Genomic DNA, 112,568 nt, shown 5'->3' with positions numbered 1-112,568 from the left:
CGGCGAGCACGCCGACGATCTGGAAGGGCACGTTCTCGATCAGCAGGTACTGGCCCAGCGGGTTGCTGCCGGGAGGCAGGAGCTTTTCCTTGACCTTCTGGCCAATCACCGCCACGGCGGCACCGCTGCGCTCGTCGGCGTCGGTGAACAGGCTGCCTTCGACCACCGGCCAGTTGAGGATGTGCGGGAATTCGGTGTTGTTGCCCCCCACGTAGAACGACTGGTTGTTGTTGCCGTGGCGAACCATCAGCTCGCCGCCGATCACCGGCATGATGCGCTGCACCTGGGGCAGGCCGGCGATGGCGGCGACGTCGTCGAGGGAAACAAGGCCCGCCGCTTCGCGGGAGGTGGCGTGCTTGCCGCTCAGATAGAGGATGTTGGAGCCGAAGGCGGCCATCTGCGCCATCACCTGGCGCTTGCTGCCTTCGCCGACGGCGAGCATCACCACCACCGAGGCCACGCCGATGACGATGCCGAGCAGGGTCAGGGCGGTGCGGAAGCGGTTGATCCACATGACCCGCCAGGCCGCCTGCAGCGATTCGACCAGCTCGCCTTTCCAGGCGCCGCGCAGGCTGGCGCCGCGGTCCAGGCGCTGGCGCAGATCATCGGCCTGCAAGCCAGGTGTGGGCGCAGCGGGCGGGCGTTCGGCGGCCGAGTCGCTGATGATCGCGCCGTCGCGGATCTCGATGATCCGCCGCGCCCGCGCCGCCACCTCACGGTCGTGGGTGATGAGGATGATCACATGACCTTGGCTGGCCAGTTCGTCCAGCAGGCTCATGACCTCGGCGCCGCTGTGGCTGTCGAGGGCGCCGGTGGGCTCGTCGGCGAGAATGATGTGGCCGCCATTCATCAGGGCGCGGGCGATCGACACCCGTTGCTGCTGGCCTCCGGACAGCTGGTGGGGGCGGTTGCCGGTGCGGCTGGCCAGGCCCAGGCGTTCGAGCAGCGCGGCGGCGCGGGCATGGCGTTCGGTTGCAGGTGTACCGGCGTAGATCGCCGGCATCTCGACGTTCTCCTGGGCCGAGCCTGAGGGTATCAGGTGATAGCCCTGGAACACGAAGCCGAAGGCCTCGCGGCGCAGCCAGGCCAGTTCGTCGCTGTCGAGTTCGGCGACGTCACGGCCAGCGAAGCGATAGCTGCCACGGGAGGGGCGGTCGAGGCAGCCCAGGATGTTCATCAGGGTGGATTTGCCGGAGCCGGAGGCACCCACGATGGCGACGAACTCGCCCGGCTGGATGCTCAGGCTGATGCCACGCAGCACCTGGACCTCGGGCGAGTCGATGCCGCCGTAGACCTTGTGGATGTCATCGAGCTCGATCAGCGGTGCGTTCATTCAGCCTCCGCTGGCGCGTGGTGCGCCGATGACCAGTTGCTCGCCTTCACTGAGGCCGTCGAGGATCTGCACCCGCAGGCGATCGCTCAAGCCGGTGCGTACCTGGCGCTGTACGACCTTGCCGTTACGGGTCAGGACCTGTGCCAGGCGCATGCCTTCGGTGGGCGCGTCGTCCAGCGCCGCCAACGGTGCGGTGAGCACCTGGCTGGCCTGGCCTGCGACGAAGAACACCTGGGTGGTCATCTCGGCCATCAGGGCGCCGTCAGGGTTGTCCACGTCCAGCAGTACGGTGTACTGCACCACCTTGCTGCCGGTGGTGCCACTGCTGGCGCTGGCCGGGCTGCCGCCGCCCTGGCTGGTCTGGTCGAGCGGCTTGGGCGGGATCGGCAGGATCTGGCGCACGGTGCTGGTCCAGCGGCGCTTGCCACCGGCCAGTGTCGTGAAGTAGGCCGTCATGCCAGGCTTGACCTGGCCGATGTCGGCCTCCGAAACCTGGGCCCAGACGGTCATCGGCGACAGCCGGGCAATGCGCAGGATCAGCGGGGTCTGCTGCTGGGCGTTGAGGGTCTGGCCCTCGCGTGCGTCCACCGCCACCACGGTGCCGTCCATCGGTGCGTAGATCCGTGTGTAGCCCAGTTCAGCCTCGTCGCTGCGCAGGCTGGCCTGGGCCTGGCGGATCTGCGCCTGGTACATGTCGATGCGTGCCTGGGTCACCTTGAGCTGCGCCTGGGCCTGCTGGACATCCTCCTGACGCGTGGCGCCGGCACTGGCCAGCTCGTGCTGGCGCTGAAACTGCTGCTGGGCGAGCAGGTATTGGGCGCGCTGTTCGGCAAGCTGGGCCTTGAGGTTCTCGATCGAGTAGCGCCCGGCGTCCAGGCGTGCCTGTTGAGTGGAGGGGTCGATCTCCACCAGCAGTTGGCCCTTGCGCACTTCATCGCCAACTTCCACGTGCAGTTTGCGGATCTGCCCGGACGCCTGGGCGCCGACATCCACGTAGCGACGGGGTTGCAGAGTGCCAAGGGCGGTGACGCTGCTTTCGATGTCGCCGCGGGTGACCTGTACGGTGCTGACCGGCAGAGTGCCCAAGGGCAGGGCTTTCCAGGCCAGCAGGCTGCCCAGCGCGATCAGGCCCAGGCCGCCGAGAACGAGGCGGCGACGGAGTGTGGATGTACGTCTCATGCAGACTTCCAGCCAGGGATGAGGAGCGTGTCGCGCCTTTCAGGGCACGCACGGAGGTCACAGTTAGACGAACGCTGGGGAAATGGATTTAGCCGCAGGCGAGGGGTGTGTTGCTGAGAATGGTTGTAATTTGTAAGATGACACGCTGATATCACTGATGCGTATTTTCAATCGCATTGACGTTGCCCAACGGGAGAGGCAAGGGCCGTGGTGGAACATTACTATCGCGAACTGGTGAGTTTCCTCTCCTCGCGTCTGGGCAGCCGGCACGCGGCAGAGGATGTCGCCCATGACGCCTGCCTGCGCCTGCTCGAGCGCGGCGGTCACCCGCCGATCGAGCGACCCCGTTCCTTCCTCTACCGCACGGCGCTGAACCTGGTGATCGACCGGCACCGGCGTCAGACGGTGCGCCAGTCCGAGCCGCTGGATGTGCTGGACAACGACGAGCGCTGGCATAGCCCGGCACCGCCCCATCTGCTGCACCTCAATGAGCGCCTGGAGCTGGTTCAGCGTGCACTGGACGAGTTGAGCGCACCGTGTCGCGAGAGTTTCCTGCTGCGCAAGCTCGAGGGCCTGTCGCATCCGCAGATCGCCGAGCGCCTCGGGGTTTCGCAGAGCGTGGTGGAAAAGCACATCGTCAATGCCATGAAGCACTGTCGCTTGCGCATGCGTCAGTGGGAGCAGTGAAAAGCCCGTGGAACAGGGGTGAAAAATCCCTGTGCAGCGCCTTGATTTATCGTCGGTTCCCGACAACTATCTAGAGAGAGACCCGTCATTGCCCGCACAGGCGCAGCAAGGCCTGGCAGTGTCTCTGACCACCTTGTCGCCAGGGTCCGGACCATGCCGAACAAGTCCATGCGCATCCTCATCGCCGACGAGCATCCCGGCCAGCGCTTGCAACTGGAGCGCATGCTCAATGGCCTGGGCTACTACCGGATCGCCCCGGTGGAAAGCTTCGAAGACCTGCAGCGCCTGGTGCAGAGTGCATTGCACCCGTTCCAGCTATTGGTGGGCAACATCGAGCTGGGCAGCCATGCAGGCGTCGACCTGGCCCGTTTCTGCCGCGTCAGCCCGCAGATCCAGCATGTGCTGCTGTACCACTCCCAGCATCTGAAAGTGCCGAGCATCGCGCAGAGCGAACGCCGGGCGGTCAGTGTCAGCCTGCCCAAGGTGCCCGATAGCGAGGCACTGGAATCGTTCATGGCGATCATCGACACCCCGCAGGTGCTGGGGCAGGTTGCACTGCCGTCCGGGCTTGCCGGCGGCGCGGGCTATTCCTGGCGGCGGATGAACTTCTCGCACAACGCTTTCAGCCGTTCCAGCTGAGACGCATCGGCATTTGCTATCCTCTTGCCCTTTGCCGATCTGCGGAACCCAGAAATGACTGCCATCGATACCGCCCGCGCGCCTCGTTTCAGCCGCGGCGATCACCGTACCCTGGGCCTTGCGGCCCTTGGCGGCGCGCTGGAGATCTACGATTTCATCATCTTCGTGTTCTTCGCCCTGACCCTAAGCCAGCTGTTCTTCCCGCCACAGATGCCGGAATGGCTGCGCCTGCTGCAGAGCTTCGGGATCTTCGTCACCGGTTACCTGGCACGCCCTCTGGGCGGCATCCTCATGGCGCACTTCGCCGACCATCTCGGGCGCAAGCGCGTATTCAGCTTGAGCATCCTGATGATGGCCCTGCCGTGCCTGTTGATCGGGGTGATGCCGACCTACGCCGACATCGGCTACGCCGCGCCTCTGCTGCTGCTGGCCCTGCGCATCCTGCAGGGCGCCGCGGTCGGCGGTGAGGTGCCCAGCGCCTGGACCTTCGTTGCCGAGCACGCGCCTCCGGGGCGTCGCGGCTACGCCCTGGGCTTCCTGCAGGCGGGGCTGACCTTCGGTTACCTGCTTGGAGCGCTGGTCGCCACCTTGCTGGCGCGGCTCTACACCCCGCAGGAAATTCTCGACTTCGCCTGGCGTTATCCCTTCCTGCTGGGTGGGGTGTTCGGCGTGTTCGGTGTCTGGCTGCGCCGTTGGCTGAGCGAGACGCCGGTGTTTCTTGCCCTGCGTGAGCGCCAGACGCCGCCCGTGGCATTTCCGCTGCGCACTGTTCTCACTGGCCACCGCGCTTCGCTGATCCCGGCTGCGCTGTTGACGTGCGTGCTGACCTCTGCGGTGGTGGTGCTGGTGGTGATCACCCCGACGGTCATGCAGCAGCGTTTCGGGATCGATGCCGGGCATACCTTTGCGCTCAGCAGCGTAGGCATCGTCTTTCTCAATATCGGCTGTGTACTGGCGGGGCTTCTGGTCGATCGCATCGGTGCCTGGCGTGCGGTGATGATCTACAGCCTGTTGCTGCCGCTGGGGATCGGCGTGTTGTACGCCAGCCTGGTGGGGCAGTGGGGCTTGACCTGGGCGGCCTATGCGCTGGCCGGGTTGTCCTGTGGCGTGGTGGGGGTGGTGCCTTCGGTGATGGTCGGGCTGTTCCCGGCACAGATCCGCGTGTCAGGCATCTCCTTCACTTACAACCTGGCCTATGCGCTGTGGGCCAGTACAACGCCCCTGGCGCTGATTGCCCTGATGCCGTGGAGCCCCTGGGTGTGCGTGGGGTTCTGCCTGATCATGGGCGTGGTCGGGGCCTTGACCAGCGTCTTCTACGCCCAGACCACGCCCCTGTGTGCCGAGGAGCGTGCGGTCGGTTGCTGAGTGTGCAGGAGCGGGTTGACCCGCGAAAAAGACACCGCGCTGCCTGGCCGCCGCCCCACAAGGACGGTCAGGACTTGAAGCGTCCGACCAGCCCGTTCAGCTCTTCCGACAACTGCGACAACCTCCCCGAATCCGATTGCGCCGAGCTGGCCAGGCCTTCCACCAGCCTTGCCTCGTCGTAGATCTGCTGGATGTGCCGGTTGATCTCCTCGGCCACGCTGTGCTGCTCTTCGGCGGCTGCCGAGATCTGCAGGTTCTGATCGCGGATCTCGTTCACCGACAGCTGGATGCCCTCGAAGCTGTCCCGCGCGCGTGCGATCGAAGACACGCTGGCTCGCGACAGGTCCAGGCAGCTTTCCATCTTCTGCGACACTTCCTGGGTCTTGTTGCCCAGGGTGTTGAGCAGTTGGTCGATCTCGCCGGTGGAGTCGGCGGTACGCTTGGCCAGGGCCCGTACTTCGTCGGCGACCACGGCGAAACCGCGGCCTTGATCGCCCGCGCGGGCGGCCTCGATCGCTGCGTTCAGTGCCAGCAGGTTGGTCTGCTCGGCGATGGCGCGGATGGTGCCGAGGATCTGGTTGATGTTGCGGCTGCCTTCCTCGAGCTCGACCATCGCCTGCGACGACTCGCTCAGGCGGCTACCCAGGCGATTGACGTTGTCGGTGGTCAGCTCGATCTGCTGCTTGCCCTCGGCGACGCGGTGATGGCCGTTTTCTGCGGCGTCGGCCGCGCTGCTGCAGGAGCGTGCGACTTCGTTGGCGGTGGCGACCATCTCGTTGAAGGCAGTGGACACCAGTTCCACGGCTTCACGCTGGCGCCCTGCGGCTTCGTTCATGTTACCGGCCAGTTCGCTGTTGGCCCGCGATGCTTCGTGCAGGTTGCCCGAAGCGGCGCCGATGCGCTGGATGAGTTGGCGGATCGCCGCGAGGAACTTGTTGAACCAGCCGGCCAGCTCGGCGGTTTCATCCTTGCCCTGGATCACCAGGTCCTGGCGCAGGTCGCCTTCGCCCTGGGCGATCTGCTGCAAGCCGGTGCTGACTTGGCCGATGGGCTTGACGATGACCCGCGAGAACGCGGCTGCAACCAGGGCGAAGACCAGTGCCAGCACCAGTACGATGATGGCGGTGAGGTAGGTCATGTGGGTGGCGGCGCCCATCACTTCGCTGTACTCGATCAGGCCGACGAAGCGCCAGCCCAGGCCTGGCGAGGTCCAGACATTGGCCATGTAGCGCACCCCCTCGATCACCACCTCGGTGGATCCTTGTTCGGTGGCTGCCAGTTGTGCATACGGCTCGCCAAGGTCCTTCAGTTGCTTGAAGCCATGGCTGGCATCGCGTGGATCAACCAGCACGGTGCCGTTCTCGATCAGCATCACATATCCGCTCTTGCCCAGCTTGATGCTCTTGACCAGTTCGGTGAGGTTCTTCAGCGACACGCTGACCACGAACACGCCCTTGGGCTTGCCGCTGGCATCGTTGAGCGTGCGCGCGGTGCCGACCAGGGCGACGTCGTCCTTGTCGTAGTAGTAGGCGGCGGTGCGCACGGTCTTGCCCGGAGTAGCCATGGCGGCCTTGTACCAAGGACGCGCGCGTGGATCGTAGCTGGCCAGCTTCGGGTCATCCGGCCACTTGGCGTAGGTGCCGTCCTCAAGGCCGATGGAGATGATGGCTGCCGCCGGATGGGTAGCGCCATAGCGGGCAAAGGCGTCGATGACCTGCTGGGTGGCTGCAGGCAGGGGGTGGCTGGCAGCGTCGGCGGAGGTGTAATCCTTGAGTGTACTCACTGATGTGTATACAGGATCTGTCGCCATTTGTTCTACGTTTTGTAGCGTGCCATCGAAGAACTGACGCATGTTGCCGTCGATCTGGCGAATTTCACGGGTGCTGCCGTCGAGGAACTGATCCACCGCCTCGGCGCGGATGTTAACCACAGAAATCACGCCGACCAGGGCTACCGGGATGAAAGCCACCAATACGAACGCAAGCACCAGCTTGTTTTTTATCTTCATCGGGACGAACCATTCGTGGGAGTGAAAAGCAGGAGGGCCATTTCGCATGCGTAGTGGCTATCTGCTATTTATCCTGTTTCGGCGCGTCACGGGAAAATCTTTAGTGCATAGTTCGTGTACAAAAAAATAAATGATTGTTCTGGTTCTGCGAGGCGGCCCAAGGCGCAGCAACGAAAAACCCGGCGCAAGCGCCGGGTTGTAAGGGATTCATTGGCTTTCAAGCCTTGCGGACTTTCTCCACCCGGCTCTCCTCGAGCTCCTTGCAGGCCTTCTGGATCATCTGCTCGGTGATCGGGACCTCACGGCCCTGGGCATCGATGATCGAGCCACACACCTGGGGCTTCGGGGGCTGGGCGCTTTTTACGGTGTCGCTGCTATGTTGCAAGCTCATTTCCTGTCTCCTCATCAGGTTGCAAGCTCAGGGTAACCACTCGCCGTGACTGACCTGTGACAGCTCCTTCGGCATCACGACAGGCACAGTGCAACAGAAAGTGCGGTAAAGCTCCAGTGACAGGTTAGACCGATAAGCTATAGCCACTGGCCCTACCGAACTGCGACCCCTCGGCAGCTGCAGGCGTTCCACCCAGGCAGATGAATGGTAGTCTGCAGGTTTCCCGCTCACCGGTCCGTGCCATGTCCGATCCCCTTTCCTCCCGCCAGCGCCGCGCCTTGGGCCTGGCCTGGCAATTCGCGCGTCCCTACCGCCGGCAGGCCATGCTTGCCTTGCTTGCACTGATCGTCACGGCAGCCATCACCCTGTCCATGGGCCAGGGCATTCGCCTGCTGGTGGACCAGGGGTTCATGACCGGTTCTGCGCACCAGCTCAACCAGACGATTGCGCTGTTCATGGTGCTGGTGCTGGCCCTGGCGGTTGGAACCTTCAGCCGCTTCTACCTGGTGTCGTGGATTGGCGAGCGCTGCGTCGCCGACATTCGCCGTGCCGTGTTCGATCACTTGATCGGGCTGCATCCGGGGTTTTTCGAGGATAACCGCAGCTCGGAGATCCAGTCGCGCCTGACCGCCGACACGACGTTGCTGCAATCGGTGATCGGCTCGTCGCTGTCGATGTTCCTGCGTAATGCGCTGATGGTGCTGGGCGGGGTGGTGTTGCTGTTCGTCACCAATCCCAAGTTGACCAGTATCGTGGTGCTGGCCTTGCCGCTGGTGCTGTCGCCGATCCTGCTGTTCGGCCGGCGGGTGCGCAGCCTGTCACGCCAGAGCCAGGACAGGGTCGCTGACGTCGGCAGCTACGTCGCCGAAACACTGGGGCAGATCAAGACGGTGCAGGCCTACAACCATCAGGCTCACGATCGCCAGTTGTTCACCGACACCGTCGAGGCGGCTTTCGATGTGGCGCGCCAGCGCATTGCCCAGCGGGCCTGGTTGATCACCGTCGTGATCGTTCTGGTCCTGGGCGCCGTGGCAGTGATGCTCTGGGTGGGCGGCATGGATGTGATTGCCGGGCGCATCTCCGGGGGCGAGCTGGCCGCGTTCGTGTTCTACAGCCTGATCGTCGGCAGTGCCGTGGGCACCTTGAGCGAAGTGATTGGCGAGTTGCAGCGGGCTGCCGGGGCCGCCGAGCGTATTGCCGAATTGCTCGCGGCAAGCAGCGCGATCGTACCGCCGTCGCAGCCTTCGACACTGCCGGGCGCGCGGGCCAACGGGCAGATCGAGTTGCGCGATGTGCACTTCGCCTATCCATCACGTCCGTCGGTGGCGGCCATCGATGGCCTGAGCCTGGTCATCGCACCTGGGCAGACAGTGGCGTTGGTGGGGCCGTCTGGGGCGGGCAAGTCGACGCTGTTCGACCTGCTACTGCGTTTTCACGACCCGCAGGCGGGCAGTATTCTGCTCGACGGACAGCCGATAGCAGCGCTCGACCCCGACGACCTGCGTCGCCAGTTCGCCCTTGTGGCGCAGAACCCTGCGCTGTTTCGCGGCACGGTCGAGGCGAATATCCGCTACGGAAGGCCGCAGGCGAGTGCCGCCCAGGTCGAGGCCGCGGCGCGCAGTGCCCATGCTCACGAATTCATCCAGCAATTGACCCAGGGCTACCAGACGCTGCTGGGCGAGGGTGGCATCGGTCTGTCGGGTGGGCAGCGCCAGCGCCTGGCGATTGCCCGGGCGCTGCTGGTGGATGCACCGGTGCTGTTGCTCGACGAGGCCACCAGCGCGCTCGACGCGCAGAGCGAGCACCTGATCCAGCAGGCCTTGCCGCAGTTGATGGCCGGGCGTACCACCTTGGTGATCGCCCACAGGTTGGCGACCGTGCAGCATGCCGATCGCATTGCGGTGATCGACAAGGGCAAGGTGGTTGCTGTCGGCAGTCATCGCCAGCTGGTCGAGGAGAACCCGCTCTATGCCAGGTTGGCGGCGCTGCAGTTCGCTGCAGGCAGCGCCTGAATCGCGATCAGGCAGGCACGAAAAAGCCCGCGCTGAGGCGGGCTTTTTCGAAGGATCTGGTCGGAGAGACAGGATTCGAACCTGCGGCCTTCTCGTCCCGAACGAGACGCGCTACCTGGCTGCGCTACACTCCGATTTCGAAAATCCTACTGCATCGTATTTTTGAACGCAAGCCCTTGTTGTTAAAAGGCCGTTAGCTCAAAACGAGGTGCAGATCAGAGCTCCTTGACGGTGCGAATCTGATCCTTGTTGATGCGTGTACGCTTGCCATCGAGTTGTTCGAATTCGTAGAAGCCGGAGTCTTCGTCGTAGGAAGGTTTGTCCACGGCCTGAATCTCGCGGCCGTCGTTCAAGGTGATGACGGTTGGCGAAGCGCAACCGGCGAGGGTGGCCAGGCCCAGGGCGAGCAGGAAGGCGGGAATTGTCCGTTGGATCATCGTGTTTCTCCAGTGCGATGGTGCTTGATGACGTTATGACGCGAGGCGTCCTTGCAAAGTTCCTCGCATAGTCGAGCATAGCGGCAATCAGTGGGCATTGACCAAGAACAAGGCTGCCTTGTGATATAACTGGCGCATTCTTTCCTCCTGCGACGGACCCCCATGAAAGCCAAGGCAGATACCCCCTTCGTGCCGTTGAACATTGCCGTGCTGACGGTCAGCGACACCCGTACCTTCGACACCGACACTTCCGGGCAGATGTTCGTCGATCGCCTCAGCGCCGCAGGCCACCGCCTGGCCGAACGGGTGCTGCTCAAGGATGACCTCTACAAGATCCGCGCCCAGGTCGCCACCTGGATCGCCGACGACCTGGTACAGGTGGTGCTGATCACCGGCGGCACTGGCTTCACTGGCCGCGACAGCACCCCCGAGGCCGTCGCTTGCCTGTTGGACAAGCAAGTCGATGGCTTCGGCGAGCTGTTCCGGCAGATCTCGGTGCCGGACATCGGCACCTCTACCGTGCAGTCGCGTGCCCTTGCGGGCCTGGCCAACGGCACCCTGGTGTGCTGCCTGCCCGGCTCGACCAATGCGGTGCGCACTGGCTGGGACGGCATCCTCGCCGAGCAGCTCGATGCCCGCCATCGCCCCTGCAATTTCGTCGCGCACCTGAAGCAGTCGCAGGCCTGTGACAGCCGTGGCTGAGACGGCGCCGAGCCGGCCGTTGATGCCGGTGGAAGAGGCCCTCGAGCGCCTGTTGGCACTGGCCGAGGCGGCGCCGATCGACGAAGTCGAGGTGGTCGCGCTGGCCGATGCCGAAGGGCGGGTGCTGGCCAACGATCTGTTCGCCACGCTCGACCTGCCGCCTTGGCCCAACAGTGCCATGGACGGCTACGCCCTGCGCCTGGCTGACTGGCAGGGCGAGCCCCTGGCGGTCAGCCAGCGCATCTTCGCAGGGCATGCGCCGCAGCGGTTGCAGCCAGGCACCTGTGCACGCATCTTTACCGGCGCCCCCCTGCCCGAAGGCGCCGACTGTGTCGAAATGCAGGAAAACGCCGAAGTGCTGGACGATGGCCGCGTACGTTTTCTCGAGGCGCTGGCGCCGCAACAGAACGTGCGCCCCAAGGGCCAGGAAACCCGCGCTGGCGAGCAGGTGATGGCTGCCGGCACATTGTTGGGCCCGATCGAACTGGGCCTTGCCGCCACCTTGGGCCACGGCCAGCTTCAGGTGCGGCGCCGGGTGCGGGTCGCGGTGTTGTCGACCGGTGACGAGTTGGTCGAGCCGGGGTTGCCGCTGGGCCCCGGGCAGATCTACAACAGCAACCGCCGACTGCTGGTCAGTTGGCTGCAGCGTATGGGCTGCGAAGTCATCGATGCGGGCATCCTCGCCGATGACCTGGTGTTGACCCGCCAGTGCCTGGCCAACCTGGGCGATGTCGACCTGATCCTGTCTACTGGCGGTGTGTCGGTGGGGGAAGCCGACTATCTGGGGATGGCTCTGCGCGAAGCTGGCGAGCTGGCACTGTGGAAGCTGGCGATCAAGCCGGGCAAGCCGCTGACCTTCGGCCACTTCCGCGGCGTGCCGGTGATCGGCCTGCCGGGTAACCCGGCGTCCACCTTGGTCACCTTCGCCTTGCTGACACGTCCCTACTTGCTGCGTCGCCTGGGTGTCCAGCAGGTCACGCCGCTGCGCTTCGATGTGCCGGCTGGTTTCGACTGGCCCAAGCCAGGCAATCGCCGCGAATACCTGCGCGCGCGGATCGAGGGTGGGCAGGTACGCATCTACTCGAACCAGAGCTCGGGCGTACTGCGCAGCGCAGCCTGGGCAGACGGGCTGGTCGAGGTGCGCGAGGGCAGTACGGTGAGCCCGGGCGATAGCGTGGCATTCATCCCGTTCAGCGAGCTACTTGGCTAGCATCCCGCCGAGCGGCGTGGTCTGCGCCGGGGCCAGTTGAGTCAGGCGCATGTGCACGTTCTCCAGTTGCTGGGCGGCAACGCTCCAGTCATGGCGCTGCCGGGCGAACTGTCGCCCGGCTTCCCCCAGTTGGGTCATGCGCCACGGCTGGTTGAGCAATTGGGTCAGCAGCAGCGCCAGCTGGCTGCCGTCGTCACTGCCCAGGTAGTGTTCGCCATTGTTCACCGCCAGGCCCGAAGCGCCTTTGCTGGTGGTGATCACCGGCAGCCCGGCGGCCATCGCTTCGAGAATCTTCACCTTCGACCCTCCGGCATAGCGCAGCGGCGCGAAGAACAGTGCCGAACGCCGTTGCACTTCGCGAAGGTCGGGGCGGTAGCCAAGCCATTCGATGCGTGGGTCGTTCCAGTGCAGTTTCCAGTGCGCGGGCAGGGCATGCCCGGCAATGGCCAGGCGCACTGCAGGATTGCTCTGCCAGACCTGGGGCAGGATGTCTTCCAGTGCCCACTCGATGGCTTCCAGGTTCGCGCCGTATTCGAAATTGCCCACGAACAACAGGCGCTGACTGTGCAGGGCCGGTTGCACATGCTGGTAGTGATCGCAATCGACGCCGTTGACCACCACGTTCACCGCCCGCCCGCTGATCTGCCCGATCAGCTCGGCGTCGTGCGGGCTGACCGCCACGACTTCGTTGGGCTGGCGCAGCACGCGCTGCTCCCAGCGCCGGTAGCGCCAGCGATCGAACGCGTTGAGCGGGCGTAACCACAAGGGCAGGCGATCGTGGCAGGCTGCGCCCATCACTGACTCGAGGGTGTGTTCGCTGAGCAGGTAGGGCAAGCCGCGCCGTTGCAGGGCCTTCTCGAAGGGCTGAAAGGCATAGCTGTGTTCGATCTGGATGACATCCCACGGCTCGTCCAGCAATTGCTCGAAGCGGTGCCGAAGGCAGGGCGCCAGGCCATTGATGATGGCGCGCATGGGGTAGTCGATGATGGGCGAGGCGAGCAGGTTGAGCGGGCTCTGCACGGGGCGCCGGGGCAACACGATCAAGCGTTCGAGCAGTGGTTCGAGGGCCTGTCGCGCAGGATCGGACAGTGGCACCTTGGACTGCACCAGCAAGGTGATGCGATGGCCGTGATGTGCCAGTTCGCGCAGCAGGTGGTACTGGCGGGTCTTGCTGCCGCTGGTAGTGGGCCAGGGCAGATAGGGCAATGTCCAGAGAATACGCATGACCGCTCCTGTCAGGTGAGGGCTGCACAAGGGTCAATAATCTGACTGTGTGGCGGGGCTCTCTTAAGCGTAGCCAAGTATTTGTCGAATGATGGCCTGGGTTGAATTTTGCGCCGCCGTGCAGCAATTGCCGGTTGCCTGTGGTCGAGATTGGAGTTGGCGTCTTATACGGAGAATCTCGGATGCGCGGGCACAAGGCGATGTTGATCCTGCATGGCAAGCAGGCCATGAACGAAGAGGTGCGCAGCGCCGTGGGCGTGCGACGCGAGCGTGGGCAGGTACTGGATGTGCGTCTGACCTGGGAAGCAGGTGATGCCCGGCGCCTGGTCGAAGAAGCCCTGGCGGCCGGTTACACGCAGGTGGTGGCCGGCGGTGGCGACGGCACCCTGCGCGATATCGCCGAGGCCATGGCCCAGGCGCAGGCCAACGCCAGCCTGGCCCTGTTGCCGCTGGGCACTGCCAACGATTTTGCCCGCGCCGCCGGGGTGCCATTGGAGCCGGCCGCCGCCTTGGCCTTGCTGGATGTGCCGGCCCGGCCCATCGACCTGGGGCGGGTAGGTGAGCAGATGTTCTTCAACATGGCCACCGGTGGCTTTGGCAGCCAGGTGACGGCCCATACGTCCGAAGACTTGAAGAAGGTACTGGGTGGGGCGGCCTACCTGTTCACCGGGCTGTCGCGCTTCAGTGAGTTGCAGGCCGCATCGGCGGCCCTGCACGGGCCGGATTTCCACTGGCAGGGGCAGTTGCTGGCGTTGGCCATCGGCAACGGTCGCCAGGCGGGCGGCGGCCACGTGCTGTGCCCCGAGGCGCTGGCCGATGACGGCTTGCTGGAGGTCGCGATTCTGCCTGCACCCGAGGCGATGGTGGGCGCATTGCGCGACTTGCTGACGGGCGAAGAACTGTTCGTGCGGGCGCGCCTGCCGTGGGTCGAGATCGGCCAGGCCGAGGGCTTGGATATCAACCTGGACGGAGAGCCGTTGCAGGCCGGTAGCCTGCGTTTCGAGGCAGCGCCGGGTGCCCTGCGGGTGCACCTGCCCGCAGACTCGCCGGTGCTCAGTCGTCCAGGCTGATGATCTTCTCGCGTACGGCGAACAGCACCAGGCCTGCGACATCGTAGATCTGCAGGCGCTTCATGATCTGCGAGCGATGGGTTTCAACGGTCTTGATCGACAGCCCCAAGCCTGCGGCGATCTCGCGGGTGGATTTGCCACGCACGATCAGGCGCAGGATTTCCAGTTGCCGGGCGGTGAGATTGTGGCGATCGCTGCTTGGCTGTTTGTTCGCCTGAGCGCGCAGCAGGGCCTGGTTGATCACCGTGTGGGCGATGGCCGGGCTGAGGTAGCGCTCGCCGTTGCGCAAGGCGGCCAGGGCGTGCTCCAGCTCGTTGGCGGTGGTGTCCTTGAGCAGGTAGCCGTGGGCGCCGCTTTCGAGGGCTCGCATGATCAGGTCGGGGTCGGTGTGCATCGACAGGATCAGCACCTTGCAGGTGCAACCGTTTGCGCGCAACTGCGTCAGGGCGTCGAGGCCGTTGGTCGAGCGCATCGAGATGTCCAGCAGGACGATGTCGGGGGACAGGCGCTGGACCATCTCCAGCAGGTGCTGGCCGTCATCGGCTTCACCGACCACGGTGTAGCCGGGAATATCCGACACCAGCGCGCGGACGCCGGCACGAATCAGCGAATGGTCGTCGATCAGCAGCAGTCTAATCATCGGTGGCGGGTGTCCTGGCACGTTCCTGGCTGCGTGCAGGCCAGGGGAACAGTGCTTCTATCCGGGTGCCGGCACCGGGCTGGCTGGTCACGCTCAGGGTGCCTTGCAGGGCGGTGGCCCGTTCCTGCATGCCGGCCATGCCGCGTTGCCCGGCCTCGCCCGGTTTGCTGTTCGGCACGAAGCCTTGGCCGTCATCGATGATCGACAGCAGCAACCCGGCTGGGGTGCGTTGCAGGCTGATCAGCAAATTGCGCGCCTGGGCATGGCGCAGCACGTTAGTGACCGCTTCCTGGGTGATGCGAAAGGCAGCCATGGTCACTTCGTCGGAGATGCCGCCCAGGCGCTGGTTGCACTCCAGGCTCCAGTGCACCTCGCTGTTCTCGAGGGCGCGCAGCAGGTGCGCGCGCAGGCTGGCTTCCAGGCCCAGGCTGGCGAGCTGCCGTGGGTTGAGCAACGCCGAGACGTCACGCACGTTGCCCAGGGTGTCGTCGAGGGTCTTGCGCAGGGTATCGCACTGCGCCTGCAGCGGTGCAGGCACCCGACGTTGCAACCAGTCGAGCTGAAGCTTGGCGGCGGTGAGCAATTGGCCGATGTCATCGTGCAGCTCGCGGCTCAGGTGCTGACGCTCGCTTTCCTGGACCTTGAGCATGCGGTCGGCCAGCTCTGCCGGCAGCAGGTTGATCGACCTGGCGCGACGGCGCAGGTGCCAGCCGGCCCCGAGCAGGGCAGCCAGCTGCAGCGCCAGGGCACCGGCCGACAAAGGTTGCCCGTTGCTGTAGAGCACCAGGTTGGTGACCAGCGATGCCACGCACAACACGGCGGTCGCCCCACGCAGCAAGGCGGTGCGAGAGCGACAACACAGGGAAATCTTCAAGCGTGGGAGCATAGATAGGAAAGCCACTGAATTATTGCCGGCGCAGGTCGCCAATCTCTCTGGAGAATCGTGAGTGTCCTGCCTTTCAACCAAAAACGAGCCCTGTTGTAATCGTTGAAGAGCCGTTGGGCGTTCGTTCATTTGCGCGCATGGTATCACTTCGAGTTGGTTTGGTCCCGGCTGGTTAGTTGCCTGGAATCAAGGTAATTCCGAGGCATGACAGTGGGGTGTAGCGCTCGGTAAGTGGCAATAAGCCATTATCGTTTGAAAAGGCAGGAACTTCCAAATTCAACTAACGGGGCGAGGCTGCAGGAACTAGACAGAACTTGTACAACTTGCCAGCTAGTTGTGTGTTTGGAGCTGGCCAGTTAGACGAGTTACGCAGGGCCACATCGCTAATCTTTACGAGTTGATGTGGCGTAGGTGTGCTTGGGCTCGATGTGAATGTTGAGCAGTTGGGCATGCACGCAGTGGCGCTCGTTCTCCTCGCACAGGGCACAGGCGTGGGGGAGTGGTTGATCCAGCACGTCGGCCAGGGTGACCAGCAGCAGGTGCTGCTCGCTGCTGTCCAGGTTCAGGTGTCCGGTGCGGGCATCGACCAGTTCCAGTTGCCAGGCCAGCAGTGTCAGGCAGTCGGCCAGTGCCGGTAGCGCGCCCAGCGGCAGGTTGCGACTGGTGCAGCCAGGCGCCAGCAAGCGGTGCAGGGTTGAGGCGTAATGGGCGATCTCGAGCACGCCCGAGGCGTCGGCTCGACGGGCGAGGGTGTCGAGGGCTTCGCTCAGGCAATGGCAGGCGTCAGCGTCGTTGCTGATCAGCTCCAGGTGTTGCAGGCACTCCTGTGACTCGTTCAGCAGGACCTGCGCATCCAGCAGGAAATCCTGAAGGATCGCGGTATTCAAGAGCGCCCGTTCCATCATGAAACTCCAACACGCTGGGTTGGAGCAGGGGTTGGCCACACCGAGATGTTCGCTGACAAGAGCCTGACTCCGTTCATGCAGTGAGAATGGCGTCACATTAATGGCTAATGGATATTGCGAATATCAGGTTGCTCCCGATTGCTCCTAGGGGTTTCCCTGATGAGGTCTCAGTGGCGGTGATACGTCCGCAGCGCGGCGGATGGGGAGGGATGTGGCAGCAGTAAAGCATGATGGTAAAGTGATATCAATCGCCGCCCGGGCATTTTTCTGCAGGGGTCAAGCTCCGGCAGATTGTGCCGATACAGGGCGGATGTATCCACTTTTTCCGGCTCAGAGCCAGGGGGTTGCGCAATGGCTGGCATTCTCGACACGGTAGATCAACGCACGCAATTGGTAGGCGAGAACCGCCTGGAAATCCTCATGTTCCGCCTGGCGGGGCGGCAGCTGTTCGCGATCAACGTGTTCAAGGTGCAGGAGGTGCTGCAACTGCCCAAGCTGACCCTGATGCCGCAGCGCCACACCTTCGTCTGTGGCGTGGTCAACCTGCGCGGCCAGACCCTGCCGGTGATTGACCTGTCCCAGGCGATCGGCATGCGGCCGCTGCAGCCAGGGCCGGACAGCACCATCATCGTCACCGAGTACAATCGCTCGGTACAGGCTTTCCTGGTCGGCGGGGTCGATCGCATCGTCAACATGAACTGGGAAGCTATCATGCCGCCGCCCACCAGCGCCGGCCGCCAGCATTACCTGACCGCGATCACCAAGGTCGACGAGAAACTGGTGGAGATCATCGACGTGGAGAAGGTGCTGGCCGAGATCGTGCCCTACAGCGCCAAGGTCTCCCGCGACAAGCTCGAAGACCCGGTACTGGCCCGTGCCCGCGGTCGTGAAGTGCTGCTGGTGGACGACTCCAGCGTGGCCCTGGCCCAGCTGCGTGACACCTTGTCGCAGCTGGGTGTGAAGCTGCACATCGCCAGTGATGGCCTGAAGGCGCTGCGCATGCTCAAGGGCTGGGCCGATGCCGGCGAAGACGTCTGCGAAAAGCTGCTGATGATCTTCACCGATGCCGAAATGCCAGAGATGGATGGTTACCGCCTGACCACCGAGATCCGCAATGACCCACGTCTGCGCGGGCTGTACGTAGTGCTGCACACGTCGCTGTCGGGCAGCTTCAACGAGTCGATGGTGAAGAAGGTCGGCTGCGACAACTTCCTCTCCAAGTTCCAGCCGGACCGCCTGGTGGATGTGGTGCGCGAGCGCCTGTCGCTCGATCACGTGGCAGTCTGATACCTGCACAGGCCGCGTGGTGGGTATAAGCTTGGCTTTTCGACTGGCACGAGGCGGGCGGGGATGTTTCTGAGTGCGTTGTATCGGTATCCGGTGAAGTCTTGTCAGGCGCAGAGCCTGGGCGAGTCGAAGGTGGATGCCATGGGGCTGTCGGGCGACCGGCGCTGGATGGTGGTCGAGCAGGACACCGGGCGCTTCCTTACCCAGCGCGCCTGGCCGCAATTGGGGCGGCTCACGGCCACCTGTGGCGATGGGGAGAGCCTGCTGCTGGAAACCCCCGGGCAGGCGCCGCTGAGGGTCAAGGTGCCGGGTGCCGATGACGACCTGCGCGGCGTGACCATCTGGCGCGACACCTTGCGCGTGCCCGACGCCGGCGACGAGGCCGCGGCGTGGCTCAGCCAGATGCTCGGCAAGGCGGTACGTCTGGTGCACTGCCCGCAGCAGCGGGCACGCTATCTGCCCAGCGGCTATGGGCTCAACAGTGACCGCGCGGCCTTCCCCGACGGCTTTCCTTTATTGCTGATCGGCCAGGGCTCGCTCGATGAGCTCAATCGGCGCATCGGCCGGCCAATGCAGATGCTGCGTTTTCGCCCCAACCTGGTGGTCGAGGGTGCCGAGGCGTTTGCCGAAGATGGCTGGAAGCGCATCCGTATCGGCGACATGACCCTGCGGGTGCTCAAGCCCAGCGTACGCTGCATCCTCACCACCCTCGATCCGCAGACGGGTGAGCGCAGTGGCGACCGGGAGCCGTTGACCACCCTCAAGACCTTCCGCGAGCGGGAAGGGGATGTGCTGTTCGGGCAGAACCTGGCGGTCGATGGCAGCGGGCGACTTGAAGTCGGCATGCCGGTCGAGGTACTCGAGTAACCGACGGCTGGCGCAGGCGACGAAACGCGGGGTGAGGTTCATAATCGGCGCTTAATCCCGTTTTGTTGCACTGCGCATCCACTTACCCGGAGATTTCCCATGCACGTACTGCTCTGCGAGGACGACGACCTGATCGCCAGCGGCATCTGCGCCGGCCTCACGGCCCAGGGCCTGACAGTCGATCGGGTCGCCAGCGCCTCGGCGGCACGTGCACTGCTCCAGGCAGCCCAGTTCGATGTGATGATCCTCGACCTGGGGTTGCCCGACGAAGACGGCCTCAAGCTGCTGCGTCGCCTGCGCCAGCAGGGCGAGGTGCTGCCCGTGCTGGTGCTCACGGCCCGTGATGCGGTCACCGACCGGGTCGATGGCCTGCAGGCCGGCGCCGACGACTACGTGCTAAAACCTTTCGACCTGCGTGAGCTGGCGGCGCGCCTGCACACACTCCTGCGCCGGGTGGCCGGGCGTGCGGTGAATGTCATCGAGCACGGCCCCTTGGTCTATAACCCCAGCAGTTGCGAGGCGACCCTGGCCGGTCGTCCGGTCGATCTGTCCCGGCGCGAACAGGCATTGCTCCAGGCCTTGCTGCAGAACCCCGGGCGCGTGCTGTCCAGCGAACAGCTCAAGGATTGCGTGTATGGCTTCAGCGATGAAGTCGAGAGCAATGCCCTCAACGTTCATATCCACCACCTGCGGCGCAAGCTTGGCAACAGTATCGTCGAGACGGTGCGCGGGCTGGGTTATCGCCTGGGTGCGGCGCAGGCCCCGCAGGAGACCGCACCATGAGCCTGCGGGTTCGTCTGTCGCTGATCCTGGGCAGTGCCTTCATCCTGATCTGGATCCTGGCGGCGGCCTGGATGTTGCGCGACCTGCGCCAGCAGATGATGTTCTCCCTCGACCAGCGCCTGGTGGCCTCGGCGCGGATGGTCGCGGGCCTGGTCGACCAGTTGCCGCAGCCGCTGGGGGCCAAGGGCCGGGACGCGCACTTCGCCGCCGACCAGTTCAGCGTGCCGGACGGTATGGCCTGCCAGGTCAGCTCCCTGCGCGGCGAGATCCTCGCCAGCAACCACAAGCATGATGGCAGCATGGACGATCAGCGCAGCGGCTTCCGTGACCAGACGATCGACGGCAGTTCATGGCGCACCTTCACCTACAACCATGGCGATGTGCGGATCACCACGGCCGATCGCCATCAGGAACGCGAGGCGCTCAACCAGTCGATCCTGCTAGCCGCTTCGGCACCGGTGCTGATGGCCTTGCTCGGCAGCCTGGGGTTGCTGTGGATTGGTCTGGGCAAGGGGCTGGAGCCGCTCAACCGCATGCGTGACGCCCTGCGCAAGCGTCGCGCCGACAGCGTCGAACCCTTGCAGGTGGCGGGCATGCCCAGCGAACTGCAACCCTTGCTGGAAACCCAGAACCAGCTGTTCCTGCGTATCGCCCAGACCATCGAGCGCGAGCGACGCCTGACCGATGATGCCGCTCACGAACTGCGCAGTCCGCTGACGGCCATCAAGACCCACCTGCAAGTGGCGCGCATGACCGACGGTAGTGTGCGCGAGCAGGCCCTGGAGCACGCCGAGCAGGGCGCCGACCGCATGCACCGGACCTTGGAGCAGTTGCTGATGCTGGCGAGGGTCGAGGGCAGCCTGTCGTTCGAAGATGGCGTGTTGTGCAGTGCCGAACAAGTCGCGCGCCAGGCGGTGCAGGATGCCGGTGGCGGTGACAACCGGCGAATCGTCGTGCGTCTGCCTGAAGAGGCCACCCGCATCTATCTGGGCATGCCCGCACCCTTGGCGGTGGCGGCGCTGCGCAACCTGCTGGACAACGCCCTGCGCCATGGCGGCAACGAGGCGGTGGAGCTGGAGGTGCAGATGGCCGATGGGCAGGTGGGCTTCCTGGTTCGCGATCATGGCCCGGGTATCGCCGACGAGGACCTCAAGCACCTGACCGAGCGCTTCTGGCGCAACAGCAAGAGTGTCGGCAGCGGGCTGGGCTTGGCGATTGTCCAGGCGATCGTCCAGCGCTGCGCGGGCAGCTTGCGTTTCGACAGCCGCAGTGACGGGCTGCGGGTCTGGCTGCAGGTGCCGACGCGGGAGGCTCGGGCCTGATCATCGGCCAATGTGGCATTTCGCGGGTGCGCCTGTGAAATGCCACATTGGCCTCCGAATCTGCTAAATCCACACCCCACTCAAGCGTCTCCCAAGCGATGACTTCCCGACACACATCCGGTTACAGGGACGTGGCGGGCATTCCTACTTGCTTGCGAGGGTTCGCCGATGTCTACTGCTTCCAGCCTTGCCCAGGCACTGCCGGCCGTTGCGCCGGAATCTCTGTACCACTTCGAGGATTCAGCCTTGCTGTTGCGTCAGCAGCAACAGGAATCCAATGCCCGCAGCTACCCGCGTCGCATTCCGCTCGCGCTCAAGCGTGCCCGTGGTATCCATGTCGAGGACGTCGAAGGCCGCCAGTTCATCGACTGCCTCGCCGGTGCCGGCACCCTGGCGCTGGGGCACAACCACCCGGTTGTGGTCGAAGCGATCCAGCGCGTACTGGCCGATGAGCTGCCGCTGCACACCCTCGACCTGACCACGCCGGTCAAGGATCGATTCGTTCAGGACCTGTTCGCGGTGCTGCCCGAGGCACTGCGTCGCGACGCGAAGATCCAGTTCTGTGGGCCAACCGGCACCGACGCGGTGGAAGCCGCATTGAAGCTGGTGCGTACCGCCACCGGACGCAGCACGGTGCTGGCCTTCCAGGGGGCCTACCACGGCATGACCCAGGGTGCGCTGAGCCTGATGGGCAGCCTGGGGCCGAAACAGCCCTTGGGCGCGCTGCTCAACAGCGGCGTGCAGTTCATGCCCTATCCCTACGACTACCGCTGCCCGTTCGGCCTGGGCGGCGAGGCGGGGGTACGTGCCAACCTGCATTACCTGGAAAACCTGCTGCTCGACCCGGAGGCCGGGGTACAGCTGCCAGCGGCAGTGATTCTTGAGGTGGTCCAGGGCGAGGGCGGTGTGATTCCGGCCGATATCGAGTGGCTGCGCGGCGTGCGCCGTATCACCGAGCAGGCTGGGGTAGCGCTGATCGTCGACGAGATCCAGAGCGGCTTCGCCCGCACCGGGCGCATGTTCGCTTTCGAGCACGCGGGTATCGTGCCGGACGTGGTGACCCTGTCCAAAGCCATTGGTGGCAGCCTGCCGCTGGCGGTAGTGGTCTACCGCGACTGGCTCGACACCTGGGCGCCTGGCGCTCACGCCGGGACCTTCCGTGGCAACCAGATGGCCATGGCCGCCGGGTCCGCGGTGATCAATTACCTGGTGGAGCATCGCCTGGACGAACACGCCGCCACCATGGGCCAGCGCCTGCGCGGCCACCTGCAACACCTGCAGCGTGACTATCCGCACTTGGGTGATATTCGCGGCCGAGGCTTGATGCTGGGGGTCGAGTTGATCGATCCGGACGGTGCGCTGGATGCCCTCGGTCACCCAGCCGCGTCACGCACCCTGGCACCGAAGGTTCAGCGCGAGTGCCTCAAGCGCGGCCTGATTCTCGAGCTGGGCGGCCGGCATGGCGCGGTGGTGCGTTTCCTGCCGCCACTGATCATCAGCGCCGAACAGGTCGATGAAGTGGCTGACCGCTTCGCCCGTGCCGTCCAGGCGGCAATGGCGAGCGACTGATCGAAGCCTGCGGGGGCTGTGCACCACAGCCCCCGCAGTGCTCATGCTGCGCTGGCCTTGCGCGCCGCGGTTTGTGGTTGCAGCAGGGCGAACAGGTCCTTCGGGTTCTCAAGCTCGGGGACCAGCGCAATGTCCTGGCCGATATCCAGCGCCTTGGCCACATCCAGCACATAGCGCAGCGCCGAATAATCCTCCAGGGCAAAGCCTACCGAGTCGAACAGGGTCACCTGCGCGGCGTTCTCGCGACCGGCAGCTATCCCTTCGACCACTTGCCAGAATTCGGTGGTCGGTGAATCCGCCGGCATCTGCTGGATTTCACCCTCGATGCGGCTCTGCGGTTCGTACTCGACGATCACCCGTGCGCGCTCGACGATCTCGCGGTGCAGTTCGGTCTTGCCTGGGCAGTCGCCGCCCACGGCGTTGAGATGCATGCCCGGCTCGATCATTTCGGGGGTGAGAATGGTGGCATAGGCCTTGTCGGCGGTGACCGTGGTGACGATGTCTGCACCGCGTACCGCATCGGCCACGGACGCTGCGATGATCAGCTTGAGCTTGGGGTAGCCGGCCAGGTTAGCCGCGAGTTTCTGCGAGGCGGCGCGGTCGATGTCGAACAGGCGGATCTCTTCGATGCCGAGCAGGGTGTGGAAGGCGATGGCCTGGAACTCGCTTTGCGAACCGTTGCCGATCAGCGCCATGCTGCGGCTGTCCTTGCGTGCCAGGTAGCCTGCGGCCAGGGCCGAGGTGGCGGCGGTGCGAATAGCGGTGGTGAGGGTCATTTCGCTGAGCAGCACCGGGGCGCCGGTGTCGACATCACCCAGCGCACCGAACGCCATCACGGTGAGCAAGCCGTTGTGAGTGTTCTTGGGGTGGCCGTTGACGTACTTGAAGGCGTACAGGCTGGCGTCGGACACCGGCATCAGCTCGATCACGCCATCGGGCGAGTGGTTGGCCAGGCGCGGGCACTTCTCGAAATCGTGCCAGCGCAGGTAGTCGCCACGAATGTATTCGGCCATCTCGGCCAGGCAGGTGGGCAGGCCCTTGCGGTTGACCAGGCGGGCGAGGTCTTGCACGTCGATATAGCGGGTCATGGAGTGCTCCTTTGGGGCTCAGTGGCGCGAGGGAAGGTGGACTTCGGCGAGCATGCAGCGTGCGCTGCCACCGCCAATGCGTTCGATGTGGTCGATGTCGACCACCAGCGGATGACTGTGGCGCTCGACCTGGCGGCGTTGGCCGGCGTCCAGCGAGCGCCAGGCGTTGCGCGACATCACCAGCAGCGAGCGGCCGCTGCGGTCGTGCACTTCGAGCATGTTGCCGGCGAAGCCCTCCAACTGGTCGAAACCTAGTGCCAGCACCTCCTTGCCGGTGTCGCGCAGGGAATGTTCGAGGGTGCGGCGTTCGTCGGCGTGGGGCAGGGCGTCTAAGCAGGCGACGGCCAGGGTGCGACCGACGTTCATCATCACGTTGCTGTGATAGATCGGTGCCTGCTGGCGATCGAGGGCGTGGAACAGGCACAGGCGGTAGCCGAGGTGTTCGGCGAACTGGCGCAGCGCCTGTTCGTGGGTGCGACCGGAATGGCAGGCGTAGCTGATACGGTGTTCGCGATCCAGCACCATGCTGCCGGTGCCTTCGAGGAACAGATTCTGCTGCTCCAGTGGGCTCAGGTCGATGGTGCGCTCGATGGCGAAACGCTCTTCGATCACCTGTAGCACACCCTTCTCACGCTCCAGGCGACGGTTGTGACCTTCCATCGGGTAGAGCACCAGGCTGCCATCGGCATGGCTGCTCCACCAGTTGTTGGGGAAGATCGAGTCTGGGGTGTGCGGTTCGGGCGTGTCCTGCACCACCAGCACCTCGACGCCGTGCTGGCGCAAGGTCTGCACGTAGCCGTCGAACTCTTCGAGGGCTTTGCTGCTGGCCGCATCAGGGTCCAGGGGGGCATTCTGGAAACGGTTGTTCAGGGCGGTGTCGGGGTTGAAGGCGAACCGCGCCGGGCGAATCATGAGGACGGTATTTGTTGTTTGCATTGGGCACGCATCCACAGGTGGGCTGTGTGTCCATTTTCCGGTGCGGCAGTGGGAAAAGCCTGCTGAACGGCAGGTAGTCGGCAGCGGCTCCAGCTGAAATGGTGGATGTGGCAGCGGAATCGGCTGTGGAGCCCGAGCTCACGCCCGCTCAGCCTGCGGCCGTCGAGCGCAGCCGCTTGTACAGCGTCGTGCGGCTGATCCCCAGCGCCCGCGCCACCGATGAAAGATTACCGTTGGCTTCGTGCAGCAGGGCGTTGAGGTCTTGCCCGGTGTCGGACCGTTCAGGTGTGGGCAGGGGCGTCGCAGCTTCCGCCAGGAACGCCGCTGGCAGGTGCTCCTCGCCGATGGCATCAGGCCCGGCCAACGCCAGGGCAACCTGCATCACGGTCACCAGCTCGCGCAGGTTTCCCGGCCAGGGATGCTGTTCGAGCAGCGCCAGTATCCGCGGCGACAAGCGTTGTACCTGCCCGGGTTCGCGGTAACGCGCATGCACCTGCTCGATCAGCGCCCGCCGATCGCTGCGCTCGCGTAGCGGGGGCAGTGCCAGTGCCAGCCCGGCGATGCGGTAGTAGAGGTCTTGGCGAAAACGCCCGGCCCGGACTTCGGCAGCCAGGTCCAGGTTGCTCGCCGAGACCACGCGAATGTCCACCGCCACCGGCTCACCGCTGCCCAGCGGCTGGATGCAGCGCGACTGCAGTACGCGCAACAGGCGGGCTTGGGTTGGCAGGGGCATGTCGCCAATTTCGTCGAGAAACAGAATGCCGCCGTCAGCCTTGCGGATCAGCCCGGTGTTGCCTTTGTGGTGGGCACCGGTGAAGGCGCCTTTCTCGTAGCCGAACAATTCCGACTCCACCAGTTCTGCCGGGATCGCCGCGCAGTTCACCGCGATCAGTGGCTGGTCGGCGCGGCTGCTGGCCTGGTGCAGGGCATTGACGAAGACTTCCTTGCCAACGCCTGTCTCGCCCTGGATCAGCACTGGAATATCCTTTTCCAGCAGCAGGCCGGCCTGGGCCAGCGCCTTGCTCACGCGAGGGTCGCTGCTCGGGGGTGTGCTGCGCACAGTTTGATGCGGTGCGCGCCACTGGCAGTGGAAACGGTGGCGACCGGCGACCTGCAGGGCGAAGGCGCTTTCCTGAGGGTGGGCGAGAATCTGTTTCAGCGAGGTCTGGAACAGCTGTTCGAGCGTGCACTGCCGCGGATCCTGGCCCAGCAGGCTGTCGGCGCGATGATTGGCGGCCAGCACTCGCCCATGCTCGTCGAACAGCAGCAAGCCGGCCCAGGGGCTGTCGAGGTTGTCGGGTGCGGTATTGAACAGCAGTTGCCCGTGCCGGTCGCTGTGGGCGGCGAGAATCAGGCGATTCTCCAAGCTCTGGCCCATCATGCGCACCAGGCCGAGGGTCTGGGCGACGGGCAGGTAGCCATCGCTTGAGACATCCAGTACGCCCACCAGCCGACGCTCGGCATCGAACAAGGGCGCGGCGGCGCTGGCCATGTAGCGGTTCTGGCGCAGGAAATGTTCGTCCTGGCCGACGTGGATGGCCTCACCGCAGGCCAATGCCGTGCCCAGCGCATTGGTGCCCACGCCGCGTTCCTGCCAGTGCGCGCCTGGGGTGAAACCGTGCTGCTGGCGCGGCTCGACGAAGCGCCGCGTCCCCCAGGCATCGAGCAGGCAGCCGCCGGCATCGGCGAGCATCACCAGGTAGCTGGAGTTGCCCAGCAGGTGTGTGTACTGCGGCAGTACTGCGTCGCGGGTCAGTTGCAGCAGGGCCTGACGATGCTCGAGCAGTTCGTTCAGTTGTGCGCCGGTCAGGCAGTCGAAATCCGGCGCGCTGTGCGGTTGCAGGCCGTATTCGCGGCAGCGGGCCCAGGAGGCCTGGATCAGGTGGGCGTGGGTCGGGGTGTCAGCGGCCATGGGCCTGTCCCTGTGTGATTGTTGTTGTCGGCGACCGCCCTTGAGTGTCGTTCACAACTGTTCATTGTCAATGCCGTGATTGTTCAACTGTCCAGCGAAACTGTTCATTTGTGTTCGCAGGCGAACAGGGTGCTGCTGCGTAGAGCCGGTGCCAGAGCGTTCGGCGGTTTCTGGCACGGTTCTGGCTCCGTTCGGCGGACAACAATCACAAGAAGGCTACGCCATGACCCTGGTGCTGGAGCAGGTCAGCCGCCACGTCGATAACCAGGCCTGGATCGCCGAGGCCAGTCTGCGTTTCGAGCCGGGCTCGTTCAACGTTCTGCTTGGCCGTACCCTGTCTGGCAAGACCAGCCTGATGCGTCTGATGGCCGGCCTGGATCGCCCGGACAGCGGGCGGGTGCTGATGGATGGCGAGGACGTCACCGGGCGCCCGGTGCGTGAACGCAATGTGTCGATGGTCTACCAGCAGTTCATCAATTACCCCACCCTCAGCGTGTTCGAGAACATCGCCTCACCGCTGCGCCAGGCGCGCCTGCCGGAGGCGCAGATCCGCCAGCGGGTGCACCAGACGGCCGAGATGCTGCGCATCGAAGCCTACCTGCAGCGCCTGCCGCTGGAGCTTTCCGGGGGGCAGCAGCAGCGCACGGCGATGGCCCGTGCGTTGGTCAAGGACGCTTCGCTGATCCTCTTCGACGAGCCGCTGGTCAACCTCGACTACAAGCTGCGTGAAGGGCTGCGCCAGGAGCTGCGCGCGCTGTTCGCCGAGCGCAACTGCATCGCTGTGTATGCCACCACCGAGCCGAACGAAGCCTTGGCCCTGGGTGGCACCACCACCATCCTTCATGAAGGGCGGCTCCTTCAAAGCGGCCCCACCGCCGAGGTCTATCACAAACCCTGCAACGTGCTGGCCGCCGAGTTGTTCTCGGAGCCGCCGATCAACCTGGTCAGCGGGCGGGTCGCGGGCAACGAGGTGAGCCTGGCCGGTGCGGTGCACTTCGCCCGTACCGACGATCTGCGCGCCCTGGCCGATGGCGACTACCGCTTCGGTGTACGCCCCAGCCACATCACCCTGGTGCCGTCCCATGACGACGACCTCGAGCTGACCGTGCTGGTCGAGCTGGCTGAAATCAGCGGCTCGGAAACCTTCCTGCATGTGCGCAACGAGCACTGGCGGATGATCCTGCACCTGCCGGGTGTGCACGAATATCAGGTGGACACCCAGGTTCCGGTGTTCATCCCCACCCACAAGCTGTTCGTCTTCGACAGCACCGGTCAATTGGTACAGGCCCCTGGCCTGCGCCAGGGGAGGCGCCGCTGATGGCCGAGATCCGCTTGCATCGCCTGGCCCACAGCTACAGCCGCCAGCCCGCCAGCGCTGCCGACTATGCCTTGCACGAGCTCGAGCACGTCTGGGAGCAGGGCGGGGCCTACGCCTTGCTCGGGCCTTCCGGCTGCGGCAAGTCGACCTTGCTCAACATCATTTCCGGTCTGCTCAGTCCGTCCCAGGGAGAGGTGCAGTTCGACGGTCAGCCGGTCAATGCGCTGTCGCCGCAGCAGCGCAACATTGCCCAGGTGTTCCAGTTCCCGGTGGTGTACGACACCATGAGCGTGTTCGACAACCTGGCCTTCCCCCTGCGTAACCAGGGCCTGGACGAGCGGCGGGTGAAGGCGCGCGTCGAAGAGATCGCCGAGGTGCTCGACCTGGGGCCGGTGCTGAAGAAAAAGGCGCGCAACCTGAGCGCTGACGAAAAGCAGAAGGTCTCGATGGGCCGCGGCCTGGTGCGCGACGATGTGTCGGCGATCCTTTTCGACGAGCCGCTGACGGTGATCGATCCGCACTTGAAATGGAAGCTGCGGCGCAAGCTCAAGCAGATTCACGAGCAGTTCAACATCACCATGATCTATGTCACCCACGATCAGCTGGAGGCCTCGACCTTCGCCGACAAGATCGCGGTGATGCACGGTGGGCGCATTGTCCAGTTCGGCACCCCGCGCGAATTGTTCGAGCGCCCGCGCCACACCTTCGTGGGCTACTTCATCGGCAGCCCCGGGATGAATCTGATCGAGGTGCGTGCCGAAGCCGATGGCGTGAGTTTCGGCGGTCTGCACCTGCCGTTGCCGGATGGCCTGCGCGAGCGCCTGGCCGAGCAAGCGGGCGAGCGCTTGCAGGTGGGGATTCGTCCAGAGTTCGTGCAGGTCTGGGACCGCCCGATCGATGATGCCTTCGAGGCCCATGTCCTGGATGTAGAAGACCTGGGCACCTACCGCATCCTCACCCTGGAGTTGGCGGGCGTCACCCTCAAGGCTCGCATGGGTGAGGACCGTCCCCTGCCTGAAGGGCGCGCATGGGTCAGCCTGCCGGCGCAGTGGCTGATGCTCTACGTCGATGACCTGCTGCTGGAGGCCGCGCCATGAACAAGGTGCCGAACAACAAGGCATGGTGGCTGGTGCTGCCGGTGTTCCTGCTGGTGGCCTTCAGCGCCGTGGTGCCGATGATGACGGTGGTCAACTATTCGGTGCAGGACATCTTCGACGCCTCCAACCGCTACTTCGTCGGTGCCGACTGGTACCGCCAGGTGTTGCGAGACCCCGCATTGCACGATGCGCTGTTGCGTCAGTTCATCTATTCGGGCTGCGTGCTGCTGATCGAGATCCCGCTGGGCATCGCCGTCGCCCTGACCATGCCGACCAAGGGGCGCATGGCCTCGGTGTGCCTGATCATCATGGCCATTCCACTGCTGATCCCGTGGAACGTGGTCGGCACCATCTGGCAGATCTTCGGCCGCGCCGATATCGGGCTGCTTGGGGCTACCTTGGCCAAGCTTGGGGTCAGCTACAACTATGCGGGCGATCCGCTGGATGCCTGGGTCACGGTGCTGGTGATGGATGTCTGGCACTGGACCTCGCTGGTAGCGCTGCTGTGCTACTCGGGGTTGCGCGCCATTCCCGACGTGTACTACCAGGCTGCGCGCATCGACCGCGCCTCGGGTTGGGCGGTGTTTCGCCATATCCAGCTGCCGAAGCTCAAGAGCGTGCTGCTGATCGCGGTGATGCTGCGCTTCATGGACAGCTTCATGATCTATACCGAGCCTTTCGTGCTCACGGGCGGCGGGCCGGGCAATGCCACCACGTTCCTCAGCCAGACCCTCACGCGCATGGCGGTCGGGCAGTTCGACCTGGGGCCGGCGGCGGCGTTCTCGCTGGTGTACTTCCTGATCATCCTGCTGGTGTCGTGGCTGTTCTATACCGCCATGACCCACGCCGACAAGGAGTAGGCCATGACCTTGCGCAAAGCGGTGCCTTTGCTGCTGTACTTCTTCTTCCTGCTGGTGCCGATCTACTGGCTGTTGAACATGTCGTTCAAGAGCAATACCGAGATCCTTGGCGGGCTGACCCTGTGGCCGCAGGCGTTCACCTTCGACAACTATCGGGTCATTTTCACCGACCCGAGCTGGTACAGCGGCTACCTCAACTCGTTGTACTACGTGTGCCTGAACACGGTGATCTCGCTGGCGGTGGCCTTGCCAGCGGCGTATGCGTTCTCGCGTTATCGTTTTCTCGGTGATCGCCACCTGTTCTTCTGGCTGCTGACCAACCGCATGGCGCCACCGGCGGTGTTCCTGCTGCCGTTCTTCCAACTGTATTCGTCCATCGGCCTGTTCGACACGCACATTGCCGTGGCCCTGGCCCACTGCTTGTTCAACGTGCCGCTGGCGGTGTGGATCCTGGAGGGGTTCATGTCGGGGGTGCCAAAAGAGATCGACGAAACCGCCTACATCGATGGTTACAGCTTCCCGCGTTTCTTCGTGAAGATCTTCCTGCCGCTGATCGGCTCCGGGATCGGCGTGACAGCCTTCTTCTGCTTCATGTTCTCGTGGGTCGAGCTGCTGCTGGCGCGAACCTTGACCTCGGTGAGCGCCAAGCCGATCGCGGCGGTGATGACCCGCACCGTGTCGGCCTCGGGTATCGACTGGGGAGTGCTGGCGGCCGCCGGGGTGCTGACCATCCTGCCTGGCATGCTGGTGATCTGGTTTGTCCGCAACCATGTGGCCAAGGGCTTTGCCCTGGGCCGGGTATAGGAGGGCGCAACGATGGAGTGGATGGCCTGGACCTTGCCCACGGCGCTGTTCTTTGTCGCCGTCGGCGTGCTGCTGTCGTGCATGACTGTGTTCGAGCTGCGTCGCCCCTGTGTGGAGCGGCGCGGTTTTCTGCCGCTCGTCACCAGTCGTGGCGACCGGTTGTTCATCGGCCTGCTGGCCAGTGCCTACCTGCACCTTGCGGTGATCGGCGCCAGCGACTGGCCGCTGTGGATGGCCTCGCTGCTGTCGCTGGCCTGGCTCGTGGTGGTGCTGCGCTGGGGTTAGCCCGGGGCGGCGGATCATTTCAATCGGGAGATCACAATGTTCGATAACGACAACAAGCGGCGACATTTGACTCTGGCCGCGGCGCTGCTGCTTGGCGGCCTGCAGGGCACGGCGTGGGCCGATCAGTACGAGGACGCGGCGAAAAAATGGATCGGCAGCGAGTTCAAGCCTTCCACCCTGAGTGCCGAGCAGCAGATGGCGGAACTCAAGTGGTTCATCAAGGCCGCCGAGCCGTTTCGTGGGATGAAGATCAACGTGGTGTCGGAAACCCTCACCACTCATGAGTATGAGTCCAAGGTACTGGCCAAGGCATTCAGCGAGATCACAGGCATCCAGCTCACCCACGACCTGTTGCAGGAAGGCGATGTGGTGGAGAAGCTGCAGACGCAGATGCAGTCGGACAAGAACATCTACGACGGCTGGGTCAACGATTCCGACCTGATCGGCACGCACTTTCGCTATGGCAAGGTGCAGTCGATCACTGACCTGATGGCCAACGAAGGCAAGGACTACACCTCGCCTACGCTCGACCTGAAAGACTTTATCGGTATTTCCTTCACCACCGCGCCAGACGGCAAGGTCTACCAGTTGCCTGACCAGCAGTTCGCCAACCTTTATTGGTTCCGCGCCGACTGGTTCGAGCGCCCTGATCTGAAGGCCAAGTTCAAGGAAAAGTACGGCTACGAGCTGGGTGTGCCAGTGAACTGGTCGGCCTATGAAGACATTGCCAAGTTCTTCACCGAAGACGTCAAGGAGATCGATGGCAAGCGTGTCTACGGCCATATGGACTATGGCAAGAAAGATCCTTCGCTCGGCTGGCGTTTCACCGATGCCTGGTTCTCCATGGCAGGTGGCGGCGACAAAGGCCTGCCCAATGGCTTGCCGGTGGACGAGTGGGGCATTCGCGTTGAGGACTGCCACCCGGTTGGCTCCAGCGTCACCCGTGGTGGCGACACCAACGGCCCGGCAGCGGTGTTCGCGACGCAGAAGTACGTGGACTGGCTGCGCGCCTATGCGCCGAAGGAAGCGCAGGGCATGACCTTCTCCGAGTCCGGCCCGGTGCCGGCCCAGGGCAATATCGCCCAGCAGATCTTCTGGTACACCGCCTTCACCGCCGATATGGTCAAGTCCGGGCTGCCAGTGGTCAACGCCGATGGCACGCCGAAGTGGCGCATGGCGCCGTCGCCGAAAGGGCCGTATTGGGAAGAGGGCATGAAACTGGGTTACCAGGACACCGGTTCCTGGACCTTCTTCAAGTCCACCCCCGAAAAGCAACGCCTCGCGGCATGGCTGTACGCACAGTTCGTGACCTCGAAAACCGTGTCGTTGAAGAAGACCATCGTCGGTCTTACGCCGATCCGCGAGTCGGACATCAACTCCCAGGCCATGACCGAGATGGCGCCCAAGCTGGGTGGGCTGGTGGAGTTCTACCGCAGCCCGGCCCGGGTGCAGTGGACCCCGACCGGCACCAACGTGCCTGACTACCCGCGCCTGGCGCAGCTGTGGTGGAGTCATATCGCCGAGGTGGCAAGTGGCGAGAAGACTCCGCAGGAAGCCCTCGACGGCCTGGCCCGTGACCAGGACCGCATGATGGAGCGGTTGCAGCGTTCCAACGCCCAGGCCACCTGTGCGCCCAAGCTCAACCCAGAGCGTGATGCGCAGTACTGGTTCGACCAGCCGGGCGCGCCGAAACCCAAGCTGGCCAACGAGAAGCCGAAGGGCGAGACGGTCAGCTACAACGAGCTGCTCAAGTCGTGGGAGGAGGCGCGCAAGTGATCAGTTGCCGAACCGCTTAATGAAAAACGGCACCCTTGGGGTGCCGTTTTTCATTGCTGCGCGCCGAGAATGCTTACTTGTGCAGCTCTTCAGCCGCATACAAGGTGTTCTCCAGCAGGCACGCTCGGGTCATGGGCCCGACGCCACCTGGAACCGGCGTGATCCAGCCGGCGCGGGGCAGGGCGGTCTCGTAGACCACATCGCCCACCAGCTTGCCGTCGTCCTGGCGGTTGATGCCCACGTCGATGACGATGGCGCCTTCCTTGACCCACTCGCCCTTGACCAGCCCCGGCTTGCCGGCAGCTACCACCAGCAGGTCGGCGCGACCGACGTGGCCGGCCAGGTCCTTGGTGAAGCGATGGCAGACGGTGACGGTACAGCCGGCCAGCAGCAGTTCCATGGCCATCGGGCGACCGACGATGTTGGAGGCGCCGACGATAACGGCGTTCATGCCGTACAGGTCTTGCCCGGTGCTTTCCAGCAGGGTGACGATGCCCTTCGGGGTGCATGGGCGCAGCAGCGGGATACGCTGGGCCAGGCGACCGATGTTGTAGGGGTGGAAACCATCGACGTCCTTGTCCGGACGAATGCGCTCGAGCAGCAGCGAAGCGTCCAGATGCGCTGGCAGCGGCAATTGCAGCAGGATGCCATCGACGGCCGGGTCGTCGTTGAGACGGTCGATCAGATCGGTCAGGGCTTGCTGCGTGGTGTCGCTGGGCAGGTCGAACGCCTGGGAGATGAAGCCGACTTCCTCACAGTCCTTGCGCTTGTGCGAAACGTAGACTTGGGAGGCCGGGTCGGTGCCGACCAGGATCACCGCCAGGCCTGGCGTGCGCAGGCCTTGCTGGCGGCGCTCGGCGACACGTTGGGCGATCTGCTTGCGCAGGTTGGCGGCGATCGCCTTGCCATCTATAAGGTGTGCAGTCATAGACGCGTGATTAACCATCGAGAAGGGAACAATAAAGAGGGCGCATTCTCGCACGAGCCGGGCCGAGGGCAAAGGCGCGTGGTCGGGCAAATCCCCTAACCCCTTAAATAATTTAAATTTTTTTGAAAAAAGTGTTGACGACCTTTCGGCTCGTCTATAACATTCGTCGCACTTGTCGGGCACAACCTAGCACTGGTTAGCAAAGTCAGGCAGAATGAGCGGATTTGCTAGCTCGTTCGGTAAGGCTGAAAATTGATTTGCAATCGTAACGGAAAGCAGATTGAATATGCGCCCGTAGCTCAGCTGGATAGAGCATCCGCCTTCTAAGCGGATGGTCGCAGGTTCGAGTCCTGCCGGGTGCGCCATAAGGCAGCTTAGGCAAGCAAGTAGGTAACGTAACACCGCAATATGGTGGGCGTAGCTCAGTTGGTAGAGCGCTGGATTGTGATTCCAGTTGTCGTGGGTTCGATTCCCATCGTCCACCCCATATTCTTCAAAGGCGCCTTGATTGTATAATCAGGCGCCTTTGTTTTAAGTGCATCACGCGGACGTGGTGAAATTGGTAGACACACTGGATTTAGGTTCCAGCGGCGCAAGCTGTAAGAGTTCGAGTCTCTTCGTCCGCACCATCTAAGCTACTGTTTTTAAAGGGTTTCACCATGTCGCGCCCTCTTTTCGGGAGCGCGGTGGGAACAAACTGGGAACAGCGGCACAAAAAAGGCAGCCATTCAGGCTGCCTTTTTTCGTTGGTGCGTGTCGAGCATCCAGCGCGCTTGGTCGGCGCCTTGAAGGCCAGCTTGTGCTTGATCTTGGCCTGAGCCGACTCGCCGATCTGGCTGAAGTCGAGGGTGATGGCTTTCTGGTAGTTGGTCATGGCCGCACTCGAATGGCGATGCGACGACCTTTCATGGTCACGCCGAGGCTGCGCGTCAGGCGGTCAAACGCATGAAAATCTCCTGAAAATGCCGCCTTGTGCGGCACTTTTCATTTCTGCGGCAAATTCCCAGGGCAGCGGAATTCTGGCGCATCCCTGTCATTTCGCTGGCGGGATTTTTTGTGTTCATCATTCGGCATCACCTCCCAGTCCAGTGTTAATGCGGGATGGGCCTCGGTGTTGGCGGCTGGTCGGATTCTTGCTTGGCGTTTGGCGTTGATGCGATTCCGCGAATAAAAGGAACGAACATGAAAGTCTGCAGCACGCATAGGGATAGTCTGTATTACGTGGTTGGCGCGGTTTTCAATGCGCTGGAAAAACGCCCGGTGGTTGCCGAGCTCGGTGTGCTGCGTGGCGAGAACGCCCTCAAGCTGCGCGCAGCACTGACGCCAGAGCGCATGGTGCTGGCCGACAGTTGGAGCAAGGAGGCGAACAAGGCTTACAGTCCATTCGATCAGTTGCCGCCTTGGGTCTCTCCGGTGGACGACTACGAGTACTACTATGGTGGCTCGCTGCACGACGATGCGACCTGGGACCGCTTGTACCAGGAGTGCGTGTCCAAGTTCGTCGACATGCCCGAGGTCACGGTGATTCGCTCCGAAACCATCGGTGCGATCGACAAGATCCGCGAGCAGACCGGCATCGAGCAGTTCGATTTCGTCTACGTGGATGCCAACCACCAGTACGAGTACGTCCTGCGCGACATGATGTACTACCAGGAGCTGCTCGGCCCGGACGGCATCATGATGCTCAACGACTGCTGCTTCAGTGCCAATGGCACCAAGCAGAACCTGGGCGTGCTGGAGGCGCTGGGCAGCTTCATGAAGCGTTCGGACTTCATTCCGGTGGCCATGACCAACACCGATTGGTCTGATGTGATCCTGGTGCGCCGCAATTCCGTGCTGGTGCAATTGTTCGACATGGCGCTGAGCAACTCCGACGTCCCTTACGTCGAGATCCCTCACCAGCTGATTACCGCCGCGCGCGTGGTATATGGTGCCCAGCGTCACAACCTCAGCTTCGTCTGATTTCGATGTGGGGAAGGGGTGTGCTGGCTGTTGTGGGTGCTCTTGTGCTCGCAGCATGCCAGTCGCCGCGCGAAGCGCTGGAGCACAGGGCTGCCGAGTACGGTCGTGAGGTACAGGTGCTGGCGCTGGAAAGCTTTCCACTGCTGGTCGTGGCGCCCGCGCGGATGCCCGCAGCCAACGTGCTACGGCTTTATCTGGAGGGTGACGGCCATGCCTGGGTCACGCCCTCGCAGCCGAGTCTGGACCCTACGCCGCGGCAGACTCTGGTGGTCGACCTGGCCATGCAGGATCCGACACCTTCCTTATATATAGCGCGGCCTTGCCAGTTCGTTCAGGCGTCCGGTTGCACGCCGACGCTGTGGGCGGGGCGGCGGTTTTCCCCCGAAGTGCTGGACAGTCTTGGTCAGGCGCTCGACCAACTGAGGGCACGTTATGGCAATCAAGGCTTCGAGTTGGTGGGCTACTCCGGTGGTGGCGCGCTTGCCTTGTTGCTGGCGGGGCGGCGTGAGGATGTGTGGCAGGTCCAGACTCTGGCCGGCAATCTGAGTCCGGCTGAATGGGTGCGAATGCGTGAGCTGACGCCGCTGGAAGGGTCGCTCGAACCTTTGCAGTATCGGGAGCGTCTGGCGCGTATTCCCCAGCGCCATCTGCTGGGTGCAGAGGATCGTCAGGTGCCTGCTGGCGTTGCAGCGTTTTATGCGCGGCAATTGGGAGTGGCACGTTGTCTTGAGCTGGTTTCCCTGCCAGGCGTGACCCATGAGCAGGGCTGGCAGCAGGCCTGGTCGAGCTGGCGGCAGCGGCCGCTGGCGTGTGCGCCTGTCGGCCTGAAGGATTGAGGGGCTTGCCCTCTGGTGGCAACGCTATAAAAGCTGATAGATTTCAGCCGGTTGAAACACCGGTCGGTGACCGGCAGGGGAAATACCGATGATTGCCAAAGAAGCGCGCCAGGCGTTGGCGCTGCAGCGATTTCGCGAGGCCAACCCGCAATTGCTCGAGGAGATCCACGAGCTTGACGCGCGCGAGCAGGCTCAGCAAGTCGAGTGGGCGTTCGAGGATGCGGCGCAAGAGCAGGGTGTCGAGCCCTGGGAACTGGCTCTGCAGTTGATCGCCGAAAGCCCGGAGCAATTGCAGGCCATGCGCCTGGAGACTCACCGCGAGGTGGCCGAGGCGCTGGGCATGTCGTGGGAAGAGTATTGCCAGTTCAATGAAATCGACCCGCAGTAACGGGCCGGCTCTGCAGCTGTAACTGTTTGACAAGTTTTTTCGGCGTGCGCCCTCCAAAGTGGTGCGCAGCCCTTGAGTAACGAGGCCTGACGCATTTTTGCGCCGGCCTGTAAACGAAATCGACCGGCGTGGTTGTCCGTCGTCCCGAGTGGGGTGACTTCTGGTGCGTGAGTCACTAGAATATTCGCCCTTGATTCTGGAGTCGGGCTATCGCCGGCTAACGTCTGTGCAACGAGGAATATCCATGCAAGTTTCTGTTGAAAACACTTCCGCTCTCGAGCGCCGCATGACCATCGCCGTTCCGGCCGAGCGCGTCGAGAACGAAGTCAACAAGCGTCTGCAACAGACTGCCCGTCGCGCCAAGGTCCCGGGCTTCCGTCCAGGCAAGGTGCCAATGAGCGTTATTCGTCAGCGTTACGAAGACGCTGCCCGCCAGGAAGCCTTCGGTGACCTGGTCCAGGCCTCCTTCTATGAAGCTGTGGTCGAGCAGAAGCTGAACCCGGCTGGCGCCCCGGCTGTGGAGCCCAAGTCGTTCGAGAAAGGCAAGGACCTCGAGTTCGTCGCCATCTTCGAAGTCTTCCCTGAATTCACCGTTGCCGGCTTCGAGTCGATCAACGTCGAGCGCCTGAGCGCCGACGTCGCTGACGCCGACCTGGACAACATGCTGGAAGTGCTGCGCAAGCAGAACGTCCGTTTCGAAGCCGTCGAGCGTGCCGCCGAGAAAGACGACCAGGTCAACATCGACTTCGTCGGCAAGATCGACGGTGAGGCCTTCGCCGGTGGTTCGGCCAAGGGCACCCAGCTGGTGCTGGGTTCCGGCCGCATGATCCCAGGCTTCGAAGATGGCCTGGTTGGCGCCAAGGCCGGCGAAGAGCGCGTTGTCAACGTGACCTTCCCCGAGGACTACCAGAACCTGGACCTGGCCAACAAGGCCGCCGAGTTCACCATCACCGTCAACAGCGTTTCCGCGCCTGTGCTGCCAGAGCTGAACGAAGCCTTCTTCGCCCAGTTCGGCATCAAGGAAACCACCCTGGAAGGCTTCCGCACCGAAGTTCGCAAGAACATGGAGCGTGAACTGCGCCAGGCCATCAAGGCCAAGGTCAAGAACCAGGTCATGGACGGTCTGCTGGCCGCCAACCCGGTCGACGTGCCGAAAGCCCTGCTGGAAAACGAAGTCAACCGTCTGCGCGTGCAGGCTGTCCAGCAGTTCGGTGGCAACATCAAGCCTGAGCAACTGCCGGCCGAGCTGTTCGAAGAGCAAGCCAAGCGCCGCGTGGTTCTGGGCCTGATCGTCGCCGAGGTGGTCAAGCAGTTCGAACTGAAGCCGGACGACGCCAAGGTTCGCGAGATGATCGAGGAAATGGCTTCCGCTTACCAGGAGCCTGAGCAGGTCATCAACTGGTACTACAAGAACGACCAGCAACTGAACGAAGTCCGTTCGGTTGTGCTGGAAGAGCAAGTTGTAGATACTGTCCTGCAGAAAGCGACTGTGACCGACAAGTCGGTCTCGTACGAAGAGGCTGTCAAGCCAGCACAGGCTCCTGCCGAAGCTGAGTGATTTGCTACTCTCGTAGGAAACCCCACAAGCCAGCCTTCGGGCTGGCTTGTGCGTTATTAAAGCCATGACTATTTGGGAGTGAGTGCAGGACATGTCCCGCAATTCTTATATTCAGCAGAGCTCTGACATCCAGGCCGCAGGCGGTCTGGTCCCGATGGTTATCGAGCAGTCCGCCCGTGGCGAACGTGCCTACGACATCTACTCGCGCCTGTTGAAGGAGCGTGTGATCTTCCTGGTGGGTCCTGTAGAGGACTACATGGCCAACCTGGTTGTGGCGCAGCTGCTGTTCCTTGAAGCGGAAAACCCGGACAAGGATATCCATCTGTACATCAACTCGCCGGGTGGCTCGGTCACCGCAGGCATGTCGATCTACGACACCATGCAGTTCATCAAGCCGGACGTCTCCACGATCTGCATCGGCCAGGCCTGCAGCATGGGCGCCTTCCTGCTGGCCGCTGGTGCGGCAGGCAAGCGTCACTGCCTGCCGAACTCGCGCGTGATGATTCACCAGCCGCTGGGCGGCTTCCAGGGCCAGGCGACCGACATCGAGATCCACGCCCAGGAAATCCTCAGCATCAAGGCGCGCCTGAACGAGCTGCTGGCCTTCCACACCGGCCAGGACCTCGAGACCATCAAGCGCGACACCGAGCGTGACAACTTCATGAGCGCCTCGCGCGCGGCCGAGTACGGCCTGGTCGACTCGGTCTACGACAAGCGGCAACTGGTATCCTGAGCCCAGGCGCCAGAGCGGGCGGGCGCCGAAAGGGCCCGCCTGCGGACTTGAAAAAGCCCGCAATTGCCTTCATCTTGTGTTGCAAGCCTACCGGATTGGATCGATCGAATGACTGACACCCGTAACGGCGAGGACAACGGCAAATTGCTCTATTGCTCCTTCTGCGGCAAAAGCCAGCACGAAGTGCGCAAATTGATTGCCGGGCCCTCGGTATTTATCTGCGACGAGTGCGTCGACCTGTGCAACGACATCATCCGAGAGGAGGTGCAGGAAGCCCAGGCCGAGAGCAACGCGCACAAACTACCTTCGCCGAAAGAAATCAGCGGCATCCTGGACCAGTACGTCATTGGTCAGGAGCGCGCCAAGAAGGTGCTTGCCGTAGCGGTGTACAACCACTACAAGCGCCTGAACCAGCGTGACAAGAAGGGCGACGAGGTCGAACTCGGCAAGAGCAACATTCTCCTGATCGGGCCTACCGGCTCGGGCAAGACCCTGCTCGCCGAAACCCTTGCGCGCCTGTTGAACGTGCCGTTCACCATTGCCGACGCCACCACCCTGACCGAAGCCGGTTATGTGGGTGAGGACGTCGAGAACATCATTCAGAAGCTGTTGCAGAAGTGCGACTACGATGTGGAAAAGGCCCAGATGGGCATCGTCTACATCGACGAGATCGACAAGATCTCGCGCAAGTCGGACAACCCGTCCATCACCCGTGACGTTTCGGGCGAAGGCGTGCAGCAGGCATTGCTGAAGCTGATCGAGGGCACCGTGGCCTCCGTGCCGCCCCAGGGTGGCCGCAAGCACCCGCAGCAGGAGTTCCTGCAGGTCGACACGCGTAACATCCTGTTCATCTGCGGTGGCGCATTCTCGGGTCTCGAGAAGGTCATCCAGAACCGCTCCACCAAAGGTGGTATCGGATTCGGCGCGGAAGTGCGCAGCAAGCAGGAAGGCAAGAAGGTGGGTGAGTCGCTGCGCGAAGTCGAGCCGGACGATCTGGTCAAGTTTGGCCTGATTCCGGAATTCGTCGGTCGCTTGCCGGTTCTGGCCACGCTCGACGAGCTGGACGAAGCTGCCTTGATGCAGATTCTCACCGAGCCGAAGAACGCCCTGACCAAGCAATACGCCAAGCTGTTCGAGATGGAAAGCGTGGACCTCGAGTTCCGCAGCGACGCCCTCAAGGCCGTTGCTCGCAAGGCTCTGGAGCGCAAGACCGGCGCCCGTGGCCTGCGTTCGATCCTCGAAGGCGTGCTGCTCGACACCATGTACGAGATTCCTTCGCAGAAGGATGTCAGCAAGGTGGTGATCGACGAGAGCGTTATCGACGGTACTTCGCAGCCGCTGCTGATCTACGAGAACAGCGAGCCGCAAGCCAAGGCCGTGCCTGACGCCTGAGTCGCACGCCTGACACGTTGAAACAGAAAGGGGCCCATGGGCCCCTTTCTGCTTTTCTGGCGCCAGCGGCTTGTATTTTTGCGGACCTGCCCCCACATTAGCTCCAAGCACTATTTCCACCGGTTTCCGGCCCCAAGGCCGCTGTAGAGGCGAAATCATGAAGACCACCCTCGACTTGCCTCTTTTGCCATTGCGCGATGTCGTCGTTTATCCGCACATGGTTATCCCGCTGTTCGTGGGACGCGAGAAGTCCATCGAAGCCCTAGAGGCCGCGATGACGGGCGAAAAGCAGATCCTTCTGCTGGCCCAGAAGAACCCGGCCGACGACGATCCGGGCGAAGATGCCCTGTATCGCGTCGGCACCATTGCTACCGTCCTGCAACTGCTCAAGCTGCCTGATGGCACCGTCAAGGTGCTGGTCGAAGGCGAGCAGCGCGGTGCGGTCGAGCGCTTCACCGAGGTCGAAGGCCACGTTCGCGCCGAAGTCAGCCTGATCGACGAGGTCGAGGCGGCTGAGCGCGAGTCCGAAGTGTTCCTGCGCAGCCTGCTGTCGCAGTTCGAACAGTACGTTCAGTTGGGCAAGAAAGTGCCTGCCGAAGTGCTGTCATCGCTCAACAGCATCGAAGAGCCGGGGCGCCTGGTCGATACCATGGCCGCGCACATGGCGCTGAAGATCGAACAGAAGCAGGAAATCCTCGAGATCATCGACCTGTCGGCCCGTGTCGAGCACGTGCTGGCGCTGCTGGACGCCGAAATCGACCTGCTGCAGGTCGAGAAACGCATCCGTGGCCGGGTCAAGAAGCAGATGGAGCGCAGCCAGCGCGAGTACTACCTGAATGAGCAGATGAAGGCCATTCAGAAGGAGCTCGGTGATGGTGATGAAGGCCACAACGAAGTCGAAGAGCTGAAAAAGCGTATCGATGCCGCTGGCCTGCCCAAGGATGCCCTCACCAAGGCCCAGGCCGAGCTGAACAAGCTCAAGCAGATGTCGCCGATGTCCGCCGAGGCCACGGTGGTACGCTCTTACCTCGACTGGCTGGTGCAGGTGCCCTGGAAAGCCCAGAGCAAGGTGCGTCTGGACCTGGCCAAGGCCGAGGAGATCCTCGATTCCGACCACTACGGCCTGGAAGAGGTGAAGGAGCGTATCCTCGAGTACCTCGCAGTCCAGAAGCGCGTGAAGAAGATCCGCGGCCCCGTGCTGTGCCTGGTCGGTCCGCCCGGCGTGGGCAAGACGTCGCTGGCCGAGTCGATCGCCTCCGCCACCAACCGCAAGTTCGTGCGCATGGCATTGGGCGGTGTGCGTGACGAGGCCGAGATCCGTGGCCACCGCCGTACCTACATCGGCTCGATGCCGGGGCGTCTGATCCAGAAGATGACCAAGGTCGGGGTGCGCAACCCGCTGTTCCTGCTCGACGAAATCGACAAGATGGGCAGTGACATGCGCGGCGATCCCGCCTCGGCACTGCTGGAAGTGCTCGACCCCGAGCAGAACCACAACTTCAACGATCACTACCTGGAAGTCGACTACGACCTCTCGGACGTGATGTTCCTGTGCACCTCCAACTCGATGAACATCCCGCCAGCGTTGCTGGACCGGATGGAGATCATTCGTCTGCCGGGCTACACCGAGGACGAGAAGGTCAACATTGCGGTCAAGTACCTGGTGCCCAAGCAGGTCAAGGCCAACGGCCTCAAGAAGGAAGAGCTGGAAGTCGATGTCGCCGCGATCCGCGACATCATCCGCTATTACACTCGAGAGGCCGGTGTGCGTGGCCTGGAGCGCCAGATTGCCAAGGTCTGCCGCAAGGTGGTCAAGGAGCATGCCGGCAACAAGCAGGTGAAGGTCAAGGTCACCGGCGAGCAGCTCGAACACCTGCTGGGTGTGCGCAAGTTCCGTTATGGTCTGGCCGAAACCCAGGACCAGATCGGCCAGGTCACAGGCCTTGCCTGGACCCAGGTCGGCGGTGAACTGCTGACCATCGAGGCGGTGGTGATTCCGGGCAAGGGGCAGTTGATCAAGACCGGCTCGCTCGGCGATGTCATGGTCGAATCGATCACCGCCGCGCAGACCGTGGTACGCAGTCGCGCCCGCAGCCTGGGCATCGCTGCCGATTTCCACGAGAAGCACGACGTGCACATCCACATGCCTGAGGGCGCTACGCCCAAGGATGGCCCGAGTGCCGGTATCGGCATGTGCACTGCACTGGTCTCGGCGCTGACCCAGATTCCGGTGCGTGCCGACGTGGCGATGACCGGTGAAATCACCCTGCGCGGCCAGGTGCTTGCCATCGGTGGGCTGAAGGAAAAACTGCTTGCGGCGCACCGCGGCGGGATCAAGACAGTCATCATTCCCGAGGAAAATGTGCGTGACCTGAAGGAGATTCCTGAAAATATAAAACAGGATCTGCAAATCAAACCGGTTAAATGGATTGACGAGGTCCTGCAAATTGCGCTGCAATACGCCCCGGAGCCCTTGCCAGATGTGGCTCCGGAGATTGTCGCGAAAGAAGAGAAGCGCGACAGCGATGCTAAGGAAAGAATTAGCACGCACTAGTTCGTATCTCATTGGGGCCTTTGGTTGACAGCTTTTTCGGGGCCTTGCTATAAAGCGGCACGCCAGTGTCAACAGACCACCCAATGATCGTTTCATAAGCTTTTCATTACATACTTAGAAACAAACTCAATAGAGAAATAAGGGGACTTAGAGTGAACAAGTCGGAACTGATTGACGCTATCGCCGCTTCTGCTGACATCCCGAAAGCTGTAGCCGGCCGCGCGCTGGACGCAGTAATTGACTCCGTAACCGGTGCCCTGAAAGCAGGCGACGACGTCGTTCTGGTTGGCTTTGGTACCTTCTCCGTCAAGGAGCGCGCTGAGCGCACCGGCCGTAACCCACAAACCGGCAAGGCGATCAAGATCGCTGCTGCCAAGGTTCCAGGCTTCAAAGCTGGCAAAGGCCTGAAAGACGCCGTCAACTAAGTCGTCTCTTTCAGCCGGACCCGGCCTGGCCAGGTCCGAGCACGTAGCGGCGGGGGCCGCAAACGTTCCCGCCTGCCACGTTTGCTAAGAAAAGGCGCATCCTCGGATGCGCCTTTCTTTTATCAGGATTCTACCCACTCTCCGCGGTTGTCGATGCAGTGGTACGACCGTTTCTGGGGGACGCATGCTGCAGAATATCAGGGACAATTCACAGGGTTGGATTGCCAAGACCATCATTGGCCTCATCGTCGTGCTGATGGCACTGACCGGTTTCGAGGCCATCTTCCAGGCCGCCAGCCACAGCCAGGATGCCGCCAAGGTCAATGGCCAGACCATCAGCCAGAACGAGCTGAGCCAGGCCGTCGACATGCAGCGCCGCCAGCTGATGCAACAGTTGGGCAAGGATTTCGATCCGGCGATGCTGGACGAGAAGATGCTGCGTGAAGCCGCGCTCAAGGGGCTGATCGATCGCAAGCTGCTGTTGCAGGGCGCCGAAGACGCCAAGTTCGCTTTCTCCGAAGCTGCACTGGATCAGTTGATCCTGCAGACGCCTGAGTTCCAGGTCGATGGCAAGTTCAGCGCCGAGCGCTTTGACGCCGTCATCCGCCAGATGGGCTACGGTCGCATGCAGTTCCGTGAAATGCTCGCCCAGGAAATGCTCATCGGCCAGTTGCGTACCGGCCTGGCAGGCAGCAGCTTCGTTACCGACAAGCAAGTCGACGCCTTCGCCCGTCTGGAGAACCAGACCCGCGATTTCGCTTCGCTGACCTTCAAGGCCAACCCGGCTGCGGTCAAGGTGAGCGATGAAGAGGTCAAGGCCCATTACGACCAGCACGCCAAGGAATTCATGACCCCTGATCAGGTGGTCATCGATTACATCGAGCTGAAGAAGGCTGCGTTCTTCGACCAGGTTTCGGTCAACGAAGACGAGCTCAAGGCGCTGTACGAAAAGGAAATCGCCAACCTCGCGGAGCAGCGCCGCGCTGCGCACATCCTGATCGAAGTCAACGGCAAGACCGACGACGCCCAGGCCAAGGCCCGCATCGAAGAAATTCAGCAGCGCCTGTCCAAGGGCGAGGACTTCGCCAAGTTGGCCAAGGAGTTCTCCCAGGACCCGGGCTCGGCGGCCAATGGCGGTGACCTCGGCTTTGCAGGTCCGGGTGTCTATGACCCGGCCTTCGAGGATGCCCTGTACAAGTTGAACAAGGACCAGGTGTCGGCACCGGTTCGCACCGAGTACGGCTACCACCTGATCAAGCTGCTGGGTGTCGAGGCACCTGAGGTGCCGACCTTCGCCAGCCTGAAGGACAAGCTGACCCACGAGCTGAAAACCCAGCAGGTCGAGCAGAAGTTCGTCGAAGTCACCAAGCAACTGGAAGACTCGGCCTTCGAAGCCTCCGACCTGGCGCAACCTGCGCAGGAGCTGGGCTTGAAGGTACAGACTTCGGCACCGTTCGGCCGTGAAGGCGGCGAGGGCATCACCGCCAACCGTTCGGTGATCCAGGCGGCGTTCAGTGAAGAGGTGATGGACGAAGGCGCCAACAGCACTGCCCTGGAGCTGGACCCTGAAACCGTGGTGGTACTGCGTGTGAAAGAGCACCGCAAGCCGGAGCAACTGGCGCTGGAAGCCGTGTCGAAGAACATCAGCGAACACTTGGCCAAGGAGAAGGCGACCGCCGAGCTCAAGGCCAAGGCGGACAAGCTGATTGCCGGCCTGCGTGATGGGTCGATCGCCAAGGGCGCCGACTACGAAGGGCAGAAGTGGAAGGTGCAGGAGGCGGTGACCCGCAGCCAGGAAGGCATCGACCCGGCCGAACTGCAGGCCGCGTTCCGCATGGCCAAGCCTGAGTCCAAGGACAAGCCGGTCTACGGCAGTGTCGTCCTGGGTGACGGCAGCCTGGTCGTACTGCAGCTCAAGGGTGTCAACGAAGGTGCTGCCGCCTCTGACGAGGAGAAGGTGCAGATTCGTCGCTACCTCGCTTCGCGCGCCGGCCAGCAGGACTTTGCAGCCTTCCGCAAGCAACTGGAAGCCAGCGCCGACATCACCCGTTACTGAGTGCTGTCGTCGTAACGAAACAGGCCGCTTATGCGGCCTGTTTCGTTTTCGGCATCTTCAGGTATTTTCGCGGACAGTCCCGTGAAAAAGTCACCGCCGATACTCCTGCCTAGCGCTGCTCCCCCTCATGACTGTCCAGGGTATCCCGCGCAATCTCGCGCCCCAGTGCGATCAGCTCCGGCGCCTTGTAGAACTCGAAGAACCGGCATACCCGTTTCGGTACATTGATCAGTACATCCGGTGGATACCCTGCGATCTTGTACTGTGCCAGCGAAGTCTGCATCACCTCGAAGCTTTGGTTGATCAGGTCGAGTAGCGAGGCAGGCCCGACGTTATCGATGATGAACGAACCGGTCGCCGACTTCGGGGCGCCTTCGCGCTCCGGTGCCGCTGCCGGTTGCTGGCTTTCCGGGTCGGCGGATTCACTCAGCCACGGGTTTGTCTGGCTCATGCGTTCGGCGACGATTTCCTGTTCGATACGCATCAGCTGCTCGGCCGGCTTGCGGCGAAACGGCATGCGTGCCCCCAGCGAACTGATCACCGATTCGAAACGCATCCTGAACGCCGCCGGGCGTTCGATCACCGGCAACTGGTACTGTTTCTGATTGGTGGCGTTGAGGTTGACCGCGATGATCAGGTCGCAGTGGCTGGACACCACTGGGACGATCGGCAGTGGATTGAGAATGCCGCCATCGACCAGCATGCGGTTGCCCTGCATGACGGGCGTGAACAGGCTGGGGATCGCCGCCGAGGCGCGCATGGCCTGGTGCAGGCAGCCTTCCTGGAACCAGATCTCCTGCTGGTTGGTCAGGTCGGTGGCAACGGCGGTATAGGGGATTCGCAATTGTTCGATGTTGATCTCGCCGACGATCTTGCGAATTTGCCCAAATACCTTGTCGCCGCGGATGGCGCCCAGGCGAAAGCTCACATCCACCAGGCGCAGCACGTCGAGATAATCCAGGCTTTCGATCCAGCGGCGATACTCGTCGAGCTTGCCGGCGGCATAGATGCCACCAATCACAGCACCCATCGAGCAGCCAGCGATGCAGGCGATTTCGTAGCCGCGACGCTCGATCTCCTCGATCACGCCGATGTGCGCATATCCCCGGGCACCGCCCGAACCGAGCACCAGTGCGACACGCTTGCTCATACTTTTTCCCCCAAGGCATTTCGCGCGTGTTCCCACAATGCACCCATTGCTGCCCGTGCTTCAATGTCGTTGCGCGCTGGGCTACGCTGAGCATGGCACTTTTCACGTTGCCGGCCGTCGAACAGCGACTGTTTTGTCCTTCCTGAGGTAATACTTGATGAAAGCCTGGATCTGCCTTCCCCTGATTGCCCTGGCCCTTGCTGGCTGTGCGGGCAAGACGGCCTATCGCGACAGTTGCGCGACCCAGTTGGATGCCGCCTGGAAGGAGCTCGACCTCGCCAAGGCCGAAGGGTTTGCAGGTACCGTGAGCTACTCCAAGGCGTTGTCGCTGCTGACCGGCGCCAAGACCCAGCAGCAGTTCGAGGCGTTCGAGGGGTGCAGCAGCAAAGCCGAGCGAGCGCGGTTCTATATCCGTGAGTCCCGTGCAGGCCGTTGACGGAGGAGGCTGACATGCCCGCCATGCTCGACCATGTAGTCGTTCAGATCCTGGCCCTGCAGGTGCGTCTGTTGGCCTGCCGGGAACGCCTGGCCGCCGATACCGACAGCGAAGCCTTGCACGACCTGCGCACTAGCGTCAGGCGCTTGCGCAGCCTGCTGCGACCCTTGCGCGAGCTGCCGGGTGTCGAGCAGTTGGAGGATGCCGCGAAATCGCTGGGCACGCTCACCACGCCCTTGCGCGACCGCGAGGTGCTGGCCGCGCAGTTGATCTCTGCGGGGTATGCGCAGGCCGGGCAGCGGCGCCTGCAGGGCAGGGCGGCGACGTTCGTCAGCGTGGCTGCCAGCCCGCAGTTGACCCGGCTGCTGGCGATACTGGATTCGTTCCCGCTGTTCCTGCGTGCTTCGCAACGCGAAGGCCTTGCGAATGACTTGGGCACGCGCATCGACAAACGCCTGCGCAAGCAATGGCGCAAGCTGGAAGCGGCCATCGACGATCCGGCCCACGACCGGCATCGCTTGCGTCTGTTGATCAAGCGGGTGCGCTACGGCGATGAAGCCTACCCGCAGTTGCGCCACGCGGCGAAGAAGCTTCAGAAGCTGCTCAAGCAGGCGCAAGGGGACCTGGGCGATTGGCATGATCGTGTTCAATGGTTGCTGCAGTTGCGCGAGCATCCCGACCTGGCGCCGTGCAAGGCGGCCTGGGAAACCGAGTTGCAGGAGGTCGAGCGCACCTGCGATGCCACCTTGGAGTCGTTGCGCAAGGCTCTGTCGCGTCGATAACCCCAGTAAATGACCGATATGCGGGCTGCCCTGCGCCAGCCCGCTGGTTACCATGCGCCTTGACCCCCGTTGTCGATAGAGGCCAAGGACTTCCATGAATTTCGATGAACTGCTAAAGGCTGTGCGCCGCAATCCTGCGGCGGTCAGTATCCCTGCAGACTGGGCCCAGGGCCGCGCTTCGTTTGGCGGGTTGATGGCGGCGCTGGTCTATGAGGCGATGTGCCAGAAGATCAGCGACGGACGTCCGGTGCGTTCGTTGGCCATCAGTTTCGTCGGCCCGGCGGCACCGGACGTGCCGATTCGTTTCGAAGCCGAGGTGCTGCGTGAGGGCAAGGCAGTGAGCACGCTGCTGGGGCGCGCGATTCAGGATGGGCAGGTGGTGACGCTGGTGCAGGGCAACTTCGGTGCTGGGCGCACGTCGGTGGTAGAGGTGCCGGCTGAGCCAGCGCCACCGTTCAAGGCTCTGGAGGACTCGGCGCCGGAGCTGCCCTACATCAAGGGCGTCATGCCTGAGTTCATGCGCAAGGTAGCACTGCGCTGGGCGATCGGGGGGCTACCGTTCTCCGGCAACGCATCGCGCCAGATGGGTGGCTGGGTGCGCCTGCGCGACCTGCCGGAGGCGCCGCTCGAAGTGTCGCACCTGCTGGCGCTGGTCGATGCCTGGCCGCCGAGCCTGATGCCTTATCTAAAGCGGCCTGCCGCAGGCAGCACCCTGACCTGGACCATCGAGTTCGTCCAGCCATTGCCTGAGCTGACCACGCAGGACTGGTACCAGTACTGTGTAGAGACCGAGCACGCCCGTGATGGTTATGGGCATGCCGCAGCCCGCTTGTGGTCGGCGGACGGCCGCTTGTTGGCCTTGAGCCGGCAGACGGTGACGGTGTTCGCCTGAGCCATGTCGCGCGTTCAGGGCCGATGCTTGTGGCGCTCGCGCCAGGCACGCCACCAGCCACCGCTCAGGACGAAACGTGGGAAGGTGATGAACTGTTCGGTTAGCAGACGTTTCAAGGCGTCCTGCAGATCGCTGAACGGCTCGGGTTGCTCGGCCTCCAGGCGATGGCCCTGGCGCTGCATGCCAAGCCCTGCGATCAGGGCGATCACGCCTACGGCAAGCTGGGTGATGTCGAGCGAGAACAGGCCTGAAAGCACCAGCAAGGCACCAAGGATGAACAGCGGTACGGCAATCAGGTGCAGCACCAGGTTGGTCGGGTGCCGGTGATTATGGTGGTAGCCGCGCCATTGCCAGGCGGGCAGATTCGGCAGACGTTTGCTCATGGACGATTCCCCTTGGTCATGTCCAAAGCTTAGTGCGGCCCCCCGCAGGGGGCCAATCGAGGCTGTTTATCGGGACTATAGCTTGAGCTGGCCAATGGCTTTGTTCAGCTCGCCGGCGAGGGTCGCCAGCGCGTTGCTGGTAGTGGCCGATCCGACGGTCTGCTGTACGGTTTCTTCGGTGACGTCGCGGATGCTCACCACTGCCCGATTCATCTCCTCGGCGACCTGGCTCTGCTGCTCGGCGGCCACGGCGATCTGTGTATTGCTCTCGCGCATCTGCGCCACCGCGCGGGTGATCTCGGCCAGTGCGTCCCCGGCCTCGCGGGCCTGTTTGACGCAATCGTCGGCTTTATAGGAGCTCTCCTGCATGTACTCCACGGCATCACGGGTGCCTGCCTGAAGTGCGGACACCATGGTGGTGATTTCGTTGGTGGAGTTCTGCACGCGCTTGGCCAGGTTGCGTACTTCGTCGGCCACCACCGCGAAGCCGCGGCCCAGGTCGCCGGCGCGTGCCGCCTCGATGGCGGCATTGAGGGCCAGCAGGTTGGTCTGTTCGGCGATGCTGTGGATCACGCTGACCACGCTGTTGATCTTCTGGCTGTCGTCCGCCAGTTGGCGAATCATTTCGGCCGTCTGCTGCACGCCGCTGGACAGCCCGGCGATCGAGTCCTGTACCCGGCTGACCACCTCCTGGCCGCTGCCGGCGAGGCTGTCGGCGCTTTGCGACAGGTCGCGGGTAGCGCCGGCATGCTGGGCGATATGGTGCACGGTGGCGGACATTTCGTTGATCGCCGTCGCCGCCTGGTCGGTTTCGCTCTGCTGGCCGATCATGCCGTGGCGCACATCATCCATGCTCGCCGCCAGGCGCGCCGCGCCCGAGTCCAGTTGGGCAGCAGTGTCGGCCACGGTGCTGACCACGCGGTGGTAGGTCGTCTGCATGGCGTTGAAGGCCCCGGCCATCTGGCCCACTTCGTCGCCGCAGGCCAGCGGCACGCGAGCCGACAGGTCGCCGGTTCTTTCCACGTGCAGCATCACATCCTTGAGGGTGTTGAGCTGGCTGAGCAGGAAACGGATCAGCAACTGCGAAGCGCAAAGCATCGCCAGCATGAGAATCAGCACGCACACCGCGTAGTTGCTGAAGCGGTCGATGAATACCTGACGCAGGCTTGGCGATGCTGCCAGCACGGCAATGTGCTGACTGCCCTGGCGCAGCACCTGGGCACCGCGCAACGGATTGTCGCCAAGCAGCCACGCGGCGGGCAACGCGACCCAGCCTTGGCCGTCACGCAGGGCCTCGAGGGGCTCGCCGGCAAAGCTCGGGGTCTGGCCATCCTGCCAACGGATCATTTGTGGCAGTTGGGGAAGGGGTTGTGCAACTGGCCAGGCGGCCAGCAGTTCGGCCTGGGCGACGGCTTGCGCCTGGGCCGACTCGGCGCGAGCCTGCTGCTCCAGGTACACCGCGTAGAGCACCAGCAGCAAGGTGGTTACGAAGGCCACTGCATTGACGGCCCAGAACTTGTACTTCAGGGAAATATTGCTAAGCCAGGCACCCATGGTAGGTCTTCTCTGAGTTGAGCGGAAACATTATTGGCAAGGTGCCATCATTGTGTCCGCTCGCTCGCGAAGCCTTCATGACATGCGTCAAGGGAGCTTGAAGAAATCCTTGGCTGTCGCCGTGGTGTGCCGGGCACAGTGTTCGAGGCTTTCGCCCCGATGCAAGGCGACTTCACGCAGTACTTCAGGCAGGAACGCCGGTTCGTTGCGTCCGCTCTTCGGTTTTGGCCGCAGGCTGCGCGGCAGCAGGTAGGGCGCATCGCTTTCGAGCATCAGCCGGCCTTCGGGAATATTGCCTACCAGCGGATGCAGGTGCGTCCCACGTCGCTCGTCGCAGATCCAGCCGGTGATGCCGATGTGCAGGTCCAGGTCGAGGTAGGCGAACAGCGCCTGGCGCTCGCCGGTGAAGCAGTGCACCACGGCCGCTGGCAACTGGTCGCGGTAGTGCTTGAGGATTGCCAATAGCCGCTCGCTGGCATCGCGCTCATGCAGGAAGACCGGCAACTGCAGTTCGACAGCCAGGGCCAGTTGCGCCTCCAGGGCTTGTTCCTGCTGTGGGCGCGGGGAGAAGTCTCGGTTGAAGTCCAGCCCGCATTCACCTACGGCGAGCACCCGCGGCTGGGCCAGCAGATCGCGCAGTGTGCGTTCGCTGGCACTTTCCCAATGGCTGGCATCGTGAGGGTGGACACCGGCTGTGCTGAACAGGTGTTTGCCGGCCTCATCCAGGCGCTGGCACAGCGCCAGGGCCTCTTCGCTGACGGCTAGGCTGGTGCCGGTCACCACCATCTGCGCCACGCCGGCGGCCCGGGCGCGTTCGACGATCGCCGCCTGCTGGTCGTGAAAGCTGCTGTTGGTCAGGTTGACGCCGATATCGATCAGTTGCATGGTGCTACCTCGTGCCGCGGGGCGGCCAGCATAGCAAAATCTGCAAGTTCGCAAAAAATCCAAGAACTTCAAACGTTTGCCATGGTCTCTTGCCGTCATTTGTCATGCGCAGCGCTCGGCGCATGGTTTCCGCCAACCGCTCCTGGACCCTTTTCATGCTGCGAACCCTGCTGACGACCTTGCTGTTGCTCGGGCTGATCGCCGCTGAGCCTGCCATCGCCCGCGAAGCCGGCCCATTGCAGCATGTGCCGACCAGCCAGAGTCGTGACCTTGCGCAGATTCGTGCGAGCAAGGTGTTGCGGGTGCTGGTCAACCAGAGTCGCAACAGCTCAGGCGAGGTCAAGGGCGAACCGGTAGGTATCGAATACTATCGCCTGCGCGCGCTGGAGCATTTTCTCAATGCGCGGGTCGCGGATGGTCAGGAAATCACGCTGCAGATCATCCCGCGCGCCAAGGAACAACTGATAGGTGCCCTGCAGCGCGGTGAAGGCGACCTTGCCGCGCCCGGCGAATTGCTTGATGCGGGGCTGGTGCAGGGTGTCGGTGTCAGTGCACCGGTGCTTGACCAGGTGCCGTTGCTGCTGGTCGGGCGCAAGGGCGAACGGGCCTTCAGCCGGGTCGAGCAACTGTCCGGGCGCACCATCGCGCTGACTACCGCCAGCGCTGCCGGCGCGGTGATCGAGCAGATCAACCAGCAGCTGGCCCTGCGCAAGCGCCCGCTGGTGAAGATCGAGTGGGTCGACCCCACCCTGGCCGTCGAGGATGTACTGGAGATGGTCCAGGCCGGCATCTATCACCTGACCGTGGTGGAGCGCCCCATCGCCCAACGCTGGGCGCGGGTGATGCCCAAGCTGCGCCTGGACACCCAGTTGCGCCTGAGCCAGCCTCAGGCCATGCGCTGGTATGTGCGCAGGGATGCCGAGCAGTTGCTGGCCAGCGTGGACCGCTTCCTCGCCGTTTACCGTGCGCCGGACAACCAGGATGCAGCCTTCGAGCGCATCTATCGACGCCAGTACCGCGTGCACAATCCGTTGGCTCGCCAGGATCGCCAGCGCCTGGAGTCGCTGCGCGCGGTGTTGCAGAAGCACGGCGCCGACCAGCAGATCGACTGGCTCAATCTGGCGGCCTTGGCGTTCAAGGAGTCGACGTTCGATCCCAAGGCTCGCGGCACAGGGGGCGCCCATGGGCTGATGCAGATCACCCCGGCCGCCGCGCAACGGGTGGGCGTGAGCAATACCGCCACGGTCGATGGCAATGTTCAGGCCAGCGCGCGCTACCTCGCGTTGATCCGGCGCAAGTTCTTTTCCAGTCCGCAGCTCAATGAGCGTGAGCGCATGGCCTTCATTCTCGCCGCCTACAACCTCGGTCCGGAGCGTGTCCAGGCCATGCGCGCCGAGGCCCGTCGCCGCGGCCTCAACGGCAACCAGTGGTTTTTCCAGACCGAGCGCATCGCCATGGAGCAGGTGGGGATGGGGCCGGTGAACTTCGTCAACAGCGTCAACAAGTACTTCCTGGCATTCAACCGTGAGCGCAGCGCCTTGGAGCGGGTTGCGAAACGCTGATAAATCGACTTTTTCGATTTGTTTGTTGGGTTTTTTGCGGTTTTCTTATTCGTTGTTTTGATTAAGATGGCGGCCATTCCAACCTGACATTTCAAGGAAGCTCACCCGATGAATCCCTCCCTCAACGCCCTGTTCGTCACCCGCGCCGGTTTCGGCCTCAGCATCATCCGCATCCTGGTCGGCATCATCTTCATGGCGCATGGCTCACAGAAGCTGTTCGGCCTGTTCGGTGGCCATGGCCTGGAAGGCACCGGTCAATGGATGGAAAGCATTGGCCTGGCCCCTGGCTATCTGATGGCCCTGCTTTCGGGCAGCGCGGAGTTCTTCGGCGGCCTGGCACTGCTGCTCGGCCTGCTGGCCCGCCCGGCGGCGCTGGCGCTGAGCGTGACGCTGGTGGTGGCGATCTTCTCGGTGCACATCGGCAATGGTCTGTTCATGTCCAACAACGGCTACGAGTTCGCCCTGGCACTGTTGGGCGGCACGCTGGCGGTGCTGGTCGAAGGGGCGGGGCGCCTGTCTCTGGATCGTCTGATCGCCCGCTGACATCTCGTTGCAACCACCCTGCGGCAAGCTGCAAGTGAATGCCCTCTTGCAGCTTGCCGTCCGACGCTCTACGATACCGCTTGCGCCGATTTAAACAGCTACTTGCGGGGCGCAGGAGAGGCCCCCGGGCGATCCGAAATACCGCTAAAGCGCTGGTTCGGTGACGCCTCCCACCGCTGCCCAGCGGGATTTGCGAGGCGAAGAGATACCACCATGAGTTGCCCACGTACCAGTGTCTGCCTGACCCCACTGCCTGTTGACCAGGCCTCCCGCACTCCGCGCATCCTGCTCGGTGGCCAGCATCAACCCACGCTCCTGCGTAACCTCGACGGCTTCTCGCGCCGCAAGGGCCAGGCCCGCGCCTTCCTCATCCAGTTCGCCGAAGCGGCTTGCAACCTTGCCCATTACGCCAACGATCGCTTTGACCTGGCCGTAATCCAGGCCCCGATCGGCGAGGATGCCGGCGAGATCATCGGCCAGTTGACCCGCATCGCGCGCCAGGGCCTGATCACCCGTCGCTGAGCGGGGTGTGGCGGCTTCTGTTTTTGGTTAAGCTCGGTAACCCGGCAGGCCCAAGGCGCCTGCTGTGGCTGTGCCGAGGAGAGCAAGCGGTTTGAGTACCAACATCATCACCACCGAAGGTTATGACGCCCTCAAGAAGGAGCTGGACCACCTGTGGCGCGTCTACCGCCCCGAGATCACCCAGAAGGTGACCTGGGCCGCGTCGCTGGGGGATCGCAGCGAGAACGCCGATTACCAGTACAACAAGAAATTGCTGCGCGAGATCGATCGGCGGGTCCGCTACCTGCGCAAGCGCCTCGAGGATGTGAAAGTCGTCGCCTATTCCCCGGAGCAGGAAGGCAAGGTGTTCTTCGGTGCCTGGGTCGAGATCGAGAACGACGACGGCGAAACCCTGACGTTTCGCATCGTCGGTTACGACGAAATCTACGGTCGCAACGACTACATCTCCATCGACTCACCCATGGCCCGCGCGTTGCTGAAGAAAGAAGAGGGCGACGAAGTGCTGGTGCATACGCCCACGGGCGAAGCGACCTGGTACATCAATCGCATCCACTACGGCGCCCAGTGAGCGCATCCCGGTACAGCCGCCCCAGCGAGTCCCCGGCCAGCGCAATCTGCGCCTCGGTCAACGAGGCGTAGCCCACCAGTACGCCTGGAGGCCAGGCATGTTCACGGGTGAACAGTCCGAGCGGCTGAAGCATCAGGCCCTGCTCGCGGGCCTGTTGGCAGAATTGCTGTTCGTTGCAGTTTTCGGGCAACCAGAGGATGAAATGCAGCCCTGACTGCTCGCCGGCAATTCGCACGTCAGTGTGCCGGCGCAGCCTGTCGATGAGCAGGTCGCGGCGTTGCTGGTAGGTCTGCCGGGCAATGCGCAGGTGGCGCGCGTACTGGCCGTTGCCGAGCATCTGCTCCAGGGCTCGCTGGCCGAGGGCGCCAGGCGCTTGCCCGGAGATCGTCAGCGTGTCCAGCATTTCGGCGTGCAGGCGGCGGGGCACCACGGCGAAGCCCAGGCGCAGGTTGCTGAACAAGGTCTTGTTGAAACTGCCGCAGAACAGCACTCGGTCATGGTGGTCGATCGCCTTGATCGCCGGCAGCGGTGCACTCGCATAGTTGTACTCGCTGTCGTAATCGTCTTCGATGATTACCGCGTCCTGTGCCTGCGCCCAGTCGAGCAAGGCCTGGCGGCGTTCGACGCTCATGCAGATGCCCAATGGCGCTTGATGGGCGGGCGTCACGTGCACCGCCCCGAGCGTTTCATGGTCGGCAAGGGTATCGACGCGCAGGCCCTGTTCGTCGAGTGGCGTGCTGAACAGCCTGTGCCCCGTGCGTTCGAAAATCCGCCTGGCCCAGGCATAGCCTGGGTCCTCGAGGGCGAGCGCCCGGTGCCTGGGCAGCACGCGGCTGAACAGGTCGAGGGTGTGGCGAATACCGTGGGTGACCAGGATGTCATCCGCCTCGCAGTCGATACCTCGATAGAGTCTCAGATGGGCTGCAATGGCCTGGCGCAGGCGTGGGTCACCCTGCGCAGGCAAGCTTTCAAGCAGGCCGGGGGCCTCCAGGCGTGCCGGGAAAAGATTCTGCTCCAGCAAGTTCGGGTCGGGCAGGCGCGCGACGAAGGGGACGCGCGCTTGGACCTGCGCTTGCAACAACTGTGGATCGGGCATCGGCCGCGCTGGTGGCGCGTGGCCGGTCGGGTTGCCGGATGCGATCAGGGCATCGGGCAGTTGCAGGGTGACCTGCGAGCCCGCGCCCTGGCGACGCTCGATGAAGCCTTCCAGCTTGAGTTGCTCGAACACCGCCTCCAGCGTGCCGCGCGCTACGCCCCAGCGCTGTGCCAACGTGCGTGTTGAGGGCAGCAGGGTGCCGGGTGGCAGATGGCCGCTGACCACCAGTTCCTGGAGAAAGCCATGCAGCAGCCGGTGCTTGCCGGTGGCGCTGCCGGCAGACAGTTCGAACGGCAGGGCGAGGTCGAGGGCAATGGCTTGCTTGCCTCTGGCCATAGTGGTCCATACCCGGGAAGGCCTAATGGGCCTTCATCTTATGCAGCGCCGCCCCTAACCTCAATCGCCTGACGCAGAGCCTTTGCGTCGTGCCCTTCAGGCGTCCCGAACCTTCATTCAAGGAACATCGAACCATGTGTAGAGCGGTGGGGCTGCGTTCGCCCGTCCGATTGTCTTTTGCGTTGCGGGTGCGGCCATGAACCGGCCCGGATTGTCAGTGGCCTTGCTGAGTGCGGTGGTGGTACCGCAGGTCGGTCTCGGCATCATGGTGCCAGCCTCGGTACAACTGGCCGAGCAGCTGCAGTCTGGCCTTGGTCAGGTACAGAGCACCTTGGTGATGTATATGGTCGGCTATGCGCTGTCGATGATGCTGGCTGGGCTTTTGAGCGATCGCTACGGGCCGCGCGCAGTGCAGTTGGGCGGGCTGTTGCTGGCTGCGCTCGGCACAGGGCTTGCGGCCAGTGCGACGTCTTTCGTTCCGTTCATGATTGGCCGTCTGCTGCAGGCCCTGGGCGGCTGCGTCGGCACGGTAACGACACGCATGGTGGTGCGCGAGGTGTTCGCCGAGCACGAGCGCATGGGCATTCTCACTACGCTGGCTTCGGCCATCGCTATCACGCCGTGCCTTGCGCCGCTGCTGGGCGGGGCGCTGCTGCCGCAAGTGGGGTGGCGCGGGATACTGGGGCTAGTGGGGGTGTTCAACCTGCTGGTGCTGCTCGTGTTCTGGCGCCTTGTGCCTCGCCTGCCGGGCACGGGGCAGGGTGTTGCGGTGGGCACGATCCTGCGCGTGTACAGGCGCAATCTGGGCACGGGAGCGTTCGTCTTTCACGCGAGTTGTATCAGCCTGGTCTGGATGAGCTACTTTGCGTTCCTGTCCTCGTCATCCTACGCCTTCCAGAGATTGCTGGGGTTCAGTGCGTTCGAGTACGGCGCCCTCATTGCGATCTGTGCACTGGGTTATGTCACCGGCAGTTTCCTGGCCCGGCGCCTGAGTCGCAGGCATGACCTGACGCAGATCCTGGCTGTGGGGGCCGGCATCGGCACTGTCGGCTGGGGCGGCCTGTGGCTGGCGGTCCATTGGATCGGGCCGACGGCGGGCGCCTTCGTCGTGCCGATGATGGCGATCCTGCTGAGTACTGGCATGGTGATCCCGGCCACCCAGGCTGGGTTGCTGCGCTGTGTGCAGCAGGACATCGGGCTGTCCACCGGGCAGTTCTTTTTCCTGCAGATGGCCAGCGGTGCGGCCTATGGGCTGGTTGCCAGCCACTGGCCGGATCTGGACGTGAGGCAACTGGCCTTGCTGGTGGGGACGCCAATGGTGCTGCTCACCGTGCTGGTGGGCACGGCGAGCTGGCGCCATCGGCTCAAGTCTCGCGCAGTACGCTCAGTGGTGTCGCATTGAGTGCGCGGCGGGTGCCGAACACACCGGCACCGCCTACCAGGATCGCGCCCAACAGTGGCAGCACCAACAGCCAGGGGTGGGGCGCCCAGTGCAGGTCGAAGGCGTAGCGATACAGGGCCCAGGTGATCAGTTCGCAGCCCAGGGCTGCGAGCAGGCCGCTGGCGGCGCCAAGCAGGCCGAACTCGATGCGCCGGGCCTTGACCAGTAGTGCACGACCGGCGCCCAGGGCGCGCAGTAGCGCGCCTTGGCGGATACGCTCGTCCAGGGTGGCCTGCAGGCCGGCGAACAACACCGCAAGGCCTGCCGCGAGCACGAACAGCAGTACGTACTCCACCGCCAACGTGACCTGGGCGAGGATGCTGCGCAGTTGCCCCAGCAGCGCATCGACCTGGAGGATGGTCACCGCCGGAAACGCCCGCGACAGGGCGACCACGTCGGTATCGTGCCCCGGTGCGAGGTAGAAGCTGGTCAGGTAGGTGGCGGGCAGGCCTTGCAAGGTGCCTGGCTGGAAGATCATGTAGAAGTTCGGCTGGAAGCTGTCCCAGTGCACCGTACGCAGGCTGCTGACCCGTGCCTGGCGGTGCTCGCCGCCAATGTCGAAGGTCAGCAGATCGCCCAGCTTGAGCTTGAGGCTTGCGGCCAGCTCCGCCTCGACCGATACCGCGGGTGGTCCGTCGGCCGGCGGTGGTGTCTGCCACCAGTCGCCTTCGCTCAAGGCATTACCCTGGGGCAGTTCGGCAGCCCAGGTCAGGCTCAGGTCACGCTGCACGGCACGGTCGCCGGTGGACTCCTTGCTCACCAACTGTTGTACCGGCTGATCGTTGATATGGGTGAGACGGCCGGGGATCACCGGGTACAGCGGCGCCGAGGTGGCATTGACCTCGCGCAGGCGCTGGGCAAAGGGTTCGCGCTCGTCTGGCAGGATGTTCAGGGCGAAGTGGTTGGGGGCATCCTTGGGTAGCTGCGCCTGCCAGTTGTCCAGCAACTCGGCGCGCAATAGCGCGACCAGGGCCATGGCCAGCAGGATCAGGCCGAAGGCCAGCGCCTGGCCGGCGGCTGCCAGCGGATGGCGCAGCAACTGGCCCAGCCCCAGGCGCCAGGGCAGCGGCGAACCGATCAGCAACCGGCGCAGGCTGCGCAAGCCGAGCAGTAGCAGGCCGCCGAGCAGCAGCGCGGCGATCATGCCGCCGCCGAGCAGGGCGAAGGTCAGCAGCAGGTCTAGGCTCAGGCGCCACATGATCAGGCCCAGGGCGAACAATGCGGCGCCATAGACCAGCCAACTGCTGGGCGGAACTGGCAGCAGGTCGCGGCGCAGCACACGCAGGGGCGGCACTCGGCCCAGTGCGGCGAGCGGTGGCAGGGCGAAGCCGGCCAGCGCCACCAGGCCGGTGCCGATGCCGGCCAGTGCCGGGGCGATGCCGCCCGGTGGCACGGTGCTGGGCAGCAGCCCCTGCAGGAGGGCGAACAGCCCCAGTTGCGCGAGCCAGCCAAGCAGGGCGCCGGCCAGTGCCGCCACCAGCCCCAGCATTGCCAGTTGCAGCGAGTACAGGCCCAACGCCTGGTGTCGTGACAGCCCCAGGCAGCGCAGCAGGGCGCTGGCGTCCAGGCGGCGGGCGGCGTAGCGGCTGGCCGAAAGCGCCACGGCCACGCCGGCCAGCAGTACCGCCACCAGGCTGGCCATGTTCAGGTAGCGTTCGGCGCGACCCAGCGCGCCGCCAATCTGGCGGTTGCCATCACGGGTGTCGAGCAGCCGCTGGTTGGCAGCAAGATCCTTCTCCACCGCCTGGCGATACTGCACGAGGATGTCCGGCTCGCCGCGCCACAGGTCGCGATAGGTGACCCGGCTTCCTGGCTGGATCACGCCGGTGGCGTCCAGGTCGGCGATGTTCATCAGCACTCGCGGGGTGAGGCTGTAGAAGTTGCCGGCGCGATCCGGTTCGTAGGTCAGCACCCGGGTCATGCGCAGGGTCTTCATGCCCACGTCGATGCTGTCGCCCAGTGACAGCCCCAGTGCCGCCAGCAGGCGTGCCTCGACCCAGGCTTCGCCGGGCGCCGGCCCGCCGCCGGGCGTTTCGCTGCCATAGGGCGTGGCGGCGCTGCGCAGTTGGCCGCGCAGCGGGTAGGACGGGTCGATGGCCTTGATGCTCGACAACTGGATGCCAGCATCGGCGGCTACCACGCTGGTGAACTCCACCACGCGAGCGTGGGTCAGGCCGCGCGAAGTGCCGGCGTCGATCTGCGCCGCCTGGGCAGCGGAGGAACCCTGCAGTACCAGGTCGGCAGCGAGGAATTCGCTGGCCCGCAATTGCATGGCACCGTTGAGGCGGGCGCCGAAGTAACCGATGGCGGTGCTGGCGGCGACGGCCACCAGGAGTGCGAAGAACAGTACCCGTACTTCACTGGCGCGAGCGTCACGCAGCAGTTGGCGCAGGGCCAGGGCGCACAGGCGCATGAACGGCAGGCGGGTCATCATGGCTCCAGGGGCGCCACCAGGCGTCCGGCGTCCAGGCGGATCAGGCGACGGCAGCGCTTGGCCAGCCGTTCGTCATGGGTCACCAGCACCAAGGTAGTGCCGCGTTCCTTGTTGAGCTCGAACAGCAGGTCGCTGATGCGCTCGCCGGTATGGCTGTCGAGATTGCCGGTGGGTTCGTCGGCGAACAGCACTGCCGGGTGCGCCGCGAAGGCGCGGGCGATCGCCACCCGTTGCTGCTCGCCGCCGGACAGTTGGCGTGGGGTGTGGCTCAGGCGCTGGCCCAGGCCGACCCGTTCGAGCAGGGTGCGGGCCTGTTCGCGGGCGTCGCGGCGACCGTCCAGCTCCAGGGGCAACATGACGTTTTCCAGGGCATTGAGGCTGTCGAGCAACTGGAACGACTGGAACACGAAACCGACGTGTTCGGCACGCACCCGTGCCCGCTGGTCTTCGTCGAGGGGGCCGAGGTCGTGACCGGCGAGCACGACACTGCCATCGCTAGGGCGGTCAAGGCCTGCGAGCAGGCCGAGCAGGGTCGACTTGCCGGAGCCGGATGCACCGACGATGGCCAGGCTGTCGCCTTGGTCAAGGTCGAGGGAAAGCGGGTGAAGGATGGTGAGGTCGCCTTCCGCGCTGGGGACCACTTTGCTAAGGTTCTGCGCAACGAGAATGCTGGGGCCCATGGAGAATCCGATGCGAATGTGGTGGTTGAGTGCCGGTCTGGCCCTGTGTTGCCTGGCCCAGGGCGCGGCGGCGGGAACGGTGCTGGTTGTCGGCGATAGTATCAGCGCCGGTTTTGGCCTGGATACCCGCCAGGGATGGGTCACGCTCCTGGAAAAGCGCCTGAAGGACGAGGGTTTTACCGACCGCGTGGTCAATGCCTCGATCAGTGGCGACACCAGCGCAGGTGGCCAGGCGCGGCTGCCGGCGCTGCTTGCAGCGCACAAGCCTGATCTGGTGGTGCTGGAGCTGGGCGGGAACGATGGGCTGCGTGGGCAACCTCCACAACAATTGCAACAAAATCTTGCCTCGATGATCGATCGCTCCCGTGAGGCCGGCGCCAAGGTGGTGTTGCTCGGGATGCGGCTGCCGCCGAATTATGGCGCGCGCTATACCACCGCGTTCGCCCAGGTCTATGAGCAGTTGGCGAACGAAAAGAAGGTGGCCTTGGTGCCGTTCTTTCTGGAGGGCATAGGTGGGGTAGCGGAGATGATGCAGGCCGACGGCATCCATCCGGCCCAAGGCGCCCAGCAGCGTCTGCTGGAGAATGCCTGGCCGACGATAAAACCCTTGCTCTGACGCTTTTATCGGGGGCCGCTTTCGGCTAATGTTGCGCCCCCCGTTTCGAGTGCCCCCGATGCCACGCCCCGCCTGGTCCCTGTATGCCTATCAACTGATCGAGCCCGACGAGCAGCTCGACCTGTTCGCCTGCCAGGAAGTCCGTGTCCATCTCGCCGCTCGCCAGCTCGAACTGGGTGCTCCGGTCGACCGCACCTTGTGTGGCGGCTTGCTGCCGGCGCAGCCGCGCTGGTCGTCGGTCGAGCGCGTGGTCTATCGCGACGAACGCCTGTGCCCGCTGTGCCGGGCCATCCTCGATGCCCAGCGCCGGGGTACACGCCCGGTGTGGCCGGAGCTCTGAGCTCACCTTTCATCATTTGTAACCCTTGCAACGCCTGCCGATGCCTCCCGCTTGAATCCGGGCGGGTGTACAATTGAATGTCTTGAACCCTCTTTCGAAGGATTTACCGGATGTTGCCGCGCTTTCCCGCCGTCACCCGTTGCCTGTCCCTGGCCGCCTTGCTGCTGACCGGTCCTGCCGTCGCGCTGGAGCTGCCATTGCCACCGCCCGGCGAAGACGTCGTCGGCCAGGTCCGGACGATCAAGGCCAAGTACGAAGACACCTTCGCCGACATCGGTACGGCCAACGACCTGGGCTACCTGGAGATGATCGCCGCGAACCCGGGCGTCGATCCCTGGTTGCCGGGGGCTGGCACCGAGATCATCCTGCCGACCCGTTACGTCCTGCCACCCGGGCCGCGCGAGGGGATCGTCATCAACCTGGCCGAGTACCGCCTGTACTACTACCCGAAAGGCGAGAACGTGGTGCACACCTTCCCGCTGGGGATCGGCCGTGAAGGCTGGGGCTCACCGATCGCGATCACCAAGATCACCGCCAAGACACCGAACCCGACCTGGACGCCGCCGGCCTCGATTCGCGCTGAACACGCCGCTGACGGCGATATCCTGCCTGCTGTCGTGCCGGCCGGCCCGGACAACCCGCTGGGTCCGTTCAAGTTCACCCTGGGCCTGCCGGGCTACCTGATCCACGGTTCGAACAAGAAGTTCGGCATCGGCATGCGCACCAGCCACGGCTGCTTCCGCATGCTCAACAACAACGTGGTGGCGCTCTCCAAGATGGTACCGGTGGGCACCCCGGTGCGGATCATCAACGAGCCTTACAAGTTCGGCGTGAGTGGTGGCAAGGTCTATCTCGAGGCACACACGCCGTTGGACGACCATGGCAACCCGTCGGTGGTCGACAAGCACACGGCCGTCATCAATGCACTGCTCAAGCGTGAAGACTTGACCAACAATCTGCGTATGAACTGGGACATGGTTCGTGACGTGGTGGCCGCCGAGGACGGCATGCCGGTCGAGATCGCCGTGCCGGTCAATGGGCAAGGCGCTGCCCCGATGGTGTCGAGCATCCCGCCAGAGCTGCAGTAAGCCCTTGCCTGCTTGAACCGAAAGGCCTGCCATCGTGCAGGCCTTTTCGTTTTTTGGGAGGGCGGGAGGCGAGGTGAGAGAGGTCTTTTTTCGGGCAATAAAAAAGCCGGCCCACAAGTGGGCCGGCTCCATAACAATCCGTGAGGATTATTACTTGCGGCTGGCTTTGTCCAGCATACGCAGAGCGCGCTCGTTGGCTTCGTCAGCGGTCTGCTGAGCCTTCTGAGCGGCTGCCAGAGCGTCGTCAGCCTTACGGTAGGCTTCGTCGGCACGGGCTTGAGCGCGAGCTGCTGCGTCTTCAGTCGCAGTCAGACGAGCTTCGGTTTCTTTGGATACGCTGCTGCAACCGGTAGCCAGAACTGCGGCCAGAGCCAGAGCAGAGAATTTCAGAACGTTGTTCATCGTGTTCCCCTTCAAGGACTTTCTATTAAATAGCCATCTCTCGGAAAAGAGAAACTGGCCGGCGTACATAGTACCCATTACTTGTAGTAAGTAAACTGACAGAGCGCAAGAACTGCAAAAAAAATGTTGCCACGGGCCGCGTGTGACGGGGTTTGTAAAGAAAGTGTGAAGACCCCGCAAATCGGACGCAAGCGGTTGTACCAAGGAAACTTTTTGTTGAACTAAGGGTGACTTTCACGGTCCTCAAACGTCTTACCCCGTAGAACATCCGGCGGGCTGTTTGGTGTCGACCGGCACCGGCGGCCCAACCCGCTTTCATGGAATTTTTAGCCATGTGCACCTTGAGCAATCCCGCGTTGCACGCCTACTATTTGGGTGTCCCGGGCGTCGAACGATTGCTGATGGACCACGGTCCAAGGGGCATGAGTGGCGTTGAGGTTCCTCCGCCGGATAAACCATCGGTCAAGGCAAAGGTCTGCCAAAAGACCTGCGAGGAGTAGTGATGAGTGACGCGCTGACCATCCACCATGACCAGGCCGGTCATCAGTTCGAGACCAACGTGGACGGTCATCGTGCCTACCTGACGTACATGGATCTGGGCAAGCAGACGCTGGACATCTATCGCACCTTCGTCCCCAACGCCCTGCGTGGTCGTGGCATCGCCGCCGCCTTGACTGAAAAGGCCCTGGAGTACGCCGAACAAATGGGCTACACCGTGATTCCATCATGCTCTTACGTCGAGCGTTACATGGAGCGCCAGCAGCGCCACTCGACCAAGGCCTGAATCGACACCGCACCAACGAAAACGCCGGGCAATTGCCCGGCGTTTTCGTTTGCGTGCGTATCAGCCGCGCTGGCGCTTGGGCAGCACATCCTTGAGCTTGGCTCGCATGCTGCGCAGGCTCTTCTCGGTGGCGGCCCAATCGATGCAGGCGTCGGTCACCGAAACACCGTATTGCAGGTCTTCAAGGTTTTTCGGAATGGCCTGGCAGCCCCAGTTCAGGTGGCTTTCGACCATCAGGCCGATGATCGACTGGTTGCCTTCCAGAATCTGGTTGGCGACGTTCTCCATCACCAGCGGCTGCAACGCCGGGTCCTTGTTGGAGTTGGCGTGGCTGCAGTCGACCATGATGTTGGCCTTGATCTTGGCCTTGGCCAGGTCCTGTTCGCACAGGGCAACGCTGACCGAATCGTAGTTGGGTTTGCCGTTGCCGCCACGCAGCACCACGTGGCCGTAGGCGTTGCCTTTGGTGGTGACGATCGACACGCCGCCTTCCTGGTTGATACCCAGGAAGCGGTGGGGCTTGGACACCGACTGCAGGGCGTTGATCGCCACGGTCAGGCCGCCGTCGGTGCCGTTCTTGAAGCCGACCGCCGAAGACAGGCCCGAGGCCATTTCACGGTGGGTTTGGGATTCGGTGGTACGGGCACCGATGGCCGACCAGCTGATCAGGTCCTGCAGGTATTGCGGGGAGATCGGGTCGAGGGCTTCGGTCGCGGTCGGCAGGCCCTTCTCGGCCAGGTCCAGCAGCAATTGGCGACCAATGTGCAGGCCGTCCTGGATCTTGAACGAGTCATCCAGGTAGGGGTCGTTGATCAAGCCTTTCCAGCCTACGGTGGTACGAGGCTTCTCGAAATACACGCGCATGACCAGATAGAGAGTGTCGGAGACTTCTTCGGCCAGTACCTTGAGACGGTCGGCGTACTCGTGGGCAGCCTTGATGTCGTGGATCGAGCAGGGGCCGATCACGACGAACAGGCGATGGTCCTTGCCGTCGAGGATGTTGCGCACCACTTCACGGCCGGCAGTCACGGTCTGCAGGGCCTTGGCGCTGAGGGGAATCTCTTTCTTCAGCTGATCGGGGGTGATCAGGGTCTCGTTGGAGGCAACGTTGAGGTCATCGATCGGTAAATCAGCCATCGTGTTACTCGTCAGGTCACGGGTGCCGGCCGCCAGCAAACCCCGTGCGGCCCAGCAGCAGATTGTTCGCAGCGGGGAGCCGAACCTTAGCGCGTTACATCGGGCGCGACAATGGGCAGGGGGCTGTCAGCGCTGAAAAGGTGACTTGCCCGTGCGCGAGCTGCCTTGCAGGCCGATCGCGATACAAGGATCGCGCAGTGGGCTCGCCGAGCGCGGCGACATCAGGGGGTGTTCGCCCAGCAGCGCTGCTTCGGAGAATTCGGCGCCGTGCTGGGCGATCCACTGCTGTGCCAACGCCTGCGCCTGTTCGCCCTGCAGGTCATGTTGCTGGTGCAGTTGGCAGTAATGATGAATATGGCAAACCTGCTCACCCATGCGTGCGCCGAACAGCGCCTGGTCGTCGGTGAAGGCGATGCCCACGCGGTAGCCAGCATCCAGCCGCTGGCACCAGGCAACATAACCGGCATAGCGTGCCTGTGCGCCCAATGAAGGAATGACCACTTCCACTGCAGTGCCGCGACGGTAGGCACGCGGATGGTTGCAAGCGATGCCGCCAAGCCCCAGGGTATGCAGGTGCCGACGGAACAGGCTGGGAGACGGGCGAAGATTCAGCTCGACCGGAATCCCGTCAGGGTGAGGCAGAAATCCACACATCGTCGACTCCGTGTCGATTATTTGACCTTCATGGCCTGAGTATAGTGAAGGATCGCAAACCGGCTGATTCACTGTAAGAAAATCGGACAGACAGTCATCGCTTCGACAGGAGAGCGGTATGGATCCTCGTAACAAACGCATCGGCATCATCGGTAGCGGTGCCATCGGTGGCTTCTATGGGCTGATGCTGGCGCGTGCCGGTTTTGACGTGCACTTTCTGCTGCGCAGCGAATATGGCGTGGTGCATGAGCAGGGGCTGACCCTGAACAGCGCCGTGCACGGAGAGCTGCAGATGAAGGTCCAGGCCTATGCCTCGGCCAGTGACATGCCGCAGTGCGACTGGTTGCTGATCGGCACCAAGGCCACCAGTAACGCCGAGTTGGCGCCGCTGATCGTCCAGGCGGGAGCGCCCGGTGCCAAGGTGGTGTTGCTGCAGAATGGCCTGGGCGTCGAGGAGCAGTTGCGTGGCGCGTTGCGCGACGACATGCACCTGCTCGGGGGGCTGTGCTTTATCTGTGTGAACCGCGAAGCGCCCGGGGTGATCCGCCACCAGGCACTGGGCGCGGTCAACCTGGGTTACCACAGCGGCCCCAGCGACGACCGCGGTGCAGCCATTGTCGCCGAGGGCGCCGAATTGTTCCGCGCTGCGGGGGTCGACTCGCAGCCGATGGACAACCTCGTTCAGGCGCGCTGGCAGAAGCTGGTGTGGAACGTGCCGTACAACGGCCTGTCGGTGTTGCTGCAGGCCAGCACGACGCCTCTGATGGGCGACCCCGACAGCCGCGCGCTGATTCGCGGGCTGATGGCCGAAGTGGTCGAGGGCGCACGGGCCTGCGGGCATCCACTGCCGGAAGGCTATGCCGAGCACCTGTTCCGGGTCACCGAGCAGATGCCTGACTACTGGCCGAGCATGTACCACGATCATGCTCAGCAGCGGCCGCTGGAGTTGCAGGTGATCTACGGCGAACCCCTGGCCCGTGCCCGCGAGGCCGGTTGCCACTTGCCGAAGATGGAAGCGCTGTACCAGGCGCTGGCGTTCATCGACCGGCGCAACTGCGCGGGCTGAAGCGTATGGCTGGCCGCTGCGCCGGACGGCGAAGCGGCTCTCCACGGCACTGCTAAGCTGTAGCTTGCTCTGCCCCCGTGGCAGTGGAGGAGGCCGAATGATCCGTTCCATGCTGTACGCCACCGATCTCGGCGTCTACGCGCCCTTCGTCATGCAACACGCCTTGGCCCTGGCGCGGACCTTCAACGCAGAGTTGTACGTGATCCACGCCGTCGAACCCATGGGCCAGTTCGCCGAGTCGTTACTGCAAAGTTATCTCGATGAGCAGACCCTCGACCGCCTGCACTCCCAGGGGGTCAACACGGTGATGGCCAACATCGAGCAGCGGGTGCTGGAAAATTTTCGCGAGGAATTGGGCGAGGCGGCCGATCTGGCGGTGATCAAGGCCGTGCGGGTGCGCCAGGGGGATCCTGCGCAAGTGATTCTGGAGCAGGCCCAGCGCCTGGCGGTCGACCTGTTGATCTTCGGCAGCCATGCCGAGGGCGCGGGTGTCGATGTGCCGATTGGCCGCACAGCGGTACGGCTGCTGCAACTGTCACCGGTGCCGGTGTACATGGTGCCGTTGGCACAGCATTTGGGGCGTAGGAAAGTCTGAAGCTAGCGGTAGGTCTTTTCCTTGGGGTGTAACAAAATAGTTCTAGATTTATTTCTCTTACCACTAATATAGTTATAAATCGTCGCTGCCAGCAGCCGGTGACCTACCGCTGATTCGAGGGGAATCTATGAAGCTTCAACAACTGCGCTATATCTGGGAAGTAGCGCACCATGACCTCAACGTCTCCGCGACCGCGCAGAGCCTGTACACCTCTCAGCCCGGGATCAGCAAGCAGATCCGTCTCCTCGAGGACGAACTGGGCGTCGAAGTCTTCGCCCGCAGCGGCAAGCACCTGACCCGCGTCACCCCGGCGGGCGAGCGCATCATCACCACTGCTGGCGAGATCCTGCGCAAGGTCGAAAGCATCAAGCAGATCGCCCAGGAGTTCTCCAACGAGAAGAAGGGCACGCTGTCCATCGCGACCACCCACACCCAGGCCCGCTATGCCCTGCCTCCTGTGATCAGCAACTTCATCAAGCAGTACCCTGAAGTATCCCTGCACATGCACCAGGGCTCGCCAATGCAGATCGCCGAGATGGCCGCTGACGGCACTGTCGATTTCGCCATCGCCACCGAGGCACTGGAGCTGTTCGGCGACCTGATCATGATGCCGTGCTACAAATGGAATCGTTGCGTGGTGGTGCCCCAGGGGCACCCGCTGACCAAGTTGCCGAAGCTGACCCTCGAAGCGGTGGCCGAGTACCCCATCGTCACCTACGTGTTCGGTTTCACGGGCCGTTCCAAGCTCGACGAAGCGTTCAACCATCGCGGCCTGACTCCGAAGGTGGTGTTCACCGCCGCAGACGCCGATGTGATCAAGACTTATGTACGCCTGGGCCTGGGTGTGGGCATCGTCGCGAAGATGGCGGTCGATCCGAAGCTCGACAGCGACCTGGTGTGCCTGGATGCGAGCGAGCTGTTCGAAGCCAGTATCACCAAGATCGGCTTCCGCCGTGGCACTTTCCTGCGTGGCTTCATGTGCGATTTCATCGAGAAGTTCGCGCCGCACCTGACCCGCGAAGTGATGGCCAAGGCGATCCAGTGCCACAACAAGCAGGAGCTGGAAGAACTGTTCGAAGGGGTTGAGCTGCCCGTGCACTGAGTTGGCATGAGGCAGGGGCCGCGTTGCGGCCCATCGCGGGGCAAGCCCGCTCCTACAGGTTTTGTGTAGGTGCGGGCTTGCCCCGTTTGTTTTCAGGCCTTGCTGATCAGGTTGCCGGCGTGCAGCCCGCATTCCTTTTGAGTCGACTCTTCCCACCACCAGCGTCCTTCACGCTCGTGCTGGTTCGGCAGCACCGGGCGGGTGCAGGGTTCGCAGCCGATGCTGATGAAGCCGCGTTCGTGCAGGCTGTTGTACGGCAGCTCGAGCATGCGGATATAACCCCAGACTTCCGCGCTGCTCATCTGCGCCAGGGGGTTGAACTTGTACAGGGTGCGTTCGGGCGTGGAGAACGCCGAATCGATCTCCAGTGCCGCGACCTGGCTGCGGGTGCCAGGGCTCTGATCGCGGCGCTGGCCGGTGGCCCAGGCGCTGACGGTGGCCAGCTTGCGACGCAGCGGCTCGATCTTGCGGATGCCACAGCATTCGCCATGGCCATCCTTGTAGAAGCTGAACAGGCCCTTTTCCTTGACGAAAGGATCGAGCTTGGCGCGATCCGGGCTGAGGATTTCGATTGGCAGGTTGTACTGCTCGCGAACCTGGTCGATGAAGCGATAGGTTTCCGGGTGCAGGCGACCGGTGTCGAGGCTGAACACCTTGACTTGCTTGTTCAGCTTCCAGGCCATGTCTACCAGCACCACGTCCTCGGCACCGCTGAAAGAGATCCACAGGTCGTCGCCGAAGTGTTCGAAGGCGAGCTTGAGAATGTCCTGCGGGGACTTGCTGGCATAGGTCGCGGCCAGGGCGGCGACGTCGAAGGGTTGGCTCATCAGGCGGTTTCCATCGTGTGTATGGCGCTGTGCGCTCGTAATGGGGCGATGGTAACAAAAAATGGCGGGGTAGACGGGCTCGAATAGAGGGTGCCTGCTTCGCGGGCAAGTCGGGGCGCCGAACCGCCGCTCCTACAGGCGAATCATCGGCTATAGGCCCTGCAAGGTCTCCATCAACACCCGCACCTTGGCGATCGACTCCTCGTATTCGGCCTCCCACGCCGAATCAGCCACCACGGCGCCACCGCCCCAGCAACTGACCTGGCCATCCTTGATCAGCAGGCTGCGGATGGCGATCGAGCTGTCCATCTCGCCGCGCACGTCAACGTATAGCAGCGACCCGCAGTACAGTGCCCGGCGTGTCGGCTCCAGTTCATCGATGATCTGCATGGCGCGGATCTTCGGAGCCCCGGTGATCGAGCCGCCGGGGAAACTGCCGGCGATCAGGTCCAATGCATCCTTGCCGACGGCCAGGCGTCCGGTGACGCTGCTGACCAGGTGGTGGACGTTGGGGTAGCTCTCCAGGCTGAACAATTCCGGCACCTTCACCGAACCGATCTCGCAGGTACGGCCGATGTCGTTGCGCAGCAGGTCGACGATCATCAGGTTCTCCGAGCGATCCTTGGTGCTGGCTTGCAACTCGCGAGCGTTGCGCAGGTCTTGCTCCGGGTCTGGCGAGCGTGGGCGGGTGCCTTTGATTGGGCGAGTCTCGACGTCGCCCTGATTGACTCGGATGAAGCGCTCTGGCGAAAAACTCAGCAGTGCGCTGTCTGGGCTCAACTGCTGGAAGCCGGAGAAGGGCGTCGGGCAGGCGCTGCGCAGCGCTTGGTACGCCTGCCACGGGTCGCCCTGGCAGGGGGCGCGAAAGCGCTGCGTGAGGTTGATCTGGTAGCAGTCTCCGGCGTGGATGTAGCGTTGTACCTGATCGAAGGCCGCGTGGTACTGCTCGGCACGAAGGTCGCCCTGCATGGGCGCGAGCAGCTTGAAGGTTCCGTTGGGTGACCTGTCATCGCCCTCGAACAGGCGGATCAGGCGCTCGCGTTCGCTGCTGGGCAAGGCGGGATGGAACACCAGTTGGCTGGTGCGCAGCTGGTGGTCGGTGATGGCAGCCCAGGCGTACAGGCCCAGTTGCGCATCGGGCAGGCCGAGGTCGTCTGTCGCCAGGTGCGGTAGATGCTCCAGGCGCCGGCCGAAGTCATAGCTCAGGTAGCCGATCAGTCCGCCGGCGAACGGCAGTTTGCTGCCCTCGGGCAGCGTAGCCTCGCCAAGTCCCGCCAGCGCCTCGCGCAACCGCTGCAGATAGCTTTCGCCGCTTTCGCCGTTCTGTGCTTGCAGTTGTTGCAGCGGCCAGGCACTGAACAGGTCGAAGCGCCCGCGCTCGGCGACCGGACGGGCGCTGTCGAGCAGGATGGCGCCGGGGGCCAGGCGCAAGCGGCTGAAGTAATGCGCAGGATCGGGCTGGTAGGGCAGGGGGTGCAGCGTACAGGTCGGCATCGGAATGGACGGCGATGAAAATCAAGGAGGGGGATTGTAGGCCGCTGTAGGAAAAGTGCCTAGCACCAGTTGGAGCAGGCCGCCCCTGCAGGGACGGCCTGTGCTGGAGTCATTGCTGGACGACGTGGCCGAACAGCCCCTGTGCCACCCGCACGCGAGTCTCGGCATCTTCGCTGATGCCGTCCTTGGCCAGCGCCTCGATATGCGCCTCGATGGCGTGGGTGCGCTGGGTCAGGCCGCAGTCGTTGGCGATCTGGATGTTCAGGCCGGGGCGGGCGTTGAGCTCCAGGATCAGCGGGCCCTTGTCCTGGTCCAGCACCATGTCCACGCCGATGTAGCCCAGCCCGCACAGCTCGTAGCAACTGGCAGCCAGCTTCATGAAGCCGTCCCAGTTCGGCAGCTGCACGCCGTCCACTGCGTTGGTGGTGTCCGGGTGTTTGCTGATGATCCGGTTCAGCCAGGTGCCGCGCAGGGTGACGCCAGTGGCGAGGTCCACGCCGACGCCGATCGCACCCTGGTGCAGGTTGGCCTTGCCGCCGGACTGGCGGGTCGGCAGGCGCAGCATGGCCATCACGGGGTAGCCCATCAGCACGATGATGCGGATGTCAGGCACGCCTTCGTAGCTGATGCTCTTGAAAATCTGGTCGGGGGTGACGCGGTACTCGATCAGGGCTCGGTCGCGGTGCCCACCCAGCGAATACAGCCCGGTGAGAATGCTCGAGATCTGGTGCTCGATTTCCTCATGGCTGATGATCTTGCCAGAGACCGTGCGATAACGGTCCTCGAAGCGGTCGGCGACTACCAGGATGCCATCGCCGCCAGCGCCCTGCGCTGGCTTGATCACGAAGTCGCTACGCCCGCCGATGATCTCGTCGAGCTTTTCGATCTCTTTTTCGGTTTCGATGATGCCGTACATCTCCGGCACATGGATACCGGCCGCCAGTGCGCGCTCCTTGGTGATGATCTTGTCGTCGACGATCGGGTACAGGTGGCGTTTGTTGTACTTCAGAACATAGTCCGCGTTGCGCCGGTTGATACCCATGATGCCCCGGGCCTCCAGGGCTTTCCACGTCTTGATCAGTCCGAACATCAGGCGTCAGCCTTCTTCAGGAATGCCTTGAAGCGAACGAGCTCGGTCAGGCGGTAGCCGCGATAGCGACCCATCGCCAGCATGAAGCCCACCAGGATCAGCAGCACGGCCGGGAAGGTGAAGACGAAGTACACGGCTTCCGGCACGGTCATCAGCAGGTGCGCCAGCGAGGCTGCGAACAGGGTGCCGACGGCGACTTTCATCGCATGGCCGCCGCCACGTTCTTCCCAGGTGATCGACAGGCGCTCGATGGTCATGGTCAGGATCACCATCGGGAACAGCGCCACCGACAGCCCGCGCTCCAGGCCCAGCTTGTGGCTGAACAGGCTGATCGCAGCGATCAGCACCACGACGAAGGTCAGCACCACCGACAGGCGGGGCAGCATCTGCAGCTTCAGGTGTTCAAGATAGGAGCGCAGCGAAAGGCCCAGGGCGGTAATCACCGTGAACAGCACGATGCCGAAGCCTAGCTGCGTTTCGCGGAAGGCCAGGGCAATCAGCACCGGGGTGAAGGTGCCAAGGGTCTGAATGCCGATCAGGTTGCGCAGTACGAGGATGACCAGCACGCCGATCGGGATCATCACCATGATCATGAAGGTCTGCTGGGTTTGCAGCGGCAGGCCGTACAGGGAGTATTCGAGGAAGTCGGCGTCGGTGTTCTCGTCGGTCAGCTTGGCCAGGCGGATGGCGTTCATCTCGCTGTTGTTCATGCTGAAGGTGACGGTGGCCTTCTTGCCGCCATCGACGGTGATCAGGTTTTCATCGCCGGTCCACCACAGCAGGCGGTCACTGGGCAGGCCTTGCTCGCCGGTTTCCGGGTTGAAGTACAGCCAGGCGTTGCCGTTGAAGCTGCGCAGCCACAGCTCAGGGCTCTGCGGGGTGTCGGCAACCAGGCGGATGGTATGGACCTTTTCCATCGGCACGTGGGCGATCGACAGCAGCAGGTCGATGACCTGGGCTTTCTTCATGGGGGAGTTGTCGCCGGCCAGCAGCAGCTTGGCGTTGTCGTCGTTGGCGTTGTTGACACGCTTGATGGTTTCGCTGACGAAGGTCTCGACGTCGGCAGAGTGTTGGCGAATCGGTGCCATCAGTGCTTCGGCGGCGATCTTTTCGGGGCCTTCGACCGCCAGGCTGTCACGGAAGGTCGGACCCTTGATCTTGGCTTTCTCGGTGCTGTAGCGCTTGGTCAGGACCAGGCGGTAGTACAGGGTCTGGTTGCCACTGGCGCGGCGAGCCGACCAGGTGACCTTGCGATTGCCGTCGGTGCGATTGACGCTGACCCCGTAGTTGTTGGAGATGAAGCTCTCGTTGAGGCTAACGTAGTCGCGGTTCAGCGGCGGCACGAACATCTGGATCTTCACCGGGTCCTTGGGACTGGCGACGAACTCGACCTTGGCGTCGATGTTCCACAGATCGTCGGTCTCGTCTTCGGTCACCGGGATGCCCAGGATGAAGATCTGGTAGCAGGTGACCGTCACGCCCAGCAGCACCAGGATGGTGATCAGGACTTTCAGGTGCAGGGTAAGAGAGCGCATCGGAATTACTCTACTTTGGGAGCTTCGGTGGCACAGGCAGGTTTGCCGGCGGCGTATTTGAGGCTGGGGTCGACCAGCGCGTCGAAGTGCTTGAGTGCCTCGGAGCCGATCAGCAGCGGAAACTGGAAGGCGCTGCGGTCGGTGAGGTTGACTTCGATGGTGCGCAGGGCCTGGCCCATGCAGATGTTCAGTTCGATCACCGGGCGGGCGGTGTAGGCCTTGCCTTCGTCCGGGTCGTAGTCACCGGCACGCCGCTTGATCTTGCTGACGCGGGCCAGTGGGCGTTCGATGGGGTGCTTGTGGGCGGCGTCGATGGCCAGGTAGAAGCGCACCCAGCTTTCGCCATCGCGCTTGAAGCGCTTGATGTCGCGTGCGCTGAGCGAGGCGGTCTTGGCGCCGGTGTCGAGCTTGGCGGCCACTTCAAGGTCAAGATCGCCCAGGCGGGCGTATTCGTTCAGGCCGTACACGGTCTTTTCGGCCGCATGGCCAAGCGCCGGCAGCAAGGCGAGGCTGAACAACAGTGAATAAAACGTGGGTCTCATAGTCCTGGCGCGGTGCTGTCTGTGTTCGGGGCAGGGCGCAAGCGCCTCGTTCATCTGTCAACAGCATGAAATGATGACAGGCACACTATCCGTAATCCTTGGGAAGCGCGGCATTCTATCACGCCGACGTCTTGACGCCAGCGCGCTGCGATGAGACCGCGACAGTGCGGGGTAAGTTCGTTATTAGACAATTGTCGACAATGTTGTTTTTGTCTTTGACTATGCGCCTTCATTTGGCTAGTTTTGGCGCTATCAATTTGCAAGGTGTCGACAATCATGCTTGAAGCCCCTCAGGCCTTCGCACCGGTTGCAGATGAGTCCGAAACGCTTTCAGAGAATGTCTTTCGGCGCATCCAGGCGGCCATCGTGAAGGGGGATATCGCCCCGGGCAGCAAGATTTCCGAGCCGGAGCTGGCCCGCACCTACGGTATCAGCCGCGGCCCGCTGCGCGAGGCCATTCATCGCCTCGAGGGTCAGCGCCTGCTGGTGCGTGTGCCGCATGTCGGTGCGCGGGTGGTATCGCTCAACCATGCCGAGCTGATAGAGCTGTACGAAATCCGCGAATCGCTCGAAGGCATGGCCTGCAGGCTGGCCGCTGAGCGCATGACAGTGGCCCAGATCGACGAACTGCGCCAGGTGCTCGACACCCACGAGCGCGATGCGGCATTCCAGGCTGGGCTTGGCTACTACCAGCAGGAAGGCGATTTCGACTTCCACTATCGAATCATCCAGGGCAGCGGCAACCAGACCCTGGTCAAGATGCTCTGCGGCGAGCTGTACCAGTTGGTGCGCATGTATCGCATCCAGTTCTCGGCCACCCCCAACCGTCCGCGCCAGGCTTTCGCCGAACACCACCGCATACTCGATGCCATCGCCGACCGTGACGGCGAGCTGGCCGAACTCCTGATGCGCCGCCATATCGGTGCGTCCAAGCGCAATATCGAGCGTCACTACCAGGACGCCCACAACAACAGCCCACGAGGTGAGTCATGACTGTGAAGAGCACCCCCGGTCAGCGTTTTCGCGACGCCGTAGCCGCCGAGCATCCGCTGCAGGTAGTCGGAGCCATCAACGCCAACCATGCGCTGCTGGCCAAGCGCGCCGGGTTCAAGGCCATCTACCTGTCCGGTGGCGGTGTCGCTGCCGGCTCCCTGGGCCTGCCGGACCTGGGCATCAGTGGGCTGGACGACGTGCTGACCGATGTCCGCCGGATCACCGATGTGTGCGATCTGCCGCTGCTGGTGGATGTCGACACCGGCTTTGGTGCCTCGGCGTTCAACGTCGCCCGCACGGTGCGCTCGATGAGCAAGTTCGGCGCTGCGGCCATTCACATCGAGGATCAGGTCGGTGCCAAGCGCTGTGGTCATCGGCCGAACAAAGAGATCGTCTCGCAGCAGGAGATGGTCGACCGTATCAAGGCGGCAGTGGATGCGCGTACTGACGACAGCTTCGTGATCATGGCGCGTACCGACGCCCTGGCGGTGGAAGGCTTGAATGCGGCATTGGACCGTGCCCAGGCGTGCGTCGAGGCCGGCGCCGACATGATCTTCCCCGAAGCCATCACCGAGCTGCAGATGTACAAGACCTTCGCCGACCGGGTGAAGGCGCCGATCCTGGCCAATATCACCGAGTTCGGTGCCACGCCGCTGTACACCACCGACGAGCTGGCGTCGGTCGATGTATCGCTGGTGCTGTATCCACTGTCGGCGTTCCGCGCCATGAACAAGGCTGCCGAGAACGTCTACGCCGCCCTGCGCCGCGACGGTACTCAAAAGAATGTGATCGACACCATGCAGACTCGCATGGAGCTCTACGATGCCATTGGTTATCACGCGTTCGAGCAGAGCCTCGATGCGCTGTTTGCGCAGAAGAAAGGGTAAGCCATGCCGGCGGTGTCGGCCCCATCGCGGGGCAAGCCCGCTCCCACAAGGATCACGCAGTCCTCTGTAGGAGCGGGCTTGTCCCGCGATAGGGCCGATGCGATCGCTGCAGATTAGCCAGAACGACTTCATAACAAATTCAAGAAAGGAGAAACACCATGGCCGAAGCAAAAGTACTCAGTGGTGCCGGCCTGCGTGGCCAGGTGGCCGGGCAGACCGCGCTGTCGACCGTCGGCCAGGCCGGTGCCGGCCTGACCTATCGTGGCTACGATGTGCGCGACCTGGCCGCTGGCGCCGAGTTCGAGGAAGTCGCCTACCTGCTGCTCTATGGTGAACTGCCGAGCAAGTCCGAGCTGGCCGACTACAAGCACAAGCTCAAGGGCCTGCGCGACCTGCCGCAAGCGCTCAAGGAAGTGCTCGAGCGTATTCCGCGCGACGCCCATCCAATGGATGTGATGCGCACCGGTTGCTCGGTGCTCGGTACCCTGGAGCCGGAGCTGACCTTCGACGCCCAGCGCGACAAGACCGATCGCCTGCTGGCGCTGTTCCCGGCGGTGATGTGCTACTGGTACCGCTTCACCCACCACGGTGTGCGCATCGACTGCAGCAGTGACGAGGACACCCTCGGTGGCCACTTCCTGCACCTGCTGCACGGCAAGAAGCCCAGCGACCTGCACGTGAAGGTGATGAATGTCTCGCTGATCCTCTACGCCGAGCACGAATTCAACGCCTCGACCTTCACCGCACGGGTCTGTGCCTCGACCCTGTCGGACCTGTACTCCTGCGTCACGGCAGCCATCGGCTCGCTGCGCGGCCCGCTGCACGGCGGCGCCAACGAGGCGGCGATGGAGCTGATCGAGCGCTTCCAGAGCCCGCAGGAGGCCGCTGCCGAACTGCTGCGCATGCTTGAGCGCAAGGACAAGATCATGGGCTTCGGCCACGCCATCTACAAAGAGTCCGACCCGCGCAACGAGGTGATCAAGGGTTGGTCGAAGCAGTTGGCCGACGAAGTGGGCGACAAGGTGCTGTACCCGGTGTCCGAGGCCATCGACAAGACCATGTGGGAGCAGAAGCGCTTGTTCCCCAACGCCGATTTCTACCATGCCTCGGCGTATCACTTCATGGGCATCCCGACCAAGCTGTTCACCCCGATCTTCGTCTGCTCGCGCCTGACCGGCTGGGCGGCGCACGTGTTCGAACAGCGTGCCAACAACCGCATTATCCGCCCGAGCGCCGAGTACACCGGCGTCGAGCAGCGCCAGTTCGTGCCGATCGACAAGCGCTGAATAGTTATAGAGAGGCAACCCGTTTCCCCTGTGGGTGCGGGCTTGCCTGCGAATGCGTCCGTTCGGGCAACCGCTTCGCACCTGCTGACGCATTCGCGGGCAAGCCCGCTCCCACAGGGGCGGTGAATCCTTCCGAATCCTGTGAACGAGCCTGATTCCATGATGAACACCGCATACCGCAAGAACCTGCCAGGCACCACCCTGGACTATTTCGACACCCGCGCGGCGGTCGAGGCGATCAAGCCCGGCGCCTACGACGGGCTTCCCTATACTTCCCGCGTGCTCGCCGAAAACCTTGTGCGCCGCTGCGACCCGGCCACCCTCGACGCCTCGCTCGGGCAATTGATCGAACGCAAGCGCGACCTCGACTTCCCCTGGTTCCCGGCGCGCGTGGTGTGTCACGACATTCTCGGCCAGACCGCCCTGGTCGACCTGGCTGGCCTGCGCGATGCCATCGCCGACAAGGGCGGCGATCCGGCCCAGGTCAATCCGGTGGTGCCGGTGCAATTGATCGTCGACCACTCGCTGGCCGTGGAGTGCGGCGGTTTCGATCCGCAGGCATTCGAGAAGAACCGCGCCATCGAAGACCGACGCAACGAAGACCGTTTCCACTTCATCAACTGGACCAAGCAGGCGTTCAAGAACGTTGATGTGATCCAGCCGGGCAACGGCATCATGCACCAGATCAACCTGGAGAAGATGTCGCCGGTGATCCACAGCGATCGCGGCGTGGCCTACCCGGACACCTGCGTCGGCACCGACAGCCACACACCGCATGTGGACGCCCTGGGCGTGATCGCCATCGGCGTGGGTGGCCTTGAGGCCGAGAACGTCATGCTGGGTCGCGCCTCGTGGATGCGCCTGCCGGAAATCGTTGGCGTCGAGCTGACCGGCCGACTGGCACCGAACATCACCGCCACCGACCTGGTGTTGGCCCTGACCGAGTTCCTGCGCAAGCAGAAAGTGGTTGGCGCCTACCTCGAATTCCATGGCGTGGGTGCCCGGGCGCTGACCCTGGGCGACCGCGCCACCATTTCCAACATGGCACCTGAATACGGCGCCACCGCGGCGATGTTCGCCATCGACCAGCAGACCATCGACTACCTGCGCCTGACCGGTCGTGACGACCAGCAGGTGCAACTGGTCGAGACCTACGCCAAGGTCGCAGGCCTCTGGGCCGACAGCCTGGCCAAGGCCGAGTACGAGCGCACGCTGACTTTCGACCTGTCGAGTGTAGTGCGCAACATGGCCGGCCCGTCCAACCCCCACGCCCGCGTGGCCACCAGCGATCTGGCGGCAAAGGGCATTGCAGGGGCTTGGGAAGAAGTGCCAGGACAGATGCCTGACGGTGCAGTGATCATCGCCGCCATCACCAGTTGCACCAACACCAGCAACCCGCGCAACGTCATCGCCGCCGGCCTGCTGGCGCGCAACGCCAACCGGCTCGGCCTGGTGCGCAAGCCCTGGGTCAAGTCGTCGCTGGCGCCGGGCTCCAAGGCTGTGCAGCTGTATCTGAAAGAGGCGGGCCTGGAGCAGGAGCTCGAGCAGTTGGGCTTCGGTATCGTTGCCTTCGCCTGCACCACCTGCAACGGTATGTCTGGCGCACTGGACCCGGTGATCCAGCAGGAGATCATCGACCGTGATCTCTATGCCACTGCAGTGCTCTCGGGCAACCGTAACTTCGACGGGCGCATTCATCCCTACGCCAAGCAGGCGTTCCTGGCGTCGCCGCCGCTGGTGGTGGCCTACGCCATCGCCGGCACCATCCGCTTCGATATCGAGAAGGATGTGCTCGGTGTGGTCGACGGCAAGGAAATCCGCCTGAAGGATATCTGGCCAAGCGATGAAGAGATCGACGCAGTGGTTCGTGCCTCGGTCAAGCCCGAGCAGTTCCGCCAGGTGTATATCCCGATGTTCACCATCGAGGAAGACAAGGGGCCGAAGGTTGCGCCGCTGTACGAATGGCGCCCGATGAGCACCTACATTCGTCGCCCCCCTTACTGGGAAGGCGCCCTGGCCGGTGAGCGCACCCTGCGCGGCATGCGTCCGCTGGCGGTATTGCCGGACAACATCACCACCGACCACCTGTCGCCGTCGAACGCCATCATGCTCGACAGCGCTGCTGGCGAGTACCTGGCGAAGATGGGCCTGCCGGAGGAGGACTTCAACTCCTACGCCACCCACCGCGGCGACCACCTCACCGCGCAGCGGGCGACCTTCGCCAACCCCAAGCTGTTCAACGAAATGGTGCGCAAGGAAGACGGCAGCGTGAAGCAGGGGTCGCTGGCGCGCATCGAGCCGGAAGGCAAGGTGACGCGCATGTGGGAAGCGATCGAGACCTACATGGCGCGTAAGCAGCCGCTGATCATCGTCGCCGGTGCCGACTACGGGCAGGGCTCGTCGCGGGACTGGGCGGCCAAGGGCGTGCGTTTGGCGGGCGTCGAGGCGATCGTCGCCGAAGGCTTCGAGCGCATCCACCGCACCAACCTGATCGGCATGGGCGTGTTGCCGCTGGAGTTTCAGCCGGGCACCACGCGCGTGACCCTGGGCCTGGACGGCAGCGAGACCTACGATGTGGTCGGTGCGCGCACGCCGCGCGCAACCCTGACGCTGGTGGTGACCCGCCGCGATGGCGAGCGTGTCGAAGTGCCGGTGACCTGCCGCCTGGACACCGCCGAAGAAGTGTCGATCTACGAGGCGGGCGGGGTGCTGCAGCGCTTTGCCCAGGACTTCCTCGAAGCGACGGCCTAATGACCTGAACCCCGCCTTCACCCTGTAGGAGCGGGCTTGTCCCGCGATTGCGTCAGCAGGAGCAATATCGCTGTCTGTTCTGACGCCATCGCGGGGCAAGCCCGCTCCCATAGGGGACGTGTGGGGCCTTGAAGGATGAGTGCTCATGGCATCTGTAGCGCAAGTGAAAATCCCCGCCACCTACATCCGTGGTGGCACCAGCAAGGGCGTGTTCTTCCGCCTGCAAGACCTCCCCGAGCGTGCCCAGGTGCCAGGCCCTGCGCGCGATGCCCTGCTGTTGCGGGTGATCGGCAGCCCCGACCCCTATGGCAAGCAGATCGACGGCATGGGCGGTGCGACTTCCAGCACCAGCAAGACCGTGATTCTTTCGCCAAGCATCAAGGCCGATCACGATGTCGACTATCTGTTCGGCCAGGTCGCCATCGACAAGGCCTTCGTCGACTGGAGCGGCAACTGCGGCAACCTGTCGGCGGCCGTCGGTTCGTTCGCCATCGCCAGTGGCCTGGTGGATCCGGCACGCATTCCGCGTAACGGCATGGCGACCGTGCGCATCTGGCAGGCCAATATCGGCAAGACCATCGTTGCCCACGTGCCGATCACCGAGGGTGAGGTGCAGGAAACCGGCGACTTCGAGCTCGATGGCGTGACCTTCCCGGCAGCGGAAGTGCAACTGGAGTTCCTCGACCCTGCAGCCGATGAAGACGGCGAGGGCAGTGGGGCGATGTTCCCTACCGGCAACCTGGTTGACGACCTCGAGGTGCTGGGTGTCGGCACGTTCAAGGCGACCCTGATCAATGCCGGCATCCCGACCATCTTCGTCAATGCCGCCGACATCGGTTACACCGGTACCGAGCTTCAGGATGCGATCAATGGCGATGCTGCCGCGCTGGCGCGTTTCGAGACCATTCGCGCCCATGGTGCGGTGCGCATGGGGCTGATCGAGCACATCGATCAGGCCGCTGGCCGCCAGCACACGCCAAAGGTCGCTTTCGTCGCGCCCGCTACGTCTTACACCGCTTCCAGCGGCAAGGCCGTGGCGGCTGGCGATATCGACCTGGTGGTGCGGGCGCTGTCGATGGGCAAGCTGCATCACGCCATGATGGGGACGGCGGCGGTGGCTATCGGCACGGCTGCAGCGATTCCGGGTACGTTGGTCAATCTTGCTGCAGGTGGCGGCGAACGCAGTGCGGTGCGTTTCGGTCACCCGTCCGGCACCCTGCGGGTGGGCGCCGAGGCGCAGCAGATAGACGGACAGTGGACGGTGACCAAGGCCATCATGAGCCGCAGTGCGCGGGTGTTGATGGAAGGGTGGGTGAGGGTGCCTGGCGACGCCTTCTAACCCTGGGTTTGGCGGTAGGGCCTCCACTCACTCCACAATCGCTCCAGCCACAAAAAAGCCCCGGTATTTCTACCGGGGCTTTTCATTTACAACCGACTGCTCGGCTTACGCCTGAACCACCGGGATCTTGGCGTTGGCCGCCGCTTCACGGAACTCGGCGATCTGATCGAAGCTCAGGTAGCGGTAGACGTCGGCAGCCATGCTGTCGATATCCTTGGCGTACTGCAGGTACTCTTCGACGGTCGGCAGCTTGCCGAGGATCGATGCGACTGCAGCCAGCTCCGCCGACGCCAGGTAGACGTTGGTGGCATCGCCCAGACGGTTCGGGAAGTTACGGGTCGAGGTGGAGACCACGGTCGAACCGGTCTGCACACGTGCCTGGTTACCCATGCACAGCGAGCAGCCTGGCATTTCCATGCGCGCGCCAGCCTTGCCGTAGATGCCGTAGTAGCCTTCCTCGGTCAGCTGGTGGGCGTCCATCTTGGTTGGCGGCGCCAGCCATAGACGGGTCGGGATACCGCCCTTGACCTTGTCCAGCAGCTTGCCGGCAGCGCGGAAGTGACCGATGTTGGTCATGCACGAACCGATGAACACTTCGTCGATCTTCTCGCCTTGTACCTGCGACAGCAGGCGGGCGTCGTCCGGGTCGTTCGGCGCGCAGAGCACAGGCTCCTTGACGTCGGCCAGGTCGATTTCGATGATCTCGGCGTATTCGGCATCGGCGTCGGCCGACAGCAGCTCAGGGTTGGCCAGCCAGGCTTCCATCGCTTGTGCACGGCGCTCCATGGTGCGAGCGTCGCCGTAGCCTTCGCTGATCATCCAGCGCAGCAGGGTGATGTTCGACTGCAGGTATTCGGCGATGGCCTTTTCCGGCAGCTTGATGGTGCAACCGGCAGCCGAACGCTCGGCCGAGGCGTCGGACAGCTCGAACGCCTGCTCGACGGTCAGCTCGTCCAGGCCTTCGATTTCCAGGATGCGGCCGGAGAAGGCGTTCTTCTTGCCTTTCTTCTCGACGGTCAGCAGGCCCTTCTGGATGGCGTAGTAAGGGATGGCGTGGACCAGGTCACGCAGGGTGATGCCCGGTTGCAGCTTGCCCTTGAAGCGCACCAGTACCGACTCCGGCATGTCCAGCGGCATGACGCCGGTGGCAGCGGCGAAGGCGACCAGGCCGGAACCGGCCGGGAACGAGATGCCGATCGGGAAGCGGGTGTGCGAGTCGCCACCGGTGCCGACGGTGTCAGGCAGCAGCATGCGGTTCAGCCAGCTGTGGATGATGCCGTCGCCTGGACGCAGGGACACGCCGCCACGGGTGCGGATGAAGTCCGGCAGGGTGTGGTGGGTGTTGACGTCGATCGGTTTCGGGTAGGCCGCGGTGTGGCAGAACGACTGCATGACCAGGTCGGCGGAGAAGCCCAGGCATGCCAGGTCCTTCAGCTCGTCACGGGTCATCGGGCCGGTGGTGTCCTGGGAACCGACGGTGGTCATCTTCGGTTCACAGTAGGCACCCGGGCGTACGCCTTGGCCTTCCGGCAGGCCGCAAGCGCGACCGACCATCTTCTGTGCCAGGGTGAAGCCCTTGCCGGTGTCGGCAGGCTGTTCTGGCTTCTTGAACAGGTCCGAAGCACCCAGGCCCAGTTCGGCACGGGCTTTTTCGGTCAGGCCACGGCCGACGATCAGTGGGATACGGCCGCCGGCGCGGACTTCGTCCAGCAGGACTTCGGTTTTCAGTTCGAAGGTGGTGACCAGCTCGCCGCTGTCGTGACGCTTGACTTCACCTTTGAACGGGTAGACGTCGATGACATCGCCCATGGCCAGGTTGGTGCAGTCGAATTCGATCGGCAGGGCGCCGGCGTCTTCCATGGTGTTGTAGAAGATCGGGGCGATCTTGGTGCCGAAGCAGAAACCACCGGCGCGCTTGTTCGGCACATACGGGATGTCGTCGCCGAAGAACCACAGCACCGAGTTGGTGGCGGATTTACGCGAGGAGCCGGTACCGACCACGTCACCGACGTAGGCAACCGGGAAGCCCTTGGCCTTGACCGCTTCGATCTGGGCCAGTGGGCCGACCGAACCTGGCTGCGAAGGCTCGATGCCGTCGCGGGCCATCTTCAGCATGGCCAGGGCGTGCAGTGGGATGTCAGGGCGCGACCAGGCGTCCGGGGCAGGGGACAGGTCATCGGTGTTGGTTTCGCCTGGCACCTTGAATACGGTCAGGGTGTACTTGTCGGCGATGGCTGGGCGCGAGGTGAACCACTCGCCGGCAGCCCAGGACTCCAGGACGGCCTTGGCGTGTACGTTGCCGGCCTTGGCTTTTTCGGCCACGTCGTGGAAGGCATCGAACATCAGCAGGGTGTGCTTGAGCTGTTCGCCCGCGACGGCGCCCAGTTCGGCGTCGTCCAGCAGCGCGACCAGCGTCTCGATGTTGTAGCCGCCCTGCATGGTGCCCAGCAGTTCAACGGCGTGCTTGCGGTCGATCAGTGGCGACTTGGCTTCGCCCTTGGCGACAGCGGAGAGGAACGCGGCCTTGACGTAGGCAGCTTCGTCGACTCCTGGCGGAACGCGGTTGGTGATCAGGTCTACGAGGAAGGCTTCTTCGCCGGCCGGCGGGTTTTTCAGCAGCTCGACCAGGCCTGCAGTTTGTTCGGCGTTCAGCGGCTGGGGCACGATACCCAGGGCGGCACGCTCTTCGATGTGTTTGCGGTAGGCTTCAAGCACAGTTATTACCCTCATCAGTGGTCCCTAAAGGGAGTCCGGGACGCTCATCCAGCATTCCCTGCACCCATGCGCGGATCACGGCTTTTTGAGCCGTCCAGCCAGGGTCGCAGAGAATCCTTACAGAAGCTGCTTTCAAAGTTTTACGCCTGTAGAACGGAGCGTTGATGAGGGGTTGGCGCGGGTCATGCGAGGGGGCATGACCTGGGCCAACACCGTTCTACCGGATGAACTGTGCTCGTGACGCTTTGAAAACAGCTTCCAACGGACATTGTTGCCTTGAAAAGGCGGGGTGATTCTACGGCAAAAAAGCACGGAAGGTAAGTTGCCGACGATGACTTTAACGAGTGACCCCGGTTAGACAAAGGGCTAACATGAAGCCGTGTTCCACCGCCAAGCCGTTGTTTTTCCATGTCCAATCAGTCCATCAAGACCCCTTGCGTCGGCCTTTGCTCAACTGTCTACGGAGACACCGTCTGCCGTGGCTGCAAGCGCTTTCACCATGAAGTGATCAATTGGAACGGTTATGACGAGGAGCAGAAGCGTGCAGTCTGGCTGCGCCTGGAGCAGTTGCTGGTGCAGGTGATGATGGCCAAGCTTGAAGTGTTCGACAAAGACCGTTTGCGCGAGCAGCTCGAACAGCGCTCGATCCGCTTTCTTGCACACCAGTCCGAATACTGCTGGGCCTACCAGTTGATCGCCCGCGGTGCCCGTATGATCCGTGACCTGGAAGCCTACGGCATGGCCCTGCTGCCGGAGTTCCGCGATTGGGAGCTGCCGCAGTTGCGCGATGCCATCGACCGGGAGTTCTTCCTGTTGTCGGAGGCGCACTACCAGCGCTACATCGCCCCGAGCTTTCTACGCGATGCCATCGGTTAGCACCTGTGCGGGAGCAGCACAAGGCTGCTCTCGCACGGGCAGACGCTGGCAGGTTCAGTCGCCGGTGTATTCGCAACCGCTGGTGCAGGTCTCGTGGATACGCACTTTCGACAGCTCCGGCAGCAGCGGCTTGACCTGTTCCCAGATCCACTTGGCGATGACTTCGCTGGTGGGGTTTTCCAGGCCGGGAATGTCGTTCAGGTAGTTGTGGTCGAGCCGTTCGTAGATCGGCTTGAAGATCGCCTTGACCTCGGCGAAGTCACGGATCCAGCCGGTGTGCGGGTCGAGCGGGCCGGTCAGGTGCAGGGCGACCTTGAACGAATGGCCGTGCAGGCGACCGCATTTGTGTCCTTCGGGGACGTGGGGCAGGCGGTGAGCGGACTCGAAGGTGAACTCTTTGAAAATTTCCACTAGTGGACCTGTAAAGCTTGTGGGGTAAGGGCTTGAGCTTGATCTTGCGTCTGGGTGTACTGATCAATGTACTGATTGGTCGCTGCTGGGGTTCAGCGAGGCCATCCATTCGTTGATTCAGACTGGCGCCAAGCAACGGATTTCGGCCCTATCTTAACCTGTTTTGGGAAGGTGCCTTCCTTTATTCGTGTGTACACCGTGTTGCGACCCATGCCAGTGATCCGGAGCACGTCCGGCAGGCGAAGCAGGCGGTCAATTCCTTCTGTGTGTGCCATTTGAGCCTCCTCAGGCCAAAAAATGGTGCCGGACCTAGCTTCTTCGGTGCGAGCCATGAGCCGGGCCTTTTTGGCTTTTCCATATGCCTGGTACTCAGCTTCGACCCGCCAGCCGCCAGTTGGTAGCGCTGCGCAGGGTCGATATGCCCACGGCATCCGCAGCAGGCGTAGCGCTGCCTGACCACCGGTTCGGTCGTGGTCTGAATATCAGACATGCAAGCAGACATGCTTCGTCAGCGCGCCCTGGGCAGCGCTGGCGGTTAGCTCAGGGGCATCGAAGCCTTTACTCTCAACGTGCCATCCGTGCATCACGGCAATGAATCGGCTCACCTAGGTGCCTAACAGATCAGGTAGACCATGTACATCAGGGGCAGGATCTTGGCGCCACCTGCTTGCGGTAGCCTGCATCGTGAAGCTTTAAACCCATACTGTTCAGATTCATGCCTGGCATCCAGGCACATTTGTCGCGCAGCCCGCGACGCTCTTCAGCTGCTGCTCTTGGCTCAAAGCATGATCTGGACGCCGTCGCAGAACCGGTGCGCAAAGCTGCTGTCTTACGATGCTTAAACGTTTCTTCGCGTGACTGACAGCGCTATCTCGTGGAATTCTCGTTTTTTTGGAGTTTAAGATCCTTCTTATGTTGCCTAAGGGCCATCTTGCTTAGGCTATCCACTAGCCATTCAGTTTTGCCGCGCGCTCCTCATTTTCAGGCCTCCAGCCAGGTAAAGCGTCAGTCACGCTTTCCTTGCCGCTTACCCCGCACAAGCATGGTCCTGCTTCCCTCGGTGCAGGGCAGGTTTCCACTCAGGACAACAGGCATCGCGACTTTCTGATGGATGTCTTGAACTACTGGATGACGTGCTCGGACACTTGAGAGTTACCAATGAACGCTAAAGATGACCTCGCTCCACGAATTCTTATCGCAGAAGGCGATCCTTCGGTGCGAGATATGCTGCGGCAAATGCTGCTTAGCATTCGCGGCGATGCTCATCTGGAGATTTGTGAGGATGGCGCTCAAGCCCTTGCGGCATTTTCGACGGATCCAGATGTGATCATCGCAGGGCGAGAGCTGGCGGGTATCAGCGGCCTGGACCTGCTGCGGAATGTGCGCGGTAATAGTGACAAACCGCAGTTGCCGTTCATTCTCATGAGCGAGCATGTTGATGTTGCCAGCGTGCGCGAAGCGCTGCCGTACAGTCCCACCGCTTACCTGGGTAAACCCCTTAACCTGGACAGCTTGCGCATACGCCTCGAGGGGCTTTTGCTTGAAGTCGGCCGGCAGATTGGCTGCTCGACACCTGCGGTGCAGCCCGGCGTCAGCCTATCGGCCTTTCTGGACCAGCGCCGCGCAAGTACCGATGGTGGTCCGCTGTTTGCCGATGTGAGTAGGCTCGTGCTCAATACGTCAGATGCCCAGGAGCTGGACTTGGGCAGGCTCGAGCAGCAGTTGTGCCAGGACCCGCAGCTAACTGCAGTGCTCATCGCCGCCGCCAACAGTGCGGAAGCACACTGTGATGGCTCTGTGCAGACCTTGCCGCAGGCATTGAACAGACTGGGCAGTGCCCAGAGTCTGAGCCTGATCATGGGGCTGGAACTGAAACGTAGCGCGCGCCTGAGCGATCCGCTGTTGGCGCGGCACGCTGAGCATTTTCTGAACCTGTCGCTGCAGGTTGCCGAGTTCGCCCACACCTTGGCGGGCATGTTGAACGTAGACCAAGCGCGTTGCTATTACGCAGGTCTGCTGCATTGCTTGGGTGATCTTGCGGTGATTCGAAGCTTGCAGCAATGGCGCACACTGGGTGGCGAACTGGACGACGACATGGTGCAGGTGTCGCTAAACCGTTATGGCGCGCCATTCGGCTCGGCCTTGCGCGCTCGCTGGCGCCTGCCTTTTCGGCTGCGGGGGCTGGTTGCTGCAATTTATCATTTGTGGGGGGGCGTATACGCTCGCGACTGTCTGGTGATGAACCTGGCGGGCCAACTCGCATACGCTTCACCCACCCAGAGCAACGCGACGATCGCCGGCAGTACCGCTGCGCGCCTGCTCAAAGTGGATCTGCCGACGCTCGACATGCTGCGAGAACCTTCAGCAGTACCCATCCAGAAGCGCACAGGCGTCGCGCGCAAAGAAAGCCCAGCCAGTCATCCGGCGGCAGCGATGTGCGGGCCGTGGGCGGACAGTCGTGTTCGACAAGCCAGAACGGCGTGACTTCGTCATGGATGGTCACAGGGAGGGCGCGCGAGCGCCCTCTAAAAGCCTTTTCACACACCATCATGAAGCCAGCTTTTGGAAATGTTCTCGCTGTGCTGGGGGTACTGTATGTTGATGGATGCTAGTTCTGATGTGATGTATCGGCTGCTGGTGCAAAGTGTGGTGGACTACGCGATCTATTTGCTCTTGCCCAACGGAGTGGTCGCTAACTGGAACCCCGGCGCGCAGCGTGCAAAGGGTTATGAAGCCAGTGAGGTGGTCGGAAAGCATTATTCGATGTTCTTCACCGAGGCGGATCGCACTGATGGCGTGCCGGCAGCCAATCTTGAACATGCCCGTCTTTTTGGCAGATTCGAGGATAATTGCTGGCGTTTACGCAAAGATGGCAGCTTTCTGCGCGCACATGTCGTGATCGAAGCAGTACGGGACGATGATGGGGTACTGGTGGGGTTTGCGAAGATCACCCGGGATATCTCCGAGCGCTATCGTAGTGAGTTGGAAGTGCTGCAGGCCAAGCAGTTAGCCGAGCAGTACAGTCAAGAAATGGGCAACCTCTCGCAGTTTCTCGACTCTGTGATCGCTAATATCCCCGCCTGCGTCATCGTCCAGGACCTCGCTAGCCGACGTGTGCTGTTGGCCAACAAGCATGCAGATCGGCTTTTCAGCGGGGTAAATGCGCAACTTGTGGGGCGGTTGCCACAGGAGTGTGCATTGCCGGGCGCGGCTGAGTTTCTAGAAGAGCAATTGACGCGGGGGGCCTGCACGGTCAAGGGCTACGCCGCCGAGACCCGCGTACAGACGGCCATCGGTTGGCGCACATTGAGAAGCCGCGCGCTCCTGAGTCAGAACATGGGCAAGCAGGCAGACTACGTCCTTTTCATTGCCGAGGATGCAACCGACGAGCTTGCCGCGCACGCGCAGATACACCACATGGCTCACCATGATGCGCTCACTGGACTGCCCAACCGCACATTGTTCAACGAGCGCCTCGAGAAGGCGCTCGCTCAGGGGGCAGGGAGCGGCAGGCTCACAGCGATACTGTGCCTGGACCTCGATAACTTCAAGAATATCAACGACTCGTTTGGTCATGGCTTCGGCGACAAGCTGCTGCGAGCCTTGGGCAAGCGCTTGCGCGATGAGCTGCGCGATGCGGACACGCTGGCCCGGCTGGGCGGAGATGAGTTTGCGGTGGTCCTTGCGGAACTGGATTCCTCAGAGTCAGCCCGCGCTGCGGCACAGCGTCTGATCGAAGTGATCGAGCCGCCTTTCCATATCGAAGGTCATCAGTTCTCTGTCGGCATGAGCATTGGTATTGCTTGCGCGCCTGAGGATCATGGTAGCGCTGAGCAGCTGCTCAGTTACGCTGACATGGCCCTCTACGAAGCCAAACGAAATGGCCGTAACCGCTATGAATGCTTCAACGTTGGACTTTATGACGCCGCGCACAAGCGCCGCCTGGTCGAAACCGACCTGCGTAAGGCGTTGCACCAGGGGCAGTTGCAGTTGCACTACCAACCGATCATGGATCTGCAGAGCAACACAATTTCTGGCTATGAGGCGCTGATGCGCTGGGAACACCCGAGCCGCGGCATGATCATGCCAATGGATTTCATTCCGGTAGCCGAGGAGACCGGGCTCATCCACGAGCTTGGTGCCCGGGCCTTGAACCTTGCCTGTCAGGAGGCTGTTACCTGGGAGGGGCAGGAGAGTGTCTCGGTTAACTTGTCCCCTGTGCAATTCAAGAATGCCGGGCTTATACGCACTGTAGCTCTGGCACTGTCGGACTCCGGGCTGGCCCCGCAGCGGCTGGAACTGGAAATTACCGAGTCGGTACTGCTGGGCCAGACTGACGAAAATGCGCGGGTTCTGCGCGAGCTGAAAGACCTTGGGGTAGGGATTGCCCTCGACGATTTTGGCACTGGCTACTCGTCGCTGGGTTACCTGCGTGCTTTCCCGTTCGACCGGATCAAGATTGACAAGTCGTTCGTTAACGATATGTGTGAAAGTGCCGAGGCCCTGTCGATCATCCGCGCGATCACCGAGCTTGCCAGAAGCCTGATGATCAATATCACTGCCGAGGGGGTAGAGTCTGCAGAGCAACTGGAAAGGCTGGTGGCCGAAGGGTGTTCGCATGTGCAGGGGTACTTCTGTGGGCGCCCGGCACCGGCCAGCGAGCGCATGAAGCAGGTGACGGGAGTGGCGAAAGGCTAATCAGGGCAGTCCTGAATACGCTGAGCTTGGCGGCGTAAAGCGTTGCCAGCGGAGGCTCCTGAGCGTCGTGCTTGGGATCGACGTTGTTGGAGGCGTGGATCATGTTCTCGTCTTCGAAGCAGCGCACTACGTGGGCGATGGCGTCGTTCTCGCGAATGTTGGCGAGGAACTTGTGCCATGGGGGGGCAGCGCCGGCCGCAGAGTGCAGCGCAGCGGCCCTGGCTACCTCACGTTGTCGCGGTCATGGGGTTTTACTCCTGGATCGTGTCCTGGGAGAGATCGGTGCTTACTCCCAGGCGATTGGCCTCCATTTTTAATATGAGTTTTCCAGCGGCGCGATCGCCGCCATGAAGACGATCAAAGAGGAATGCGAAAATAACGAGCATCAAGTATTCGGCATTGGCGGGCGAGTGATGCTCGAATCGTATATTCTCGGCTTTGAATTTGGCATTAGCGGCTGACTCAGCGTCATGGATTGATGTCATGACGCGCTTGATTAATTCTTGCTCAACATCGTGAAGTGTTTTAACGATAAACGCATGTTGTGATTTAGTGTGCGTGCCACTCATAAAGGTGCCTTTTCAAGGAAGGGAATCGATCGTCGCTAGTGGAGGGTGGAGAACGTGTGCCCGTTAAGTCATAGGCTGAGGGCGGGCCGGGCGCTATAAGACGCATCTTAAATGTGGAGGTTTTTGGATGTCGCTCCAGGGTTTATGGGGGGACAAGCAGTTGCTAGGCGCAGTAAGAAAACCGTGATACTCGGTGATGCTGCGTTGAAAACAGCCTGGTGTGCCAGCCCGGTCGGAATGCTCTTTTCAACCCGTAAAGTCGAGCGCGAATACGACCGTTCCTCGGCAGTTTTCGCCTTGCCTGACCTTCGTCTCAAGGCTTTTCATACAGACCCTAGCCTCGCCGATTTCTGGAGGAGGGTATGTGCGCAAAGATTGTTTCCGCATCTCTCGCGCTAGCGTCCTGAGCGCTTAATTCATTAGCTTATTTTTGATCACGCTCAGCTTTGGCATATGTACCGAGCTGATGGTGGTCGCTGCGTTTTTTGTCCATTTGAACGACTTGGCTGAATGTTCGTTATGAGCAGTGATGAACTGGCGGATCGCGACTTTCAGATCAGTGCACTGGTGAAGACACCTCGATACAGCGCGCGTCTCTCCAGCCGTGAAAACCAGCCTTCCACCGCGTTCAGCCAGGACGCACTGGTCGGCGTGAAGTGCAGCTTGAAACGTGGATGTTTTTCCAGCCAGGCCCTGTTCGCTGCGGTTTTGTAGGTTGAACCGTTGTCCTGGATCACATGGAGATCCAACTCGGCAGGCTCGCCGTGCCATGGCGCTTGTAATCATGGGGTCGTCGCTCGGCCTGCCCAGCCCGAAGTTGCAGCATTGGCTGGGTAGAATCCAGTGCTTGGAACTAAGTTTTTTCGTCAACACACAGCACCATGGCGTTGTCCGGAGGGCTCAGGTAGAGCCCGTCCACATCAATCACCTTCTCAGCGCCCAGCTTCAAAGGCTGGCCGCTGCGCGGCAGGTCGCTCAGGCTCTCCGTGCCCGTCTCCAGATAGCGCTTTGGCCACTGAACACGGTCGGTGTCGTGATCTGCAACTGCCCCCAGATGGCAATGGACGTCCCCCCATCATTGAGCAAAAGCAATATCTGCAGCCCGCTGCGCAAGGCTCTGCGCCAGCGTATTCATTCGCAGCCAAGCTTGAAGCGTAACAACGTCGGCGGGTTGCAGTGCGAAGGGCGCGATCGGACGAGGCATGCCGGAACCATCTCTGGGCGAGGGGCGCACAACCCCGGCGAGGTGTAGTGCGCTGGGTGACCTGGTCCTGCTGAGCATCGACCAGCGGCCGGAAGTGGCTGGTGGTGGCCCAGATGCCGACGGCGATACCCAGCTGGATCAGCAGAACGGCGTCGGCGAGGCAGCCAGGTGTTCATGCCAGCACGCACCGCCAGGTCATAACACGTTTTGTGCTCAGTCGCGCCATGCGGGCGCCTAACTGCTGTCGTGACTTGTCGGTTTTTGGCGGGAGCCCATCGTGGAATCTTTGAAAATTTCCACGCTGGCAGAACTCTGTGTGAATCAAGAATGCGCGCGGTCTACCAGCATGCTTGCTACAAGGCTTGCAACCGTTCATGCAGCCGCCCGGTGGCGACCAGTTCCAGCAGCTCGTCGCCCAGGCGCTGGCTTTCGGCGATGGCCTTGTACCAATAGCGCTTGCGTGTCGGCGCATCCCCCATGAAACGCTTGAAGTCGTTGCGGTCCGGCAGCTTGCCATAGGGCAGGGCGGCCAGGTAATGCGGCGATGGGGTCATCAGCAGCACATTGTGCAGGCGTGTGGCATCGCCGCGACGCCAGGGCAGGGCCTTGTCGAACCAGCCGGGCACGACCTTGTCGGTGAAGTGCGGATAGAGCACCAGGTCGTCGCCTCGATAGGGCAGGTCGAGGTGGTAGTCCAGCAGGCCGCCGTCACGGTAGGTGCCGTTGCCAGCGCCGGGAATATCGCGCACGCCCTCCATCACCATCGGGATCGAGCCCGACGCGAGCAGCGCCTGGCGCAGGTTGCCCAGGTCCAGGGGCAGGCAGCGCGAGGGAAAGTCGGTCAGTGCGTCCAGCGGGGGTGCGCTACGGCTGTCATGCAGGATGATGCGTTCGAAGTGGCGGCCCAGCCGCGAGCGCCCGAGCAGATTGCTGGCAATCACCGAGGACAGGCCCATGCCCAGCCGCGCGGGGTGATCATGGGCAAGCTGGCCATGGCTCTTCACCACCAGGATATTCAGGCGATAGTGCGCATTGGCCAGGATCTGGTCGTCACGGCCCTGCAGCAGATCGTCGAGCATGCGCTGGCAGCTCTGGCTGATCTGCGCAGGGGTCACGCCCTTGGCGAAATCCTGCTCGGTGTACAGTTCGCCCAGGCGCCGCAGACCGGCCACGGGGTCGTCCAGGCAGGCGCTGGCAAAGCGCCAGGAGCCGATCGAGGCGCCGATCAGCGAGCGCTGCCGCGGTGCCGACGGCAGCAACTGGCCGAACAATGCCAGGTCCAGGCCCTGTATACCCAGCGGCTTGGGGCCGCCGGCCGCGCCCGGCAGCACCCCGACATCGACAGCCCGCAGGCCGCGCTCGCGGATCTGTGCCAGGGCGCGTCGGCCGGCCTTGAAGGTCAGGGCGGGGTACTTGATGTGGATGGCGCTCATGGCTGTCTCTTGAAGGGCAGGTGCGCATTATAGGCAAATGGGGTTCGACAGGCGCTCGGAGGCTGCGAACGGCGCTATCATGTCGCCAGCTGTTTTCAGGTTGAGTTAAGGACCGGTGGTTAATCTTAACCCCGTAGACAACATACGCACCTCGATGGAGAGACACTATGAAAACGTTGACTGCCCTGTTCACCGCCGCCGCCCTGACCTTCGGTGCCACTGCCGCCTTCGCCAAGGACGTGCAGCCCGACGAAGTGGTCAAACTGGTGAATGCCAAGACCATCAAGTCGCTGGATGAACTCAAGGCCGCCGCCGTGGCCAAGCATCCCGGCTCGACCGTCACCGACTCGGAGCTTGAAGACGAATACGGCCGCTACATCTACAAGGTCGAACTGCGCGATGCGCAGAACGTCGAATGGGACGTGGCCCTGGATGCCAAGACCGGTGAAGTGCTGAAGGACGAACGAGACAACTGATGAACACGCTGCCGCGAGCGGTGCCCTGCCTGGCACTGGCATTATGGGTCGCCTGCTCGCCGGCGACCGCCCGCGATTTGGACCAGGACGAAGCCCTGGAACTGCGTCAGCAGGGCATCATCCTCCCGCTTGAGCAACTGCTCGAGGCAGCCCTGGGGCGTTACCCCGGGGCCCGCCTGCTGGAGGCCGAGCTGGAAGAGAAGCACGGCCGTTACGAGTACGAGGTCGAGCTGCTGACCCCGGCCGGTGTGGTGCGTGAAATCAAGTACGACGCCCGTAGCGGCGTTTTGATCAAGGACGAGGAAGACGACTGAATGCGCCTGTTGCTTGTCGAGGACAATGTGCCTCTGGCCGACGAATTGATCGCCAGCCTGCAACGCCAGGGCTATGCCGTGGACTGGCTGACCGACGGTCGTGATGCGGTCTACCAGGGGCAGAGTGAGCCCTATGACCTGATCATCCTCGACCTCGGTCTGCCCGGTCTGCCGGGGTTGGAGGTACTGACGCAATGGCGTGCCGCTGCGTTGGCCATCCCCGTGCTCATCCTCACCGCTCGCGGTTCCTGGGCCGAACGCATCGAAGGACTGAAGGCCGGAGCCGACGACTATCTCACCAAACCCTTCCACCCCGAAGAACTGCAACTGCGCATCCAGGCCCTGCTGCGCCGTGCCCGTGGCCTGGCCAACCAGCCGCGCCTGGAGGCGGCGGGCCTGCACCTGGACGAAGGGCGCCAGTGCGTCGTGCGCGAGGGGGTGGATGTGCAGCTGACCGCCGCCGAGTTTCGCCTGCTGCGCTATTTCATGCTGCACCCGCAGCAGGTCCTGTCCAAGAGCCACCTGGCCGAGCATCTTTACGACGGGGAAACCGAGCGTGACTCCAACGTGCTCGAGGTGCACGTCAACCACTTGCGGCGCAAGCTGGGACGCAGCGTCATCGAGACCCGTCGGGGCCAGGGCTATGTCTACGCCGGGAGCAGCAACGGGTGAAGTCGATCCAGGCACGCCTGAGCCTCGGCCTGGTGGCCGTGCTGGTGGTGGTCGGCGTGGCGGTGGCGCAGGTGACCCTGTGGTTGTTCGAGGCCGGGTTGCAGCGCTATCTCGAAGCCGGGTTGCGCAAGGAGAGCGAGAACCTGCTGGTGGCGCTGGTCCGGGGCCCCAGCGGTCTGCAACTGGACGAGCGGCGTATCTCGGCGGCCTATCAACGGCCGTTTTCAGGGTATTACTTTCGCATCGATTTCGACCAGGGCACCTGGCGCTCCCGCTCGCTGTGGGACCTGGACATGCCCAAGCTCGCGCGCCCGGGGCTTGAAGATGGCCATGAGCTGGGCCCGGAAGGCCAGCAACTGTTGGCCTATCGGGGTGATTACCGGCGCCTTGGCCAGGATATCTCGATCAGCGTCGCTCAGGATTACTCGCCCGTGCGCGAGGGTTTCAGGCGCTTGCAGCAGATCGGTCTGGGCATGGGTGTGCTGGCGCTGCTGTTGATCCTGATCCTGCAGCGCATCACCGTGACCCGCTCTCTGCGGCCGCTGGAGCGCGCTCGCCAGCAGATCGCCCAGTTGCAACAGGGGCAGCGCTCCCAGCTCGATGCCCAAGTGCCCAGCGAACTGCAACCGCTGGTGGATCAGGTCAACCACCTGCTGGTGCACACTGAAGACAGCCTGCGTCGTTCACGCAATGCACTGGGTAACCTCGGCCACGCCCTGAAGACCCCGCTGGCGGTGCTGCTGAGCCTGGCGTCGAGCGAACGCCTGCGCGATCTGCCCGAGGTGCAGGCGCAACTGCGCGAGCAACTGGAGCAGATCCAGCAGCGCCTGGCCCGCGAGTTGAACCGCGCGCGGCTGGCGGGTGATGCCTTGCCGGGCGCGCAGTTCGACTGCGACGCGGAGCTCCCCGGGCTGCTCTGCACACTTGGCATGATCCATGGCGAGGGGCTGCTGCTGGCGCGTGATGTGCCACCGGGGTTGCTGTTGCCCTGGGATCGCGAGGACTTGCTGGAGCTGCTGGGCAACCTGCTGGACAACGCCTGCAAATGGGCTGACAGCGAAGTGCGCCTGGGTATCGAGGCAACTGCCGAGGGTTACCGGCTATGGGTCGACGACGACGGGCCAGGGATTCCCGGTGAGGCACGGGAGCAGGTACTGGAGCGCGGGTTGCGGCTCGACGAGCAGGTGGACGGGCATGGCCTGGGGTTGGGGATCGTGCGGGATATCGTCGAGGCCTGGGAGGGGCGGATCACCTTGCTCGAGAGCCCGCTGGGCGGGCTGCGCGTCAGCATCGAGTTACCACGCAAGGGGCGCTGACAGGCTTCGCGGCCCTTGAGTGATCGATCAAGGAGCAGATCCTGCAAAAAAATTGCAGTCCAGACGCATTTTTTTGAATTGGCACCAAAACGGTGCGCTCGGCACAATCCCCACCACGGAACCCTCCGGTTTCCATCTCTCCACGGACGGAGCCAATTGTCATTGCCTTGGTAATGCAGGGCCCAGACCCTCTCGGCTGGGCTTTCTTTTTAAATCACCCAGTACGATTGCACCTGATTCGATGCCTGCCTCGCGTCCTGAAAACCGTCTGCAGCGCCTGTTGCCGGCGCCTTTGAATACTTCTCCACGGGAATGGCTGCGTGCCGCTGTCGGCGCGCTGCTGGGCCTGTTCCTCGCCGGATGGCTGTGCAGCATGGCCTACGGCCCCTCCATCGCCTTGCACCTGCTTGGCCCGCTGGCCGCCTCGGCGGTACTGGTGTTCGCCGTGCATTCCGGCCCACTGGCGCAGCCCTGGCCGGTACTCGGCAGCTATGCCCTGGCCGGGATCCTCGGACTGGCGATGCGCCAGGGCCTGGGCAGCGAGCTCTGGGTAGCCGCAGCGGCCCTGGGGGGCTCGCTGCTGTTGATGTGCTGGTTGCGTTGCCTGCATCCTCCGGGCGGCGGCGTGGCGGCCAGCGTGGTGCTGGCTGACCCTAGGCTGGTAGCAATGGGCGACCATTTGCTCGAGCCGGTGCTGCTCAACGCGTTGATCCTGGTGGCGGTGGCGGTGCTCTACAATCGCCTGACCGGCGTGCGTTACCCCAAGGGCGCAGTACCGCGCAAAGACCCGCATCACACCCATGATCCACTGCCCAGTGCACGCGTCGGCATCAGTGGAGAAGACCTGGATCTGGCACTGGAGGAGCTGGGCGAGTTCTTCGACGTCACCCGCGATGAGCTCGAACGTATCATCCTGGCCACCGAGCAGCACGCCCTGCAGCGCAGCCTGGGCGGGATCACGGCGGCTGCGGTGATGTCCCGCGACGTACAGTTCGCCTCGCCGGACACGACCCTGGAACAGGCCTGGAAGATGCTCGCCAGCCATCACCTGAAGACGCTTCCGGTGCTGGAGCACGGGCGTCTGGTCGGTATCGTCAGCCTCAGCGACCTGGTCGGCCCGGCGATGGCACAGGGGCGCTTCAGTTGGCGAGCCCCGTTCCATCGCCCGTCGACACGCATGGCACAGGTCATGAGCCGCCAAGTGGTCAGCGTAGGTAGCGAACATCCATTGGAGCGACTGCTGCCGCTGCTCAGCGAGCACGGGTTGCATTGCTTGCCGGTGCTGGACGGCGAGCAACTGGTAGGAGTGATCACCCAGACCGACCTTATCGCCGGCCTGAAACGTCATCTGCTCAACGCGGCAACGCAGCGCTCAGACCAGCGGGTCCCAGCGTTGTGACCAGTCGCTGGCGCCGTCGGCCACCTGACGGCGCAGCACCGCGAGCGCCTGCTGCAGCGCTTCGCTGTCACGCTCGCGGGCATAGACCAGGTATGTCGGGTAGGTGAACTCCGGCGCCTGTGGCACGCGCTCCAGCACGCCACTATCCAGATAGGCCTGCACCACACGGGTACGGAAATAGCCGCTGCCGCCCTGGTCGAGGATGAACTGCAGCGCCAGGGGGCCTAGGTTGAAGCTCAGCGCCGGCCGCGCGCAGTGGGGCAGGGCCGCGTCGTGCTGGCGTCGGAAGGCTTCGCCCCAGTCGATATAGATGTACGGCTCGGGCAGATCGACGCGACGGATGCGAATCAGCTTTTCTTCCATCAACTGTTCGATCTGCAACCCTGGGCCGTAGGTCGGTTGATAGACCAGCGCCGCATCCAGCAAGCCCATCTCTACCTTGCGCAACAACGCCTCGCCCTCGCTCACTTCGCTGCGGATCGCCTGGTCGGGCAGGGCCCGATGCAGCGCGCTGACCCAATCGAGCATCAGCGGATTGCCCAGGCTCACCTCGCCCCCCAGGTGCAGCACCTTCTGGCAGCCTTGTGGCAGCGGCAGGTCACGGCGTGCCGCTTCCCAGGTCTGTACCAGTTGGTTGGCGTAGGTGACGAAGGCCTCGCCGTCGCCGGTCAAGCTGGCGCCGTTGCGGCTGCGCACGAACAGCTGACAGCCGAGTTGTTGTTCCAGGCGCTGCACCCGCGCCGAAATGGCGGTCTGTGAGACGAACAGGCGCTCGGCGGCGGCCACCAGGCTGCCGCAACGCACGATTTCCAGGAAAGTACGGGCCTGATCGATGTCCATTGAGTGCTCGGCTGTGGGGTCAGTGAGCCATTCTAGGGGCTTTGCACTGGATTGGGGCGGGTAAATGGTCCAGGGGGGCTGGGCGCCCCAGCGTACCCTCAATGCCTGTGCAGCGCCTCGAGCACCTGTGCGAACGCCGGGCGTCGCTGTACATCCGCTTGCTGGCAGTGCTCGGCCAGGGCGCGCAGTCGAGCCTCGTCTTCTTCGCAGCGGTCCAGCAGTTCGTCGATGAGAATGCCGAAGGCGCGAACCTCCAGGCGCTCGATGGCCTCGCCAGCCGCGCCTGCAGCCAGCGAGTGGAACGACGCCGCGCCGAAGTCCCCGAGCAGGCAGTCACCGTCCGCTGCGCAGAGGATGTTGTGGGCATACAGGTCTCCGTGGTTCAGGCCCCGTGCATGCAGGTGCGCGGCCACCGAAGCGATACCGGCCAGCAGATGCTGCACGGCGTTCAGGCTGAAATGGCGCTCTGCCGGGTAGCGGTCACGGGTGCAACTGTCCAGGCTCGGTGGGCCGGCAAGGTTGAACCAGCTTGGGTCTATCCGTTGCATCACCAGTGCAGGGCGTTGCTGAGGGTGGTTGTCGATGCGCCCGAGCAGCCGCACCAGTTGCGGGTGGTCCCCGGCTGCCAGGCAGGCGCTCACCTCTGCCAGGGGCGAGCCATCGCTGGTGATCTCGCCTTTGTACAGCTTGACCGCCACCGACGCCTGCTGGGCGGGCCAATGCGCCAGGTGAATCACGCCCGAGGCGCCACGCCCGAGCTCTTCACCCAGTGTGAGGTCCGCCCAGTCGATACGCTGGCCGCTGGATTCTGCCAGGGGCGTGCGCAGCGCCTGGGGCAGCGGGTTGTCGGCATAGGCCAGCCACGCCAACCGCGGCATGCGCAGCAGCCAGTCGGGCAGGGCCGTCAGGCGGTTGCTGGCGACGCGCAGCAGTTCCAGGCGTTCGCAGCGGGCGAGGCTGGCAGGCAGATCGGTCAGGCGGTTGCCTGCGAGCATCAGCTTCTGCAGGTGGGGGCAGTCGCCAATCTGCTGCGGCAGGGTTTCGAGCAGGTTGTCGGTCAGTACCAGCGAGCGCAGGCTGGCGGGTAGCGCCTGCGCATCGACCTGGCTGATGCGGTTGCTCTTGAATCCCACGGTTTCCAGGCGCGCGCAGCGGCCGATGCCGTGGGGCAGGTGGGTGAAGCGGTTTTCCGAGCAGAACAGCACTTTCAGCCGGGTCAGTCGGTGCAGGTCATCGGGCAAGGCGCTCAGGGCGTTGCCGGTCAGGTTGAGCACCTCGAGTGTGTCGGCGAGGGTGAAGATCTCTGGCGGGAAGTCGGTCAGGCCTTCGCACAGGTCAAGGCGAGTGATGCCTTGGAGTCGGCCGGCTTTGAGGTCTTCGAGGCTGTGCATGGTGCGCGCTTATGGCTTGGAAAGACCGCCATTCTAGAGGTGCGCCAGGCCATTGCAAATCTGCACAAGGGTTGCGACTTAAGTCCGATGGCAGGGCTGCAATGCCGGTCCATACTCAATGCTCGCCCTTCAATAACAACAAGTACCGGGTTGCGAACCAATGACCTATCAGCACAGCTATGCGCATTCCATCACCGACCCCGCCAGCTTCTGGCAAGCCCAGGCCGAGCAGCTCGCCTGGCACCGCAAACCCACCCTCACCCTGCAGGAAAACCAGGACGGCACCCACCGCTGGTTCGCTGACGGGCGCCTGAACAGCAGCTACCTGGCCCTGGACCATCAGATCGAGCAAGGCCGCGGCGAGCAGTTGGCGCTGATCTATGATTCGCCCGTGACCGGCGCCGCGCAGACCTTCACCTACCTTCAGTTGCGCGACGAGGTCGCGCGCCTGGCCGGTCTGCTGCGCGCGCTCGGCGTGGGCAAGGGCGATGGGGTGATCATCTACATGCCCATGGTGCCGCAGGCGGCCATGGCCATGCTGGCCTGCGCGCGGATCGGCGCGGTGCACTCGGTGGTGTTCGGCGGTTTTGCCGCCAACGAATTGGCCCTGCGTATCGACGATGCGCGTCCGACCCTGCTGCTCACCGCGTCCTGTGGCCTGGAGTTCGACCGGGTGATCGAATACAAACCGCTGGTCGATCGCGCCCTGCAGTTGGCCCGGCACCAACCCCGGCATGTGCTGGTGCTGCAACGTCCCCAGGCCCGCGCGCAGTTGCAGCCTGGGCGCGACCTGGATTGGCAGAAGGCGGTGGCCGACGCCGAGCCGGTGGCACCGGTCGAGCTGGACGCAGGCGACCCGCTGTACATCATGTACACCTCCGGCACCACCGGAAAACCCAAGGGTATCGTGCGTGAGAATGGCGGCAATGCGGTCGCGCTGTGCTATGCCATGCGTCACGTCTATGGCATGCAGGCGGGCGATGTGTGGTGGGGGATTTCCGACGTGGGCTGGGTGGTCGGCCATTCGCTGATCGTCTACGGGCCGCTGATGAGCGGCTGCACCACGGTGTTCTACGAAGGCAAGCCGATTCGCACCCCGGATGCCTCGGCGTACTGGCGGGTGGTCGAACAGTACAAGGTCAATGCACTGTTCTGCGCACCGACCGCCATGCGTGCGATCCGCAAGGAAGATCCGGAGGGCGAGCTGATCCGCCGTCATGACCTGGGCTCGCTGCGACAGTTGTTCCTTGCCGGCGAGAAACTCGACTCCAGCACCCACCAGTGGCTGGAGCGGGTCAGTGGCAAACCTGTGCACGATCACTGGTGGCAGACCGAGACCGGTTGGCCGGTGACCGCACCGTGCGTGGGGCTCGAGGGCAGCGCTGCACGCCCGGGATCGAGCAATCGCGCAGTGCCGGGCTATCACGTGCAGGTGCTGGACGATGAGGGGCGACCCCTGGGGCCGAACCAGCAGGGCGCCATCGTGATCGCCTTGCCGTTACCGCCAGGTTGCAGCCAGACGCTCTGGGGCGACCACCCACGCTACCTGCAGGCCTACCTGCACAGCTATCCGGGCTATTACCACACCGGTGACGGCGGCTACCTGGACGATGACGGCTTCGTCTACATCATGGGGCGCACCGATGATGTGATCAACGTCTCCGGGCATCGGCTGTCTACCGGTGAAATGGAGGACCTGGTGGCGCAGCATCCGGCGGTGGCCGAATGCGCGGTGATCGGCGTGCACGACGAGATCAAGGGCCAGGTGCCGCTGGCGCTGGTGGTACTCAAGGACGGGCAGGGCATTGCCGAGCAGCAGTTGCAGGCCGAACTGGTGGCCAGGGTACGCGAGCAGATCGGGGCGCTGGCCTGTTTCAATCGAGTGCGTCTGGTCAAGCGCCTGCCCAAGACGCGGTCGGGCAAGATCCTGCGCGCGGTGCTGCGCAAGATTGCCGATGGCGTGGACTACGTGGCACCGTCCACGCTGGATGACCCGGCGGTCCTGGGTGAGATAGAGGGCGTGCTGGCGGACTTGCCGCGGGTGGGCTAAGGCTGTGCTGTCAACGGCAGGCGCGCGCCCTCAGGCCGCAGGCCCCATCTGCTGCAGTTGCCCTAGCCGGCTGCGGGTGCGCATCAGGTCGTTGATCGCCCCGCCCAGGCTTTGCTCCAGGCTGCGCCTGCCCAGCACCAGCAGCGACTTGTCCTGGTCGTACAGCACATCGATCAGGTTGACGAAGCGCTGCTGCGCGGCCAGTGAACAGGCTGACAGGTCATCCAGGCCATCGATGATCCATTGGTCGAAACGTTCGGCCAGGGCCAGATAGTCGATGACCGCAGTGGGCTGCTCGCAGAGGTCGTCGAAGGCGAACATCACCTGTCGCCCATGGCTGTGCAGCGCACGCAGCGGGCGGCGATTGACCTCCAGCGTGAGGGCCTGGGCGGCAGGCACGGCAAGGATCTGGCGCTGCGTGGTGTCGGCCGGCCAGACATAGTGCCCTTGGGTAAAGCGCTGCTGCTCGCGATTGGCCGGCAGGCTGCGAAAATCGGTTTCACCGCCCACTTCCAGCACCTGCATGCGGTCATTGATCAGGCGGATCACCGGCAGGAAGCGCTCGTGATACAGCGGGTTGGGCAGCAGCCCTTCAGGAGCGTAGTTGGACGTTACCAGCAAGAACACACCACGCTCGAACAGTGCACCGAACAAGCGGGTGAGCAGCATTGCATCGCCAATGTCATGGACGTGGAATTCGTCGAAGCACAACACCTGGCAATCGCCTAGCAATGCATCCAGGGTGGCCCCCAGTGCATCGTCCAGGGCGCGGTGGCGGTGCATGCCTTCGTGCAGGCGGGCGAAGAAATCATGGAAGTGCAGGCGGCGTTTTGCGGTGGTCGGCACGGCCTGGAAGAACCCGTCGAGCAGCCAGCTCTTGCCTCGACCGACCGAGCCATGGAGGTACAGGCTGCGCGCCTGGCCTTGGTCGAGGGCGGCGAGTTGCGTGGCCATGGCCTCGATCACCCGGTGTTGGCCTTCGCTCAGGGTATAACCGCGTTCGTGGGCCTTGCCCTGGAAGTGCGTCAGCAGCGTGGCGTCGGCCGGGGGCGAGGCACGCAGGCGCTGGCCGAGGTGGCGCAGAGAGTTTTGAATCCAGGCGGACAAGGCGACATCTCCGAATGACGAGGGCAGACGCAGCTTGCGCGAGCCTGCGTCGTTTGACCAGTCGAGAATGTGCGCCGCCGTTATCGCATGACGCGATAAGTCGTGCCGATCAGGCTTTGCGTTCCAACTGCCGTTCGATCATGAACTTGACGGCCAGGCGCTTTTCCTTGAGATGGCGCAGGTCTTCATCCACGAAGTTGCCCGCCGAAATCGATTCGGCCGCCAGCACCTGGTTGTCGAGGTCCATGTAGTCGTCCAGCAGGCGGTCCAGCGTCTTGTCCTGCTGACGCCGTTGTTGAACGATTTCGCGTGGGTAGTGCAGGTCCTGATACAGGTCGTGTGAGACTGGCATGGCGCCCTCCTTGTGATGCGCAAGCGGTGGTTAATTGCTTGGAATGGGCAAAGGCGCATGTGTTGAAGCGAGGCGGAAAAAAACCGACGGATGGTTATCGGTGCCGAGGCTTTCAGGGGCGAGCAGTGTCCCTGGCAACGGGTGTGAAGGCATCATCTCGTGGGCGTGGGCACTAACTTGCTGTTTTCCGGCAATTTTTTTCAACTCGGGGGTTCCCAGTCGAAAAGAATGTTGGTAAAGTGCGGCCCATTCCAGCACAGCAACACACGTAGCTGTCAGTGAATTCGATACAGGGGCGTCGCCAAGCGGTAAGGCAGCAGGTTTTGATCCTGCCATGCGTTGGTTCGAATCCAGCCGCCCCTGCCATTACTTCCAAGCATTCTCAAGCGTCCAGCCTGCAAGCCAGCCTGGCGATTTCTTGTGTCTGCTGGTCAGATGAAGCGCGCACGGCGCGCCATCCTGGCTTATCCCGCGTCCCCCAGCAAATCGTTCAGTGCCCGGGTCAGATCCTCGGCTTGCACGGGCTTCTGTATGACCAGGCTGCCAGGCAAATCCAGCCCTTCCAGTTCGGCGTAGCCCGTGAGAAACACCACGGGCAGGCGAGGGTAGCGCTCGCGCGCGGCGTGGGCCAACTGGGCGCCGTTGAACTCGGGCATGGCAAAGTCGGAGAGCAGCAGATCGATGCGCTCGTCGAGCAAGGCCAGGGCCTGTTCGCCACTGTGGGCCTGGCGTACCTGGTAGCCATGCAGGCGCAGCACGTCTCCGATCATGTCACGGACCAGGTGATCGTCATCCACCAGCAGCACCACTCGGTCATGGCCGTTGAGCGATGTACCCTGCGACTGTGCGAGATTCTGCGGTTCGTCGAGGTCGGTTCGCTTGACCGCCGGCAGGTAGACGCTGACCTGGGTGCCGAGCCCGGGCGCCGTGTCGATGCGTACGCCCCCGCCTGACTGCTTGGCGAAGCCGAACACCTGGGCCAGGCCCAGGCCCGAGCCCTTGCCGATATCCTTGGTGGTGAAGAAGGGTTCGAAGACCCGGGCCACCACCTCTTCGCTCATGCCGCAACCGGTGTCGCGAATCGACAGCATCACGTACTCGCCAGGCTCGGGGTCTTCCGGGCGCTGGGCGAGGGTATCGATTTGCATGTTGCGAGTCGACAGGGTCAACTGGCCGCCGGCCGGCATGGCGTCGCGGGCGTTGATCGCCAGGTTGAGGATGATCATCTCGGTCTGGGTCGGGTCGGTCAGTGCCTGCCAGAGGCTGCTGTCCAGATCCAGGCGCACCGAGATATTGCCGCCCAGGGTGCGACTCAGCAGTTCCTCGAGGCCTCCCAGGGTGCGGTTGAGGTTCAATGGCACCGGCTCCAGGCGCTGGCGGCGCGAGAAGGCCAATAACTGCGAGGTAAGCTTGGCCCCGCGTTCGCCGGCTTCGCGCACATGCTTCAGGCGGCTGCGCGCCCTGACCAGGTCGCCTTTGTCGAGGTCTCGCTCGACGAAGCTGGCGCCGGTGAGGATCACGGTCAGCAGGTTGTTGAAGTCGTGGGCCACGCCTGCGGTGAGTTGGCCCACCGCTTCCAGGCGTTGCATCTGTTGCAGGGCTGCCTCGATGCGCTCGCGCTCGACGATCTGGTCACGCAGGCGGCTGTTGGCCTCGGCCAGCCCCAGCGCCGCTTCGCGCTCGCTGGTGATGTCGCGGGCGACCACGTACAACAGCGTATCTTCCGGGACCACCGCCCAGGACAGCCAGCGCTGCTGCCCGCCGGCATGCTGGATACGGCCGATGAAACGGGCGCTGGTGCGCCCGTGGGCGAGGGCGGCCAGCTCTTCGAGAAAGGCTTCCTGCTCGGCTTCGGGTAGCAGGTGCAGCAGCGACGTCTGGCTCAGGCGTTCGCGGCTGATGCCCAGTACCGCTTCCCAGGCCGGGTTCAGCGCTACTGGCGTGAGGTCTTTGTTCAACACCGCGAGCAGGTCTTGCGACAGCTCCCAGGCCCGGTCGCGCTCGCGGGTGCGGCGCTCGACCCGTTCGCCGAGCATTTCATTGAGCTGCTTGAGCGCCTGGGTGGCCAGGCGTTGCTGGTGGATGTCCTGCAGCACGCCGGAAAAGCGCACGCAGCGGCCATCGACAAACTGCGTCTGTCCGGTGGACAGCAGCCAGTGCGGTTCCAGGTTGCCGGGTGCGGTAATGCGGAATTCGGCGCGGTAGTGGCCGTCGCTGTCCGGCCGCATCGCCAGCTCCACGGCCTGGCTGACATGGGGCTGGTCCTCGGGATGGATGCCGGCGTAGAACACCTCCAGGCTCATCTCGGTGTCGACCGGCAGGCCGAACAGGGTCTTGCAGCGGTCGTCCCAGAGCAGCAGGTCTTCCTGCGGGCGGTAGTCCCAGGTGCCCATGCCGGCGGCGTCGATGGCAATGCGTGCACGTGCTTCGACATCGGCCAGCGCCTCTTCGGCACGGCGCCGCCGCTGGCGCTCCTGCACCTCGGTCAGTGCCCGGCGCACGGCCTTGGGCAGCAGCGGCAGGTTTTTCTTCAACACATAGTCGGTGGCGCCCAGGCGGATCATCTCCACGGCGTGCTCTTCGCCGTAGATGCCGGAAAGGAAGATGAAGGGCACGTCTGGTGCCAGGCGCTGGGCGATGGCCAGCACTTCGGTGCCGGAGGAGCCGGGCAGGACGCAGTCGCACAGGATCAGGTCGTAGCGGCCCTCGAGCAGAGCGTGTTCGACTCCGGCATGGTCGAACACCAGGCGCGACTGGACTTGAAAACCACTGCGCTCAAGGCGCAACAGACTCAGCTCGGCGTCCATCGAACTGTCTTCGACCATCAGCAGTTTCAGCGCGGTAGTTTGCATCGTCGACGCCTTCAGTTGCCGCCACGCCGGTTCAGGCGCAGCGAGCCGGGCGGAGGTTCGTTGAGCACGGCCCAGAACACCCCGAGGTCGGAAATGGCGGCAACGAACTCCTTGAACTCCACCGGCTTGACCACGTAGGCGTTGACGCCCAGCTCATAGGCGCGCAGCAGGTCGGGTTCCTCGCGCGACGAGGTCAGCATGACGGTGGGGATGCTGCGCAGCTCTGGCGTGGAGCGTACTTCCTTGAGCACTTCCAGGCCGTCGACCTTGGGCAGCTTGAGGTCGAGCAGCAGCACCGCCGGGTTGCCGTCGTCGCGTTCGGCGTAGGCGTTGCGCCGCAGCAGGTAGTCGAGGGCATCGGCGCCATCGCGCAGGACAATGACTTCGTTGGCCAACTGGCTGCGTTCCAGGGCCAGGAGCGTCAGTTCCAGGTCCCGGGGGTTGTCTTCGACCAGCAGGATCGGTTTGAGCATGATGTGTACGGTTACCTCAGGTATTCAACGGATGACAGGCAGGGCGAAATGGAAGGTGGCGCCCTTGTCGACTTCCCCCTCGGCCCAGACTTCGCCGTCGTGCCGCTCGATGATGCGGCGCACGCTGGCCAGCCCGATGCCGGTGCCTTCGAAGTCTTCCATCCGGTGCAGGCGCTGGAAGACGCCGAACAGCTTGCTGGCGTAGGTCATGTCGAAGCCCACGCCATTGTCGCGCACGAAGACCTCGATCCGGTCTGCGTGCTCGTGTGCACCGATCTCGATGCGTGCAGGCTCGCGCCCGCGGGTGTATTTGATCGCATTGGCGATCAGGTTCTGCAGCACCAGGTTGATGAAGGCAGGATCGGCGATCACCTTGGGCAGGCGCGCGATCTCCCAGACAATCTCGCGGCCGCTGTAATCCGGGGCGAATTCCAGGCGGATGTTGTCGACCAGCGCATTGAGGTCGACATCCGAAAGACGCAGGGCCGAGCGGCCCATCTGCGAGAAATTGAGCAGGTTGTCCACCAGTGTGCCGGCGAAATGCGCGGCCTCGCCGATGTGCTTGAGGAAACGCTGGCCGCGTTCGGACAGACCTTCGCCCTCGACCTCGCTGAGCAGTTCGGAGTAGCCGGCAATGTGCCGCAGTGGGGCGCGCAGATCGTGGGAGACGCTGTAGGAGAAAGCCTCGAGTTCCTTGTTCGAGCGCTGCAGTTCACCGCTCAGTTGCGCCAGCTCCTCGGCTTTGCGCAACACGATAACCAGCACGGCGGTGCGCAGCTCGGCCACGCCATCGATGACCAACGGGTTCCAGGCGGCGCAGAAGCCGCTGACCTCTTCCTGCCAACTGTCGAAACTGTGTCGTGGGCTGAGGCTGCCCTGGGCGCTGACCTCCTTGAGCGGTTGGCCAGCCCAGTTGACCGTGCGCACCTGCTCGGGACGGAACCACAGCAAATAGTGCGAATGGATCTGGGAGATGGCCACCGCCAACAGCCCCCCCGCATGTTCGGCCAATGCCGGCAGCTCAGGGATGTCGCGGCCCAGGTTGTCGCTGCTGAACACGCCATCGTCCCCGCGGCTGGACAGCCATTGCACCAGTTCATTGACCAATGTTTCGGGCGGTGCGTTGCCGATCAGGTCGCAACGTTCGGCGCTGATGATCGCGGCACCGCTGGCACCGACGAAATCCAGCAGCACGTCGGGCAGGCTGAGCAGCCCTTCGCTGACGCTGTCGTAGTCGGCCATGGCTGACAGCATGTGGACGATACGCTGGCGCAAGTCGAGCAGGGTTCGGGTTGCGCTGTGTGCCTCGTGGGACTCGATCTGCAGCGACAGCACGCTGCCCAGCAGTTCGCAGGCGGCGCGGGTGCGAAAATCCAGGGCACGCGGCTGTTGGTGGTGGCAGGACACCAGGCCCCAGAGCTGGCCATCGACCATGATCGACAACGACATCGACGCCAGCGTGCCCATGTTACGCATGTATTGCAGGTGCACGGGCGAGACGCTGCGCAGCGCCGCGAAGCTCATGTCCAGCGGCTTGCCGGTGCGAGGGTTGTGGCTGGGAATCAAGGGTGAGGCCTGGTAGTTGGCATCCTCGATCAGGCGGATACGGTTGATCCTGTACAGCTCGCGAGCCTGGCGCGGAATGTCCGAGGCCGGGAAGCACAGCCCCAGGTAGCTTGGATAGCCGGGGTCGGCAGCTTCGGCGAGTACCTGGCCGTTGCCCTCGGCATCGAAGCGATACGCCTTGACCCGACCGAAACCGGTGATGCGCTTGATCTGCAGCACCGACTGCTGGAGCAGTTCCTCGATGCTCGTGGCCTGGTGCAGGCTGCTGACGAAGGCGCGCACCAGGGGATAGTAGTCGTCGTGTTCACTCAGGGAGTCGGCCGGGCCACAGGGCTCGAATTCGGCGATCAATACCTGGTCGTGGCGGTGTACCAGCAGGCGCAGATGCTCGGCGCAGGGCGCACCTTCACGCAGTTTCACGTCGCCGATGTGGAAGGGAAAGATTTCGTCCTGGGGCAGGCGCGCAAACTGGCGACGGGCATCGAAGCCTTGATCCATCAGCTCGGGCAGGGTGCAGCCGATCAGTGCTGGGGTGGGGATGCCTAGCCAGCGCTCGGCGTTCTCGCTGCCCTGCAGGATGCGCAGATCCTGTTCGTCGAGTACCAGCAGAAAGCCGTGGGGCCGGATGCTGCCTGGAATCTGGATGGGCTCCTGGGCGCAGCGTTCCACGGCTTGATCGAAGGCGTTCTGGGCGGTGGTCAAGAAAAGCTCTCCCGTCGTGGCCGCAAGCGGTGGCCATAGGCGTCTGGCACAAAGTGTGTACTGTGCAAGGTATCAGAAAGTCAGCATGTTCGCCGGGGTCATGGCCATTTGAGGGCTATTGCTCGGGGAGGTTCTATGTGACGCTGAAATTTGTATAAGTTTCCCGTTGCAGGCCCTAGGGCAAGGCTTAGCCGAGGGCTGCCAATCCTGGAAAATTCCCGCGCGCTAGCAGGATCCAATCCTACTGCTACGCTCAAGACAGCACAGGGAACACTGGAAGGGAGATTCGGTGACGGAGCGCTTGCTGGCCTCGCTGTTGGGCCTGTTGTTGAGTGGTGGTGCCGTAGCGGCGGATTTTCTCGTCGAAGTGCGGGTCCAGGTGCAGCGAGGCTGCATGCTGGTGAACCAACCGCGCGACGCGGGTGCACAGGCCCTGGGTCGAATCGACCTGGGCAGTGCCGCGCGCCTGGACGGCCCTGATGCGCCACTGAGCGGCATACTGCTTGCCCAACGCCCGCCTCGCCTGGAGTGTAATCCCGATACGCCGTATCAAGTCAAGGTCGATGGCGGCCAGCATGGCGGCGTGGGCGAGTTGCGTTATCTGGGCGACGCTGATCGGCAGGCGCGCCCCATTCCCTATCGCCTCTATCGCGACGCTGCCTGGCGTGAGCCACTGGCCGTGGACGTCGCACAATCGGCGCGGGTGCCGGACAGCGGTTCGGTGGAGCTGCCCTTGTACGCGCGCATCGATCGACTGGCCTGGGTACCGAAAGCCGGGCTGTACACCGACCTGGTCAAAGTCACGGTCACCTGGTAGGGAGCGGACCCACATGCGCAAGGACGCGCCGACATGAACCGTACTTCTTTGCTGCTGTTGACCCTCGGCCCATTGCTGCTGCCCGGTGCCTCGGTGCATGGCAGCACCACGGGATTCATCCAGGCGCGCCTGGTGATCAGCTCTGCCTGCCAGATCAGCAGCGACCAGCAACCGGCGACCCTCGCCAATCCCGGGCTGATGGACTTTGGCTCGCAGGCCCCGAGCTGGGATGGTCCGCTGCGCACCCGCGTGGATGATGCGGGCGGGCAGGGCAGCCTGCAGATCAGTTGCACGCCTCAGGTGCGCGCTTTCAGCGTGCGCATCGACGAAGGACGCAATGGCGCAGGGGGTGTGCGACAACTGAGCAACGGGCGCGTGCTCATCCCTTACCAGCTGGCTATCGACCCGGGCGGCAACACCCGATACGGCATCGGCCAGGCGCGCACCTTCACCATCCAAGGCACCCAGCAGGTGCCCGTCCCGATCTACGGCGTGGTCGTCGCCCAGCCGCGCGCGCTGCCGGCCGGGCTGTACCGCGACACCCTTCGAGTAACCCTGGACTGGTAAAACGCAAGGAGATTCCCATGGCAAGCACATCGATTCGCTGCATCCTTACCGCCCTGGGTCTCGCCCTGGCGGCCCAGGCCCAAGCGGCCACCGTGACCGGGACGATCAACTCGACCTTGACGTTGATCTCGGCCTGCCAGGTCAATGGCAGCGCCGGCACCTCCGGGCTCAATTTCGGTAGCCTGAACTTCGGCACCCAGGATGCTCTGTTCACCACTGCCAATGGCCAGGTGCTCGGTGGCGGCGGCGGGGCCATGAGCATTCTCTGCTCGGCTGGCACGGTGCCGGCGATCCGGGTGCGGGCCGGTGCCCACGACGGTGCATCCAGCGGCGGGACGCGCGCGCTGGCCGACGGCGCTGGCAACTTCGTACCGTACGACTTCTACACCGATACCGGTCGTACTCAACTGCTGGCCATCGACGGCACCATCACGCTGCCGACCAGCACCGGTGTCGCCCAGACCGTCAACCTCTACGGCCAGGCGCGTGGCAAGGCGGGCCTGCCGGCCGGGGTGTACACCGACACGGTCGCGGTCGAGCTGACCTTCTGACTCATGCTCGGTTGGCCCCACGCACTGCTGGCGGGCCTGTGGCTGGTGTGGACGTCGCCTTCGACGGCAGCGACCACCAGTACCTTCCAGGTCAGTGCGCAGATCACCGCAGGCTGCCTGGTGGTCGGCGGCGTGAGCGCCTACGGCGTACTCGATTTCGGCACCCAGTCGGCGCTGTCCACCGCCACCCTGAGCACCGCGCTGGGCGGCACCACGGTGACCTTTCAATGTACGCCGGGCGTGACCCTTGGCATGAGCCTCGATGGCGGGCAGAACAGTGCCAGCGGCACGCGCAATCTCAAGCGCAGTGGCGGCACGCAGTTGGTGGCCTACCAGCTGTTTCGCGATGCGGCGTTGAGCCAGGCCCTGACCATCGGCACCAGCGTGCCGGTGAGCTATAGCGATCCGACGGCGATCAAGTTGCCGGTGTATGGCCGCACCCAGTTGCCCGGCAATGTGCCGGCGGGGACCTACACCGATGTAGTGCAAGTGACAGTGACCTGGTGATGCTGATCCGCACGTCCAGGCACGGCTATCGACAAGACAGAGGAGAGCGGCATGGGGGCAGGCGCGAACACGGCGCGGAACATCATCATCGGGGCATTGCTGCTGGCCAGCCTGCCGGTGGCAGCCGCGACGTCGGTGCTGATCTGGCCGATCGATCCGGTGCTCGAGGCCGACCAGAAGGCCGGCGCGCTATGGCTGGAGAACCGCGGTAGCGCGCCGGCCAGCCTGCAGGTGCGGGTGTTCGCCTGGCGCCAGGGCGATTATCAGGAGCAGTTCCAGGCGCAGCGCGAGATCATCGGCAGCCCCCCTGTGGCCAATATCCCGCCAGGTCAGAAGCAACTGATCCGGCTGACCCGCACCGGCAGCTCGCCGGTGGGCCAGGAGCAAGCCTACCGGATCATCATCGACGAGATCCCCTCGCCAACACCGGCCGATGCCAGCACCGAAGGGCCGAAGGCAGCCATTCGCCTGCAGATGCGCTATTCGGTGCCGCTGTTCGTGTATGGCGAAGGCCTGTGGGGCAAGCCCGACCCGGAGGGCAAGCGCAGCGCCGAAGGTGTCGGCAAGCCTCAATTGAGCTGGCGTGCAGTGACGGTACAGGGCAAGCCGTATATCGAGCTGCGCAATACCGGGCCGGTGCATGCGCGCCTCACCGATGTGGTGCTGCAGCAAGGGGGCCAGCAGAAGCCGCTGGTCGAGGGGCTGCTGGGTTATGTGCTGCCGGGGGCCAGCATGCGCTGGCCGGCACCGACCGAACTGGGCGCGAGCAGCGTGCTCAAGGGACGGGTCAATGGCCAGGAGGTGGCTCAGGCCATCCGCCAAGGGCAGTGACCTGCAAACGCGGGTAGTGGAGGGGCCAGGGAGGACCCGCCGATGGTTGGAAACCGTGTGTGAGTGGCTGGCGGCGGACGACGCGCCGGTGGTGGCTGGGCCTGGCGATGCTGGGGCCGATGCTGGGCGTGGCCGCCGATCTGCCGCCACCCCCGACAGAAAGCACCGCGATTGCCGATGCCACCCTGTACCTGGACCTGCTGGTGAATCAGGTGCTCAAGGCTGAGCTGGTGCCGGTGCAGCAGCGTGCCGGGCGACTGTACCTGGCCAGCGATGCGCTGCGTGCGGCGGGCATCCTGGTGCCGGGCGATCCTCAGGGGGAGGTGGCGCTGGAGAGCATCGTCGGCCTGCATGTGGACTACGACAGCCCAAACCAGCGCCTGCTGCTGCAGGTGCCGCCGGCGTGGCTGCCCGACCAGCAGTTCGGTGGACGCAACCTGTATCCGGCCAGCGATGCGCGCAGTAGTTTCGGCGCCTTGCTCAACTATGACCTGTACCTGAACGACACCGATGATGCCGGCACCTATCTCGCCGCCTGGAACGAGCTGCGGGTGTTCGACAGTTGGGGCACCTTCTCCACCACCGGGCAGTGGCGTGAGTCATTCAACGGTGCCCCCCGGAATCAGAGCCGCGAAGGCTTTCTGCGCTACGACACCACCTGGC

Annotated in this window: 100 protein-coding genes, 5 tRNA genes and 4 pseudogenes (2 of these 109 cut by a window edge); 66 read left to right on the top strand and 43 right to left on the bottom strand. The window is 63.4% G+C overall.

What is annotated here, in order from left to right; genetic code table 11:
- Positions 1-1,333 carry the 5' portion of a MacB family efflux pump subunit gene (locus HU748_RS06240; protein WP_186719709.1) on the bottom strand. 632 nt of this gene lie to the left of the window's left edge, so the window shows 1,333 of its 1,965 coding nt (coding positions 1-1,333); it begins with the start codon at positions 1,331-1,333; the stop codon falls past the left edge of the window.
- Entirely contained in the window at positions 1,334-2,512 is a 1,179-nt protein-coding gene (locus HU748_RS06235; RefSeq protein ID WP_186669636.1) for an efflux RND transporter periplasmic adaptor subunit, read from the bottom strand.
- Positions 2,513-2,722: 210 nt separating this feature from the next.
- Here HU748_RS06235 and HU748_RS06230 point away from each other — a divergent pair, with 210 nt between their 5' ends.
- The 3 genes from HU748_RS06230 (at position 2,723) to HU748_RS06220 (ending at position 5,203) form a co-directional block, all read left to right on the top strand.
- Positions 2,723-3,199: a sigma-70 family RNA polymerase sigma factor gene (locus HU748_RS06230; protein WP_186719818.1), complete on the top strand. Its 477-nt coding sequence runs from the start codon at positions 2,723-2,725 to the stop codon at positions 3,197-3,199.
- Between the two features lie 153 nt (positions 3,200-3,352).
- Positions 3,353-3,838, top strand: a complete 486-nt coding sequence (locus tag HU748_RS06225; protein ID WP_186669635.1) for a histidine kinase — start codon at positions 3,353-3,355, stop codon at positions 3,836-3,838.
- Positions 3,839-3,892: 54 nt separating this feature from the next.
- Positions 3,893-5,203, top strand: a complete 1,311-nt coding sequence (locus tag HU748_RS06220) for an MFS transporter (RefSeq protein WP_186669634.1) — start codon at positions 3,893-3,895, stop codon at positions 5,201-5,203.
- A gap of 67 nt (positions 5,204-5,270) precedes the next feature.
- On the opposite strand, the gene HU748_RS06215 is transcribed toward HU748_RS06220, so the two are convergent.
- Together HU748_RS06215 and HU748_RS06210 are read right to left on the bottom strand one after the other, a co-directional pair.
- A complete protein-coding gene (locus HU748_RS06215) occupies positions 5,271-7,211 on the bottom strand; it encodes a methyl-accepting chemotaxis protein (RefSeq protein ID WP_186719708.1) in 1,941 nt (646 codons plus the stop codon).
- Between the two features lie 217 nt (positions 7,212-7,428).
- Positions 7,429-7,602 (bottom strand): PA1571 family protein, encoded by a 174-nt coding sequence (locus tag HU748_RS06210; protein ID WP_186669632.1) that lies wholly within the window; start codon positions 7,600-7,602, stop codon positions 7,429-7,431.
- A 242-nt stretch (positions 7,603-7,844) separates the two neighbouring features.
- On the opposite strand from HU748_RS06210, the gene HU748_RS06205 reads away from it, so the two are divergent.
- A complete protein-coding gene (locus HU748_RS06205) occupies positions 7,845-9,614 on the top strand; it encodes an ABC transporter transmembrane domain-containing protein (RefSeq protein WP_186719707.1) in 1,770 nt (589 codons plus the stop codon).
- Positions 9,615-9,671: 57 nt separating this feature from the next.
- On the opposite strand, the gene HU748_RS06200 is transcribed toward HU748_RS06205, so the two are convergent.
- Both HU748_RS06200 and HU748_RS06195 read right to left on the bottom strand, forming a co-directional pair.
- Positions 9,672-9,748, bottom strand: a tRNA-Pro gene (locus HU748_RS06200).
- Between the two features lie 81 nt (positions 9,749-9,829).
- A complete protein-coding gene (locus HU748_RS06195) occupies positions 9,830-10,051 on the bottom strand; it encodes a YgdI/YgdR family lipoprotein (protein ID WP_186669630.1) in 222 nt (73 codons plus the stop codon).
- A gap of 162 nt (positions 10,052-10,213) precedes the next feature.
- On the opposite strand from HU748_RS06195, the gene moaB reads away from it, so the two are divergent.
- Both moaB and glp read left to right on the top strand, forming a co-directional pair.
- The gene (gene moaB / locus HU748_RS06190; RefSeq protein ID WP_186669628.1) at positions 10,214-10,753 is read left to right on the top strand and encodes a molybdenum cofactor biosynthesis protein B; all 540 of its coding nucleotides are present in this window, start codon (positions 10,214-10,216) and stop codon (positions 10,751-10,753) included.
- Positions 10,737-11,963, top strand: coding sequence for a gephyrin-like molybdotransferase Glp (glp, locus tag HU748_RS06185; protein ID WP_186719704.1), 1,227 nt, complete (start codon positions 10,737-10,739; stop codon positions 11,961-11,963). The genes moaB and glp overlap by 17 nt, the downstream gene beginning before the upstream one ends.
- On the opposite strand, the gene HU748_RS06180 is transcribed toward glp, so the two are convergent.
- Positions 11,952-13,187, bottom strand: coding sequence for a glycosyltransferase family 4 protein (locus HU748_RS06180; RefSeq protein ID WP_186719703.1), 1,236 nt, complete (start codon positions 13,185-13,187; stop codon positions 11,952-11,954). The two genes, glp and HU748_RS06180, sit on opposite strands and share 12 nt — an antisense overlap.
- A gap of 182 nt (positions 13,188-13,369) precedes the next feature.
- On the opposite strand from HU748_RS06180, the gene yegS reads away from it, so the two are divergent.
- A complete protein-coding gene (yegS, locus tag HU748_RS06175) occupies positions 13,370-14,257 on the top strand; it encodes a lipid kinase YegS (protein WP_186719701.1) in 888 nt (295 codons plus the stop codon).
- Here yegS and HU748_RS06170 read toward each other — a convergent pair.
- From HU748_RS06170 to HU748_RS06160, 3 genes are all read right to left on the bottom strand, one after another.
- Positions 14,241-14,897 (bottom strand): response regulator transcription factor, encoded by a 657-nt coding sequence (locus tag HU748_RS06170; RefSeq protein WP_186669624.1) that lies wholly within the window; start codon positions 14,895-14,897, stop codon positions 14,241-14,243. The genes yegS and HU748_RS06170 overlap by 17 nt on opposite strands.
- Positions 14,890-15,783, bottom strand: a complete 894-nt coding sequence (locus tag HU748_RS06165; protein ID WP_186710456.1) for a sensor histidine kinase — start codon at positions 15,781-15,783, stop codon at positions 14,890-14,892. The genes HU748_RS06170 and HU748_RS06165 overlap by 8 nt, the downstream gene beginning before the upstream one ends.
- A gap of 383 nt (positions 15,784-16,166) precedes the next feature.
- A complete protein-coding gene (locus HU748_RS06160; protein WP_238343292.1) occupies positions 16,167-16,688 on the bottom strand; it encodes a histidine kinase in 522 nt (173 codons plus the stop codon).
- 351 nt (positions 16,689-17,039) lie between these two features.
- On the opposite strand from HU748_RS06160, the gene HU748_RS06155 reads away from it, so the two are divergent.
- The 5 genes from HU748_RS06155 (at position 17,040) to HU748_RS06135 (ending at position 22,516) form a co-directional block, all read left to right on the top strand.
- Positions 17,040-17,975: a chemotaxis protein CheV gene (locus HU748_RS06155; RefSeq protein ID WP_186669622.1), complete on the top strand. Its 936-nt coding sequence runs from the start codon at positions 17,040-17,042 to the stop codon at positions 17,973-17,975.
- A gap of 63 nt (positions 17,976-18,038) precedes the next feature.
- The gene (locus tag HU748_RS06150) at positions 18,039-18,842 is read left to right on the top strand and encodes an MOSC domain-containing protein (protein WP_186669621.1); all 804 of its coding nucleotides are present in this window, start codon (positions 18,039-18,041) and stop codon (positions 18,840-18,842) included.
- Positions 18,843-18,941: 99 nt separating this feature from the next.
- Positions 18,942-19,625 (top strand): response regulator transcription factor, encoded by a 684-nt coding sequence (locus HU748_RS06145; protein ID WP_186719696.1) that lies wholly within the window; start codon positions 18,942-18,944, stop codon positions 19,623-19,625.
- Positions 19,622-20,947: an ATP-binding protein gene (locus tag HU748_RS06140; protein ID WP_186669617.1), complete on the top strand. Its 1,326-nt coding sequence runs from the start codon at positions 19,622-19,624 to the stop codon at positions 20,945-20,947. Before HU748_RS06145 ends, HU748_RS06140 begins: the two co-directional genes overlap by 4 nt.
- Before the next feature lie 168 nt (positions 20,948-21,115).
- Positions 21,116-22,516: an aspartate aminotransferase family protein gene (locus tag HU748_RS06135; protein ID WP_186669615.1), complete on the top strand. Its 1,401-nt coding sequence runs from the start codon at positions 21,116-21,118 to the stop codon at positions 22,514-22,516.
- 41 nt (positions 22,517-22,557) lie between these two features.
- On the opposite strand, the gene HU748_RS06130 is transcribed toward HU748_RS06135, so the two are convergent.
- The 3 genes from HU748_RS06130 to HU748_RS06120 all read right to left on the bottom strand — a co-directional run bounded on the left by HU748_RS06130 (position 22,558) and on the right by HU748_RS06120 (position 26,452).
- Positions 22,558-23,604: an ornithine cyclodeaminase gene (locus HU748_RS06130; protein WP_186719695.1), complete on the bottom strand. Its 1,047-nt coding sequence runs from the start codon at positions 23,602-23,604 to the stop codon at positions 22,558-22,560.
- Between the two features lie 18 nt (positions 23,605-23,622).
- Positions 23,623-24,540 carry an arginine deiminase-related protein gene (locus tag HU748_RS06125; protein WP_186710446.1) on the bottom strand — a complete coding sequence of 306 codons (918 nt, stop codon included), beginning with the start codon at positions 24,538-24,540 and terminating at the stop codon, positions 23,623-23,625.
- 148 nt (positions 24,541-24,688) lie between these two features.
- A complete protein-coding gene (locus HU748_RS06120; RefSeq protein ID WP_186719693.1) occupies positions 24,689-26,452 on the bottom strand; it encodes a sigma-54-dependent Fis family transcriptional regulator in 1,764 nt (587 codons plus the stop codon).
- A 223-nt stretch (positions 26,453-26,675) separates the two neighbouring features.
- Here HU748_RS06120 and HU748_RS06115 point away from each other — a divergent pair, with 223 nt between their 5' ends.
- Genes HU748_RS06115 through HU748_RS06090 form a run of 6 tightly spaced genes read left to right on the top strand, consistent with a single transcriptional unit; the run spans position 26,676 to position 32,592 of the window.
- Positions 26,676-27,770, top strand: a complete 1,095-nt coding sequence (locus tag HU748_RS06115) for an ABC transporter ATP-binding protein (RefSeq protein ID WP_186669607.1) — start codon at positions 26,676-26,678, stop codon at positions 27,768-27,770.
- A complete protein-coding gene (locus HU748_RS06110; protein ID WP_186719691.1) occupies positions 27,770-28,867 on the top strand; it encodes an ABC transporter ATP-binding protein in 1,098 nt (365 codons plus the stop codon). The genes HU748_RS06115 and HU748_RS06110 overlap by 1 nt, the downstream gene beginning before the upstream one ends.
- Positions 28,864-29,727: a sugar ABC transporter permease gene (locus tag HU748_RS06105; RefSeq protein WP_186719689.1), complete on the top strand. Its 864-nt coding sequence runs from the start codon at positions 28,864-28,866 to the stop codon at positions 29,725-29,727. The genes HU748_RS06110 and HU748_RS06105 overlap by 4 nt, the downstream gene beginning before the upstream one ends.
- A 3-nt stretch (positions 29,728-29,730) precedes the next feature.
- On the top strand, positions 29,731-30,531 hold the full coding sequence (locus HU748_RS06100; protein ID WP_186669600.1) for a carbohydrate ABC transporter permease: 801 nt from the start codon (positions 29,731-29,733) through the stop codon (positions 30,529-30,531).
- 12 nt (positions 30,532-30,543) lie between these two features.
- On the top strand, positions 30,544-30,816 hold the full coding sequence (locus tag HU748_RS06095) for a DUF2160 domain-containing protein (RefSeq protein ID WP_186719687.1): 273 nt from the start codon (positions 30,544-30,546) through the stop codon (positions 30,814-30,816).
- A 36-nt stretch (positions 30,817-30,852) separates the two neighbouring features.
- A complete protein-coding gene (locus tag HU748_RS06090) occupies positions 30,853-32,592 on the top strand; it encodes an ABC transporter substrate-binding protein (RefSeq protein ID WP_186719685.1) in 1,740 nt (579 codons plus the stop codon).
- 73 nt (positions 32,593-32,665) lie between these two features.
- Here HU748_RS06090 and folD read toward each other — a convergent pair whose 3' ends face one another.
- Positions 32,666-33,520 carry a bifunctional methylenetetrahydrofolate dehydrogenase/methenyltetrahydrofolate cyclohydrolase FolD gene (gene folD / locus HU748_RS06085; RefSeq protein ID WP_186669596.1) on the bottom strand — a complete coding sequence of 285 codons (855 nt, stop codon included), beginning with the start codon at positions 33,518-33,520 and terminating at the stop codon, positions 32,666-32,668.
- Positions 33,521-33,808: 288 nt separating this feature from the next.
- Here folD and HU748_RS06080 point away from each other — a divergent pair.
- The 12 genes from HU748_RS06080 to HU748_RS06025 all read left to right on the top strand — a co-directional run bounded on the left by HU748_RS06080 (position 33,809) and on the right by HU748_RS06025 (position 45,424).
- A tRNA-Arg gene (locus HU748_RS06080) sits at positions 33,809-33,885 on the top strand.
- A gap of 46 nt (positions 33,886-33,931) precedes the next feature.
- Positions 33,932-34,007: transfer RNA gene (locus tag HU748_RS06075), tRNA-His, on the top strand.
- 57 nt (positions 34,008-34,064) lie between these two features.
- Positions 34,065-34,149, top strand: a tRNA-Leu gene (locus HU748_RS06070).
- Positions 34,150-34,702: 553 nt separating this feature from the next.
- Entirely contained in the window at positions 34,703-35,482 is a 780-nt protein-coding gene (locus HU748_RS06065) for a class I SAM-dependent methyltransferase (protein WP_186669594.1), read from the top strand.
- A 44-nt stretch (positions 35,483-35,526) separates the two neighbouring features.
- On the top strand, positions 35,527-36,318 hold the full coding sequence (locus HU748_RS06060; RefSeq protein ID WP_346655315.1) for an alpha/beta hydrolase: 792 nt from the start codon (positions 35,527-35,529) through the stop codon (positions 36,316-36,318).
- A gap of 88 nt (positions 36,319-36,406) precedes the next feature.
- Positions 36,407-36,706 carry a DUF6388 family protein gene (locus HU748_RS06055; protein WP_186669590.1) on the top strand — a complete coding sequence of 100 codons (300 nt, stop codon included), beginning with the start codon at positions 36,407-36,409 and terminating at the stop codon, positions 36,704-36,706.
- Positions 36,707-36,950: 244 nt separating this feature from the next.
- The gene (gene tig, locus HU748_RS06050; RefSeq protein ID WP_186669588.1) at positions 36,951-38,264 is read left to right on the top strand and encodes a trigger factor; all 1,314 of its coding nucleotides are present in this window, start codon (positions 36,951-36,953) and stop codon (positions 38,262-38,264) included.
- A 91-nt stretch (positions 38,265-38,355) separates the two neighbouring features.
- Complete coding sequence (clpP, locus tag HU748_RS06045; protein WP_029613529.1) at positions 38,356-38,997, top strand: ATP-dependent Clp endopeptidase proteolytic subunit ClpP; 642 nt, start codon at positions 38,356-38,358, stop codon at positions 38,995-38,997.
- Positions 38,998-39,105: 108 nt separating this feature from the next.
- Complete coding sequence (gene clpX / locus HU748_RS06040) at positions 39,106-40,389, top strand: ATP-dependent Clp protease ATP-binding subunit ClpX (protein WP_186719683.1); 1,284 nt, start codon at positions 39,106-39,108, stop codon at positions 40,387-40,389.
- A gap of 157 nt (positions 40,390-40,546) precedes the next feature.
- Positions 40,547-42,943: an endopeptidase La gene (gene lon / locus HU748_RS06035; RefSeq protein WP_186669586.1), complete on the top strand. Its 2,397-nt coding sequence runs from the start codon at positions 40,547-40,549 to the stop codon at positions 42,941-42,943.
- Positions 42,944-43,095: 152 nt separating this feature from the next.
- The gene (gene hupB / locus HU748_RS06030) at positions 43,096-43,368 is read left to right on the top strand and encodes a nucleoid-associated protein HU-beta (protein WP_054892387.1); all 273 of its coding nucleotides are present in this window, start codon (positions 43,096-43,098) and stop codon (positions 43,366-43,368) included.
- 184 nt (positions 43,369-43,552) lie between these two features.
- Positions 43,553-45,424 carry a SurA N-terminal domain-containing protein gene (locus HU748_RS06025; protein ID WP_186669585.1) on the top strand — a complete coding sequence of 624 codons (1,872 nt, stop codon included), beginning with the start codon at positions 43,553-43,555 and terminating at the stop codon, positions 45,422-45,424.
- A 109-nt stretch (positions 45,425-45,533) separates the two neighbouring features.
- Here the strand turns inward: HU748_RS06025 and HU748_RS06020 are convergent, their stop codons facing one another.
- Positions 45,534-46,574, bottom strand: coding sequence for a patatin-like phospholipase family protein (locus HU748_RS06020; protein ID WP_186669584.1), 1,041 nt, complete (start codon positions 46,572-46,574; stop codon positions 45,534-45,536).
- Between the two features lie 157 nt (positions 46,575-46,731).
- On the opposite strand from HU748_RS06020, the gene HU748_RS06015 reads away from it, so the two are divergent.
- The 3 genes from HU748_RS06015 (at position 46,732) to HU748_RS06005 (ending at position 48,684) form a co-directional block, all read left to right on the top strand.
- The gene (locus tag HU748_RS06015) at positions 46,732-47,010 is read left to right on the top strand and encodes a hypothetical protein (protein WP_054892384.1); all 279 of its coding nucleotides are present in this window, start codon (positions 46,732-46,734) and stop codon (positions 47,008-47,010) included.
- A 14-nt stretch (positions 47,011-47,024) separates the two neighbouring features.
- Complete coding sequence (locus HU748_RS06010; protein ID WP_186719681.1) at positions 47,025-47,792, top strand: CHAD domain-containing protein; 768 nt, start codon at positions 47,025-47,027, stop codon at positions 47,790-47,792.
- Positions 47,793-47,886: 94 nt separating this feature from the next.
- On the top strand, positions 47,887-48,684 hold the full coding sequence (locus HU748_RS06005) for a thioesterase family protein (protein WP_186719679.1): 798 nt from the start codon (positions 47,887-47,889) through the stop codon (positions 48,682-48,684).
- 14 nt (positions 48,685-48,698) lie between these two features.
- On the opposite strand, the gene HU748_RS06000 is transcribed toward HU748_RS06005, so the two are convergent.
- The 3 genes from HU748_RS06000 to HU748_RS05990 form a co-directional block, all read right to left on the bottom strand.
- The gene (locus HU748_RS06000) at positions 48,699-49,067 is read right to left on the bottom strand and encodes an Mpo1-like protein (protein WP_186719678.1); all 369 of its coding nucleotides are present in this window, start codon (positions 49,065-49,067) and stop codon (positions 48,699-48,701) included.
- 75 nt (positions 49,068-49,142) lie between these two features.
- Positions 49,143-50,621 (bottom strand): methyl-accepting chemotaxis protein, encoded by a 1,479-nt coding sequence (locus HU748_RS05995; protein WP_186711406.1) that lies wholly within the window; start codon positions 50,619-50,621, stop codon positions 49,143-49,145.
- An 87-nt stretch (positions 50,622-50,708) separates the two neighbouring features.
- Positions 50,709-51,506 carry a TatD family hydrolase gene (locus tag HU748_RS05990; RefSeq protein WP_186719676.1) on the bottom strand — a complete coding sequence of 266 codons (798 nt, stop codon included), beginning with the start codon at positions 51,504-51,506 and terminating at the stop codon, positions 50,709-50,711.
- A 155-nt stretch (positions 51,507-51,661) separates the two neighbouring features.
- Between HU748_RS05990 and HU748_RS05985 the strand changes: the two genes are divergently transcribed.
- The 4 genes from HU748_RS05985 (at position 51,662) to greB (ending at position 54,701) form a co-directional block, all read left to right on the top strand.
- Entirely contained in the window at positions 51,662-53,068 is a 1,407-nt protein-coding gene (locus HU748_RS05985; RefSeq protein ID WP_186669577.1) for a transglycosylase SLT domain-containing protein, read from the top strand.
- Positions 53,069-53,176: 108 nt separating this feature from the next.
- A complete protein-coding gene (locus tag HU748_RS05980; RefSeq protein ID WP_186669576.1) occupies positions 53,177-53,611 on the top strand; it encodes a DoxX family protein in 435 nt (144 codons plus the stop codon).
- Positions 53,612-53,824: 213 nt separating this feature from the next.
- Positions 53,825-54,133, top strand: coding sequence for a hypothetical protein (locus tag HU748_RS05975; protein ID WP_186669575.1), 309 nt, complete (start codon positions 53,825-53,827; stop codon positions 54,131-54,133).
- A 91-nt stretch (positions 54,134-54,224) separates the two neighbouring features.
- A complete protein-coding gene (gene greB / locus HU748_RS05970) occupies positions 54,225-54,701 on the top strand; it encodes a transcription elongation factor GreB (protein WP_186719674.1) in 477 nt (158 codons plus the stop codon).
- Here greB and HU748_RS05965 read toward each other — a convergent pair.
- Positions 54,673-56,133 carry a PLP-dependent aminotransferase family protein gene (locus HU748_RS05965; RefSeq protein WP_186719672.1) on the bottom strand — a complete coding sequence of 487 codons (1,461 nt, stop codon included), beginning with the start codon at positions 56,131-56,133 and terminating at the stop codon, positions 54,673-54,675. The two genes, greB and HU748_RS05965, sit on opposite strands and share 29 nt — an antisense overlap.
- Positions 56,134-56,329: 196 nt before the next feature.
- Between HU748_RS05965 and HU748_RS05960 the strand changes: the two genes are divergently transcribed.
- On the top strand, positions 56,330-57,535 hold the full coding sequence (locus HU748_RS05960) for an MFS transporter (RefSeq protein ID WP_186711410.1): 1,206 nt from the start codon (positions 56,330-56,332) through the stop codon (positions 57,533-57,535).
- Here HU748_RS05960 and HU748_RS05955 read toward each other — a convergent pair.
- On the bottom strand, positions 57,498-60,005 hold the full coding sequence (locus HU748_RS05955; RefSeq protein WP_186719669.1) for an FtsX-like permease family protein: 2,508 nt from the start codon (positions 60,003-60,005) through the stop codon (positions 57,498-57,500). The genes HU748_RS05960 and HU748_RS05955 overlap by 38 nt on opposite strands.
- Positions 60,005-60,688 carry an ABC transporter ATP-binding protein gene (locus HU748_RS05950; protein WP_063544135.1) on the bottom strand — a complete coding sequence of 228 codons (684 nt, stop codon included), beginning with the start codon at positions 60,686-60,688 and terminating at the stop codon, positions 60,005-60,007. Before HU748_RS05950 ends, HU748_RS05955 begins: the two co-directional genes overlap by 1 nt.
- 10 nt (positions 60,689-60,698) lie before the next feature.
- On the opposite strand from HU748_RS05950, the gene HU748_RS05945 reads away from it, so the two are divergent.
- The 3 genes from HU748_RS05945 (at position 60,699) to HU748_RS05935 (ending at position 62,732) form a co-directional block, all read left to right on the top strand.
- Positions 60,699-61,304: an arylesterase gene (locus HU748_RS05945; protein WP_186669567.1), complete on the top strand. Its 606-nt coding sequence runs from the start codon at positions 60,699-60,701 to the stop codon at positions 61,302-61,304.
- A gap of 58 nt (positions 61,305-61,362) precedes the next feature.
- Positions 61,363-61,644 (top strand): hypothetical protein, encoded by a 282-nt coding sequence (locus tag HU748_RS05940; RefSeq protein ID WP_186711412.1) that lies wholly within the window; start codon positions 61,363-61,365, stop codon positions 61,642-61,644.
- Positions 61,645-61,754: 110 nt separating this feature from the next.
- Positions 61,755-62,732: a L,D-transpeptidase family protein gene (locus tag HU748_RS05935; protein WP_186669565.1), complete on the top strand. Its 978-nt coding sequence runs from the start codon at positions 61,755-61,757 to the stop codon at positions 62,730-62,732.
- A 150-nt stretch (positions 62,733-62,882) separates the two neighbouring features.
- On the opposite strand, the gene oprI is transcribed toward HU748_RS05935, so the two are convergent.
- Positions 62,883-63,134 carry an outer membrane lipoprotei OprI gene (gene oprI / locus HU748_RS05930; protein WP_003259780.1) on the bottom strand — a complete coding sequence of 84 codons (252 nt, stop codon included), beginning with the start codon at positions 63,132-63,134 and terminating at the stop codon, positions 62,883-62,885.
- 502 nt (positions 63,135-63,636) lie between these two features.
- Here oprI and HU748_RS05925 point away from each other — a divergent pair.
- A complete protein-coding gene (locus HU748_RS05925; protein WP_186669564.1) occupies positions 63,637-63,918 on the top strand; it encodes a GNAT family N-acetyltransferase in 282 nt (93 codons plus the stop codon).
- 60 nt (positions 63,919-63,978) lie between these two features.
- Here the strand turns inward: HU748_RS05925 and HU748_RS05920 are convergent, their stop codons facing one another.
- Positions 63,979-65,055, bottom strand: coding sequence for a 3-deoxy-7-phosphoheptulonate synthase (locus HU748_RS05920; RefSeq protein WP_186719667.1), 1,077 nt, complete (start codon positions 65,053-65,055; stop codon positions 63,979-63,981).
- Positions 65,056-65,307: 252 nt separating this feature from the next.
- Positions 65,308-65,709, bottom strand: a pseudogene (locus tag HU748_RS05915) (PilZ domain-containing protein); the annotation flags it as partial.
- 118 nt (positions 65,710-65,827) lie between these two features.
- Between HU748_RS05915 and HU748_RS05910 the strand changes: the two are divergent.
- The 3 genes from HU748_RS05910 (at position 65,828) to cysB (ending at position 68,472) form a co-directional block, all read left to right on the top strand.
- On the top strand, positions 65,828-66,775 hold the full coding sequence (locus HU748_RS05910) for a putative 2-dehydropantoate 2-reductase (protein ID WP_186719665.1): 948 nt from the start codon (positions 65,828-65,830) through the stop codon (positions 66,773-66,775).
- A 97-nt stretch (positions 66,776-66,872) separates the two neighbouring features.
- Entirely contained in the window at positions 66,873-67,370 is a 498-nt protein-coding gene (locus HU748_RS05905; protein ID WP_151924055.1) for a universal stress protein, read from the top strand.
- A gap of 127 nt (positions 67,371-67,497) precedes the next feature.
- The gene (gene cysB, locus HU748_RS05900; protein WP_054895446.1) at positions 67,498-68,472 is read left to right on the top strand and encodes an HTH-type transcriptional regulator CysB; all 975 of its coding nucleotides are present in this window, start codon (positions 67,498-67,500) and stop codon (positions 68,470-68,472) included.
- A 92-nt stretch (positions 68,473-68,564) separates the two neighbouring features.
- Here cysB and HU748_RS05895 read toward each other — a convergent pair whose 3' ends face one another.
- The 5 genes from HU748_RS05895 to HU748_RS05875 all read right to left on the bottom strand — a co-directional run bounded on the left by HU748_RS05895 (position 68,565) and on the right by HU748_RS05875 (position 73,960).
- Positions 68,565-69,299 (bottom strand): phosphoadenylyl-sulfate reductase, encoded by a 735-nt coding sequence (locus HU748_RS05895; RefSeq protein WP_054895447.1) that lies wholly within the window; start codon positions 69,297-69,299, stop codon positions 68,565-68,567.
- A gap of 150 nt (positions 69,300-69,449) precedes the next feature.
- The gene (gene pabB / locus HU748_RS05890; RefSeq protein ID WP_186669559.1) at positions 69,450-70,793 is read right to left on the bottom strand and encodes an aminodeoxychorismate synthase component I; all 1,344 of its coding nucleotides are present in this window, start codon (positions 70,791-70,793) and stop codon (positions 69,450-69,452) included.
- Between the two features lie 109 nt (positions 70,794-70,902).
- On the bottom strand, positions 70,903-71,883 hold the full coding sequence (locus HU748_RS05885; protein WP_063544141.1) for an alpha-L-glutamate ligase-like protein: 981 nt from the start codon (positions 71,881-71,883) through the stop codon (positions 70,903-70,905).
- Positions 71,883-73,418 carry an inactive transglutaminase family protein gene (locus tag HU748_RS05880; RefSeq protein ID WP_186669555.1) on the bottom strand — a complete coding sequence of 512 codons (1,536 nt, stop codon included), beginning with the start codon at positions 73,416-73,418 and terminating at the stop codon, positions 71,883-71,885. The genes HU748_RS05885 and HU748_RS05880 overlap by 1 nt, the downstream gene beginning before the upstream one ends.
- 5 nt (positions 73,419-73,423) lie before the next feature.
- Positions 73,424-73,960: an ATP-dependent zinc protease gene (locus HU748_RS05875; protein ID WP_186669553.1), complete on the bottom strand. Its 537-nt coding sequence runs from the start codon at positions 73,958-73,960 to the stop codon at positions 73,424-73,426.
- Positions 73,961-74,236: 276 nt separating this feature from the next.
- Here HU748_RS05875 and HU748_RS05870 point away from each other — a divergent pair, with 276 nt between their 5' ends.
- The 5 genes from HU748_RS05870 (at position 74,237) to prpF (ending at position 81,216) form a co-directional block, all read left to right on the top strand.
- The gene (locus HU748_RS05870) at positions 74,237-74,953 is read left to right on the top strand and encodes a GntR family transcriptional regulator (RefSeq protein WP_186719663.1); all 717 of its coding nucleotides are present in this window, start codon (positions 74,237-74,239) and stop codon (positions 74,951-74,953) included.
- Complete coding sequence (prpB, locus tag HU748_RS05865; RefSeq protein ID WP_186669548.1) at positions 74,950-75,840, top strand: methylisocitrate lyase; 891 nt, start codon at positions 74,950-74,952, stop codon at positions 75,838-75,840. Before HU748_RS05870 ends, prpB begins: the two co-directional genes overlap by 4 nt.
- Positions 75,841-75,998: 158 nt before the next feature.
- Positions 75,999-77,126, top strand: a complete 1,128-nt coding sequence (prpC, locus tag HU748_RS05860; protein WP_186709263.1) for a 2-methylcitrate synthase — start codon at positions 75,999-76,001, stop codon at positions 77,124-77,126.
- Between the two features lie 162 nt (positions 77,127-77,288).
- Positions 77,289-79,877, top strand: a complete 2,589-nt coding sequence (gene acnD, locus HU748_RS05855) for a Fe/S-dependent 2-methylisocitrate dehydratase AcnD (RefSeq protein WP_186719817.1) — start codon at positions 77,289-77,291, stop codon at positions 79,875-79,877.
- A 145-nt stretch (positions 79,878-80,022) separates the two neighbouring features.
- Positions 80,023-81,216, top strand: coding sequence for a 2-methylaconitate cis-trans isomerase PrpF (gene prpF, locus HU748_RS05850; protein ID WP_186719661.1), 1,194 nt, complete (start codon positions 80,023-80,025; stop codon positions 81,214-81,216).
- Positions 81,217-81,321: 105 nt separating this feature from the next.
- On the opposite strand, the gene acnB is transcribed toward prpF, so the two are convergent.
- Positions 81,322-83,931 carry a bifunctional aconitate hydratase 2/2-methylisocitrate dehydratase gene (gene acnB, locus HU748_RS05845; RefSeq protein ID WP_186719815.1) on the bottom strand — a complete coding sequence of 870 codons (2,610 nt, stop codon included), beginning with the start codon at positions 83,929-83,931 and terminating at the stop codon, positions 81,322-81,324.
- Between the two features lie 408 nt (positions 83,932-84,339).
- On the opposite strand from acnB, the gene HU748_RS05840 reads away from it, so the two are divergent.
- Entirely contained in the window at positions 84,340-84,807 is a 468-nt protein-coding gene (locus tag HU748_RS05840) for a DUF1289 domain-containing protein (protein ID WP_186669542.1), read from the top strand.
- A gap of 54 nt (positions 84,808-84,861) precedes the next feature.
- Here the strand turns inward: HU748_RS05840 and queD are convergent, their stop codons facing one another.
- Positions 84,862-85,218: a 6-carboxytetrahydropterin synthase QueD gene (queD, locus tag HU748_RS05835; protein WP_065864423.1), complete on the bottom strand. Its 357-nt coding sequence runs from the start codon at positions 85,216-85,218 to the stop codon at positions 84,862-84,864.
- Positions 85,219-85,281: 63 nt separating this feature from the next.
- Positions 85,282-85,493: pseudogene (locus HU748_RS26710) on the bottom strand (AlpA family transcriptional regulator).
- A gap of 883 nt (positions 85,494-86,376) precedes the next feature.
- On the opposite strand from HU748_RS26710, the gene HU748_RS05825 reads away from it, so the two are divergent.
- Positions 86,377-87,702: an HDOD domain-containing protein gene (locus HU748_RS05825; RefSeq protein WP_186719659.1), complete on the top strand. Its 1,326-nt coding sequence runs from the start codon at positions 86,377-86,379 to the stop codon at positions 87,700-87,702.
- A gap of 111 nt (positions 87,703-87,813) precedes the next feature.
- Complete coding sequence (locus HU748_RS05820; protein WP_186669536.1) at positions 87,814-89,916, top strand: EAL domain-containing protein; 2,103 nt, start codon at positions 87,814-87,816, stop codon at positions 89,914-89,916.
- 58 nt (positions 89,917-89,974) lie between these two features.
- On the opposite strand, the pseudogene ychF reads toward HU748_RS05820, so the two are convergent.
- The 4 genes and pseudogenes from ychF to HU748_RS05800 all read right to left on the bottom strand — a co-directional run.
- Positions 89,975-90,091 (bottom strand): annotated as a pseudogene (ychF, locus tag HU748_RS05815) (redox-regulated ATPase YchF); the annotation flags it as partial.
- Positions 90,092-90,167: 76 nt separating this feature from the next.
- Positions 90,168-90,485, bottom strand: a complete 318-nt coding sequence (locus HU748_RS05810) for a hypothetical protein (RefSeq protein ID WP_186719657.1) — start codon at positions 90,483-90,485, stop codon at positions 90,168-90,170.
- Between the two features lie 411 nt (positions 90,486-90,896).
- A pseudogene (locus tag HU748_RS05805) lies at positions 90,897-91,689 on the bottom strand (transposase).
- 353 nt (positions 91,690-92,042) lie between these two features.
- Entirely contained in the window at positions 92,043-93,122 is a 1,080-nt protein-coding gene (locus HU748_RS05800; protein ID WP_186719655.1) for a patatin-like phospholipase family protein, read from the bottom strand.
- 167 nt (positions 93,123-93,289) lie between these two features.
- Between HU748_RS05800 and HU748_RS05795 the strand changes: the two genes are divergently transcribed.
- The 5 genes from HU748_RS05795 (at position 93,290) to HU748_RS05775 (ending at position 97,299) form a co-directional block, all read left to right on the top strand.
- Positions 93,290-93,598, top strand: a complete 309-nt coding sequence (locus tag HU748_RS05795) for a PepSY domain-containing protein (RefSeq protein ID WP_186709248.1) — start codon at positions 93,290-93,292, stop codon at positions 93,596-93,598.
- A complete protein-coding gene (locus tag HU748_RS05790; RefSeq protein WP_186669530.1) occupies positions 93,598-93,912 on the top strand; it encodes a PepSY domain-containing protein in 315 nt (104 codons plus the stop codon). The genes HU748_RS05795 and HU748_RS05790 overlap by 1 nt, the downstream gene beginning before the upstream one ends.
- Positions 93,913-94,584 carry a response regulator transcription factor gene (locus HU748_RS05785; protein WP_186709246.1) on the top strand — a complete coding sequence of 224 codons (672 nt, stop codon included), beginning with the start codon at positions 93,913-93,915 and terminating at the stop codon, positions 94,582-94,584.
- Positions 94,581-95,900: an ATP-binding protein gene (locus HU748_RS05780; RefSeq protein ID WP_186709244.1), complete on the top strand. Its 1,320-nt coding sequence runs from the start codon at positions 94,581-94,583 to the stop codon at positions 95,898-95,900. The genes HU748_RS05785 and HU748_RS05780 overlap by 4 nt, the downstream gene beginning before the upstream one ends.
- A 241-nt stretch (positions 95,901-96,141) precedes the next feature.
- Entirely contained in the window at positions 96,142-97,299 is a 1,158-nt protein-coding gene (locus HU748_RS05775; protein ID WP_186719653.1) for an HPP family protein, read from the top strand.
- Here the strand turns inward: HU748_RS05775 and HU748_RS05770 are convergent.
- Both HU748_RS05770 and HU748_RS05765 read right to left on the bottom strand, forming a co-directional pair.
- Positions 97,273-98,139 carry a LysR family transcriptional regulator gene (locus tag HU748_RS05770; protein WP_186719646.1) on the bottom strand — a complete coding sequence of 289 codons (867 nt, stop codon included), beginning with the start codon at positions 98,137-98,139 and terminating at the stop codon, positions 97,273-97,275. The two genes, HU748_RS05775 and HU748_RS05770, sit on opposite strands and share 27 nt — an antisense overlap.
- 98 nt (positions 98,140-98,237) lie before the next feature.
- Positions 98,238-99,530 (bottom strand): leucine-rich repeat-containing protein kinase family protein, encoded by a 1,293-nt coding sequence (locus HU748_RS05765; RefSeq protein WP_186719644.1) that lies wholly within the window; start codon positions 99,528-99,530, stop codon positions 98,238-98,240.
- Between the two features lie 160 nt (positions 99,531-99,690).
- On the opposite strand from HU748_RS05765, the gene HU748_RS05760 reads away from it, so the two are divergent.
- Positions 99,691-101,580 (top strand): propionyl-CoA synthetase, encoded by a 1,890-nt coding sequence (locus HU748_RS05760; RefSeq protein WP_186719642.1) that lies wholly within the window; start codon positions 99,691-99,693, stop codon positions 101,578-101,580.
- 30 nt (positions 101,581-101,610) lie between these two features.
- On the opposite strand, the gene zapE is transcribed toward HU748_RS05760, so the two are convergent.
- Together zapE and HU748_RS05750 are read right to left on the bottom strand one after the other, a co-directional pair.
- Complete coding sequence (gene zapE / locus HU748_RS05755) at positions 101,611-102,687, bottom strand: cell division protein ZapE (RefSeq protein WP_186719640.1); 1,077 nt, start codon at positions 102,685-102,687, stop codon at positions 101,611-101,613.
- A gap of 109 nt (positions 102,688-102,796) precedes the next feature.
- Positions 102,797-103,039 carry a hypothetical protein gene (locus HU748_RS05750; RefSeq protein ID WP_054894725.1) on the bottom strand — a complete coding sequence of 81 codons (243 nt, stop codon included), beginning with the start codon at positions 103,037-103,039 and terminating at the stop codon, positions 102,797-102,799.
- Between the two features lie 291 nt (positions 103,040-103,330).
- Between HU748_RS05750 and HU748_RS05745 the strand changes: the two genes are divergently transcribed.
- Positions 103,331-103,405, top strand: a tRNA-Gln gene (locus HU748_RS05745).
- Positions 103,406-103,503: 98 nt separating this feature from the next.
- Here HU748_RS05745 and HU748_RS05740 read toward each other — a convergent pair.
- The 3 genes from HU748_RS05740 to HU748_RS05730 are packed head-to-tail and all read right to left on the bottom strand — an operon-like array spanning position 103,504 to position 108,632.
- Complete coding sequence (locus HU748_RS05740) at positions 103,504-105,891, bottom strand: response regulator (protein WP_186669517.1); 2,388 nt, start codon at positions 105,889-105,891, stop codon at positions 103,504-103,506.
- Between the two features lie 11 nt (positions 105,892-105,902).
- Complete coding sequence (locus HU748_RS05735) at positions 105,903-106,364, bottom strand: response regulator (protein WP_186669516.1); 462 nt, start codon at positions 106,362-106,364, stop codon at positions 105,903-105,905.
- 24 nt (positions 106,365-106,388) lie between these two features.
- On the bottom strand, positions 106,389-108,632 hold the full coding sequence (locus HU748_RS05730) for an ATP-binding protein (protein WP_186669515.1): 2,244 nt from the start codon (positions 108,630-108,632) through the stop codon (positions 106,389-106,391).
- A 289-nt stretch (positions 108,633-108,921) separates the two neighbouring features.
- Here HU748_RS05730 and HU748_RS05725 point away from each other — a divergent pair, with 289 nt between their 5' ends.
- From HU748_RS05725 to HU748_RS05700, 6 genes are all read left to right on the top strand, one after another.
- Positions 108,922-109,449: a spore coat U domain-containing protein gene (locus tag HU748_RS05725; protein ID WP_186669513.1), complete on the top strand. Its 528-nt coding sequence runs from the start codon at positions 108,922-108,924 to the stop codon at positions 109,447-109,449.
- Between the two features lie 33 nt (positions 109,450-109,482).
- A complete protein-coding gene (locus HU748_RS05720; RefSeq protein ID WP_186709219.1) occupies positions 109,483-110,016 on the top strand; it encodes a spore coat U domain-containing protein in 534 nt (177 codons plus the stop codon).
- Positions 110,017-110,033: 17 nt separating this feature from the next.
- Positions 110,034-110,567, top strand: a complete 534-nt coding sequence (locus tag HU748_RS05715; RefSeq protein ID WP_054894731.1) for a spore coat protein U domain-containing protein — start codon at positions 110,034-110,036, stop codon at positions 110,565-110,567.
- 3 nt (positions 110,568-110,570) lie between these two features.
- The gene (locus HU748_RS05710) at positions 110,571-111,074 is read left to right on the top strand and encodes a spore coat U domain-containing protein (protein ID WP_186719635.1); all 504 of its coding nucleotides are present in this window, start codon (positions 110,571-110,573) and stop codon (positions 111,072-111,074) included.
- A 51-nt stretch (positions 111,075-111,125) separates the two neighbouring features.
- On the top strand, positions 111,126-111,905 hold the full coding sequence (locus HU748_RS05705; RefSeq protein ID WP_186719633.1) for a molecular chaperone: 780 nt from the start codon (positions 111,126-111,128) through the stop codon (positions 111,903-111,905).
- Between the two features lie 107 nt (positions 111,906-112,012).
- Positions 112,013-112,568, top strand: partial view of a fimbria/pilus outer membrane usher protein gene (locus HU748_RS05700; RefSeq protein ID WP_186719813.1) — the beginning only. The gene runs 1,742 nt beyond the window's last position; only the first 556 of its 2,298 coding nucleotides appear in the window; it begins with the start codon at positions 112,013-112,015; its stop codon lies off the right edge, out of view.

Origin of the sequence: Pseudomonas sp. RW3S2 (genome assembly GCF_014268955.1) — a bacterium.
Lineage (GTDB): Bacteria > Pseudomonadota > Gammaproteobacteria > Pseudomonadales > Pseudomonadaceae > Aquipseudomonas > Aquipseudomonas wayambapalatensis.
Note: the sequence above shows the minus strand (reverse complement) of the source record. Positions and strands in the feature narration are given on the sequence as shown.

Excerpts from the sequence above, each read along its gene's own strand:
- HU748_RS06235 (WP_186669636.1), bottom strand. The coding sequence starts at position 2,512 with ATGAGACGTACATCCACACTCCGTCGCCGCCTCGTTCTCGGCGGCCTG.
- HU748_RS06225 (WP_186669635.1), top strand. The coding sequence starts at position 3,353 with ATGCCGAACAAGTCCATGCGCATCCTCATCGCCGACGAGCATCCCGGC.
- HU748_RS06220 (WP_186669634.1), top strand. The coding sequence starts at position 3,893 with ATGACTGCCATCGATACCGCCCGCGCGCCTCGTTTCAGCCGCGGCGAT.
- HU748_RS06215 (WP_186719708.1), bottom strand. The coding sequence starts at position 7,211 with ATGAAGATAAAAAACAAGCTGGTGCTTGCGTTCGTATTGGTGGCTTTC.
- HU748_RS06210 (WP_186669632.1), bottom strand. The coding sequence starts at position 7,602 with ATGAGCTTGCAACATAGCAGCGACACCGTAAAAAGCGCCCAGCCCCCG.
- HU748_RS06205 (WP_186719707.1), top strand. The coding sequence starts at position 7,845 with ATGTCCGATCCCCTTTCCTCCCGCCAGCGCCGCGCCTTGGGCCTGGCC.
- HU748_RS06195 (WP_186669630.1), bottom strand. The coding sequence starts at position 10,051 with ATGATCCAACGGACAATTCCCGCCTTCCTGCTCGCCCTGGGCCTGGCC.
- moaB (WP_186669628.1), top strand. The coding sequence starts at position 10,214 with ATGAAAGCCAAGGCAGATACCCCCTTCGTGCCGTTGAACATTGCCGTG.
- HU748_RS06180 (WP_186719703.1), bottom strand. The coding sequence starts at position 13,187 with ATGCGTATTCTCTGGACATTGCCCTATCTGCCCTGGCCCACTACCAGC.
- yegS (WP_186719701.1), top strand. The coding sequence starts at position 13,370 with ATGCGCGGGCACAAGGCGATGTTGATCCTGCATGGCAAGCAGGCCATG.
- HU748_RS06170 (WP_186669624.1), bottom strand. The coding sequence starts at position 14,897 with ATGATTAGACTGCTGCTGATCGACGACCATTCGCTGATTCGTGCCGGC.
- HU748_RS06165 (WP_186710456.1), bottom strand. The coding sequence starts at position 15,783 with ATGCTCCCACGCTTGAAGATTTCCCTGTGTTGTCGCTCTCGCACCGCC.
- HU748_RS06160 (WP_238343292.1), bottom strand. The coding sequence starts at position 16,688 with ATGATGGAACGGGCGCTCTTGAATACCGCGATCCTTCAGGATTTCCTG.
- HU748_RS06155 (WP_186669622.1), top strand. The coding sequence starts at position 17,040 with ATGGCTGGCATTCTCGACACGGTAGATCAACGCACGCAATTGGTAGGC.
- HU748_RS06150 (WP_186669621.1), top strand. The coding sequence starts at position 18,039 with ATGTTTCTGAGTGCGTTGTATCGGTATCCGGTGAAGTCTTGTCAGGCG.
- HU748_RS06145 (WP_186719696.1), top strand. The coding sequence starts at position 18,942 with ATGCACGTACTGCTCTGCGAGGACGACGACCTGATCGCCAGCGGCATC.
- HU748_RS06140 (WP_186669617.1), top strand. The coding sequence starts at position 19,622 with ATGAGCCTGCGGGTTCGTCTGTCGCTGATCCTGGGCAGTGCCTTCATC.
- HU748_RS06135 (WP_186669615.1), top strand. The coding sequence starts at position 21,116 with ATGTCTACTGCTTCCAGCCTTGCCCAGGCACTGCCGGCCGTTGCGCCG.
- HU748_RS06130 (WP_186719695.1), bottom strand. The coding sequence starts at position 23,604 with ATGACCCGCTATATCGACGTGCAAGACCTCGCCCGCCTGGTCAACCGC.
- HU748_RS06125 (WP_186710446.1), bottom strand. The coding sequence starts at position 24,540 with ATGCAAACAACAAATACCGTCCTCATGATTCGCCCGGCGCGGTTCGCC.
- HU748_RS06120 (WP_186719693.1), bottom strand. The coding sequence starts at position 26,452 with ATGGCCGCTGACACCCCGACCCACGCCCACCTGATCCAGGCCTCCTGG.
- HU748_RS06115 (WP_186669607.1), top strand. The coding sequence starts at position 26,676 with ATGACCCTGGTGCTGGAGCAGGTCAGCCGCCACGTCGATAACCAGGCC.
- HU748_RS06110 (WP_186719691.1), top strand. The coding sequence starts at position 27,770 with ATGGCCGAGATCCGCTTGCATCGCCTGGCCCACAGCTACAGCCGCCAG.
- HU748_RS06105 (WP_186719689.1), top strand. The coding sequence starts at position 28,864 with ATGAACAAGGTGCCGAACAACAAGGCATGGTGGCTGGTGCTGCCGGTG.
- HU748_RS06100 (WP_186669600.1), top strand. The coding sequence starts at position 29,731 with ATGACCTTGCGCAAAGCGGTGCCTTTGCTGCTGTACTTCTTCTTCCTG.
- HU748_RS06095 (WP_186719687.1), top strand. The coding sequence starts at position 30,544 with ATGGAGTGGATGGCCTGGACCTTGCCCACGGCGCTGTTCTTTGTCGCC.
- HU748_RS06090 (WP_186719685.1), top strand. The coding sequence starts at position 30,853 with ATGTTCGATAACGACAACAAGCGGCGACATTTGACTCTGGCCGCGGCG.
- folD (WP_186669596.1), bottom strand. The coding sequence starts at position 33,520 with ATGACTGCACACCTTATAGATGGCAAGGCGATCGCCGCCAACCTGCGC.
- HU748_RS06065 (WP_186669594.1), top strand. The coding sequence starts at position 34,703 with ATGAAAGTCTGCAGCACGCATAGGGATAGTCTGTATTACGTGGTTGGC.
- HU748_RS06055 (WP_186669590.1), top strand. The coding sequence starts at position 36,407 with ATGATTGCCAAAGAAGCGCGCCAGGCGTTGGCGCTGCAGCGATTTCGC.
- tig (WP_186669588.1), top strand. The coding sequence starts at position 36,951 with ATGCAAGTTTCTGTTGAAAACACTTCCGCTCTCGAGCGCCGCATGACC.
- clpP (WP_029613529.1), top strand. The coding sequence starts at position 38,356 with ATGTCCCGCAATTCTTATATTCAGCAGAGCTCTGACATCCAGGCCGCA.
- clpX (WP_186719683.1), top strand. The coding sequence starts at position 39,106 with ATGACTGACACCCGTAACGGCGAGGACAACGGCAAATTGCTCTATTGC.
- lon (WP_186669586.1), top strand. The coding sequence starts at position 40,547 with ATGAAGACCACCCTCGACTTGCCTCTTTTGCCATTGCGCGATGTCGTC.
- HU748_RS06025 (WP_186669585.1), top strand. The coding sequence starts at position 43,553 with ATGCTGCAGAATATCAGGGACAATTCACAGGGTTGGATTGCCAAGACC.
- HU748_RS06020 (WP_186669584.1), bottom strand. The coding sequence starts at position 46,574 with ATGAGCAAGCGTGTCGCACTGGTGCTCGGTTCGGGCGGTGCCCGGGGA.
- HU748_RS06015 (WP_054892384.1), top strand. The coding sequence starts at position 46,732 with ATGAAAGCCTGGATCTGCCTTCCCCTGATTGCCCTGGCCCTTGCTGGC.
- HU748_RS06010 (WP_186719681.1), top strand. The coding sequence starts at position 47,025 with ATGCCCGCCATGCTCGACCATGTAGTCGTTCAGATCCTGGCCCTGCAG.
- HU748_RS06005 (WP_186719679.1), top strand. The coding sequence starts at position 47,887 with ATGAATTTCGATGAACTGCTAAAGGCTGTGCGCCGCAATCCTGCGGCG.
- HU748_RS06000 (WP_186719678.1), bottom strand. The coding sequence starts at position 49,067 with ATGAGCAAACGTCTGCCGAATCTGCCCGCCTGGCAATGGCGCGGCTAC.
- HU748_RS05995 (WP_186711406.1), bottom strand. The coding sequence starts at position 50,621 with ATGGGTGCCTGGCTTAGCAATATTTCCCTGAAGTACAAGTTCTGGGCC.
- HU748_RS05990 (WP_186719676.1), bottom strand. The coding sequence starts at position 51,506 with ATGCAACTGATCGATATCGGCGTCAACCTGACCAACAGCAGCTTTCAC.
- HU748_RS05985 (WP_186669577.1), top strand. The coding sequence starts at position 51,662 with ATGCTGCGAACCCTGCTGACGACCTTGCTGTTGCTCGGGCTGATCGCC.
- HU748_RS05980 (WP_186669576.1), top strand. The coding sequence starts at position 53,177 with ATGAATCCCTCCCTCAACGCCCTGTTCGTCACCCGCGCCGGTTTCGGC.
- HU748_RS05975 (WP_186669575.1), top strand. The coding sequence starts at position 53,825 with ATGAGTTGCCCACGTACCAGTGTCTGCCTGACCCCACTGCCTGTTGAC.
- HU748_RS05965 (WP_186719672.1), bottom strand. The coding sequence starts at position 56,133 with ATGGCCAGAGGCAAGCAAGCCATTGCCCTCGACCTCGCCCTGCCGTTC.
- HU748_RS05960 (WP_186711410.1), top strand. The coding sequence starts at position 56,330 with ATGAACCGGCCCGGATTGTCAGTGGCCTTGCTGAGTGCGGTGGTGGTA.
- HU748_RS05955 (WP_186719669.1), bottom strand. The coding sequence starts at position 60,005 with ATGACCCGCCTGCCGTTCATGCGCCTGTGCGCCCTGGCCCTGCGCCAA.
- HU748_RS05950 (WP_063544135.1), bottom strand. The coding sequence starts at position 60,688 with ATGGGCCCCAGCATTCTCGTTGCGCAGAACCTTAGCAAAGTGGTCCCC.
- HU748_RS05945 (WP_186669567.1), top strand. The coding sequence starts at position 60,699 with ATGCGAATGTGGTGGTTGAGTGCCGGTCTGGCCCTGTGTTGCCTGGCC.
- HU748_RS05940 (WP_186711412.1), top strand. The coding sequence starts at position 61,363 with ATGCCACGCCCCGCCTGGTCCCTGTATGCCTATCAACTGATCGAGCCC.
- HU748_RS05935 (WP_186669565.1), top strand. The coding sequence starts at position 61,755 with ATGTTGCCGCGCTTTCCCGCCGTCACCCGTTGCCTGTCCCTGGCCGCC.
- oprI (WP_003259780.1), bottom strand. The coding sequence starts at position 63,134 with ATGAACAACGTTCTGAAATTCTCTGCTCTGGCTCTGGCCGCAGTTCTG.
- HU748_RS05925 (WP_186669564.1), top strand. The coding sequence starts at position 63,637 with ATGAGTGACGCGCTGACCATCCACCATGACCAGGCCGGTCATCAGTTC.
- HU748_RS05920 (WP_186719667.1), bottom strand. The coding sequence starts at position 65,055 with ATGGCTGATTTACCGATCGATGACCTCAACGTTGCCTCCAACGAGACC.
- HU748_RS05910 (WP_186719665.1), top strand. The coding sequence starts at position 65,828 with ATGGATCCTCGTAACAAACGCATCGGCATCATCGGTAGCGGTGCCATC.
- HU748_RS05905 (WP_151924055.1), top strand. The coding sequence starts at position 66,873 with ATGATCCGTTCCATGCTGTACGCCACCGATCTCGGCGTCTACGCGCCC.
- cysB (WP_054895446.1), top strand. The coding sequence starts at position 67,498 with ATGAAGCTTCAACAACTGCGCTATATCTGGGAAGTAGCGCACCATGAC.
- HU748_RS05895 (WP_054895447.1), bottom strand. The coding sequence starts at position 69,299 with ATGAGCCAACCCTTCGACGTCGCCGCCCTGGCCGCGACCTATGCCAGC.
- pabB (WP_186669559.1), bottom strand. The coding sequence starts at position 70,793 with ATGCCGACCTGTACGCTGCACCCCCTGCCCTACCAGCCCGATCCTGCG.
- HU748_RS05885 (WP_063544141.1), bottom strand. The coding sequence starts at position 71,883 with ATGTTCGGACTGATCAAGACGTGGAAAGCCCTGGAGGCCCGGGGCATC.
- HU748_RS05880 (WP_186669555.1), bottom strand. The coding sequence starts at position 73,418 with ATGCGCTCTCTTACCCTGCACCTGAAAGTCCTGATCACCATCCTGGTG.
- HU748_RS05875 (WP_186669553.1), bottom strand. The coding sequence starts at position 73,960 with ATGAGACCCACGTTTTATTCACTGTTGTTCAGCCTCGCCTTGCTGCCG.
- HU748_RS05870 (WP_186719663.1), top strand. The coding sequence starts at position 74,237 with ATGCTTGAAGCCCCTCAGGCCTTCGCACCGGTTGCAGATGAGTCCGAA.
- prpB (WP_186669548.1), top strand. The coding sequence starts at position 74,950 with ATGACTGTGAAGAGCACCCCCGGTCAGCGTTTTCGCGACGCCGTAGCC.
- prpC (WP_186709263.1), top strand. The coding sequence starts at position 75,999 with ATGGCCGAAGCAAAAGTACTCAGTGGTGCCGGCCTGCGTGGCCAGGTG.
- acnD (WP_186719817.1), top strand. The coding sequence starts at position 77,289 with ATGAACACCGCATACCGCAAGAACCTGCCAGGCACCACCCTGGACTAT.
- prpF (WP_186719661.1), top strand. The coding sequence starts at position 80,023 with ATGGCATCTGTAGCGCAAGTGAAAATCCCCGCCACCTACATCCGTGGT.
- HU748_RS05840 (WP_186669542.1), top strand. The coding sequence starts at position 84,340 with ATGTCCAATCAGTCCATCAAGACCCCTTGCGTCGGCCTTTGCTCAACT.
- HU748_RS05825 (WP_186719659.1), top strand. The coding sequence starts at position 86,377 with ATGAACGCTAAAGATGACCTCGCTCCACGAATTCTTATCGCAGAAGGC.
- HU748_RS05820 (WP_186669536.1), top strand. The coding sequence starts at position 87,814 with ATGTTGATGGATGCTAGTTCTGATGTGATGTATCGGCTGCTGGTGCAA.
- HU748_RS05810 (WP_186719657.1), bottom strand. The coding sequence starts at position 90,485 with ATGAGTGGCACGCACACTAAATCACAACATGCGTTTATCGTTAAAACA.
- HU748_RS05800 (WP_186719655.1), bottom strand. The coding sequence starts at position 93,122 with ATGAGCGCCATCCACATCAAGTACCCCGCCCTGACCTTCAAGGCCGGC.
- HU748_RS05795 (WP_186709248.1), top strand. The coding sequence starts at position 93,290 with ATGAAAACGTTGACTGCCCTGTTCACCGCCGCCGCCCTGACCTTCGGT.
- HU748_RS05790 (WP_186669530.1), top strand. The coding sequence starts at position 93,598 with ATGAACACGCTGCCGCGAGCGGTGCCCTGCCTGGCACTGGCATTATGG.
- HU748_RS05785 (WP_186709246.1), top strand. The coding sequence starts at position 93,913 with ATGCGCCTGTTGCTTGTCGAGGACAATGTGCCTCTGGCCGACGAATTG.
- HU748_RS05775 (WP_186719653.1), top strand. The coding sequence starts at position 96,142 with ATGCCTGCCTCGCGTCCTGAAAACCGTCTGCAGCGCCTGTTGCCGGCG.
- HU748_RS05770 (WP_186719646.1), bottom strand. The coding sequence starts at position 98,139 with ATGGACATCGATCAGGCCCGTACTTTCCTGGAAATCGTGCGTTGCGGC.
- HU748_RS05765 (WP_186719644.1), bottom strand. The coding sequence starts at position 99,530 with ATGCACAGCCTCGAAGACCTCAAAGCCGGCCGACTCCAAGGCATCACT.
- HU748_RS05760 (WP_186719642.1), top strand. The coding sequence starts at position 99,691 with ATGACCTATCAGCACAGCTATGCGCATTCCATCACCGACCCCGCCAGC.
- HU748_RS05750 (WP_054894725.1), bottom strand. The coding sequence starts at position 103,039 with ATGCCAGTCTCACACGACCTGTATCAGGACCTGCACTACCCACGCGAA.
- HU748_RS05740 (WP_186669517.1), bottom strand. The coding sequence starts at position 105,891 with ATGCAAACTACCGCGCTGAAACTGCTGATGGTCGAAGACAGTTCGATG.
- HU748_RS05735 (WP_186669516.1), bottom strand. The coding sequence starts at position 106,364 with ATGCTCAAACCGATCCTGCTGGTCGAAGACAACCCCCGGGACCTGGAA.
- HU748_RS05720 (WP_186709219.1), top strand. The coding sequence starts at position 109,483 with ATGAACCGTACTTCTTTGCTGCTGTTGACCCTCGGCCCATTGCTGCTG.
- HU748_RS05715 (WP_054894731.1), top strand. The coding sequence starts at position 110,034 with ATGGCAAGCACATCGATTCGCTGCATCCTTACCGCCCTGGGTCTCGCC.
- HU748_RS05710 (WP_186719635.1), top strand. The coding sequence starts at position 110,571 with ATGCTCGGTTGGCCCCACGCACTGCTGGCGGGCCTGTGGCTGGTGTGG.
- HU748_RS05705 (WP_186719633.1), top strand. The coding sequence starts at position 111,126 with ATGGGGGCAGGCGCGAACACGGCGCGGAACATCATCATCGGGGCATTG.